Raw genomic sequence first — 115343 nt, 5'->3', positions numbered from 1 at the left:
ATCCAGATTGCTCGCTTGCAGATTAAGTACTTCTTGGTAAACCTGATTTGCTTCGGGTAAACGTTGAGCAGCAACTAATTCACGCGCCAGGCTATTACGCAGGCTAAACGACATCGGATTATCTTTTATGGCTTTTTGCAAAAATTCAATGCTAGCCGCAGGCGATTGATTCGATAAAAGCTGTGCTTTGTATTGAATAACCACTTCCCAATTAGGGCGAGCTGCCAAAGCGCGATCTAATTCTGCGATGGCATCATTAAAACGCTCCTGATTAGCTAAGGCCACGGCACGGGCAAAGCGAGCCTCCGGTAGCTGAGGATACTTTTGCGTTAACTCATCTGTGAGCATCCACGCGGCTTTTCGATCGCTGCTTTTATCCCAGAGCAAATGCATTTGCATAAAGAAAGCAGCAGCATCCTCTGGCTTGGCAGCCAGCAGCGCCTCAATATGCGGGCGGGCTTCTTCAATGCGGTCTGCCCGAATCAATAAAGTAAGTAATATTTGTCGTGCACCCACCGAGTTGGGGGCCGCTGTAATCCATTGCTGAGCCGTTTCCTGAGCCAAGCCCAACTGCCCCGCGCCGACTGCGACTTCGGTAGCGCGACGTGCAACACGCGGATCATGCGTTCGGTTTGCTAAGTCGTACCAAGTTTGCGCAGACAACGCCGTTCGGCCACGCTGCAAAGCAATATCCGCAACCAAAAAGCGCAACAGCAAATCATTAGACAGAGGCAAGCGTGATAGCGTTTCAGGGGCAAAGCTTTCATCCCGAACCGGCTCCGCATCACCCGCAACCTCAGCGGGTTCGCTCGCCGTCGCCCCTGATGTGGAAGCGACAGGCACAGAGGCGCACCCGCCCAAAAATAAGCCGCTAATAAGTAAGCAAAGAGCATAGTGTCGGAAAGGGACGAGCATGGCACAATCCAGTAACGTCATTAATCATTCCATATTAACTCGGATATTTCAGATAGGAATAGCTCGTCTTACACTTACTATATTCATCGACAGATCGTAAGCTATTATTAACCTAAAATAAAAGCAATGCTAAAAACCCATAAAAATGCTTACAAAACAAGCATCTGCGCCATTATCACCCGCCAGTAAGCCTCTTTAATACGCAATATATATCCGGCGTTTACAACAACATCAGCACCGCCAACGGGAAGAAAAAGTGCCAGAATTACCTGAAGTTGAAACCACAAAACGCGGCATTGCATCGCATATAGAAGGTGTAGTGATCAGCGAAGTGATTATTCGCCAAGCCAGATTACGCTGGCCGATTCCTGCCGACCTAGCTCAAACACTGGAAGGCAAAAAAATACTCAGCGTAAACCGTAGGGCAAAGTATTTACTCTTTAGCTTTGAGCATGGCACCTTGCTCATTCACTTAGGAATGTCTGGTAATTTACGTGTATTAACCGAGGCATTTCCAGCAGAAAAACATGATCACTTTGATTTAGTTTTAGCTAATGGTAAACGCTTACGATATCGCGATCCACGCCGTTTTGGCGCTTGTTTATGGCAAGCATTAGAAAATGGGCCGCATTCTTTATTATTAAAGCTAGGGCCAGAACCATTATCCGAGCAATTTAATACCGATCATCTTCTATCCGCCCACTCTAATCGGAAAATAGCGATTAAACTCGCCATTATGGATAACCATACAGTAGTGGGTGTTGGTAATATCTATGCATCAGAATCTTTATTCAGAGCAAAAATTAATCCCAACAGAGCCGCAAATAGCCTAAATCACCAAGAATCTGCGCAATTAGTTGATGCAATCAAGGCGACACTAGGGGATGCAATTATTGCAGGTGGCAGCACACTGCGTGATTATGTCGATAGTGATGGTAAAGCAGGCTATTTTCAGCTGAGTGCTTTTGTTTATGGCCGGGCAGGAATGCCATGCCGAATTTGTGGCACTGAAATCAAACAAATACGCCAGGGGCAACGCAGTACATTTTATTGCCCTCACTGCCAGAATTAAAAAACAAATAAATTACAATTAAAACAACGTATTAACTAAGACTCACAACTTACAAACAATGACGGCGTCGCAAATAGAGAGATGGCAATGAGCACCGATTATCTGCATCAAAACGATTTGGCAGTGAATGACCCAAGTGGCAGTGATCGCTTAGTCGGGGATTTCCAGGCTTACAGCACTTGGCGCGCTGAGCTCACTCAGGCAATCAGCCAGCTCGCCCGCTGGCTAACTGAGCAAGATTTGGAGGATGCCCAAAGTAATTTGCGTATTTCTCAGCTCATAGAAAAACTACGTGACGACAAACTGAATATTGCCTTTGTTGCCGAGTTTTCACGCGGTAAATCTGAGCTGATCAACGCTATTTTCTTTGCAAATTATGGCAAACGTATTCTGCCCTCATCGGCAGGCCGCACAACCATGTGCCCAACCGAGCTGCTCTACGATGCCTCGCGCGAGCCATCGATTCAGCTTTTGCCGATTGAAACCCGCACTCAGAATGTAACCACCAGCGAATATCGCCGCTATCCTGAAGAATGGAAAACCATTCCACTGGATATTAATGATGCTGATGCCATGTTTGAATCGTTTCGGCATGTAGGCCTTACACGCCGCTCCCCTGTGGCAGAAGCAGCCAGCTACGGCCTTTACAATGCCGAAGATCCTGATCAGCTCATCGCGGTGGATGCGCAAGGCACGATTGAAATTCCTTGCTGGCGACATGCGGTGATCAACTTCCCGCATCCGTTGCTCAAACAAGGCTTGGTAATTCTGGATACGCCGGGACTAAATGCCATTGGTACCGAGCCTGAACTCACGCTTAATTTGCTGCCTAATGCCCATGCGATTCTGTTTATTTTGGCAGCAGACACCGGTGTTACCCGCTCGGATATTGATATCTGGCGCTCGCATATTGCCAAAGGTGGCAACCGTGGCCGCTTGGCCGTGCTCAATAAAATTGACAGCATGTGGGATGAATTAAAAACCCCCGAACAAATCGAAGCTGAAATCAATCACCAGATTACCACCACCGCTGAGCTGCTCGGCGTGCCTGTTGGCCATGTTTACCCTATCTCGGCACAAAAAGCGCTAGTTGCCAAAGTAAATCAGGATGTGGATTTGCTGGCCCGCTCGCGCCTGACCGCCTTAGAAGAAGCGCTTTCTAACGAGCTGCTTCCTTCCAAGCAAGATATCGTTCGTGACAGCACGATCACCGAAGTAGAAGACATCGTTCAAGGTATGCGCGCTATTCTGACAGTGCGACGGGATGGTGTGCTGGAGCAGCTCAACGAGCTATCCACTCTGCGTGGCAAGAATCAGGATGTTGTCGGGCAAATGATGGATAAAGTGCACGCCGACAAGCGCAAATTTGAACAAGGCTTGGTGCGCTTTCAGGCACTACGCAGCATTTTTAGCCAGCAAACTAATCAGTTAATGACATTACTGGGCATTGATGCGCTCAAAGGCAATATCGAAGCCGTACGTAAACAAATGGAAAACAGTATGTTCTCCTTTGGTGAAGGCGGTTTGCGCGCCATCATGGATCAGTTTTTCAAAGACGTGAACGGCAATATCAGCCACTCAGCAACACAAGTGGCCGAAATCCAAGCCATGATGGCGGCGATGTATAAGAAATTTAGCGAAGAACACGGCTTGGGCAGCGTTACTCCACCGCCTTTTTCTACTTTGAAATACCACAAAGAAATTTCGCGCTTAGAAAAATCTTTCCGTGAGCATTTCAATACCGTCAGCACTTTGCTCACCACCAGCAAGGGTAAGCTTTCGCATAAATTCTTTGAAACCATAGCCAGCCGTGTGCTCTACGTATTTGAAGTAGCCAACCGCGATGTAGAAAACTGGCTAAAAGCCGTAATGGCCCCGATGGAAACACAGGTGCGCGAGCATCAGCTGCAATTACGCCGCCGCCTGGAAAGCATTAAGCGCATCCATAAAGCCACCGACACACTGGAAAGCCGTATTGAAGAGCTGGAAGAAATGGACAGACAGCTCGCCACACAGCTCGCCGATCTGGAAGGGCGTTTACGCGGTATTTATGCTGCACTGAATGAAAATATATTTGCGGCAAAAGCGGCTTAATTGCTGGGCTAATAGCATATTGCTTAGGGCGAGCAACGACTTTCACACCTTAATCGTATTGCTAGGGACGTGAAACAACACAGTCGTTGCACCCATAAGAAAACAAATTATGGGTGCTGAACCATTCAAACTTACGGCTTAAACTACATCGCTTTTCCCGAACCTTTTAAGCTTTATTTTGTCCTAGCAAATCTATCTATAAATAACGCCGCCCCTTCTGGCGGCGTTCTCTTTTGGAAGTGTCTTTTTGGAAGTGCCCATGTCTGATATTTTGCTAGAAATCTGTGCCGGATCAGTCACATCCTGTTTAGCTGCGCAGGAAGGCGGCGCGCATCGGGTTGAGTTTTGCGATAATTTATTAGAAGGTGGCACCACGCCATCGTATGGGCAAATCGCCGTGGCCAGAGAGCGGCTTTGGATCGGCCTGAATGTGATTATCCGCCCGCGCGGCGGCGATTTTTTATATACCGATCTGGAATACGAAGTCATGCAGCGCGATATTATCGCCTGCAAAAAACTCGGTGTAGAAGGCATCGTCATCGGCATCCTTACCGCCAATGGCTATATCGATGTGGCGCGTTGCAAAGCCTTGGTGGAGCTAGCCAGCCCCATGCAAGTCACCTTCCACCGTGCTTTCGATGTGGCTCAAAACCCGCTCAAAGCACTGGAAGACGTCATTGCCACAGGTTGCAATCGCCTGCTCAGCAGCGGCCAAGCCGCCACGGCATTAGAGGGTGCTGCCCTGCTCAAAATGCTGCAAGCCGCCGCTGGTGATCGCTTAGTCGTCATGCCAGGCGCAGGTGTGCGTAGCAATAATATCGCCGAATTAGTCGCCACCACCGGCTGCAAAGAATTCCACACCTCGGCCCGCCTGCCCTTCGCCAGCCAAATGCGTTATTGCAATCCCAATGTACATATGGGTATCCCCGGCCAAGACGAATACGCCTTGATAGAAACCAATGCCGAGCTGGTAAAAGAAATCATCGCTAAAGCATCCATATAGATATAACGATTAAATCCTTCGCTTAGCTGCATTACTTCGGTAAATTCCTAAGCATATAAGCTTCGTAACCGATTATTTTGCCCGGATAAAGTATGACTACCCTCAGTGAAGCAAGGCTGACTCACCTTAAGCAACTCGAAGCAGAGTCCATCCATATTATTCGTGAAGTGGCCGCCGAATTTGATAATCCGGTCATGCTCTATTCCATCGGCAAAGATTCTGCCGTGATGCTGCATCTGGCTCTGAAAGCCTTTGCACCTGGCAAAATGCCTTTTCCGCTGATGCATGTGGATACCACATGGAAATTCGGCGAAATGATCAAATTTCGCGACCAAATGGCAGCAAAGTGCGGCTTTGATCTGATTGTTCATATCAACGAAGAAGGCGTAAAAGCAGGCATTAACCCATTTAGCTCCGGCTCGGCCAAGCACACCGACGTGATGAAAACTGAAGGCCTAAAGCAGGCGCTGAATAAATACAAATTTGATGCAGCTTTTGGTGGTGCGCGCCGTGACGAAGAGAAATCCCGAGCCAAAGAGCGCGTGTATTCATTCCGCGATAAAAACCATCGCTGGGATCCAAAAGTACAACGTCCAGAGCTATGGAATATCTACAATTCCAAAATCGACCAAGGCGAAAGCATCCGCGTATTCCCGCTGTCTAATTGGACAGAGTTGGATATCTGGCAATATATCTATATGGAAAACATCGATATCGTGCCGCTCTACTACGCCGACGTTCGCCCCGTAGTTGAGCGTAATGGCACGCTAATCATGGTCGATGACGACCGTATGCCGCTGTTGCCCGGTGAAGTGCCAGAAATGAAATCGGTACGATTCAGAACGCTGGGCTGTTATCCGCTCACCGGCGCAGTGGAATCTACCGCCAAAACGCTGCCAGAAATCATCCAGGAAATGCTGCTTACCACGACTAGCGAGCGGCAAGGCCGAATGATCGACCACGATTCATCTGGCTCGATGGAAAAGAAAAAAATGGAAGGCTATTTCTAAAAGTTCAGAAAAACCTGTAGACACAGAGCACACAGAGGGCACTAAGAAATACAGAGCCCCTAACCCCTTTGTTTTTCTCTGTGTGCTCCGTGTTCTCACTGATCTCTGTGTCCACAGAATTTAAGGTTCAAATATATGTCACACCAATCTGATCTGATCGCCAGCGATATCGAAGCCTATTTAAAGCAGCACGAGAACAAAGACCTGCTGCGTTTTATTACCTGTGGCAATGTGGACGACGGTAAATCCACCCTGATCGGCCGCCTGCTGCACGATTCAAAACTGATTTTTGAAGACCAGCTTGCCGCCATTCAAAAAGACAGCAAAAAATATAACACCACCGATCAAGAAATCGATCTGGCCCTGCTAGTGGATGGCCTGCAAGCCGAGCGCGAGCAAGGTATTACCATCGACGTGGCTTACCGCTATTTCAGCACCGATAAGCGCAAATTTATCATTGCCGATTGCCCCGGGCACGAACAATACACCCGCAATATGGCCACCGGCGCATCCACCTGCGATCTGGCCGTGATCCTGATCGACGCGCGTTATGGCGTGCAAACCCAGACCCGCCGCCACAGCTATATCGTCAGCTTGCTGGGCATTAAGCATGTGATTATCGCCGTTAATAAAATGGACTTAGTCGGCTTTAGCGAACAGCGCTTTAATGAAATCCGCGCAGAATATCTAACATTAGCTAAATCCCTCAATATCGCCGACATTCAATTTGTGCCGATTTCTGCACTGCGCGGCGATAATGTGGTCACCCCGAGTGAGCAAGCGCCTTGGTATAGCGGCCTGACCTTTATGCAGCACCTGGAAGCTGTGCAAATCAATCGCGATAGCCGCCTCGAATCCTTCCGCCTACCGGTGCAATACGTTAACCGCCCTAACCTCGATTTCCGTGGTTTTTGCGGCACCATCGCCGCTGGCCGCGTCTTCCCTGGCGACGAAATCATCACCCTGCCTTCAGGCAAAACCGCCAAGGTAAAAGCGATTGTTACTTTTGAGGGCGAGCTAGCAACCGCCTTTGCTGGCCAAGCGATTACGCTGACCTTAGATCGGGAAATCGACATCAGCCGTGGCGATATGATCGTTAAAACCAGCGACGTCCCTCCACAAATCGGCCAGTCTTTTGACGCGCATTTAGTGTGGATGAACGAAGTGCCACTTACCGTTGGCAAAGAATACGGCTTTAAACTCAGCGGCAAAAACGTCTTCGGCCGAATCGCCCAAATCACCCACCGTGTGGATGTAAACAGCATGGAGCATGTAGAAGCCAGCGAGCTAAAACTCAATGAAATCGGCCTCTGCCGCATCATCCTCAACGCCCCAGTCGTCTTCGACACCTACGCAGACTGCAAAGGTACCGGCAGCTTCATCATCATCGACCGCCTAAGCAACGCCACCGCAGGCGCAGGCATGATAGAACAAGCCGCAGCTCACTCTGCGAGTGACGAGCAAGATGAACTGGCCAAATGGCGAGCTTTTGAAGTGGATTTAAATACACTGGTGCGCAAACACTTCCCAGAATGGGGCACGCGGGATGTGAGGGAGATTTTTAAGGGGTGATGGTTGGGGGGTGCAGGGTGCCAATAAGCTCCGCGTACGACGTTTATGGCCTTTCGTAGGGTGTCAATAAGCGATAGCGCATTGACCTTGGTATATTCACCTGCACCAAAGCCACGGCGTAATACGCTGTGGCTTATGGACGCCCTACAAATCAACACCTTAAACACCGAAAAACAAATTATTCTTTATAGGTAATTTGCTCTTCATACCCTCCTGCCCAATCTGCAGGGTATACGCCTTGTTTTACCAACAAATGAAATGTTGAATAAGGCCAATCCAATACTTTATTAACGAAGCCATGCTTAAGCGGATTAATATGCACATAATCCATATGCGCCATAAAATCTCGTTCATCACGAATTAAATGTTCCCAATAACGACGTTGCCAAATCCCACGTTCACCACGCTGAATACGCGAGTCTGAACGCCATTCAGTTTTAGAAAGAGATTTTGAAAAAACTATTTTGATTAAACGCCAACGCACATCAAAATTATAATCATTAGCGGGCAGCTCAATAATGCAGTGCAAATGCTCAGGCAACACCACCCAAGCATGAATCACAAAGGGATGAGATAAACGCACATGCCTCACCGCATTACGCAATAAATCAATATGGTGCACCAATAAATCATTATTTGCTCTTTGCAGCAAATTAACGGTAAAAAAATAAGTGCCGCCCGGATGCCAAGCGCGTCGATAATTAGGCATCTTTTAAATCTAGTACAAAATCACCAAACCACGCACCTTATGACACAAAGCCTTTGTAGGGTGTCAATAAGCGAAGCGCATTGCACCTTGGGTGATCATCAAGTTCACCAAAAAAACAAAACCCCGCATCCATGTTAGATACGGGGTTGATGTGCCATCGATCAGCAGCAGCCACGGCGCAATGCGCCTTGGCTTATTGACACCCTACAAAAGCATACGGCTTACGGCCTTGGGTAACGCCCGATTTGTTCAGCAAATCACCGAAGCCCTAGGTAGAAGAGTTACCCCTGCCGCAAGTGGCAGACCGCCCAAGAAAAAAACCCCACACCAGTAAGGATGTGAGGTTATTTTTAAAGCATAAACGGAGATAAACCTAGAAAAAACCGTGGTCTGTCCCCGGTTTCTTTCAAAACCATGCACCTTACGGCCTTGTCCCCTGTTTCTTTCTAGGTTTAAGCTTTAGGAAGGTACTTAGGTGGAGCAGTACCACCTACCGCCCAAGAACATTGAGCCGCACTCACGCAAGTCATTGTATATACAATTGTCTTTGTATCAAGGGCAATATTGTTCAATCCCTGTAATACAACTGTAACAGTCCCCGCATCCACACCTGTGCCAGCAGCAGCTACCGATTTGACATATTTCGAGGTAATAGTAGCTGCTGCTGCAAGCCCAAGATCTGCTTGGGCGGTAGTGGCGGTCAACGTCCCCTCGTTAAAGGCTAGAGCAAGAGCAGCCCGAGCCGGTGAAGATAGGTTTCCCGCTTCTGTAAGCTTCGCTTTAAGCGTGTAGTCCTGATACGAAGGAATCGCTACAGCAGCCAAAATACCAATAATAGCTACAACGATCATCAATTCGATCAGAGTAAAACCTTTCTGCATGTTTTTCATTTTTATCGCTCCCGTTAAATGTCTTAGAAGGAAACCCTACGCTTCGCTTAACTAAAACATTTACCATGCATAGCTAGCAGCAATATGCATGCCAGATGATATATGCAAGCTAATACAATGAAATCTGCCGATGGATGACCGCTGTGCTAGGAAATACTCAGCAGCCGCGCAAATAAATTGCGAAGGCCCAAAAAAACTCCCGCATCTTTTAGAAGATGCGGGAGTTTTAAGATAAATAAACCACGTATAAAACATTAAATAAACAATAACTTAGAGAACTATTAATCCATTTATTTACATACACGAGTAGCAATACAACCGCTGGTAGAATTAGACCATTCCACACCTTTAGTAGAAACGGTAGGTACTAAAATATAGGTGTCCGTTGCCAAAATTCCCCCTGCTACAACCGGTACAACCGTAATGGTACCTGCAGCAACCGTAACGCTTGTGACCCGTGCAGAACCCGTATCAGCTACAGCAGCAATGCCATTGCCACCAGAATTGCAGTTAGTTTTATCACCCAAATCTTGAATACAAATTTCTACCGCGGTTTTAATAGCAGATGTCGCCTGAATCGCTTCAGTAAACTTCGCCTTCTTCGTATAGTCCTGATAAGACGGAATCGCAACGGCGGCTAGGATACCGATAATGGCGACCACAATCATCAGTTCGATCAGGGTAAAACCTTTTTGTAAGTTTTTCATCTCTTGCTCCTAAATCTTTAATTTAAAAGCTTTTTTCCCCGAGCATTAAGCTGCAAAATATGTCTTTTGCTTGTTTATGACATGTGCAATATCGATGCCTGCTTGCTTAGCTTTTGATCGCTGACTGATTAACGGCGGAATTTATCGGTAGGGTGAGGCGCTGTGGCTTATAATTTTATTGAGTCTTGCCGTTGTAGCTCAGTTGGTAGAGCAACTGATTCGTAATCAGTAGGTCGGGTGTTCGATTCACCTCAACGGCACCAATAGAATCAGCGCCTTAAGCTATTTAGTAGGCGAAAACTTATATTTATTTAACTCTTAACTCATAAAAATTATTTTTCTCATAAAAAAAGACCCCGAGGGGTCTTTTTTATTACTGGCTCTAAACACAATGTGACATAAATGGTCAGGTAGCGCCCATTTTTGACATCAGGTAGACCATTTAGTCCGTACAGAATCAATAAAACCTGTAAACACAACACCCTAGGTATTATTTCTAGCTTCTGTACACAAACGTAATTAGCCTGCTAAAAACCCCAAGCCGTGGCGGGCAAGCAGGGTGGCAGTATCGTGCAGGGGCAAGCCCATTACGCCGCTGAAGCTGCCTTGCAAATCAGAAATAAACAGTCCAGCCCTGCCTTGTATGCCATAGCTACCGGCCTTATCCATAGGCTCGCCGCTGGCAACATAGGCTGCGATTTGCGCGGAGCTAAGTGGCATAAAGGTAACGGTACTAAGCGATAGTATGATTTCTATGCCGGTATTGGTGCGTAAACCCAGACTGGTAAGCACTTCGTGGCTACGACCAGATAACTGCTCCAGTGTGGCGATTGCATCATTCGCATCTAGCGGTTTACCTAAAATTTGTCCATCCAGCACCACCGTGGTATCTGCGGCTAAAACGGGCAGGGGCTGTTTGCCCTGTGCCAGCATGGCTTGCCAGCCTGATTCTGCCTTAGCCTTCGCCAGACGCAGCACATAATCCTTGGCGGTTTCATTTAGGAAGGGGGTTTCGTCGATGGGGGCAGTGATACGTTCAAAATGAACGCCAATTTGCGCCAGCAGCTCCTGGCGGCGCGGGCTGCCGGAGGCAAGATAGAGTTGAGGTTTTAGCATGGGTATATGACGAGTAGGGCGGATGAAACCCGCGTTATGAATAATATTGCAATGAAATGATGAGCCGCATTAAAAAATGGCGGGTTATAACCCGCCCTACAACACCACAACATCATTACTCGCGATGATAAGGGTGGTTATTGATGATCGATACCGCCCGATAAAGCTGTTCGGCCAATAGCACTCTGACCATGCCATGCGGCAGGGTCATGGCTGAGAGTTGCAATAGTTGATCGGCGCGTTTTTTTACACTTGGGTCTAGGCCATCGGTGCCACCGATAATAAATACCGTTTCCCGACCATCAATTTGCCAAGTCTTCATTTTTTCGGCGAGCTGCATGGTGGTCCAGTTAGCTCCATGCTCATCCAAAGCCAATACCCGGGCATCTTGCGGGATGGCGGCGAGAATGCGCTCAGCTTCGTCCGCCATCACTTGCTGCGCGGTTTTGCCGCTGCCACGCTTATCGGGCTTTAGCTCGAGTAATTGAAGTGGAAAATCGCGCGGCATACGCTTAGAAAACTCTTTGTATCCAGAGTCAATCCAATCCGGCATCTTGTGCCCAACAGCAATTAAAGTCAGTTTCATACGGCATCAGGCAAAGGATCGGAGCTTAGCGGTTTAAGTGTTGCTGGGGTAGGGGTCTGCAAAAATTGCCTGAGCTCTTCAAAGGGCATCGCCTTGGCATACAGCCAGCCTTGGCCCCATTCAACACCCATTTCTTTCAGCGTTTCTGCCTGCTCGGCGGTTTCGATTCCTTCTGCCACCACGCTCAAACCCAGTGCAGTAGCCATTTGTACGATATGCAATGCCACATGATGCGTGGCAGCACCACTACCTAGTGCTTGCACAAAGCTTTTATCGATTTTTAGTATATCCACCGGCAAAGTATGTAAATAGCTAAGGTTGGAATACCCCGTGCCAAAATCATCAATCAAAATAATATGGCCCGCTTGCCGCAAGCGGGTAATCACCTCAATCTCGCCCTGCCCTAGCACAAGGCTACGCTCAGTGATTTCTAATTCGATGCGGCTCGGGGCAAGCTGGTGTTTTTTGCAAAGTGCAGCAAGGTTTTCTACAAATAGCGGCGAGGCTAAATCTGCACCCGCTAAATTCACAGAGATAGAAACATCAGTGTTAGCAAGTAGCGCTAAATCAGTGGCTACTTTTTCCAGTACAAATCGCGTCAACAGACTGATTTGGCCGTTTTCTTCGGCATAGCCAATAAAAAGATCCGGGCTGATTCTGGAGCCATTTTGCCGCTGCCAGCGCAGTAGCGCTTCAGCACAGCCCACCTCTCCGTTTGCCAGCAGAATCATCGGCTGATAGTACACAACAAACTCGCCTAATCGCAGGCCTTCGATGATCTCCAGCCCCATGGTAAAACTACGCCGAGTAAACCAGATAATAATGCCGATCAATATAATACAAACCACGCTGCATAGCGGTAACAAGTCTTCAAAGTAATCTTGCCAAGCACGTTGCAACTCTTTTGGGGGCAAGGAAGCAGTAATTTTATAGTTTGGATTTGTTCGGCTTACACTCGTCTGCTGCAACCACGTTGTGTCTGGCTTAGGCTTCACATTCTTGGTACTGGCCAAACGCCTTTGATTACGATCCACTTCAATATATAGCCCTCGCTTTTTAACCGGCAAGATATCAACTAAATACTGCGAATCAATCACGGCATAATGTGGCCCTTTACCATACAGAATAGAGGGCTTGGGTAAATCTCCTTTAAACTCAAACCACAAAGAGCGGCCCAACATAGTTTGTTGGTCTGGTGGGGGCAAAGGGTAATTTGATCGGCTTGATGCCGAACATTTCACTACGCCACCCGGCGCATAGATCACGCCACGTACAAATAGCTCACTGAACGTAATATTACTCAGGCGCTGCTGATGAGCCTCACTACAGTCATTAAAATCCGATTTATCTAACTGCTCAAGAAAATGCCCACTCACCGTATAAGCACGATCACTACGCAGCATTGCCTGCTCGGCAATATCATGAAGATAGCCCTGCAGCTCTTCCTTGGCCTGCTCTCTAGCCAGCCAACCTGCAAATAAAGTGGCTGCCACACAGGCAAGAATCGAGATTAGAATAGCTTGCCAGAATAGTTTCTTTTTAAGCATATATTTATGCTTACGCCCTATATTAATTTGCTATCTCAACAACCTTACACTAAATTAGAATATGCTTATATATGAGTAACTTTGTTGTTTATGACCACCCTGACTTTTTAGTGGCGATTAAGCCCGCTGGCTTATCTTTTCATAAAGAAGAGGGTGAGTTGGGCTTTGTTGAGGTATTACGCCAAGCGCTAGGCGGAATGCCACTTTGGCCAGTGCATCGACTCGATAAACTCACCTCTGGTTTACTGCTTTTTGCCAAAAGTGCTGAAGCGGCCAGCTACTTTGGAGCCGCCTTTGCCGAGCATCGTATTAATAAATATTACCTAGCCATCTCTGACAAAAAGCCATCCAAAAAACAAGGTTGGATCAAAGGTGCAATGGAAAAAGGTAGGGGAGGCTCTTGGCGATTAAGTCGTGATGGCGAGTTAAAAGCAGCCACGCAATTCTTTAGCTATGGAGATATGCTTTACGGGCAACGGTTGTTTATCCTTAGGCCACTTAGCGGCCGCACTCATCAATTGCGTGTTGCCCTGAAAAGTTTGGGCAGCCCTATTTTGGGCGATGAGCGCTACGGCGGCACCCCAGCAGATCGTGGCTATTTACATGCATGGGCTTTAGATTTTGATTATCAGGGAGAGCAGCAGCGGATTTTACTAGCCCCAAAATCAGGATCTGCCTTTCAAGGGCTAGAAGCGCAACTGGCGAGCATCGCCGCGCCTTGGGATTTAGCTTGGCCTAAGTAAAGACGAGGAGGGACTTGCGGCGCACTGCGCTCTTGCTTAGCGACTAAAACCCGTCGCATGCAAAGCTTCAAGTGCGCCCTACGCTGCTGAAACCTACCTGCCTTCGCTTTCCAGTTTTTTAAGCTCTTTAATCACATGCTGCTGCCTGCGACTCACTGCCAAACGCTCGGGTAAATCGCGCAGAATCACTTGCCAGTGCGCTTCGCTCCCCCCCACGGCGGACTTCTCAAAGCCCGACATCATGTCCCGTGCCACTAGGCAGTTACGATGGATACGCACAAAATGATTACCGAATTCTTCTTCTAAACGAGTCAGCGAATCCTCGAGCAGATACTCGCGATCGCGTGTGCGCAGCGTAATGTATTTTTGCTCGGCTTTTAAATAATACGCATCCGAAACAGGAATTAAATGCACCCGACCACGCTCAGTGACGCTGAAATGGGTGCGGGCATGACTGGCTGGCTCTGCTTGCGATCTGGCTGTTCGCATATCTTGCACCCGCTTTAAAGCGGAGATCAGCCGCTCTTTACGAATAGGCTTTAACAGATAATCAACCGCGCGCACTTCAAATGCAGCCACACCGTATTCTTCAAAGGCCGTAGCAAAAATCACCACAGGCGGGTGAGAAAAATGGCTTAGCTCGCGGGCCAGCTCAATACCGCTCATTTGCGGCATCTGAATATCCACAATCACCGCATCGGCATCGGCTTCCGCCAAGGCTGCAAGGGCGGCCATGCCACTGGTGGCTGTGCCAACAACATCGTGCGGGCATTCATCAGCAACGTCCGCCAGCACATCTTGCAGCCTGCGCAAGGCGGGGATTTCATCATCAACAAGAAAAAGGCGCAGTGGCGTTCCCATGGGGAATCTCCCGGTAAGGCAAGACAATATGTACTTGATAATAGTCGTTATTCGCGTAAGTGCTTAGATTGGCTTCTGCATCAAAGTGGAGCAGCAAACGCTGACGAATATTTTCTAGCGCCATACCATTGCCTCGATGCTGACTTACCGTCCCTGCCGGCGGCAGAGAATTTCTAATCCCTAAATGAATATGCTTATCTTTAACAGCAATGCTAATTTGCACAGGGCCTGGATTCAATATAGGTTCTACACCGTAGTAAATGGCATTTTCTAATAAGGGCTGCAACAAAAGTGGTGGTAAAACAGCAGATAGCGCTGCCTGAGTAATATCCCATTCCACTTTCAGCCTATCGCCTAATCGTACGGCTTCAATATTTAAATAGCGGCGTGCAACCACCAACTCACATTCCACGGTAGAAAGCTGCTGCTTATCAACCATCACCACCCTGAATAAATCTGCCAGATCTTCTAGTACTTGCTCTGCCCGCCTTGGCTCGCTACGGATTAATGACAGCACCGCATTCAGGCTATTAAAAAAGAAATGCGGGCGTATCCTAGCCTGTAAAGCCGCCAGCCTTGCTTCAGTCAGCCTAGGCGACAACGATTTCCAGCGCAAACGCAGGTAAAGCATTAAAGACACTACCAACATCATGGTAAACAGAAGCGCAGGAAGCAAGGCAGTTACAGGTTGTAACACCGAGAACAATAATTTTCTCTGCACCAATACCATCAGCATTGCTAGCGCGCTCACCAGCAAAACACCTGATCGATAAGATAATCGATGAAGCCAAGGCATCAGCAGCGCCAGCAGCAGCAGCAAGCTAAGCAGAGGAGGCACGACCCACATGGCCGCCTCTCCCAATCTTAAAGGCCATTCTTCCCAGCTTGCCAAACCCAGCAGCACATAAGCCAGCATACCCAAATGCACCAGCAGCAAAATACGTAATATCACACCAAAATTACGAAAATCAGGCAGCGGCACAACTTCTTCGGCCGGCTTATCAAGCAACATACGATTACCCCATTTGTTACCTACACTAAAAGAAACCTTCACAGGCGTTTTGCATGTCTCTCGCCATTATTCATAGCCGTGCCATGATAGGAATTGAAGCAAGTGCCGTGCTGGTAGAGATCCATCTTGCCAACGGCCTGCCTGCTTTTAACCTAGTAGGGCTTCCCGATTTAGAAGTCAAAGAAAGCCGAGAGCGCGTTCGTGCAGCCTTGGCCGTTTGCGGCTTTGAGTTTCCCAACCGGCGAATTACTGTAAACCTTGCACCTGCTGACTTACCCAAATCATCCGGCCTGTTCGACTTACCCATTGCTGTAGGCATTCTGGCAGCCAGCGGCCAGCTTCCTTTAGAGCAGCTGAACGATTTTGAGTTCGCAGGTGAATTAGGGCTATCGGGTGAATTACGCTCTATTCGTGGTGCGCTAGGTATGGCTTGGGCTGCGCAAAAAGTAGGCAGAACGCTGATTTTGCCGGCAGATAGCGCTGCAGAAGCCGCCTTGCTCAGTAGCGCAAGCGTACTTTCTGCCAATCACCTCATGCAAGTTTGCCGGCATTTACTTGGTAGCGATCAGCTAGCGGTCGCGGTGCCAATCGCCATCGAAGCCCCGCCTGCCATGCTCGATTTAAGCGAAGTAAAAGGCCAGCAGCAAGCCAAACGCGCCTTAGAAATTGCGGCCGCAGGCAGACACAGTCTGCTGCTGATTGGCCCGCCGGGCACAGGTAAATCCATGCTGGCACAGCGTTTGCCCAGCCTCTTGCCCGATATGAGCGAGCTAGAGGCGCTGGAAGCCGCCAGAATTCAATCCTTAGGCAAAGAGCGGCTAGATGCCAGCCGCTTTGGTGTGCGCGCCTACCGATCACCGCATCACACAGCATCAGCAGTTGCCTTGGTGGGTGGCGGAAGTGTGCCTCAGCCGGGTGAAATTTCTTTGGCGCATCACGGAGTGTTGTTTTTAGACGAATTACCTGAATTCGATAGAAAGGTTCTGGAAGTATTGCGTGAGCCCCTAGAAAGCCAAAAAATCCATATTGCCCGCGCGGCACACTCCACCGAGTTTCCTGCTGATTTTCAACTCATCGCGGCCATGAACCCCTGCCCCTGTGGCTTTTTGGGCCATCCTAAAAAAGCCTGCCGCTGCACGCCCGATCAAATTGCCCGCTACCGAGGCAAATTATCCGGCCCCTTTATGGACCGAATCGACTTAGTGATCGAAGTGCCATTATTACCAGAAAATACCCTATTAGCCGCCGCCACCGGAGAATCCTCAGCCCTAGTCAGAAAACGTGTGGCGGCAGCTCATCTCAGGCAAACAAAACGGCAAAACACGCCCAATGCCCGCCTGAATGGCAAACTCCTTGAACAACACTGCCCCCTCAGCGATGAAGCACGCGGCCTGCTGCAAACCGCCATCCAAAAATTATCCCTCTCCGCCCGTGCCACCCACCGCGTGCTAAAAGTAGCCAGAACCATTGCCGATCTAGCAGGGGACGAAGCCATCAACACCGCGCATATTGCAGAGGCGATTCAATATCGACGTGGCTTGGGTGGGTGATAAATGCACTGTGCCGGTTTTATAGGGTGTACAACGACACAGTCGTTGCGCACCGAGGGACGGTGCGCAAGAAAACCGACTTGCACACCCTATAAATTCCAAATCGTCACCCCGAGTGCTTTTATCGGGGCTCTAGCAGCGCCACTAGATTCCCGACACCCCCTCGGAAATGACGATTTTTGAGTGTTTATGACAAGCACCAACGGCCACATGGCAAGGCTAACTCGGTGCCTACAGGTTTTATTTATGTAGCCTTGTGGTAGTTATATTTGTCTCAGCTTGCTAGACTCGCGGCAACTTTAGTAATCGGTTTCACGTGAAACATGGCAACTCCTAAATACGACGAATCTTCCGTTAAGGTCTTAAAAGGCCTTGATCCTGTCCGGCACCGTCCCGGTATGTACACCCGCACCGATAACCCTCTGCATATTTGCCAAGAGGTGATCGACAACGCCGCCGACGAGGCTTTGGGCGGCTATGCCACTCAGATCGACGTGGTGCTGTACCGCAATCAAAGCGTGCGAGTCAGCGATAATGGCCGAGGCATTCCGGTAGGGCTGCACCCTGAAGAAGGCGTGCCAACGGTGCAGGTCGTATTTACCCAGCTGCACGCTGGCGGTAAATTTGATAAAAAAGATGGCGGTGCTTACGCGTTTTCCGGCGGTTTGCATGGTGTAGGTGTTTCAGTCACCAATGCCTTATCTACGCGTTTAGAAGTTGAAGTCAAACGCGAAGGCCAGCAGCATCGCCTAGTGTTTGGCTCAGGGGATGTAATCGAGCCCCTAGTGGTGCTGGGCAGTTGTGCCAAAAAAGACAGCGGCACCAGCGTGTATGTAGAGCCTGATCCTAAATACTTTGATTCGCCCAATATTCCGCTGGCCGATCTGGAACATCAACTCAAATCCAAAGCGGTACTCTTGCCGGGGCTAGTAGTTACTCTGGCCATTGAGCAGGCTAATGGCGAGCTGATTAATAAAAGCTGGTGCTATCCGGATGGCTTAACGGGCTATTTATCTGAAAAAGTAGCTGGCTATACCCAGCTGATCCCGATCTTTGAAGGCGAGAAGTATATCGAGCAGGTAGACGATACTTTCTCGCTGGGTGAAGGCTGCGCTTGGGCGCTGACGTGGACCGAAGACGGCCCAGTTAACCGTGAATCTTATGTGAATTTGATTACCACACCGGTCGGTGGCACGCACGAATCAGGCCTGCGCGACGGGGTGTTTCAAGCGGTTAAAACCTTTATCGAATTCCACAGCCTGCTGCCTAAGGGCGTAAAAGTGCTGCCGGAAGACTTATTTGGCCGCTGCTCTTTTGTGCTATCGGCCAAGATTCTAGACCCGCAATTCCAAGGCCAGACCAAGGATAAGCTAACCAGCCGCGATGGCTTAAAGCTGGTCTCTACCGTAGTGCGCTCGCCCTTTGAAATCTGGCTAAATCAGCACGTTGATCTGGCTAAAAAGCTAGCCGAGCTGTGCATCCGCGCGGCGCAAGCACGGCAAAAGAACTCGCAAAAAGTAGAGAAGAAAAAATCCTCCGGTGTAGCAGTCTTGCCCGGCAAGCTAACCGATTGCGCATCGGATGAAACCGAGCGCTGCGAGTTATTCCTGGTCGAGGGTGATTCGGCGGGTGGCTCAGCCAAGCAAGGCCGGGATAAGGATTTCCAGGCCATTCTGCCACTGCGCGGCAAGGTGCTAAACACTTGGGAAGTCGATCGCGATCAGATTTTTGCCAATAATGAAGTACACGATATGGCCGTGGCGATTGGCGTTGATCCGCATACCTTAAGTGATAACAAGGTTGATTTGTCTGGCCTGCGCTACGGTAAAGTGATCATCATGTCGGATGCGGACGTCGATGGTAGCCATATTCAAGTGCTGCTACTCACGCTGTTTTACCGCCATTTCCCGCAGCTAATTGCCCAAGGGCATGTCTATGTGGCACAACCACCGTTGTATCGGGTGGATGTAGCGGGTAGCGGCAAAGCGAAGCCTCCGCGTAAATTCTATGCGCTAGATGAAGGCGAATTAACCGCCATTTTGGATAAGCTACGTGTAGAAAAAATCCGCGAAAACGCTTGGAGCATCAGCCGTTTCAAGGGTCTGGGGGAAATGAATGCCGAGCAATTATTCGACACCACGATGAATCCAGACACCCGCCGCATGTTGCGCGTTGGCATTAACGACGATGTGGCGCTGAATACTCGTGAGCTGATGCATATGCTGATGGGCAAATCTGAAGCCAGCAGCCGTAAAGCGTGGCTGGAAGCACGAGGCAATGAAGCCGATGCTGATGTTTAAACTATAGCGTTTAAGTCAGCACAAAAAAGGGCCGCAGATTTTATTCTGCGGCCCTTTTTTACATTAAATTACTTTAAAAATTTCAGAAATTTACCCAAAGCAGTAGTAGGTTCAGGCGCTACCGTCCCTGCTTCTGATTCATCAAATGCTAAAGTGCAATCATCAGGCAAGGCAGCCACATCCACTTTGCCTGTAATGCTACAAGTCCAGCTGATCGTGCCATCATCTCCGGCAGACGGGCTCAGGATAATTTCCTTATCCTGATGCGGCGTATTGAGCGCTAGGTTCAGCTCGGCGGATTCCGGGTTGATTTCCACGCTTTTAATCAAGCTCTTTGCTGGAATTTTAAAGCCTAAACCCTCAACCGCCTCCGGCATATACCCGGTTTCTTCGTAGAAATTGCCTACCAACTTGGCCGCAACCATTCCCTCTGTATAAGCTTGGCTTAATTCAATATGTGTTTTTGCATTCAGCGCTTTAGTCTGATGGCTGGAATACGCTGACATTGAAATAGGCACCAAAATCAGCAGCAGATAAATATAAACAACCATCGCGCCGATCAAGCCAAAACCGGTATTTGGAATCGTGGCAGAAATCAGCCAGGCAAATATATTACGGCGAGGAAATACAGCCGCATCGCCATTTTCTACGCGGGCAACGCGTTTGCACAGCCAAGGGTAATCAGCAGTTAATTCATTGACTGCCATCCAGAAACCATCGGTATCTTTAGCTTGAGCGATATAGGCTTGGGTATTCAAACTTTTCCAACGGCTGCTGCCCGCTGCTAATACGGCCAGTGCATGCACCGCACTTTGCTTATTGCTCGTGCAAGCTAAGCCATACTGATCGCAGCTATATTCTCTGGCACGGGAATACGCGGTGCCAAGCAAGGGAATCCAGCTAGCAAAAACCAGCCACCAGTGGTGTACTAAATGCTTTTGCGCAATATGGCCTAGCTCGTGGCCGATATAGAAATTTAAGGCTTCGGTATCTTCTTGCAAAGCATCAACAATATCGCTGAGCAGCACCACGTAATACCGGCGCAAAAACCGAGTAGCAAATGCGTTTAAAGCACCATTGCCTGTCATTAAATAAAATTCTGGCCGCTTATTTAATCCCACAATCTGGCAGCAATTTTCAAAACGGACGTGTAAATCAGGAAACTGCTCAGCAGTAACACGCACGCCATTGCCACGCACATAGGAAATAAAATACGAGAACCCAAATAAGCCGATGAGATAAAGCACCAGCATAATAATCCAGATAATACCAAAGGTGACCAGCGTTAAAGCCAGCCAGCTCAGGCCGGAAATCACCGCCATGATCACAAATAAACGCTGCTCATTAGCGTATGGCTTGATCACTGCCCTTTGGCTATTTGCTGCTGGTGTTGAAGCTTGGTCTTCCATAATGCCCCTGCAATTTTTTACAAAGCGGCGATTATAGCGGCTAATCCAAAAATTACTTAACCGAATCTGACTATTTTCATTCGTAGTAGTTAGTAAAAACACTTACAAATGTAAGACTGCGATCATCGCTTCTTTTTGGCTTTAATCAAACCACGATCCTCATACCTGCGTAGAATCCGACTAAATTAGTCGGGAATTAAGGAGAGGCATCATGTCATTGTTTTCTGCCGAAACGGTCACCTTTGAAACACCTATCGCCATGCTGATAGCCTGTCACGATAGGGTGCGCCAGTATGCTGATTTAACGCTCAAGCTAGCTCAACACCTGATTAAAGAAGGTGTAGATGCCAAGGCACAAGATGCTGCCACTGGCATTTTGCGCTATTTCGACGTAGCAGCCCCGCTGCACCACGACGATGAAGATCTCGATTTATTTCCTCTGCTTAGCCAATACGGCGACGCTGATCTACAAACCATCATTGCATCGACCAGCGCCGAGCACGAAACACTTGGCCTGCTCTGGCAAGATATCCGCAGCTATTTAATTCCACTGGCAGCAGGGCAAAATGGCAGCTTGCCACTCCCTTTGGCAAGCGAATTTGCCAAGCGCTACACCGACCACGCCGATCTGGAAGAAGCACGTATTTACCCTAGCGCCGAACTGCTGCTCGATGCCCCTACGTTGGCGGCAATGGGGCAGAACATGGCTGATCGACGCATTCAAAGCACCGCTCAGGATAAAGCCTTATGAAAACCTTTCTCAGCGCTCCTCACCGTATTGGCTTTTTTTGCGGCACTTTATTACTAATTGCAAGCCTTGCTTGGTGGGCTAGCGAAATGCTGCTTAGGGCTAGCGGCAGCACCATGCCCAGCAGCATTGCGCCGATGTTTTTACATGGCTATCTGATGCTGTATGGATTCTTTCCGCTATTTATGCTGGGCTTTATCTATACGGCGGGGCCTAAATGGCTGGGCGTGGACAGCCCCTCAGCCAAGCTTTATGTACCGATTTTTATCACCTATGCCGTAGGCAGCGCCCTCTTAATTGCCGCGCTATTTTGGCAGCCACTGCTTAGCCTTGGCATTGCTCTACATTGGATCAGCTGGGGAGCGGCCTGCCTTGTCTGGCTCGACCGTGTACGGGCCAGCAGCGCGCCGGATCGTGGCCATGCCATTCATATTGCACTTGCCTTTGCTATGGGGTGGATAGGACAAGGGCTGGCGCTGTATTGGGCCGTGTTTGGCGCAACGACGGGCTGGCTGAGCATGATAGAAATCTGCTTATGGGGATTTTTACTGCCGGTGTATTTGACTGTTAGCCACAGAATGCTGCCGTTTTTCTCTGCCAACGCCATCCCAAACTACAGCGCATGGCGGCCGCTATGGCTGTTAAACGCCATGATTGCCTTGTCTTGGGGGCATGGGGCCTTAAAGCTGGCGCATTTCAACAGCCTGCCTGTGGATGCCGTATTTGCTGGGCTGCTGCTCTACACCAGCTACCGCTGGCGTCTATTTGCCTCACTCCAAAACCGGCTCTTAGCCATGCTGCATCTCGCCTTTGCTTGGGCGGCGGCCGCTATGCTGCTTTACACCGTTCAAGATGCGGCCCTATTAACAGGCTCGGCCATTCTGGGATTTGCACCGCTGCACGCCATAAGCATCGGCTTTTTTGGCACGATGCTGCTGGGCTTTGCCACAAGGGTGAGTCTGGGCCACGCAGGCCTGCCGCTCATCCTCAGCCGCCTTGCTTGGACGCTTTATTGCCTGTTGCATGGGGTCGCCATTGCTCGTGTGCTGGCCGAAGTGCTGCCTTGGCAAAACACCCTGCTCTGCGCCGCAGCCTTGGGCGCATTACTGGCCTTCTTACTATGGGGTAGCCGCTTTATGCCGGTGTATCTAAAGCCGAGGGCGGATGGAAAGGCGGGGTAGTTTTATCTCATCAGATAAATCGTAGGTTGGGTTAGCAGCTTTATCGCGTAACCCAACATTCTTTTGACCATAAACGTTGGGTTACGCGGGGTTATCCGCCAAAAATCGGCGAATAACCCCGCTAACCCAAGCTACGAGAGCATTGCTCCGACAGATTTTCTTTTGTTTAAAAAAGTCGCTATCCGTTTTTTTGAGAAGTTCAAACTCGTACCAAGGTATATCATTCCCCATCCTTTGCCCTTGGTTTGCACATGCTTCACGCCGAAGTTCTTCTTACCCAAATCTCGCTTAATCCTTCGCTAAGCAGCGATTCGCTCTCGGCCAGTAGCGAAGCCAAGCTAGCGACGATGCAATCACCCGCCCGCGTTCAGCAATTTATTCTTGGCCGCATGCTGCTCGCCCAAGCGGCTGCACGGGCCTTAGGGTTTGATTACGCAGTGGCGGATATTGAAGAAGGTGAGTTTTTCCCCTATTTAAGCAAGGCTGCTCATTTGCACGCCAGTATTTCGCATAGTGGAGATAGCTTGGGGGTGACAGTTAATACTGAACGAGTGGGGCTCGATATTGAAAGCTGCCGCCCTAAGGCCAATATCGCCAAGCTGACCGTCTTTGCACTGCATCAGGATGAAGCCCGCTGGGTAAACACCGTAGAGGCAGAATCTCAAGAGCGTTTTTACCTACTTTGGACGCTGCGTGAAGCGGCTTTTAAGGCAGGGATTCGCAATCAAGTGATTCGTGGCAGCAGCCTTGTCCACGATCAAATCATTCGCACAGATTGGCATTGGTGTAGTGAAAGGGAGCAGCAGCTAAGGGTAAGTATCGCTGCGAAAACGCCCTGCACTATGGTTTTAATCCACAAACCCTGCCTTTAATCCCTTAGCCAAATGCAGTCTGTCAAATAATGCCCGCTTTAGCTATTTACTGAAAAACAGGTAAAAATTTAGTCTAAAAGGCGAAAAATAGCTGAAAAACTGAGTTTACAGACCTTAAATCATCGTTTTTTATTGTTTTTCGATACAGCAAGCAAGCTTGCGCCATGTTTTGAAAGGGACTGATAAGCGACACTTTGCGATAGTACGGTATATGCAAACGCAGAGTTAAGGTAAGCTACCCCTTCATACCTACCCTAGTTTTCTAATGATGACCGATCAAAATTCAGCTTTAGCTCAAGCATTCCAATCTGCCATTGGCGAGAAATCTGCCCGTCAACAGCAAATTATGATTATCGAATTACTTTATCAGCGTTATCCGGTGATGAAGCAGTTCAAGCCTTTAATGATCGGTGTTCACAAAGAACTAGAAAAAGCACTACCGCAATTTGGTGCCAATCACGTACATCGCTCGATTGCCGCCCATTGCCGCAAAGTGCGCTACCTGAAAGCGGTAGCCCGTGGTGGTAAGCGTTTTGATCTGAACGGTAAGCCAGTAGGCGACGTTACCCTTGAAGAAAAAACCGCAGCAGCTAAATTCGTACAAAATATCGAAGACCGCAAAAAGCCAGCAACAGCCGTAGTTGCAGAAGAAGCAGCGGTTGAACAGCTAGTGGTCGCTACCGCCAGCGAAGTGATTGCTGAACCAGCAATCACCGACGCAGAGAGCAAAGCAGAATAAAGCGCTTTAGCTCCACAGAAAAAGGCCGCATCAGCGGCCTTTTTTCATACAAAATATCGAAGATCGCAAAAAGCCAGCAACAGCCGTAGTTGCAGAAGAAGCAGCGGTTGAACAGCTAGTGGTCGCTACCGCCAGCGAAGTGATTGCTGAACCAGTCATCACCGACGCAGAGAGCAAAGCAGAGTAAAGCGCTTTAGCTCCATAGAAAAAGCATAGGGTAGGCAAGTTAAATATTTATCATAAACCGGCCACTCACCACAAACATCAAATCATCGTAGGGCGGGTGAAACCCGCCGTTTTCCGTAGTGTTTCATGCCAAAATCTGGCGGGTTTCACCCGCCCTACAAAAGCCTACTTCACTATCTTATCTCTGCACCAGCTGCCCTGCTTTATAAGCAACAGCACCGCCATCCTTTGCCATAAAAAACATCGCATATCGCAATGCTACATAGCCCACGATCACCGTGGCAACGCCTAATTCAAACTGTGCCAGCCATTGCACCTGATCCACATAAGGCGCGGCGAATTCCCATTGCCCAAGCAGATGGCTGACTTTAAATAGCGCTGTAGCGCCAATCACCAATGGGAAAGTAAATGCAGCATAGCCAGGTGAAAAAGGCAGGCTCAGCAGCTTGAAAAAGGCGAGGTAGATAATGCCTGTCATCAGCAGGGCAATCCCAAACAACAGCGCCACAATCAGCAGCGATGGCTCAGCCGTCACAGTTAAGTAGCCAGCAAGTGAAAGGCTGGCAGGCGCGGCCAAAATGGCGATGGTGGGCTTGGCCGCATCTGGTACTTCGTGGCTAAAGATCAAACGGTAGAGCATCAGCGGCAACATCACAGCGTAGCAAAATATCCCGAACCACAACAAGCCATTCGCAAGGGCCGCAAACTGCCCGCCGGGGAAGGCCACATCGGCCACGATAATCCCTACCGGCGGCACAAACCAGCTTGGCACCATATGATGAATTTCAAAGTCTTTAGCCCGATGCCAAATAAACGTCGCCAGAAACACCATATGCAGGATCACGGCAAACAACCAAAGGCCCTCAGCAAAATCAGGGGCGAATTGACCTAAGGCCTTAGATACCACCATCGTTGCCATTGCAAAGGTAGGCAGCACGCTACCCACCACAGGGTGAGCTAAATCTTTCAAGAGTAAACGGGGGTGAAGCGCAAATTTGAAAGCTAAGATAAGTAACAGCAAGGCAGCAACCACAGCGCCTAATAGCTGGGCTTTACCAGAAAAATCGCCAGCGTTTTCCCAACTCCATCCAAGGCTGCCAATACCTAAAGCTAAGCCCGCCATAGGAGTGGGGGCAGCGGCAAGTAATTGATGAATTCGCTTAAACATACGACGACCTTCTTATTTATTGCAGTACAAATAGAATAACGCCCAGATATTGTTTATCATATCTAAATGATTTGAATGAGGCGTTTAGTAAAATCAAATGAAGCTCACTCTGCAACAGCTAAAATCCTTCGCGGCCATTGCCCGCTATGGCAATCTTGGCACGGCAGCCAATGAGCTATGCCTGAGCAAGGGCGCCATTTCTCAGTCTTTGCAAGAGTTAGAGCGCCAGCTGGCAACGCCGCTGTTTGATCGGGTTCATCCGCGCCTGCAATTAAATGCAGAGGGTAAATTATTACAGCCCGTGGCCGAAGAATTACTCGCCCGAGTGCAAGACATTGAAACGATGTTTGCCAGCGATAGCGAGCCAGTCGGCCAGCTTCGCCTTGGTGCCACCCAAACCATAGGCAACTATCTGCTGCCGATTCTGCTAGCACGCAGCGAGCAGGCCACCACGCCACGCATATCGATTGCCAATACCCATATCCTCAGCCATGCCCTCGCGCATTTTGAACTAGATCTCGCCTTAATCGAAGGTGAAAACCACCACCCCGATTTAATCGCCGATCCTTGGCTACAAGATGAAATGTGCATCGTGGCCGCAGCCACTCACCCCTTAGCCAAGCAAGCTGAGTTAACCATCTCTGCATTAAGCAGCGAAACATGGGTGCTGCGTGAACCTATGTCAGGCAATCGAGAGCAATTTGAACAACTGATCCAGCCGCAGCTCAGCAGCAGCCGAATCGGGCTGGAGCTAAATACCCTAGAGGCGGTAATGCTGGCTGTAGAGCAGGGGCTAGGAATCAGCTTTATATCCAAGCTAGCAGCACAAGACCGCATCACTAACGGACGATTAGTCTGCCTAGCCATGCAGCAACGCTTCCCACGCCAGCTTTATCTTGCGTGGCATAAACAAAAATACCATTCCACAGCCTTGCGCCGGTTTATTCAGTTTTGTAGGGATCAGGCAGGGGTGATTTAACTGATGTTATGCAACGGAAACCCAAATCTTGAACCACGGAGGGCACAGAGATCACGGAGTTTCACGGAGAAGCATAAGGAATGTATCCGTAGGGTGGGTTAGGCCAGAAAATGTATTAAATATGGGCGCTACCATATCCTGGCCGTAACCCACCGCAGCGCAGTGTCATGGTGGGTTACGGCCGAAAGAGATCAGCGCCCTAATGAGCATCAAGAGCGACCTAACCCACCCTACGATGACTTGGCCGCGCAAGAAAGGAAGGAAGGAAGGAAGGAAGGGCCAGCGGGACGCCCGCACCTAAACCAATGTGCCGAAGGCACTAAAAAGATCTTTTTGACTTTGGTATGAAATATTGTGAAAACGGCGGGTTGCACCCGCCCTACATACAGCTCAACCATTTTTCCCAAGCAAGCAACAGGACTCGGCATTGAACAAACTCTTTCTACGCACCATCCCTGGGCTGGCCGTATTCTTTAATTACCCACGGGATTGCTGGCGGCAGGATTTGCTGGCGGGATTATCGGTGGCGTCCGTCGCGCTGCCGGTGGGTGTGGCCTATGCCCAGCTAGCCGGGATGAGCCCGATTGCCGGCCTGTATGCCAGTATTCTGCCCATGGTGGCCTATGCACTATTTGGCTCTTCCCGGCAGCTGATTGTTGGGCCAGATGCAGCCACATGCGCCATGGTGGCCTCAACCTTGCTGCCGATGGCAATGGGAAATTCTGAGCTGTATATCTCGCTTTCTGTGGCTTTGGCGCTGATTACCGGATTATTTTGCCTGCTGGCTAGCCGCTTTAAGCTAGGGTTTCTGGCCGACTTTTTATCTCCGCCGATTTTGGCAGGCTTTTTAAATGGTGTAGCGATCAGTATTGCGCTGGGGCAGCTCGGTAAATTGCTTGGTTTTACTTTTCATAAGCATGATTTTATTGGCCGGATTCTGGAACTGCCAGATCGCCTGCCTGAGCTTCACCCTAGCACGGCCCTGATCGGCCTTGGCACGCTGTTAGCGATTCAAATTATTAAACGCCTGCTGCCTAAACTGCCCACCGCCTTAGTTGCAATGGGGCTTGCGGCATTGCTAATCTTTAGTCTGAATTTACAAGCTACAGGCATCGCCATTATCGGCTTATTGCCAGCGGGTCTGCCCACCTTACACTGGCCCACTATCCCCAGAGCCCATCTGGGTGAATTACTCGGCGCAGGGGCGGGGCTGGCGCTGATCAGCTTTAGCAGCGCCATTCTAACGGCGCGCAGCTTTGCCGCCAAAAATCGCTATGAGATCGATGCAGATCGCGAATTTACCGCGCTGGGCATGGCGAATATTGCAGCCGCGTTTTCACAAGGCTTTGTGATTAGCGGTGCGGATTCTAGAACGGCGGTGAATGATAATGCCGGCGGTAAAACGCAAATGGTGAGCCTGGTCGCGGCGGCGTCTATCGCCATTGCCATCGCGCTATTTACCACCCCGCTGCAATATGTGCCAATTGCCGCGCTGGCCGCCGTGCTGATTACCGCCTCGTTTGGGCTAATGAGTTTTGCCAATTTTATTTATTTTCGCCAAGCCAGCCGTGGCGAATACGGCATTGCCATCCTCACCGTGATCGGCGTGGCCTGTGTAGGCGTGATGCAGGGCATGCTATTTGCCGTATTAATGGCGACGCTGCGACTACTCGTTAAGCTGGCCCGGCCACATGAAAGCCTGCTGGGTGTTTACCCAAATAAAAACAGCTTTCACGACCTATCCCACCACCCCGGCGCTGCCCCGATTGATGGCATGCTGGTGTATCGCTTTGATGCCTCGCTCAATTTCTTTAATGCCAATTACTTCCGCCAACGCGTTTTATCTTTAGCCGATAGCGCAACAAGCCAAGTTTCGTGGGTGGTGCTGGATACCGTGCCGATTAATCAAATCGATATCGCGGGCATAGAAGCCATCATTATTTTGCAAAGAGATTTAAAAGAACGCGACATCGCACTGGCGCTGTCAGGGCGCAAAACACAAACCGAATTTATTGCCGCCCGCCACCATAAGCTAAATGAACTACAAGCCAACTTTCTGATTTTCTCCAGCCTAAAACAGGCTTACCGCGCCTTCAGGCAGCAAGTGTTGATACGTACTGAAACGACGCAAACTGCTGCTCAATTGCCGCTAAAGTGGCACGTTGAGGAAAATGAAGCTGCGCAGAATTAATCAGCGCAGGCTCAATACAGCCAGCAGGCCTAAAGGATTGCAATACATAGCGCTGCACCCCTGCGGCGCTTAAGGTTCGAGCAAGGGCAATCAGCTCATCCTCGCTATGCAAGCTGGGATGGATGGTGCTGCGGCATTCCAGCGCCACCTTGCTCGCCAGTAGCAGCTTTAATGAGGCACTGGCAACAGCACCACTGCCTACTACGGTGGTGATCTTTTCGTAGCGCATAAAATCGCTTTTAATATCAAAACCCACCCAGTCCAGATAGGGCAGGCATTCCTGCAAACGCTTGGGATAAGCGCCGCCGCTATGCAGGCCAATTTTGAAGCCCAGCGCTTTTACACTACGCATCATCTCAGGTAACTGAGGCTCGATCAGTGGCTCGCCGCCCGAAAAAACCACCGCGTCTAAGAGACCACGGCGCGTTTTTAACCAGATCAGGATTTCATCCCACTGTGGTGCTGCATCATGCTGCTCTCGCGCTTGTAAATGCGGATTATGACAATAGCCACAGCGCCATGGGCAGCCCGCCAAAAACACCACACAAGCCAGCTCGCCGGGATAATCACAGCTAGAAAACGGCACCAAGCCGCCAATCTTGGGCGCGGGCATCATTATTGAACGGTATTACATTCGTTAAAAAATTGCCTTTCTTTAAACTCGCCTTTCTTACCAATATTAAAACTACTCACCGGCCGGTGATAACCCATCACCCGCGTCCAGACCTCGCAGCGAGTGCGTTCTTCATCTTTAAGCTCAGGGGATAGCTGGGTTTGAACCGATAAATCACTCATGATTTTTTCCTTTTAAATGTAATTGAAGGTCAAAAAAGATCTGTAGACACAGAGAACACAGAGTTAAAAAGCAGAGCACAAAGAAAAAAATTAAGAAGTTTTACAGATTTTCTCTGTGCGCTCTGTGTTCTCACTGTGCTCTGTGCCTACAGACCTTTTTGAATTTTCATCCCAGCGCACAGCTTTTCTTCGCCAGCAACTCGCCATCGCACTTCGGGCAAAACTCATGATGACCGCTCAGGTAGCCGTGTTTCGGGCAGATAGAGAAGGTGGGCGTGATGGTGATATAGGGCAGGCGGTAGTTGGTCAGCGCTTTTTTCACCAGCGCTTTACACGCTGCGGGGCTGGAAATTGCCTCATTCATATACAGATGCAAGACTGTGCCGCCGGTGTATTTACGCTGTAATTCCTGCTGACGGCCCAAGGCTTCGAATGGGTCATCGGTAAAGCCAACCGGCAGCTGGCTGGAGTTGGTATAGAAGGGCTGCTCCACCGTGCCTGCTTGCAAAATATCGGGATAAAACTTTTTATCTTCTTTGGCAAAGCGATAAGTCGTGCCTTCGGCTGGTGTGGCTTCTAGGTTATAAAGATGGCCAGTTTCTTCCTGAATTTCGGTCATTTTGGCGCGAATATGATCAAGCAAACGAATCGCTAAGGCGTAACCTGCATCCGAGCAGATATCGTCTTTATCATCGCTAAAATTGCGAATCATCTCGTTAATGCCATTTACCCCAAGTGTGCTGAAGTGATTACGCAGCGTGCCCAGATAGCGCTTGGTATAAGGGTAAAGACCACCATCAATTAAGCGGCCAATCAATTTGCGTTTAATCTCTAAAGATTGCTTAGCCAAATCCATCAGTTGATCGACACGCGCTAAGAGACCTGCTTCATTGCCTTTGAATTCGTAACCAATCCGCGCACAGTTAATAGTGACCACGCCCAGCGAGCCGGTTTGCTCAGCCGAGCCAAATAAGCCATTACCGCGCTTTAATAGCTCGCGCAGATCAAGCTGCAAGCGGCAGCACATCGAGCGCACCATATGCGGCTCTAGATCTGAATTTAAGAAATTCTGGAAATAGGGCAGACCATACTTAGCGGTCATTTCAAACAAAAGATCGGTATTGGGGTGATCCCAAGCAAAATCTTTGGTGATGTTGTAAGTAGGAATCGGGAAAGTAAATACACGGCCCAGCGCATCGCCTTCCATCATCACTTCGATATAAGCGCGATTAATCATGTTCATTTCGGTTTGCAGATCACCGTAGCTAAATGGCATTTCCTTGCCACCCACATAGGGAATTTGTTCACGCAAGTCTTCTGGGCAAATCCAATCGAAAGTCAGATTAGTAAACGGCGTTTGCGTACCCCAGCGACTAGGCACATTCAGATTGTAAATCAGCTCTTGAATATATTGCTTTACCTGCCTGTATTGCAGATTATCCGCACGAATAAACGCTGCCATATAGGTATCAAATGAGCTAAATGCCTGAGCGCCCGCCCATTCATTTTGCAAAGTACCTAAAAAGTTAACAATCTGGCCAATGGCGGCTGAGAAATGCTTAGGCGGTTTGGCTTCGACCTTGCCCGGCACGCCATTAAAGCCTTCTTGCAATAGGCGGCGTAAAGACCAACCCGCGCAATAGCCAGACAGCATATCTAAATCATGAATATGCATGGCACCTGAGCGATGCGCCTCGCCAATTTCTAACGGATAAACATGGCTTAGCCAGTAATTGGCAATCATTTTGCCGCTGGTATTTAAAATCAGCCCGCCTAAGCTCCAGCCCTGATTAGCATTGGCATTCACCCGCCAATCTGATTGATCCAGATATTCATTAATCGACGATTCAACATCCACCACCGTGCGCACATCCGAGCGCAAACGCGCATGCTGGCTGCGGTAAACAATATAGGCGCGGGCGGTTTTTAAATAATGATATTGCAGCAGCGCTTCTTCAGCCTGATCCTGAATCTGCTCGATGGTGGGGGTGAGATCACCCTGCAAGCGGCTACTGATCAGCGTGCTTAAGCGGATTGCTTCTGCCTCATCAAACTCACCCGTTACGCGGCTAGCATTCAGCAGAGCAAGGCGAATTTTATCGATATCAAAAGGCACGATGCGGCCATCGCGTTTCAGCACATATTGCGGGTATATGGTCATTTTTCCCCACCTGGATCAAGGTAGAATATTTTCACAGACCACAATATATGGTGTTTTATATAAGCATGCTCAACTAGATATAGGGTATTTGACGTTAATCAAATACTTTCAGAATAGATTTGCAGAGCGAGCAGAATACCCGCTCTGGATAGGAATTTACTAAGCTACAAAATTATTCAGCGGGTCTTGATAGAGAGCTAAACCTTGAACCACAGAGGAAAACGAGGCCACAGAGAGCCACAGAGAAAACCATCAAATCTTTCGCATTTCTCCGTGAAACTCCGTGTTCTCTGTGGCCTCCGTGGTTCAAGATTTGGGTTTCTATTGCGTCACATCGGTTAGTAATCAGGCTGGCCGTGCGCGGTCAAAATATAATCGTTTTTCGCCAAATCCATCAGCTCGCCCACATAGGGTTGCAATAGGGCAATACGGGCGGCGTCTAGCATATAAGAGAGCTTCATTTCAGGATCAGGCTGATCTTGCTCATGACGAAATAAGCTAAATAGAAACTCAACGCTGATGGTTTCGGCTATGGCTAAATGCCCGATAAAACCGCCATCCATGCCTTTTTCCCAAACTTCAATATTGCGGATAATTTTCATAAACCGTTCCATAAACACAAACAATCAATAGGGTGGATATTACCCACGAAATAAATGGTTTTCTCCATGTAACTCCGTACTCTCTGAGACCAAAGTGGGTCAATATTTGGGTTTTGTACATAGCCATCCGTGTGGGCACGGTTGCAAGCATTTAATTACCGTAGGGCGGGTGAAACCCGCGTATTTATTCAATATTGCTCGCGGGTTGCACCCGCCCTACAGAGCGAGAGCAAGCATACAAAATAACAACCCTGTTTCGGTTATTTCTATTCCTGCACCCAAGCAATCCCCGGTCATTCCACCCAATTTATGCATCAGCCATTTGGCATAAGCCAAAATCAGTAGCGGAGCCGTCATTAATGCGGGAGCTATAAAATAGGATGCCAGCAAAAGTGTGGCCAAAAGAATATACAACGAGTAGCTGGTTTTTTGCCAAGCAAATTGCTCTGCCATGCCGGGCGCTAAGGCCGGTAGGCGGCTCCAATACAAAACACCAAAGCGCGCCCATGAAGGGATCAGCAAAAGCGCTAGCCATTCTTGCTGCCTAGCCAGCAGCATTAAGAGCACCAGCTTAGCGGCAGATTGGCAAATCAGCGCCAACACGCCAAAGCTGCCCAGATGCGGGTCTTTCAGCACAGCCAAAAATCGTTCTGGGTCACGATGCGCAGCGCCTAAGCCATCCGACATATCGGCAAGACCATCTAAATGCAAGCCACCGGTAATCCATGTCCAAAGCAAAAAACCCGCCAAAGCCGCCAGCCAAGGATCTACTTTGGTAGCAAGAAACACCACCGCGCTTAAAAACGCACCAATCAATAGCCCAACCACAGGAAACCACGACGCGGCAGCGGCGAGTAAAGTCGGCTCAAACTGACGAATCTGCGGCGTTGGCAGCCGAGTTAAAAACTGCACCGCCAGCACAGGCTCGCGCCAATCAAATTTCATTCTTTATTCCTATTTCGTAATGATTCAGGTGCGCTAAAAACAAAGCAGATACCCACAAAAAACACATAAGACACGAAAAAACGGATCATTTCTCTTGGTTTTCTCCGTGAAATTCCGTGTTTTCCGTGGTTCAAGATTTGGGTTTTGTTCGCACACCTATCCCAATAGCTCACACACCCAACAAAACTTCATTATCAATCCCCTGCAAAATAGGCGGATATTCATCATCCCAATAAAGGGTAATCATCCCCGCGTGCGCCAGCCAAAATTGATTGTGCCTTGCGGCAGGTAGACCCAGCCACTCTAGCAATAGCGCTTTAGCCACGCCGCCGTGGGTAATCAATACCCGATGTTTCCCCTGGCCAGCTTGCAACCATAAGCGGAAAGCGACATTCACCCGTGCAGAAAAACCCGCCCAGCTTTCAATGCCAACAGCTGTATTTGTCTCAGGATTGTGTGACCAAAGTGCCCATACAGCCTGCTGCTGTTCGCTCCATTGGGACTTGGCTAAACCATCCAACTCACCAAAGCTCATTTCGCGCAAATTGCGATCGATATGGCAATCCAGCCCCGCTGTTGCCGCCAATTGCTGAGCAAAACCCGCACAGCGGCCTAGATCAGAGCTGGCAATGCTGCTTGGAGGAAAGCGGACAAAGTGATCATTGCGGCTAGCCAACTGCTGCTCACCCAATAGGGACAAGGGCAAATCGGTATGACCGATTAACATCCCCGCCGGAGCAACCGTAGCGCCATGCCGCAAAAGCGTAAGACGAAAACTACTCATGATTTCATACCGAAAACTTGCAAAAGATCTGTAGACACAGAGATAGATGAGAACACAGAACACATAGAGAAAACCTTATAAAAGGTTATAAGCAGAACATCCAAGCAAAAGTGATGCTGCATATCAAAACCCAAATCTTGAACCACGGAAAAAAAGGAGAACACGGAGGGCCACGGAGAAAAACATACGTAAGATTTTCTCCGTGAAACTCCGTGTTCTCTGTGGCCTCCGTGGTTCAAGATTTGGGTTTTATGCTGAAGTGGAATTTCTGCTGCTGTTTAACTCTTATGTTTTTCTCTGTGTACTCTGTGTTCTTACCGGTCTCTGTGTCTACAGAACTAAGGTTTTTTAGAGGGCCACATACAGCTCGCTCATTCCTTAGTCGTAATCCCCGCCGATGAAAACGTGGCCATATCGCGGTGCAGGGCGAGGGCGCTTTGGATGAGGGGGAGGGTGAGTGCAGCACCGCTGGCTTCGCCTAAACGCAGGCCCAATTGCAATATCGGCTCCAATTGCAAGGCCGCCAGTGCAAGGCGATGGCCTTTTTCATCAGAGCAATGGCTGGCCAGCAGCCAATCAGCCACTTCGGGCTTGTTCTTCACCGCCACCAAGGCAGCGGCGGTTGTAATAAACCCATCCAGTAAGACCGGAATACCCGCCTCGGCAGCGCCGGTATAAAAGCCAGCCAAGGCGGCGATTTCTAAACCGCCGACTTGCATCAGCCAATCTTTAGCAGTCACTGCACCGGCAGCACGAGCACGAGCCAGCGCGTCTTTTACCACTTGAACTTTATTTTCACGGCTTTGGGCGGTAATGCCTGTGCCTAGGCCAACAATTTCTGTCGGATCGATATCCGTCAACGCACAAATCAGCGCGGCGGCGGCGGTGGTATTGCCTATGCCCATTTCGCCGCCAATCAACAGCGTTTTGCCACGCACTAGGCCTTCTTGCGCGCTGCCCAAGCCAATGGTCCAAGCCTTATTGCATTCTTGCTCGCTCATTGCAGGCTCAAGACGCAAATTAGCGGTTCCAGCTCGCACCGGCACTCTAAATAGCTGCGCACTACTCCCCGCCGTAACGGTGTAATGGCTGGCAACGCCTACATCCACTACCGATAGGCTAGCTCCAGCTTCGCGAGCCAAGACGCTAACTGCAGCACCACCCGCCACAAAATTAGCCACCATTTGGCCTGTCACTTCAGGAGGAAACGCGGAGACACCTTCGCTTGCCACGCCATGATCGGCAGCAAACACCACAATCGCAGCTTGCAAGCGGCTAGGCATGGCCGAGTTAGAACGCGCAGCAAACCAGATTGCCAACTCTTCAAGTTTGCCTAAGCTGCCCTGTGGCTTAGTTAATTGAGCTTGGTGAAGACGTGCAGCAGTAGCAAGCGCTTGATTTGGAGTAGGCATAAAGAAGGCCAAGCAAAAAGAATGCACCGTAGACGATGCACATTCATCGTGCAAGTAGATAGTAAAGGGCAACTGACTTAAAGCATTAATACATGACTTTATTTGGCCCCACCGCCATTGCACTTTGCAATGCAATATCTGCGGCTAATAATAGATCTTCTAAGCTATCCATTTCATTTTTAGTTTGTGCCACACCAATGCACACCGTCATGGTGAACGCTAAGCCGTCAGGCATACATATTCTATTTTCCGCAGATTTTCTACGAATACGCTCTGCCACTACAATTGCACCATCTAGCGGTGTGTCAGGTAGAAGCAGGGCAACTTCTTCACCTGAGAAACGAGCAACCAGATCAAAATCACGCACGCTTTGGCGACAAGCTTCGGCTAAATGATTTAACGCTAAATCGCCGCTAATATGGCCGTAAGTTTTATTCAGATGGCGTAAATTATCAACATCAATAATTAAGGCAGTAAGAGGATTAGAAAACCGTTGGCTGCGATTAACTTCCCGTGCGGCAATATCTAAGAAATGCCGACGGCTAGATAAGCCTGTAAGCATGTCTTTTCCTATTAAGCCGGTTAGCTTTATTTTCTGTATACGGCGTAAATGCTCGCTCCACAGCCATAGGCCAAACATAATCAGCGCCAGTATCCAAGGCAATAATAGTAAACCATCATCGATCATCATTTACTAACCCTGTAACAATTCATCTTTGTCAGTGTAGTCCTTTGCAAGCGAGTGCGGGTAGAATGCTGCCATGTTTCAGACCCTCATTATTCGTCTCTCCTCGATGGGAGACATCATCCATAATTTCCCTGCTCTTAGCGATTTAGCCAAGCATAGGCCCGACATTGCCATCGATTGGGTGGTAGAAGAGGGCTTTGCTGCCTTGCCCGCCCTACACCCCGCAGTGCGCACGGTGATTCCGACTGCATTACGGCGCTGGCGTAAGGCTCCGCTTCAATCAAAAGCAGAATTCCTAAACTTTCGCCGCCAATTACGCCATTGCCAATATGATTTGATTCTTGATTCGCAAGGCTTAATTAAAAGCGCCTTTATTGCGAAACAAGCCCTTGGCCCAATTAGTGGTTACGACAAGATATCGGCAAGGGAAGGCTTGGCCAGTTTGGCTTATCAAAACACCTACCCAGTGTCACGTAATCAACACGCCATCACTAGAAATCGCCAATTAAGTGCACAGGCATTTAACTACACAATTGATGACAATATCGTTTATGGCCTGAATATTCCCAAGCTCGACTTAGCATGGCGGCCGGCTCATTACGCCGTTTTACTCTCGGCAACCAGCCGCAGCGATAAGGAATGGGCAGAAGAAAACTGGATTACTCTTGGCAAGCGCTTAAATGCCATGGGTATCAGCAGCGTATTGCCCTGGGGCAATGCTATAGAGCAAGAGCGCAGCCAGCGCCTTGCCGCAGCCATCCCAAATGCAATCTGCCCGCCACGAATGAGTTTGGAAGAGGCCGCATCGCTACTGGCATCTAGCCAAGTGGTGGTTGGCGTAGATACCGGGCTCGCCCACCTTGCTGCCGCCGTTGCCGTCCCCGTGATCGCCATTTTTTGCGCATCAGACCCAGAACTAACTGGCGTATTAGCCAGCAGCTATGCCGTTAATTTAGGCCGCAATGGCGTACCACCAAGCTTGGAATCCGTTTGGCAAGCCACGCTGGATGGCATGAAATGAGTCGCTGGATTTTACGATATGTGGCTCAAATTAACGGGGGCAGGGCATGAGCCGCTGGCTATATCGCGCGCTGCTCTGCTGCGTTTTCCCGCTTATTTTTTTATATCTGCTTAAACGCTCCAAACGCCAACCCGCTTATCGCCAGCACTGGCGTGAGCGGCTGGGCTTTTACACTAGCAAGCCAAATAGCACTCCTTTAATTTGGCTACACGCCGTATCGGTCGGCGAAACCCGTGCCGTAGCGCCCTTGATTGCGGCGCTTAAAATAGCCTATCCGCAGCACCGGTTTTTAATCAGCTGCATGACGCCAACAGGCCGTGCCACCGCGCAAGAATTATTTGCCGAGTTCGCCGAAATCGTCTATCTGCCTTACGATTACCCCAGCGCAGTAGGGCGCTTTTTAAAGCATTTTCGGCCCAGCTTTGGCGTGCTGATGGAAACCGAGATCTGGCCGAATCTGATCCACGCATGCGCCGATCACAAGATGCCCTTGTTTTTAGCCAATGCGCGTTTATCTGAGAAATCGCTTAAGGGCTATTTAAAAGTCAGCTCATTAATCAAACCTGCCGTCGCTCGGCTTGCCGGTGTATTGGCACAAAGCGAAATGGATGCGGCACGTTTAAAGCAATTAGGCAGCAGCAACACGCATATTGTTGGCAATATCAAATTTGATAATCTGCCCGATGAAAGCACCATCACCCATGGACTAAGCTGGCGTTCCAACTTTGGCCCCCGCAATGTGCTGCTATTTGCATCCAGCCGAGATGGCGAAGAAGCTTTGCTGCTCGATGCCTTAGCCACTTGGCCCGAATCACTGCTATTAATTCTGGTACCACGCCATCCACAACGCTTTGATGAAGTAGCCACACTTTTAGAGCAGCGTGATTTGCAGATATTAAAACGCAGCGCTTGGGATGAGGGCCCTGTGGCAAATCATGTGCAAGTCTTGCTAGGCGACTCGATGGGAGAAATGACTCGCTACTACGCAGCCAGCGATCTAGCCATTATCGGCGGCTCCATCCTGCCTTTTGGTAGCCAAAACCTCATCGAAGCCTGCGCCCTAGGCACACCCGTATTACTTGGCCCATCCACCTATAACTTTAGCCAAGCCGCTAAGGAAGCTATCGCCAGCCATGCCGCATGGCAGGGCGATGACATCCACGCCATCATCCAACAAGCCATGCATTTATTTGGCCATGCCGAAGAGCGCAAAGCCATGGGGCAAGCAGGCAAAACCTTCGCCAGCGCCCATCGAGGCGCTACCCAAAAGCTGCTTTCTTATTTGCCACCTTGCGTAGAAAAACCCAAATCTTGAAACACAGAGAACACGGAGAAAAACAAGGCTAGAATTAAGTTTTTTGTAGGTTTTGAGTGCTTTAACGCCCAGCAATAAGGATTCATACCGCAGCTAGTTGCACGGGGCTTAAATCTCCCCTTGAAGCCGCGACACGAGAAATATACATACTAGGATTTCTGGCCGTTCAGAAATCAAATACTTCGCGGGCAAAAGTATCTACACAAGTTAAAATGAACACGGAATGTATCCTTAGGGTGGGTTAGGCTAGGAAATGTATTAAATATGGGCGCTGCCATATCCTAGCCGTAACCCACCGCAGCGCAATGTCATGGTGGGTTACGGCCGAAATAGATCAGCGCCCTAATGAGTATTATGTGCGGCCTAACCCACCCTACGATGACCTTTTTCTTCTACAGAAATTATGTAGATACTTATGTCCTGCGTTGATTCCGCACCTAAATCAACGTGCCGAAGGCACTATTTAAAAAAAGGTGTATTTCACCTTAATAACAAATCACCCCCTCCCTCGCTGCGCCAGCAAATGCACCGCCAGCCCCAGCAAAATAAACGCCGTTCCCCAAATCAAAGATCCCGATACTTCTTCGCCATTCAGGCTATGCCCCATCCAAAGCGCCGATGCAGGGGTGATCAGGGAAATAAGTGACACGGTAATCGGCTTACATTCACGAATCAGCCAGTAATACAGGCTAAAGCCCAGTACCGAGCCAAACACCGCCAAATAAGCAATCGCAGCTAAGCTCTGTGCCGGAAAAGATAAATTAGTGACATCGGTTTGCCATACACACACCGCGCTCAGCACCACAGTTGCAATCATTAACGCCCCTGCATTCACCGCCAGTGGCGATTGCCCGGCGGCTAGTTTTTTAAGCTTTACGGCTGCAGCCGCCTGAATAAGCACGGCGAGCAGCACCACAGCCACACCCAATACGCCGCTTAAACGTAATTTTTCTGCAAAAATAAGCAGTAAACCTGTGATACCTATCACCATTGCCAGCATTTCAAAGCGATTTAGCTTTAGCCCAAAGCTCCACCATGAAAAACCGGCCGTTGCTAAAGGGATCAATCCAAACAGCACCGCAACTAAACCAGACGATACGGTTTGTGATGCCCAATAAACACAAAGCATAGATAAAGAAGTGCCAAACCCGGCACAAGCACTTGCTGGCCAGCTGCTCCGAGGGATTTTTTGTTTCCAGATAGCTAAAACCAACAACGCTAATGCAGCTGCCAGCCCGAAACGAGCTGCTAGAGCGGCAGAGTAGGGCACGCCTTGCACGCTCCAGTTAATCGCCAAAGGCGTGGTAGACCAAAGCAAAATCAATACGAAATAAGCTATTTTTTGCATGGATTCATCTTGTTTTTTTCAGCTTTTCTATGCATCAATTCCAACAGAAATAATGCAAGACATAAAAAGTGAGTAGATTCGAGCGAGTATCTAGGCATACTATCTTGGCTTTAATGGCTGTCCACTCATATAAAAAGTGGGTGTCCCAGTGATTCTTCATTTAGATGCAAGCACATTGTGACATTTTGCACGCAGAGTACAGACTGCATTATTCGCTACAATCCCATCCTCAAATGTTCCACGTGAAACCATGACTCAGCACGATATAGAACCTAATGATGCCGACGAGTTGGAAAGCATCGCAGATCAAGGCCCGCGCCGTTTTGTTGAAGCGCAGATCTCTGCTACTCCAGACGATGCCGAATCCGTACAGCTAGGCTTGTACGCAGAAAAAAGCTATCTCGAATACGCGATGAGCGTGATTAAAAGCCGCGCCTTACCCCAAGTGGAAGACGGGCAAAAGCCGGTACAGCGCCGTATTCTTTACACCATGCACGGCCTTGGCCTCGTTGCTAACGCTAAGCCGATTAAATCGGCGCGTATTGTCGGTGATGTGATGGGTAAATACCATCCACACGGCGATCAATCTGCTTATGACGCGCTGGTGCGTATTGCTCAAGACTTCTCGCTACGCTATCCGCTGATCGATGGTCAGGGAAATTTTGGTAGCCGCGATGGCGATGGCGCTGCGGCGATGCGATATACCGAAGCACGCTTAACGCCAATTGCCGAGCTGCTACTCAGCGAGCTAGATAAAGGCACCACCGATTTTGTGCCTAACTACGATGGCGCATTCCAAGAGCCTTCCTTGTTACCTGCACGCCTGCCTATGCTGCTGCTTAACGGCGCATCGGGAATTGCGGTGGGGATGGCAACGGAAATCCCAGCGCACAATCTAGGTGAAGTCGCCGATGCGGCCATTGCGCTGATTAAAAAGCCTACGCTAACCACCAGTGATTTACTCAGCTATATCCAAGGGCCAGATTTGCCCGGTGGCGGGCAGATTATCTCGCCACGCAAGGATATTGTGACGGCCTATGAAAATGGCCGAGGCAGCTTAAAAGTTCGTGCCCGCTGGACCAAAGAAGATCTAGCCCGTGGCCAGTGGCAGATTGTGATTAATGAATTGCCACACGGCACTTCCACGCAAAAAGTGCTGGAAGAGATTGAAGATTTAAGCAATCCAAAAATCAAAAAGGGCAAGAAAGCCCTAACTCAAGAACAGATTCAAACCAAGCAGCTCATCCTATCTTTAATCGATAGAGTGAGGGATGAATCGGGCAAGGAAAACGCCGTTCGCTTGGTGATCGAGCCAAAATCATCGCGGCAAAATCCAGACGATATGATGAAGTTGCTACTGGCGCACACCGCGTTAGAAAGTGGTTTATCCATCAATATGGTCACCATTGGTCGCGATGGCCGCCCTGGGCAAAAATCGCTGCAGCAAGTGATTGCCGAATGGATTTCTTTCCGCTTTGATACCGTCACCCGCCGCACCGAGCATCGCTTGGGGCAGGTGAATGATCGTATGCATATTTTGGAAGGCCGCTTAATTGTCTTTTTAAATATCGACGAAGTGATCCGCATTATTCGTCATAGCGACGATCCAAAAATAGCTTTGATTGAGGCATTTAATTTAAGCGATCGCCAAGCCGAAGATATTTTAGAAATTCGCTTGCGCCAATTAGCGCGCTTGGAAGGCATTAAGCTTGAACAAGAATTGGCTGATTTAGCTAAAGAAAAAGCCGAGCTTGAGCATCTTTTAGCCACACCCGATGTGATGCAAAAGCTGATCATCAAAGAAATCGAAGCAGATAAAAAGAAGTTTGCGGACCCACGCAGAACCCTGATTGTAGAAGCAGAACGGGCCTCGCTCGAAGTCACAGTAGTGGATGAGCCGGTCACCATTATCTTGTCTGAAAAAGGCTGGATGCGTGCCCGCCAAGGCCATGCGCTCGATCTGCAAAACCTTAGCTTTAAAGACGGCGATACGCTGCTGGCCTTTATTGAATGCCGTTCTATTGACCCGATTGCGATGTTTGGTACGGATGGCCGGGTTTATAGCATTCAGGCATCGGTGATTCCGGGTGGCAGAGGCGATGGCGTGCCGGTCACTACTTTGGTTGACCTGACGCCTAAGTCACAAATTACTCAGCTACTTGCCGCCAAGCCACAAGATCATGTGGTGATCGCTAATTCTAATGGCTATGGTTTTTACTGTTTATTTGAAAACTTAATGAGCCGCCAAAAAGCAGGTAAGAGTTTCCTGAACTTGGAGGAAGGTGAAACATTACTCAAAGTGGCCACCTTTGTTCCACGTGAAACATCACAAGTTGCTTGCCTGTCTAAAGGTGGCAAATTACATCTGTTTGCCTTTAGCGAGTTTAAACAATTGGCAGGTGGCGGACGAGGTGTGATCACCATGGCTTTGGATGATAAAGACACACTGTCCGCGATTACCGTTTGTGATGGTGCCACTTTAAAAATCAATGGCACCGGGCGCGCAGGCAAAGCCGTTGAATGGGTGTTAAATGTGAATGAAATGGCCCCTTATCAAGGGAAACGCGCCCGTAAAGGTAAGCCAATCAGCTCTGCCTTAAAGTTTCCGGGCTTTTAAGATGACACCGATGCTTGCTGCAGCATGGGCAGATCTAGGCATTCCGTTAGATTTGCTTAGCCACCGTCCTTTGCAATTATTTGAAGAGGCCAGCGAGCTAGTCGATGTGGCCATTGCTAGCGATGGCCGCGTATGGCAGCTCACCCCAAATGCAGCAGCAGCATGGCTGGCCATGCAAGCTGCTGCACGGGCAGATAGCGTCGATATCCAGATCGCCTCGGCGTATCGGGCATCGAGTCGGCAGTGTGAATTAATTAAAAGAAAGTTGTCGCAAGGGCAGGATATTGAGCAGATCTTGCAAGTGCTTGCCCCACCCGGCTGCAGCGAGCACCACACCGGCCGAGCTGTAGATATCTACCAACCCGGCGGCCCTGTGGTTGAAGAAGCCTTTGAAGCCACCCCCGCATTTACTTGGCTAAACCTCAACGCCACGCGATTTGGTTTTAGCCTATCGTTTCCACGCAGCAATCCAGCGGGCTATCTGTATGAGCCTTGGCATTGGTGTTGGCATGATATATAGGATGGGTAAAATCCAATCCTATCTGCTTAATGGAAATTCGTAGGTTGGGTTAACAGGCTTTATCGTGTAACCCAACATTCTGCTTAGTCTTAAGTGTTGGGTTACGCTGGTTTATCCGCCCTTACACGGCGAATAAACCAGCTAACCCAACCTACAAAAGCATCATTTCCCATTGGTTTTTCTTAATTTGATAGGGTTGGGTTTCACCCGCCCTAAGAAAGACTCAATAAGCACTCTATTTATCATTCACCGCAGTCGTTACCAGCTTTAACAGCTCAGGCAAGATCTCTGGCAAGCGGTCTTGAATGCTGCGCCCCGGAAGAAGTGGCAAGCAAAGATCATAGCGCCCATCGTGGTAGCACTCCACCCTTGGCCGCTGCGGGTCTAGCATCCAACCCGAATAGGGCAGCCACACCAGCATAAGATCACGCCAGCGCGGGCCAATATCGGCGCTAAGCCCTAGGTGACTAAACACGGCCCAACGCCCCGCAGGGCGCTGATACTCGCCGATATGCCGAGGCAATTTTAAGTGCCGTGGAATAGCCACGGCCGCATCGTAACGTCGCCGCTCGGCAGGCGTTGTTGCCGGATCGCTCCAAACCAAGCCAAACCAATAATTCGCCTTAATATCAATCGCTTGGCATTGCTCTTGAAAATCCACCAAGAGTTGCTCTAAATGAAAGCCATAATCGCCTACAGCTCGTTGATAAGCCATCCGTTCGGCAGGCCATTCTTCTAAGTTGATGCAGGCCTCAACTTCATCCCAGCTCCAAACACGATCAACATCCGTACCCGCAATCGTTAATCCTGGCCGGTAAGACATCGCACCTAAATTATTAGCAATCCAGCAAATCGCCACAGCCCGCCCTGCGCGTAAATCACTGGGCGTAAAACCAAAACTGCGGCTAAAGGCTCGGCTAAAGGTAGCAGGAGATGAGAAACCGACTAAATCAGCCACCTGCCCAATCGATAAATGCGGAGACCATTGCAATAGCGAAGCAGCGACTTCTAAGCGCAATTGCCATAAAAATGCCTGCGGGCTATCGCCATATTCACTCTGAAAACGGTGTGCTAAATGCCAAGGCGAGTAATGAGTCACATCGGCAAGATCAGCCAATTGCAAAGGCGCAGCCAAGCCGCGCACCATGCGATCTATCGCTTTTTCTAGGCGAACGCAGGGAGGATTAGTCATGTTTCACGTGAAACAATTAGAGAACCTCATCCAGAGGGGTAATCGATGCATCTTCAGCAGGCCGCGCCCAAAAGAATCGATCAGGAATCTGCTGACCCATACCAGGCCGGTAAGCGGCGAGTAGTGTTTGCCAAGTGTAATCTTGGGCCTCTTTAACGGCTTCGATAATCTCAGCTCCATTGGCCAAAGCGCCAGTTAAGGCCGCTGCCAGTGTGCTACCCGCACCGTAAAAACTTCCTGGCAAACGATCCCACGAATCCACACTGGCACGCCCCATATCGCTATATAGGCCATTAATGACCTTTGGCGTGTTTTCATGGGTACCGGTAATTAATACATATTCGCAGCCAAAGTCCAGAATTCGGCTGGCGGCAATATCTAGGGTTAAATCATCTTGCTCGTCAGGATCGTCCGATGCTAAGTGCCTTGCATCGATACTATTGAGCGTGACTAAGGTGGTGTGCGGCAAGAGTAATTCACGCGTCATCGCGAGTAATTCTTCGGCAGCTAAATGATCCCCGGCTTTGGTAAAAAATACAGGGTCTAGAATAAGCGGGATTTCTGGGTAATCAGACGCGATCTCAGCAATCACGGTCAGTGTTTCAATACTGCCAATAAGGCCCACTTTAATCGCATCTACTTTCATATCTTCAAGAATACAGCGTGCTTGATCTTCTACCCATTCACTCTCAATAAGTAAAACATCTTGTTCGCCTGAACTATCTTGAATCACGATGCCCGTAATTACCGGTGCCACATGGCAACCAAGAGATGACAAAGCAAGCATATCTGCAGCAAGTCCAGCACCACCGGATGGATCATTACCAGCAAATACAAGCACAATAGGGGGGCTGGTAGTCATGGGGACATTCACTGAATCAGGTAAAATTGAAATTTTATCTTACTTAACAGGTAACTCGAATGAAAAAATATATGTGTCTCATTTGTGGCTTTATTTACGATCAGGCTGAAGGCCTGCCAAACGATGGTATTGCCGCCGGAACTGCTTGGGAAGATGTGCCTCCAAACTGGACCTGTCCAGATTGTGGGGCCAGAAAAGATGATTTTGAGATGATAGAAGTCTAAAAGGATCACTATGAAAACGCTGATTAGCGTCACCGTGCTGACAACCATGTTGCTAGGCTGTCAGCAGGTAAGCACCACAGAAACAGGTGCAACTAATGTCAACCGTAAGCAAAGTATGAGCATGCTATTGTCTGAGCAACAAGTCGACAATATGGCTAAACAGTCTTACCAAGAAACACTGAATAAAGCGCAAAGCAAAGGTGTGCTTAATAGCGATAAGGCAATGACAGCCAGAGTACGCGGCATTGCTAGTCGTATCATTCCGCAAACCAGCGTATTTCGCGCGGATGCCAGCAAATGGCAATGGGAAGTGAATGTAGAAGCCAGCCCAGAGCTGAACGCCTATTGCATGGCGGGCGGCAAGATAATGTTTTATTCCGGCATTATCGAAAAACTAAAGCTGAACGATGATGAAATCGCCCAAATTATGGGCCATGAAATCAGCCATGCTTTAAGAGAGCACAGCCGTGAGCGCATGAGCAGCGCGTATAACAAGCAATTGGCCATGCAAGGCTTGTCGCTGCTGACTGGCGGAAAATACGATGGTTATATGGGCATGGCCGATGAGATGATGCAAGTAGGTTATTTTTTACCTAATAGCCGCGAGCATGAATCCGAAGCCGATACGATGGGTATAGAATTGGCGGCCAGAGCAGGGTATAAGCCGCAAGCTGCAGTTAGCCTATGGCAAAAAATGGCAGCAGCCAGCAAAGGGCAGCCCGCAGAATTCCTATCTACTCATCCTTCAAATCAAACGCGCATTCAAGATTTACAGGCCAAAATTCCAGCAGTACAAGGCTTATACGATACAGCAGCACGTAAGTATCCAACTAAAAAGGGTACTTAATGCTCTGGGTAAAAGCACTGCATATTATTTTTATTACCAGCTGGTTTGCGGGCCTGTTTTATCTGCCTAGATTATTTGTAAACCATGCTATGAGCACAGATCACGAAACGATAGCGCGCTTAAAATTGATGGAACATAAGCTGATCCGCTTTATGACGCCCTTAGGTATTTTGGCGCTGATATTTGGTATCTGGCTTTGGTCTTACTTTGATTTTTATATGGGCCCGGGTTGGCGCTGGATGCATGTAAAACTCACACTCGTCGCCGTTTTAATCGCCTATCACGGTTGGTGCTGGAAGATTTGCAAAGATTTTGCTGCTAATCGCAATGCGCGCAGCCATCGCTGGTTTCGTTTTTTTAACGAGATCCCAGTCTTAGTTTTAGCTGCCTGCGTTATTTTGGTGGTGGTAAAGCCTTTCTAAAACGCCTCAGGAGCAAAAAATAATGGCGACAGAAATTGAACGTAAATTCTTATTAAGTAACGATGATTGGCGTAAAGAAGTACAACAGTCTAGCCGAATTGCCCAGGGCTATTTATCGAGTGATCCTGAGCGGGTAGTGCGTGTTCGTTTACGTGGGACGCAAGGATTTATCACCATTAAAGGCAAAACAGCAGGGATTGAGCGCTTAGAATTTGAGTATGAAATCCCGCTTACCGATGCAGAAGCACTATTAAAACTGTGCCCCAATATCTTAGATAAAACACGTTATTTAATCGATTTTGCTGGATATACTTGGGAGATCGACGAATTTCATGGCAATAATTCACCATTAATCATTGCCGAGCTGGAGTTGTCTAGCAGCGATGCTCCCTACACCAAGCCAGCTTGGTTAGGCGCGGAAGTATCCAATGATCCGCGATACTTTAATAGCTATCTTTCTGAACATAGTTATTCAACTTGGTAATTAATTAAAACTTATAAAATAAGCGCCCTATAAAAAAGGCGCTTATTTTTTTGCCTGATGTTTACTAAAAAGTAGCAATGTAGTCGACAAATACAAACTACGTTGCGCTACAACACGAGCAACAAGTGAGCAATGACGGTTTCTGTGAAAGATCGATGGCGCTATGATATTGCTTTCTATAGTGGATTTCGTCATGAATCAAAACCAACAATTGTTTGCTGCCGCACAAAAGCATATTCCTGGCGGCGTAAATTCGCCAGTACGCGCTTTTGGTTCTGTTGGTGGCACGCCACGCTTTTTTAAAAAGGGCCTTGGTGCCTATGCTTGGGATGTAGATGATCAGCGTTATATTGATTATGTAGGCTCTTGGGGCCCACTTATTCTTGGCCACACTCATCCAGATGTACTTGAAGCAGTGATTGCAGCAGCTAAAAATGGCATGAGTTTTGGCGCGCCAACGGCAGCAGAAGTGGAATTAGCCGATTTAATCTGCGAAATGCTACCGTCTATCGAACAAGTTCGCCTTGTTTCAAGTGGCACCGAAGCCACAATGAGTGCTATTCGCCTTGCCCGTGGTTTTACAGGCCGCGATAAATTAGTGAAATTTGAAGGTTGTTACCATGGGCATGCAGATAGCTTATTAGTAAAAGCGGGTTCTGGTCTGTTAACTTTCGGCAATCCTTCATCAGCTGGTGTTCCAGCTTCAGTTGCAGCCGATACTTTAGTTTTACCTTATAACGATGTCGCTGCTCTGGAAGCATTGTTTGCTGAAATAGGGGAACAAATCGCAGCCATTATTGTAGAGCCCATCGCTGGCAATATGAATATGGTGCAAGCCAGCCCTGAATTTGTTCAAGCGATGCGTAAATTAACTGAAAATCACGGCGCTATTTTAATTTATGACGAAGTCATGACCGGTTTTCGGGTTGATTTGCAATGTACTCAGGGTTTGCATGGTGTGAAACCTGATTTAACTTGCCTTGGTAAAGTAGTAGGTGGGGGTATGCCACTCGCTGCTTTTGGTGGTCGTAGCGACATTATGGCTAAATTAGCGCCGCTGGGACCTGTTTATCAGGCGGGTACATTATCTGGTAATCCTGTCGCAGTTGCTGCAGGTTTGGCTACATTAAAGATTATTCGTGAAGACGGTTTTTTTAATCAATTAGCTATTCAAACTAAAAAATTATGTGATGGTTTAATTCAAGTTGCTAAAGAAACAAATACTATTTTTTCTGCGCAAAGCGTAGGTGGTATGTTTGGTTTTTATTTTAGTAAAAATATTCCGCAATCATTTGCGGATGTGATGAATTCTGATCGTACTCGTTTTAATGCTTTTTTTCATGGCATGTTAAATAAAGGAATTTATTTAGCGCCTTCTGCATTTGAAGCGGGTTTTGTTTCTGCAGCACATTCTGATCAAGATATTTTGGATACGCTTGAAGCCGCTAGATCGGTATTTTTAGAAATTAAGTAATATATATTTTGTAATAAAAAACGGCCTGATGGGCCGTTTTTTATTGTCTTTTAGGTGATTTTTAGTAATGTAGACAAGGGTTTTTGCAAGGTATATATAAATATAACACATTGATTTTAAACAATATTTATGATTTTTTAATTTCTTCTTCAATTAGTGATTCAATTTCTTTTATATCTGCAACACCTACGTATTTTTTTATAATTTCGCCCTTCTTATTAATTAAGAAGGTGCTAGGTGTTAAACCTACATCGCCGAATGATTTTGCAATTTTTCCATTGATGTCATGTTGAACAAAAAATGGAAGTTTTTTTTCTTTAACATAATTAGCAATATATTCAGGATTATCATAATCCATAGCAATGGCAATTGTTTTATAGTTATTATTTTTATATTTTTCTTGTAGTTTTATAAGTTCAGGCATTTCTTGAATACAGCCCGTGCAACTAGTCGCCCAGAAATTAACCAGAATGATTTGGTTCTTTAATGCAGACGGGTTTAGGTTTTTGCCTTCAATGCTGGTTAATTTTATATCTGGTGCTTGTTTATTTGGAGTCTGAAAAAGTAAATATCCAGCAATGCCTATGACAGTAGCTATAGCAAGTAAGTGTCGAGCATATTGTTTCATATCTATGGTCCTTGGCATGCAAGAGGCGGATTTTAGAACATTTTTGGTGTGTTTTGGGTTGGAAAATTTATTTACACCTTTTTTTCTTTTAATACTTCATTTAAGAAGAAAGATATAAGAACAACTAATAAGGAGTGATGTTTTCTGTGGATAAGTCATTTTTACTTGTTTTTTCAACAACTTAAGTTATCCACAAGGTTGGGTGTTAAATCTGTTTGGCCTGTGGATAATTTGGAGATAGTTTTTTGGATTTTGCTGGCTTGAAGGTTTTCCACAGTGGCGCTTACTTTTATCCACAGGCCAAGTAGTTGATTTGATGGATCGTTTGATTTTTCACCGTATAATGGTTCGTTTTGACGGAGGGGTTCGATGGCGATCCAGTGGTTTCCAGGGCATATGAACACTGCCCGCAAGCAGGTTGCAGAGACCATGGCCAAGGTAGACTTGGTGATTGAGGTGGTTGATGCGCGCTTGCCACTGTCTAGTAGCAATCCCATGATTGAGCCGATGCGCCGCTTAAGGCAGCGTCCTGCTCTCAAGGTTTTGAATAAAGCAGATTTGGCAGATCCAAGACTCAATAAAATCTGGCTTGAATGGTTTAAATCTCAGCCAGGTACAGAAGCGGTATTGCTGGGCGAAGATAATAAAATTCAGGGTGCAAAGCTGATTCCTCAGCTGTGTCAGGCTTTAGCTCCGCACCGAGATGGTGAGGAAAAACCGCTTAGAGCAATGATTGTTGGCATTCCTAACGTGGGTAAATCAACGCTGATCAATCATTTAGCTAAGCGTAAAATTGCGAAAGTGGCGGATACGCCGGGTGTGACCAAGATGCAGCAACGCGTTGAAACGCTGGCGGGTATGATTTTGTACGACACGCCAGGTTTGATGTGGCCCAAAGTGCAGAATGAGGATTCGGGTTATCGTTTAGCAATGGCCGGATCGATTGGCCGCAATGCTTATGATGAAGTGGATGTTGCTTTGTACGCGATTGAAACGTTGATTGAGCGTTACCCGCAATTATTGCTTGATCGTTATAAATTGAAAGATTTATTGGGTGATGCTGAGCCGCTTTTTGAGCTGATTGGTAAGAAGCGTGGTGCCATGCTGTCGGGTGGGCGGATTGATACGCAAAAGACGGCAGATATGATTCTGACTGAGTTTCGCGGAGGTATATTAGGGCGAATTACTTTGGAGACACCAGACGATTTCTTAGAAATGCCTGTGTACGATCCTGATGATGAAGCTGAGTTGCCAGATCCGGATTTGTGAACGAAACTGGGTACTGCATATCGTTTACTGAATGAAAAGAGTCATTATCTGCGCGGCGTATTCTGGAAAATTGTCTTAGAATCCGTCTGCTCTGCTGCCTATGGAAGTCATTGATGGAAGCTGAACTTTTAAATCTTGAAGATAAAGTAAGCCAACTGGTTCTGCTTTGCCGTGAGCTACGTGATGAGAATCGTGGCTTAAGGCAGAAGTTATTGCAGACACAGCAGCACAATCAAGGCTTGTTGGCGAAGATAGATGGCAGCAAAGAAAGAGTTGCTGCTATTTTGGCTAAGCTGCCGGAGGATACAGAATGAGTGACGGGATTAAGCAACTCGATGTTTCTATCATGGGCCGTGAATTTCGTGTGGCTTGTCCTGAAAATGAAGAAGCGACGCTGATTCAGGCTGTAGAGCTCTTAGATCAGCGTATGCATGAGATTCGCGCATCTGGCAAGGTGATAGGGCTGGAGAAAATAGCGATTATGGCTGCGCTTAATATTACTCATGAATATTTGCATACGCGGGTTGATGGGGGTTTTGACATTGCGACAATTCAGCGTAGAATTGCCAGCATGAATTCAACGATAGATGCAGTGATGGGTGAACAGACTGAATTGTTTTCCTAGCTTGCGGCTATTGTAAACCAATGCTTTCCTGCGGTGTTTGTTACGACTTGTCTCTCTGAACCAATAATTACTTTGGTTGCCTGCCATGAGTATGCTTGTTGTGCGCATCCCCCGTTGGATGCACCTGATGGCATCCGGTCGGTGACCGCTTGAACCTTCGGTTCAAGATTGCTCGTCGGACGGCACTCGCGGGAAGCTCTTCATTGTTTCACTCCACGTGAATATCACTTGTTTATCTGGCAAATCCGAAGTGCGGCGTTCGATACGCCGCGCTCGCGCCCTGATCCCTCCTCTAGAAAGACACTCAGCAGAATTAGCTATTGTTGCGAAGGCAAAGCAGCTTGGCTTATTACGCCGCGGATTAAAAATCGCTGCGTATATTCCTGCAGGCAGTGAGTTTTCCCCTTGGATATTAATGCTGCGTGCTCTGGCGGGCGGCATAGATGTGTATGTGCCTAAAGTGCCAAAGCGGGGAAGAAAACTGCAATTTGTGCGTTTAGATGCGCAGAGCCGGTGGCAACTAGGGGCACACCGTATCCTTGAGCCACTGAATGGTGAAATATGTTCACCACGTGATTTAGATATCGTGTTTATGCCTTTAGTTGCTTTTGATTCCAATCTTGCCCGATTAGGGCAGGGTGGCGGTTATTACGATTGCACGTTTGAATTTAGACGCTGGCGGCGGGAGTGGAAAAAACCGCGGTTAGTAGGCTTAGCATTTGATGAGCAGCATGTAGAACAATTAGCTACAGATCGTTGGGATTTACGGTTGGATTACATCCTGACCGGTCAGCAAATTTGGCGTTGCCCACAAGCTGAAAAACAGTTTTAGTCTTGCTTATTTTGCAAGCAAATTGAAAGTAATAATTATTTATCAGCTTTTGCACAGTACAAAATGCGTATTTAGTGAGAAAACGCAAATTGTTGCCGTGACAAAAGCAATAATTACACAGTTATTTTTTTTGCCATAGCACTAAACTACGTCGCGATTGGCGTTAAAGCCAACAATAGAGTCTCTACAAGCACTGCCCCCAATAATGAGGTTGCCATGAATAACTCGACTCAAGCCTCTCGGCTAGATCTTTTTGCACCGCTGTCAGGTGTTGTTGTCGCCATAGAATCGGTTCCTGATCCGGTGTTTGCGCAAAAAATGGTGGGTGATGGGGTATCGGTTGATCCAATTTCCAATCTGCTGCTTGCGCCTGTTGCCGGTAAAGTAACTCAGCTGCATTCGTCACGGCATGCCATTACCATCACTACGCCAGCCGGGATCGAAGTGTTGATTCATATTGGCTTAGATACCGTGATGCTGCGTGGCGAAGGCTTTATTGCCAAGGTTGCAGAAGGCACTGAAGTGAAAGTGGGCCAGCCATTGATTGAGTTCGATGCCGATTTGGTTGCTCGCAAAGCACTTAGCTTGCTGACACAGATCGTGATTACTACGGGTGATAAGGTCGTTAAATATTCGCCAACGATTAAAAAAACAGTTGTTGCCGGTCAGGATATTGTTCTGTCCTTGGATTTAGCGGGCGCTACCGTAGTGGGTCAAGCTGTCGCAGCAGATGCAGCCATCCAGTCTGCTGCTGTGATTGTGCCTAATCCAACAGGCTTGCACGCGCGCCCGGCTGCGGTGCTGGCGAATACCGCCAAAACGTTTAAATCAGATTTAAAACTGGTGCGTGCTGGTGATGAAGCCAATGCCAAATCGGTCGTATCGATTATGGGTTTGGAAGTGCAGCATGGTGATTCGGTTTTTGTAAAAGCAACAGGCCCTGATGCGGCACAAGCGGCCAAGGCCCTTGCTGAGCTGATTGCCAGCGGCTCTGGAGAAGATTGTGGTGGTGTATTCGCGCCCGCTGCGATTAAGCATCTTGCCAAGCCACAAACTCGCCCGGCATTAAAATCGAATGACCCAAATGTACTGATGGGTGTATCGGCTTCACCTGGCCTTGCTGTTGGGCATATTTTTCAGGTTAAGCAAGAAGTGATCGACGTTGTTGAAGCGGGCGATGTGCCAGAGCTGGAAAAACGCCGCTTCGATAAAGCACTGAAAGAAGCGTATCAGCAGTTAGAAGCGCTGAAAGGTGAAATTGCTGATCCGGCTAAAGCAGAAATCTTCTCTGCTCACCAAGAGTTATTGTCAGATCCGGATTTGCTTGATTTGGCGACGGCAGCAATCAGCCAGGGTAAGAGCGCTGGTTTTGCTTGGCGTGCCGCATTTACCAGCCATGCCGATAAACTGGCTAAGCTAAAAAATGAAGTATTGGCAGGCCGTGCAAACGATATCCGCGACATTGGTCGTCGCGTATTGCGTCTGATTGCCGGCATTAAAGAAGCGGCACTTGAAGTGCCGAATGATGCCATTTTGATCGCCGAAGATTTAACACCGTCTGATACCGCCTCGCTGGATCGCAATAAAGTGCTGGGTTTTTGCACCATTGGTGGCGGCGCAACCAGCCACGTTGCTATTCTGGCCCGCTCTTTAAATATCCCGGCGATTTGCGGCATTGAAGAAGCCGCATTGCAATTGGCTAACGGCACGCCCGTGATTTTAGAAGGCAGTAAGGGCTGTTTACGCTTAAATCCTTCTAGCGAGGAAATCAGCAGCATTCGCGAGCGCCAAGTGAAGCTGGCTAAGCGTCAGGCTGAAGAGTTAGCTACCGCTTTTGAACCTGCGACAACTACCGATGGTATTTGTGTTGAAGTGGTAGCCAATATTGGCGGCTTGGAAGAAGCACAGCAATCGGTGAAGCTCGGTGGCGAAGGCGTTGGTTTGCTGCGTAGCGAGTTTTTGTATCTTGAGCGTACCGAAGCGCCGACAGAAGCTGAGCAAGACAAGATTTACAGCGATATTGCTAAATTGCTGGGCAAGGATCGCACCTTTGTTGTCCGCACCTTGGATGTGGGCGGCGATAAGCCGCTGCCTTACTTGCCAATGCCGGTTGAAGAAAACCCATTCCTGGGTGTGCGCGGTGTGCGTTTATGCCTAGCCGAGCCAGAATTACTACATACCCAGATTCGTGCCATCTTGCGTTCTGCCGAGCATGCAAAACTGGCCATCATGTTCCCGATGATTACGTCTCTAGAAGAAGTTCGTGAAGTAAAGCGTATCGTTGCGCTAGAAAAAGCAGCTTTGGGTATTACTGCGCCAGTACAAGTCGGAATTATGGTTGAAGTGCCTGCAACGGCAGTGATGGCAGAGCTTTTTGCCCGCGAAGTCGATTTCTTCTCGATTGGCACGAACGATTTAACTCAATACACGCTGGCGATGGATCGTGGCCACCCTAAATTGGCTAAAGAAGCCGATGCTATGCATCCAGGTGTGCTGCGCCTGATTGCTAACACGGTGAAAGGCGCGCACACCCACGGTAAATGGGTGGGCGTGTGTGGTGGCATTGCTTCGGATCCTGCTGCTGTGCCATTGCTTATTGGTATGGGCGTGGATGAATTGTCGGTCAGTGTGCCTGCGATACCTGCTGTAAAAGCACTGGTGCGCAAGCTCTCTAAGGCTGATTGCCAGAAATTGGCGGCTGAAGTGTTGCAAATGGGTACCGTGGCCGAAGTTCGTGCGCGTTTAGCCCAGCAATTAGCAGATTAAATCATGATCACAACAGTTCGAAACCGGACTGTTGCGTCAAGCGTATACGTCAATATTTAGTGTTTCAATTCATGCGGTGTTCAATGGATTGTGGCATTAGGGGTGATACGTGAAAATTAACTGTGGAAAAAGTAAACACAATGAGTGATAGCTTTCCTGTTCTGTTGGTGGCAGCCCTAGGTGGATGGAGCAATATTCGCTCCCTAGAACTAGTGGCTTTGACTCGTTTGCGGGTTGATATAAATGATGTGAGCCGCTTTGATGCAGAGCGCTTGCAACAAGCTGGAGTATTGGCGGTGATGCCTTTTGCAAATCATGTCTACCATCTTGTTATCGGTTCTGAAGCCCCCCGTTATATGGAAATTCTGTCTTAATCTTGATTTATAGCTTGGTGCTTTTTTACGCCTAAGCAGGGTCGAACGGAGAAATTATGTTTAAGAACGCATTTGCATTCTTACAAAAAATCGGCAAATCGCTGATGTTACCGGTGTCAGTATTACCGGTTGCGGGCCTATTGCTTGGATTTGGTGCATCCAATTTTTCCTTCTTGCCGGAGGTGGTTTCACATCTGATGGCAGCGGGCGGTGGTGCGATTTTTGGTAACTTAGCGCTGATTTTTGCAATTGGTGTAGCACTGGGCTTAACCGAAAACGATGGTGTGGCTGCCATTGCTGCAGTGGTTGGCTACGTTGTGCTTTTGGCAACCATGGGTGTGATGGCTCCGGTGCTGGGCACTGAGCCTGCCATGGTCATGGGTATGAAGGCGATGGAAACCGGCGTATTTGGCGGGATTATCGCCGGTGCTCTGGCGGCTGGCTTATTCAATAAATACTATCGCATCGAGCTGCCACCTTACCTAGGTTTTTTTGCTGGTAAGCGTTTTGTGCCGATTGCAACGGGTATTGCAGCCATTTTTGTTGGCGTGATCTTGTCGCTGATCTGGCCACCGATTCAAGGCGTGATCAAAAGCTTCTCGCATTGGGCCGCCTATGCTGACCCACGCGTTGCCGCCACACTCTATGGTTTTGTAGAGCGGATGCTGGTGCCGTTTGGTCTGCACCATATCTGGAATGTGCCGTTCTTCTTCGAAATTGGTAATTACGTGGTAGATGGCAAGCCTGCTGTGCATGGTGATATTGCTCGCTTCTTTGCGGGGGACCCTACTGCCGGTATCTTGTCTGGCGCGTTCTTGTTCAAAATGTTTGGTCTGCCTGCTGCTGCCATTGCTATTTGGCATACTGCTAAGCCAGAAAATCGCGTCAAGATCGGCGGGATTATGATTTCAGCTGCGCTGACTTCATTTATGACCGGTATTACCGAGCCAATTGAATTTGCTTTCTTGTTTGTGGCTCCACAGCTGTATGTTATTCATGCCTTCTTGGCGGCATCTACCCAGTTTGTTGCTAACTCGCTCAATATCCATATGGGCTTTAGCTTCTCGCAAGGTGGTATTGATTTCCTGATGTTTAACGCCTTGGGTAAATACGCGCAAAACTGGTGGTTAATTCTGCCTTTGGGCGCGGTTTATGCAGCGATTTACTACTCAGTATTCCGCTTTGTGATTACCAAGCTCAATCTGAAAACACCGGGTCGTGAAGACGAAACGGCTGAAGAGCATGTGGTAGATAGCAGCGAGCACGGCCGTGCGCGTGAATTAGTGCTGGCTTTTGGTGGTCGTAGCAATATCAGCGGTTTGGATGCATGTATTACCCGTTTGCGTATTTCGGTTAAAGATATCTCGAAAGTGAATCAGCCTAAGCTTAAAGCGATGGGCGCTGCCGGTGTGATGGTAGTGGGTAACGGCATTCAGGCGATTTTTGGTACGCAATCGGATAATCTGAAATCCGATATGGTGAATTACCTGAAAGTTGCTGGCCCGGAAGCGGATGTAGTCACAGCCCCTGTGCAGCAAGCGATAAGTGCGGATGTGCAAGCCCCAGCGGCGGCCGCGGGAGGGGATTTGCACGGCAAAGCCATGCAAATTCAAGCTGCTTTGGGTGGCCTTTCCAATATTCGCAAGCTGGAAGCCATTGCGGGCACTCGTTTACGTGTAGAGCTTGCAGATGCTGCGCGCCTCGATGAAGCCGCTTTAAAAGCAGCAGGCGTGGAAGGCGTGATGCCTCAGGGCGGTCAAGTGTTCCACTTGATTGTTGGCCAACAGGCGCTTGATGTTGCCAGTGCTTTAAACAAATAAACGCTTCACACTCTATAAAAACCCGTCAGCAATGGCGGGTTTTTTTTCGCACTGCCTAAGGAGTAATGGTAAGCTTTATGTCAAATATTACGGCTACTATAGCAAGCTAGAAAATGAGCGCATTCGATGATGATGGTTTTGTATTCGTTTCGGGTCTGCTGAGCTTCCCTATGGTCTACATTGGCGTGAAACAATTTAATGCGGGTATTTGTTTGGCTTTTTAAAGTGTTTAAACGTGTTATTTTTTGCTACTTAAGCTGTAAATCGCGGGACTTTTTAAAAGGAAATAAACCATGAATAAAGTATTACGTAGAAGTAACAATGATCAGTGGATTGCCGGGGTGATGGGCGGTTTGGCTGATTATATGGGGATAGGCTCAGGCAAGCTGCGTTTGATCTTTGTGATTGTGTCTTGCTTATCGGCGGCGTTTCCCGGTCTTTTTGTTTATTTGATTCTGTGGTTTTTGATGCCTAAGCAAGGCGCTTGATTTTTAATCTGGATTAAAAATGTCTGTAGCCAGTGCCCTGCGCCTGATTGTTTTAGCTGCCCTCTGGGGGGCTTCATTTTTGTTTTTACGCCTTTCTGTTGCCAGTATGGAGCCAGCATGGTTAATTACATTCAGGGTGGGCGTGGCTGCCGTATTTTTATCGGCTGTAGCCTTGTTTACACGGCGTAAATTTGATTGGAAAGCACATAAAGCTGAGCTTTTGGTGCTGGGAGTGCTCAATGGTGCCATTCCTTTTGTTTTTTATGCCTTAGCTGCAAAAGCACTCACCGCATCGCTGATGTCGATTATGAATGCCACTGCGCCGATATGGGGAATGCTGCTGACGATGATATTTATGCGGCAGAAGCCTAGTTTTAAGGGGCTGGCGGGTTTGTTGCTGGGCATTGCTGGTGTTGCCCTCTTAGTGGGGCTGGATAAGGTGAGTACTAAGCCGGGGGCGGGTATGGCGATTCTGGCATCGCTGGCGGCAACGTTTTGCTATGGCCTTGCTAGTGTGTATACGCGTATGAAGGTGAGGGGCATTGCATCATTTGATATGGCACACGGCAGCATGTGGGCTGCAACGCTGGTTTTACTGCCGTTTTTATTATGGATACCGGCTCCGCACACCATGGCCATTAGCCCGGTTGTTGCTGTCGCTGTGTTGGGTTTGGGTGTGCTGTGTACAGGGTGGGCGTTTTTAATTTATTTTCGCCTGATTCAGGATATCGGCCCAGCCTCCACGTTGACGGTTACTTTTTTAATCCCCGTATTTGGTATTTTATGGGGCGTGTTGTTCTTGGGTGAAAGTGTCAGCAGCAATACCTTTGTCGGCGCGGCTTTGGTTTTATTGGGTACGGCGTTGGCAACGGGGTTTTCACCACGGGCTTTGTGGGCGAAAAAAGCGCAAGCGTGATGTGGTTTGAATTCATAAAAAAACCATCGCTTGAGGGCGATGGTTTTTTTATGTTTGAAGGGTTTTAAAAGCTTAAAACCCCATCGCTAAATTAAAGCCTTCGGCAATGGCGCGTTTGGCGTCTACTTCACCGGCAAGTAGCGCTCCGCCAATGCGGTGAACGGGTGCACCGGCAGCGTTGAGTTCATCCCAAAGCGTTGTGACGGATTCTTGCCCAGCGCAGAGCACGATTTGATCGACTTCAAGGCAGATCTCTTCATTATTCTGCTTGATATGCAGGCCCGCATCGTCGATTTTCAGGTATTCAACCGAGCCGAGCAGGTTGACCCCACGCAATTGCAAGGTGGCGCGGTGCACCCAACCGGTGGTTTTGCCGGGGCCGCTGCCAGGTTTGCCTTTGCTGCGTTTTAATAGCCAGATCTCACGACCGCTAGGCTGCATGGCGGGTTTGGCTAAGCTGCCTGCGCTGCTCATGCTGGCATCAATACCCCAGTCGCGGATAAAGTTGTCTGTGGGGCTGAGATCGCTATGGGTTTCGGACAGGAATACCGCCGTATCCACGCCAATGCCGCCAGCACCAATAATCGCAATTTTTTTGCCTGGTTTGACTTCGCCGCGCAGCAGGGCTGGGTAGGAAACCACGCTAGGGTGATTGACACCATCAATATCAGGCACGCGCGGTTTAACACCGCTGGCAATCACGATTTCATCAAATTCACCGGCTAGCTCGGAAGCACTCGCAAAGTGATTGAGCTTTATCTTTACGCCAAGGTAATCGAGCTGATTGCGGTAGTAGCGCAGCGTTTCGGTGAATTCTTCTTTGCCGGGGATACGCTGGGCAATACCAAATTGGCCACCAATGGCAGCGCTTGCTTCAAACAGCGTGACCTTGTGGCCTCGGCTGGCGGCCGCAGTAGCGCAAGATAATCCGGCTGGGCCAGCGCCAATCACGGCGATGCGTTTGGCTTGCTGTGTTTTGGCTGCAATCGGGAATTCAGTTTCGCGGCAGGCGCGAGGATTAACTAAGCAAGAGGCGGGTTTGCCTTCAAACACATGGTCGAGGCAAGCTTGGTTACAGGCGATACAGGTGTTGATCAGATTGGCGGCTTGGTTCGCGGCTTTATTGACAAAATCAGGGTCGGCCAATAGCGGGCGGGCTAAAGACACCATATCTGCATCGCCACTGGCTAAAATATGCTCGGCAATTTCCGGGGTATTGATACGGTTTACCGCGATCAGCGGAATGGACACATGGTCTTTTAATTTGCGCGTGACCCAGCTAAAGCCACCACGAGGTACGGCTGCGGCGATGGTTGGAATACGTGCTTCGTGCCAGCCGATGCCGGTGTTAATTAGGGTGACGCCAGCGGCTTCAAGTGCTTGGGCAAGGATAATCGCTTCGGGCAGCGTGCCACCGTCTTGAACTAAATCGAGTAAAGACAGGCGGAAAATCACAATAAAGTTGGGACCAACTGCAGCGCGGACGGCTTTGCTGATTTCAACTGCGATGCGCTGGCGGCGGGTGGCGTCCCCACCCCATTCGTCATCACGCTGATTGACATGGCTGCAAAGGAATTGGTTAATCAGATAGCCTTCCGAGCCCATGATTTCCACGCCATCGTAACCCGCGGTCTGTGCCAATTTAGCGGTATTGGCAAAATCAGCGATGGTGCTGGCGATTTCTTCCACGCTTAAAGCATGCGGCGTAAACGGCGTAATTGGCGAAGCAATGGCCGACGGGGCCACACTAGCAGTGTGATAGGCGTAGCGGCCCGCGTGCAAAATTTGCAAACAAATTTTGCCGCCCGCATCGTGCACGGCTTGGGTAATGGGCAGATGGCGGGGGATATCGCTTTCATCGGCCAGCATGGCGGCGTCTTCATAAATACGACCTGCTGCATTGGGTGCGATGCCGCCAGTAACGATCAAGCCCACTCCGCCTTTTGCACGTTCGGCATAAAAGGCGGCCATGCGTTCCGGGCCATCGGGGGCTTCTTCAAGCCCAGTGTGCATAGATCCCATCAGAACGCGATTTTTAAGGGTGGTAAAGCCCAGATCAAGGGGGCTTAATAGCTGCGTATAGGTCGACATCGGTGCGTTTCCCAGCAATTGTATTAATTAGAGATCAAGCTGATTTTTCTTTTTTGGTGCTAAATAGCTGCGTTTAGATTGAAATTGCGGCGTTTCCAAACGATTGTTTTAATTAACCTTAGCTTGATTTCTCTAGCTTGTCCTATTGGGGTTTACCAGCAGAGCGCAGGATATGGCGTGTTTGCTTACCGTTTTGGTAAAAATAGCCTGTGTATTTTTGAATAATCGTCTCAGCTATGGTCTTGAAATGTTGATTTTAAGGTAAGGTAATGCCTCCATTTTACCGCCTGATACTATGACTACTACTCACTGGAAATCGCTCTTGTTTTCCCGGCGCATGCTGATCTGTGTGTTTACCGGATTTGCCTCGGGTCTGCCGCTGTATATCCTGCTTAACTTAGTCCCTGCGTGGTTAAAAAGCGAAGGTGTTAATTTAAAAGCAATTGGTTTTTTTGCACTAATTCAATTCCCTTTTACCTGGAAATTTATCTGGGCTCCCTTATTAGATCGCTATGCTTTGCCGGGCTTAGGCAGGCGGCGCGGCTGGATGCTACTCACACAAGTCGCCTTGCTGTTTTTAATCGGCTCATTAGGATTATTTAATCCCAAGTTAGATATATGGTCGATTGCCTATCTTGCCACCGCCTTGGCTTTCTTTAGCGCCAGCCAAGATATTGTGCTGGATGCTTATCGCCGCGAAATTCTTAGCGATGAAGAATTGGGCTTGGGTACGTCAGTGCACGTGAATGCTTATCGCATTGCCAGCCTGATTCCCGGTGCGTTTTCTTTGATCTTGGCCGATCATCTGCCGTGGGCGCAGGTGTTTATGATTACCGGCTTGTTTATGCTGCCCGGTATTGTGATGACGCTATTGGTGAGCGAGCCGCAATTAGTTCGCCCGCCTAAAACATTGCGTGAAGCGGTGATTGAGCCTTTTCATGAATTTATGACCCGCCACGGCTGGCGTAATGCCCTGTGGATTTTGGCCTTTATCTTTCTATATAAATTAGGCGACAGCATGGCTACGGCCTTGGCTACGCCGTTTTATTTAGAGCTGGGCTTTAGTAAAACAGAAATCGGCGTGATTGCTAAAAATGCGGGGCTATGGCCTGCGGTATTTGGCGGCATTGTGGGCGGCGTGTGGATGTTAAAGCTGGGCATCAATCGTGCGCTGTGGTTGTTTGGTGTGGTACAGGTTGTTTCGATTTTAGGTTTTGCATGGCTGGCGACAATGGGTGCAGATAAAGTTGCTTTGGCGACCGTTATTGCATTTGAAGCCTTGGGCGTTGGGCTGGGAACCGCCGCATTTACGGCTTACATCGCCAGAACGACTGATGCGCGCTATACCGCAACTCAGTTCGCCTTGTTTACCAGTCTGGCAGCAGTGCCCCGCACCTTTATTAATGCCAGCACGGGATGGTTGGTAGAGCAAATGGGCTGGATTAACTTCTTCTTCCTCTGCACCGCGCTGGCGATCCCGGGCATGCTGCTGCTATTTAAAGTAGCACCGTGGAACAGCGAAGCAAAGAGAGAAAAAAGTCTGTAGATACAGATGTTAAAGGAGAACACGGAGTACACAGAGAAAAAGCATAAGCGTTTCTAGCTCTGTGTTCTGCTTTTAAACTCTGTGTTCTCTGTGTCTACAGATCTTAGGTTTTTATGTGGGTGGCCGAATTCTTAAGGCTGGTAGTCGTAATCCACAATCAGCGGCGCGTGGTCGGAGAATTTTTCGTCTTTATAAACGGAAGCACTCTGCGCCGTTGCAGCTATGCCAGGTGTGGTGATGTGGTAATCGATGCGCCAGCCTACGTCTTTGGCATAAGCTTGGCCACGGTTGCTCCACCATGTGTAACCTGGGATTTCCGGGTAAAGTTTGCGCCAGACATCCACAAAGCTCAGCTCGCTAAATAATTTACCCAGCCAGCTGCGTTCTTCCGGCAAGAAGCCTGAGTTCTTCAGATTGCCTTTCCAGTTTTTTAGATCAATTTCGTTGTGAGCGATATTCCAGTCGCCAAGCAGAACCACTTCGCGGCCGCTGGCGGCGAGTTGCTCTAGGTGTGGGCGAAAGCGTTCTAAAAAGGAAAACTTCACTTGCTGGCGCTCTTCCGATGAAGAGCCCGATGGCAAATAAAGTGAAATGACCGAAAGATTGCCAAAATCGGCTTGCAAATAACGGCCTTCAAAATCGATATCTGCAATACCAAGACCGGTAATCACCCGATCTGGCTCGCGCAAGCAATAGAGGCCTACACCGCTATAGCCTTTTTTTTCCGCGTAATGAAAAAAGCCTTTTAGCCCCGCAGGCTCTTTCATTTGCTGGGAAAGATCAGCTTCTTGTGCTTTAAGTTCTTGCAAGGCCACCACATCGGCGTCTTGTTTTGCCAGCCATTCAAAAAAGCCCTTATTTGCAGCTGAGCGAATGCCGTTTAAATTAGCACTGATAATGCGCATTCGGTGTCCTTTTGTAAGAAATGTTATGCTTCGCTTTATTGAGATCAATAAAACAGGAAAATGCAGCATGAGTGATTTTCGTCGCGACTTTATTTCTTTTGCTGTAGAGCAAAATGTGCTGTGTTTTGGTGATTTTATCACTAAGGCTGGCCGTCAATCGCCGTACTTTTTCAATGCGGGTTTATTTAGCGATGGCGCATCCGTAGGCGCTTTAGCGCAATTTTATGCACAGGCGGTACAAGCATCGGGCGTTGAGTTTGATGTGTTATTCGGGCCAGCCTATAAAGGAATTGTGCTGGCATCGGCGACGGCCGTGGCTTTGGCTGCGCAGGGGCGGAATGTGCCCTTTGTATTTAATCGCAAAGAAGCTAAAGATCATGGTGAAGGCGGTGTTTTAGTGGGCGCGCCGCTTAAAGGCCGGGTTATGATTATTGACGATGTGATTTCTGCGGGCACATCGGTGCGTGAGTCTGTAAATATGATTCGTGCTACGGGAGCAGAGCCAGCGGGTGTTTTGATTGCGCTTGATCGTATGGAGCGCGGCCAAGGTGCCTTGTCAGCAGTGCAAGAAGTAGAACAACAGTTTGGCATTCCGGTGATTCCTATTGCGTCACTGGATGATTTGTTGGGCTATTTAAGCGCCCAAAATGGTATGGATGAGAAGCTGGCTAAAGTCAGCGCTTACCGTAATCAGTACGGAATCTAAAAGGCTTACTTGATGCTGCGTGGTCTGTTTACTTTTTTACTATTGGCCTTGTTGACGGCCCCTGCATTTGCCAAGCTTTATCGCTGGGTGGATGAAACGGGTCGTGTGCAATACAGTGATAAGCCGCCAATGACGGCGCCAACAAGTGGTGTATCTGAACTTAATAAATCAGGAATGGTGAAGGCCACGCCAGTGCCGGTACTGAGCAAGGAAGAGAAAGAAAAAATTCAAAATGAGCAAGCGCTGCAAAAAGAGCAGCAGCGCAGAGATCGCGCTCTATTGCAGTCTTTTTCCCGTCCTGAAGAAATTGATCTTATCCGGGATAGACGGATAGGCATGATTCAATCGGCCACGATTGCTAATTCTATGCGTATGCAAGCAGCATCTCAGCGTAAAACGCGTTTAGAAACACAACTCGCTCGTATGAAAAAATCAAAAAGATCAATTCCGCCTGATTTAGAAGCAGAGTTAGCAGCGATCAATAAAGAGATTGTCGATATCGATACAGATAATAAAACAAAGAATGATGATATAGACAATGTAAAACGCAGAGCAGAAGAAGATAAAAAGCGTTTGTTAGAGCTGAAATCTGCTATTTCAAAATAAGATTTTATATAAAAATAATTTTTAAATAAATTAACGAATGGAATAACAATGATTGAGCAAGCGGCATCTGCAAAGATTGTTCTAGGTATTGATATTGGTGGCACAGGGATTAAAGGTGCGCCAGTCAATGTGGAAACAGGCGAATTGCTTTGTGAGCGGGTGCGCATCGATACACCACAACCCGCCACGCCAGAAGCAGTGGGGGCGGTGGTTAAGCAGTTGGTTGAGCAATTTAACTGGCAAGGACCGATTGGCTGTACCTTTCCCGCAATTGTGCATAATGGCGTTACCTTGTCTGCTGCCAATGTGGATGCTTCATGGTTGAATGCGCCAGCGCAAGATATTTTGGCGCAAGTAACAGGCTTACCTTTAAAGCTGATTAATGATGCGGATGCAGCGGGCTTAGCTGAGGGTGTATTTGGTGCGGCTAAAGGTAAAGCGGGCAAAGTGCTGATGATTACTTTGGGCACAGGGATTGGCAGTGCGCTAATTGTGGATGGTAAGCTGATTAGCAACACCGAGTTGGGTCATTTGATTTTTAAAAATGATGAAATTGCTGAGAAATATTGTTCTGGAAAAATAAAAGACGATTTAGATTTAAAGTGGAAAGAATACACCCAACGCTTAAATGAATACATTTTGCATTTGCAACTATTACTATCGCCAGATTTATTGATTATTGGTGGCGGAATTAGCAAGAAACACGATAAATTCATTCCAGAGTTAACGGGTTTGCGTTTCCCTGTTGTGCCTGCCGAGCTTAAAAATGATGCAGGGATTGTGGGAGCGGCATTAGAAGCGGCTCGCGAGTTTGGTGTGTTGTAGTGGTTGATTACTGGCGCGATGCCGAACGCTAAATACCTCGGCTTGCGAAAAAATGGCATGAATAAAGCTTTTAACTCGTTTCTATGATGGCGTTTCGGGCCTGCTGTGTTTGTAGATTTTAGGGTTGTCTATGTTCCACGTGAAACGCCCCGTAAAATCGGGGCGTTCGCATTTTATCGCGCCGTGATAGTCGTCAAGGCAGATACGGCGTAAAATCTTGCCCCTTTGCTTGCTGGATGCTCAACGCTATGCTTTATCCTACTCGATACGACGTGATTGTTGTCGGCGGCGGCCACGCCGGGACTGAGGCTGCGTTGGCGGCCGCCCGCATGGGAAACAAAACCCTGCTGCTGACGCACAATATTGAAACCCTTGGGCAGATGTCCTGCAACCCGTCGATAGGTGGGATTGGCAAGGGGCATTTGGTCAAAGAAGTGGATGCTTTAGGCGGCGCAATGGCGCTGGCGACCGATTTTGGCGGCATTCAGTTTAAAACGCTGAACTCCAGTAAAGGCCCTGCGGTTCGCGCCACGCGTGCGCAGGCCGACCGTATTCGCTATAAAGCAGCGGTTCGTCATATGTTGGAAAACCAGCCGAATCTGGATTTATTCCAGCAGGCTGTGGATGATCTGACTTTAGATGGCGATCGCGTCACGGGTGTCATTACCCAAATCGGCATTCGTTTTGAAGCGGGTGCGGTGGTGCTGACTGCCGGTACTTTCCTTTCTGGCAAAATTCACGTTGGCCTAGAAAACCACGTCGGTGGCCGTGCGGGTGACCCTGCTTCGGTAACACTCGCTGCACGTTTACGCGATTTAAATTTACCCGTTGGCCGTTTAAAAACGGGTACACCGCCACGCATTGATGGCCGATCGATTGATTTCTCGGTACTAGAAGCCCAATACGGCGATACGCCCGAGCCGGTGTTTTCGGTGCGCGGTAATGTGGGCATGCACCCAAAGCAATTGCCTTGCTGGATGGCGCACACCAATCTTAAAACGCACGAGATTATTCGCAGCGGTTTTGATCGCAGCCCAATGTTTACCGGCAAAATTGAAGGCGTTGGCCCACGCTATTGCCCAAGTATTGAAGACAAAATTAATCGCTTTGCCGACAAAGACAGCCACCAGATTTTCTTAGAGCCTGAAGGCTTAGATACCCACGAATATTATCCAAATGGTATTTCGACCAGCTTGCCATTTGATATTCAGCTGGCCGCCGTGCGCTCGATTGCCGGTATGGAAAACGCGCATATTCTGCGTCCGGGCTATGCCATCGAATACGATTACTACGATCCGCGTAATTTAAAAGCCAGCTTTGAAACTAAAAGCATTGCCGGTTTATTCTTTGCCGGGCAAATTAATGGCACAACAGGTTACGAAGAAGCCGCCGCGCAGGGTCTTTTGGCAGGCTTAAACGCAGGCCTATATGTGCGTGAAAAAGACGCTTGGACACCAAAACGTAATGAAGCTTATTTAGGCGTGTTGGCCGATGATCTGGTGACCAATGGCGTAACCGAGCCTTACCGCATGTTTACCAGCCGCGCCGAATACCGCCTGCAATTGCGCGAAGATAATGCCGATTTACGTCTGACTGAAATGGGCCGTGAGTTGGGCTTAATTGGTGATGCGCAGTGGGAAGCCTTCTGCAAAAAACGCGATGCAATTGATTTAGAATTGGAACGCTTGCGCACGACATGGGTAAATCCACGTATTCTTGCGGTAAGCGACGCTGAGCGTGTGCTGGGTAAAGCGATTGAGCGTGAATATACGCTGGCCGATTTACTGCGCCGCCCGCAAGTCTCTTACGATAGCCTGATGTCGATGGAAATCGCCAAACCGGCCGTGGAAGACCCACTGGTGGCAGAGCAGGTAGAGATTCAACTGAAATATCAGGGTTATATCGAGCGGCAACAATCTGAAGTGGCTAATCGCGATAATCTGGAAGAATTCCTGCTGCCAGCAGATCTGGATTTCACCGATGTATCGGGCTTATCTAAGGAAGTGCAGCAAAAGCTGATTAAACATAAGCCAGAAACCATGGGGCAAGTGTCTAGAATTTCCGGTATTACTCCAGCGGCCATCGCTTTAATGCTGGTTCATTTAAAGAAAAAGCAAATGCTTGATGCTAGAAAGGTTACTGAATGACTGTATCTACTCCTGATTCCCTCTTCGCCGAACTGGCCGCAGGCCTCGCTGAACTTAAATTAGACTTATCCACAGCGCAAGCAGTGAGCTTGCTGGCGTATACCGCGCTGATTGCTAAGTGGAATAAAACCTATAGCCTGACCGCCATTCGTGAACCAGAACGCATGGTTTCGCATCATCTTTTGGATTCACTTGCTCCCTTGCCTCATTTCAAAGGCCAAGCAAATGAAAAAATTCGCATTTTGGATGTGGGCTCGGGGTTTGGTACGCCAGGTATTCCATTGGCGATTGCACGGCCAGATTGGCAATTATTTTTGCTCGACTCAAATCACAAGAAAACCACGTTTTTGCGTCAGGTGATTGCGGAGCTAAAACTCACCAATGTGACTGTACTGACTGAACGCGTTGAGCTGTACAAGCCAGAAGCGCCGTTCCAGATTATTACTTCTCGTGCTTTTGCTGAGCTAGCCGAGTTTGTAAAACTGACCCAGCACTTGCTGGCACCAGAAGGGGAGTGGGCTGCTTTGAAAGGCGTTTATCCTTTTGAAGAAATCGCACACCTGCCAGCAACCGTAAAAGTAACCGCTGTGGATCATTTGAAAGTGCCTGGAATCGATGCAGAGCGCCATTTAGTGCATGTGGTTAAGGCTTAACAGGCCCGTGCATCTTTTACGTCGTTTCGTAGGGTGTACAACGATGTAGTCGTTGCGCTCCATATTTCGGTGTGCAGCATTTGCACACCCTACGTGAATAACTTATGTACTTCGTAAAGGTATAACAATGAAAATTCTGGCAATTGCCAATCAAAAAGGCGGCGTAGGCAAAACGACTACGGCTGTTAATTTGTCTGCAAGTCTGGCGCATCTTGGCAGAAAAGTGCTGCTGGTTGATCTGGACCCGCAGGGCAATGCCACGATGGGCGTGGGGATCGATAAGGCTAAGTTAGCTAGCTCGGTTTACAACCTTTTGCTGGGTGCAACGCCGATTCAAGAAATTATCCAGCGCTCAGAATCCGCAGGGATTGATGTCTTGCCGGCCAATCGCAATTTGGCGGGGGCCGAAGTTGAGCTGGTGAATCAAGAGCACAGAGAGTCGCGCCTTAAAAATGCTTTAGCTTTAGTTGCAGATCAATACGATTACATTATTTTAGATTGCCCGCCTGCGCTGACCTTGTTAACGCTCAATGGCTTGGTGGCGGCAGATGCAGTACTCATCCCGATGCAGTGTGAATATTACGCGCTGGAGGGTTTATCTGACTTGGTGAATACGCTTAAACGGGTAAAACAGTCGATGAATCGTCATATCGAGATCGAAGGACTGCTGCGCACCATGTTTGATCCACGTTCTACCCTTGCACAACAAGTGTCAGATCAATTAATTAAACATTACACCAGTAAACTGTACCACACTGTCATACCGCGTAATATTCGCTTGGCCGAAGCACCATCCTATGGCCGCCCAATCTTGTCCTACGACAAAAACTCCAAAGGCGCACTGGCGTATCTTCAACTTGCTGAAGAGTTGCTGGCCCGTCACAACCTGCTAGAAGAGACTCCCACAGCATGAAAATGAAAGGACTTGGACGCGGTTTAGACGCCTTGATGGGAGATAGTCAGGATTCTTTACAAAATTTGCCGATTCATTCTTTGCAGCCGGGTAAATATCAACCCCGCTTACAAATGGATGAAACGGCTTTAGAAGAGCTTACTGCATCGATTCAGGCTCAGGGCTTAATGCAGCCTGTGCTGGTTCGGCCGATTGGGTTGGATAAATACGAAATTATTGCGGGTGAGCGCCGCTGGCGTGCGTCGATTAAAGCGGGCTTGGTAGAAATCCCTGCCTTGGTGCGCGAAATTGCCGATGAAGCGGCTTTGGCCATGGCCTTGATCGAGAATATTCAGCGGGAAAATTTAAATCCGCTAGAAGAAGCGCTGGGTATATCGCGTTTAGTTGAAGAATTTGGCATGACGCATGAGGCAGCGGCATTGGCGGTGGGTAAATCTAGAGCCAGTGTTTCAAACTTATTAAGGCTATTAAGCTTGTCCGAGCCACTGCGGAAGATGCTAATGGCCGATCAGCTCAGTATGGGGCATGCTCGCGCCTTGCTGCCTTTGGATGATTTACTGCAATTAGACACTGCACGAATGGTGATTTTGAAAGGCTTATCGGTGAGAGAAACCGAAGCTTTGGTGAAAAAACAACAAGAAACCGCACCAGAGAAGCCAAAACCACAACCTGATCCACATTTTTCCCAATTAGCGGCTGAGCTATCCAATAGGGTAGGGGCTAAGGTGTCGATTAAGCCTGGAAAGCAGGGAAGTGGCCGAATTACGATTGAATACAACAGCTCAGAACAATTGGATGGCTTGCTTAGCAAGATGTAACACAGCCAAGGCTAGAATAAGCTCAGTTTGGCGACAGCTAATGCTTCAAATACTCGCGCTTTAATTGAATGACAAGTAAATTTTACTTAAAAGATCAATAGGTAAAATTGACGCAACACAAATCAGGTCAGTATAATCGCGGGGTTTTTCCCTAGTGGTGAAGCAATGGTCGGGAAAGCACAAGTTCGGGGCATCATCCGACTAAAGATTGGAATCGCCATCAGTACGGCTCTCCTCCTCTTCTTGATCTTGGGACAAAATCCGGCAATTTCAAGTTTACTGGGCGGATTTATTGCGGTGATGGGCAGTGTTTTATACGCAGCCATTGCATATCGCGTTGAATTCGCTCCGCCAGCGGTACTTCTCAAGCAGCACTTTGCTGCGGAGATGTGCAAGTTGGTTTGTACACTCGTCGCTTTTGCGGCGTTGTTCATTTTGTACCGAAAGGCAGATTGGCCATGGACGTTTGTGGGTTATCTCGCCACCACCAGTGCCTTTTGGTTTGGGCTTTTGATAAAATTTGACGGCAAAAAATAAAATGACTGAACACCACGCACCAGCAAACGCCACCGAGTATATCCAACACCATTTGTCTTTTAATCAGGCAGCCAATGGTTTTCACTTGGATACCTTCTGGGTTTCTCTAGTTTTGGGTTTCCTTTTTGTTGGCATCTTTGCATTTGCCGCACGTAAGGCCACCTCAGGCGTGCCAGGTCCTTTGCAAAACTTTGTAGAAATGATCGTTGAGATGGTGGATACCCAGATCAAAGATGCATTTCACGGCAAATCAAAAGTGATCGGCCCATTTAGCCTGACCATTTTCTGCTGGGTGTTCTTAATGAATGCCATGGATTTCTTGCCAGTCGATCTTTTGCCTTGGATTGGTCAGCATGTGTTTGGTATTAACTATTTGCGTGTTGTGCCTACCGCCGACGTAAACCAGACTTTTGCGATGTCATTATCTGTATTGCTGATGATTATTGGTTTTTCGATAAAAGCTAAAGGTTTAGTGGGTTGGTTTAAAGAGTTACTGACCGCTCCATTTCATGCAGAAGGCTTTTTGATGAAGCTTATTTTGGCTCCAGTCAATTTGGCTTTCCAATTGGTAGAGCTTGTTGCAAAGCCAATTTCACTTGCTCTTCGACTTTTCGGCAATATGTATGCTGGTGAGCTGATCTTTATTCTGATCGCGCTGCTGCCATTCTGGGCGCAGTGGATGTTGGGTGCACCGTGGGCGATTTTCCACATCCTGGTTGTGACCCTGCAAGCCTTCGTATTTATGATGTTGACGATTGTTTATCTCAGCCTTGCGGTTGAAGATCACTAAAACTACCTTCGGCCAGCTTCGGCTGGCCGGTGTAAGTGTTTTGCTTTCCCCTTGTTTTACCCAACCTTCCTCTTGGAGATATTAGAAATGGTTGCACCAGAAGTAATTGCTAGCGTTCAAGGCATGACTGTAATCGCCGCCGCGATCATCATCGGTTTAGCTGCTATCGGCACTGCACTTGGTTTTGCTCTGCTTGGTGGTAAGTTCTTAGAGTCTGCTGCTCGTCAGCCAGAAATGATCCCAGTTCTGCAAACTAAGCTGTTCATTATCGCTGGTCTGTTAGATGCTATCTCGATGATCGGCGTTGGTGTTGCTATGCTTTACACCTTCAACAACCCGTTCCTGACTCCTCTGCTGAATGCCGTTGCTCAGTAATCTAGCCCGTCTTTTAGGAGGACATCAGCGTGGATATTAATCTGTCGCTTTTTGGCCAAATGATCACTTTTGCGATCTTGGTCATCTTCACGATGAAATTCGTGTGGCCTCCGCTGACCCAGATTATGGACGAGCGTGCTAAGCGCATCGCCGACGGTTTAGCCTCTGCTGATCGTGCCAAGCAAGATCTTGATTTGGCCGAGAAAGCAGCGGCTGACAAGCTTCGCGAAGCAAAGCAGCACGCGGCCGAGATCATTGCGCAAGCTGAAAAGCGTAGCGCGCAATTGGTTGAAGAAGCCAAGGGCCATGCAAAGGCAGAGGGCGAACGCCTTGTTGCCGGCGCTCAAGCGGAAATTGACCAGCAAATTCAACAGGTAAAAGAAGCCTTGCGTCAACAGGTTGCAGGTTTGGTGCTACAAGGTACTGAACAAATTCTGCGCCGCGAAGTTGACGCAAATGCCCATGCCGAGTTGTTAGCATCCATCAAAGCGGAACTGTAAGAGCGTCATGGCAGAACTCATTACCGTCGCAAGACCCTACGCCGTAGCTATCTTTCGTCTAGCCAAAGAAACCAGCACACTCCCACTATGGTCGGATGTGCTGGCTCAACTCGCCCTGATTGCAGGCAACGAGTTGGCGCTAGAAGTAGTAGCTAATCCAAAGTTTTCCGTGGCTCAGGTTAAGGAGCTGTTGCTTGGATTATTGGGTGGTCAGCAAAGCGCTGAAGTACAAAACTTCATCGATGCTTTACTTGAAAATAGTCGCTTCACTGCCTTACCGGCAATGGCTGAGCTATTTGAAGAGTACAAAGCAGCGGACGCTGGTGAAGTTGAAGCCAGCATCGAATCCGCTTTTGCTTTGACCGATACCCAGGTTGCTGAATTATCAGCAGCTTTATCCCAACAGCTGCACCGCAAGGTCACGGCCCAAGTCAGCGTTAACCCGGAACTCATCGGGGGCGTGAAGGTGACGGTAGGTGATCTGGTCGTAGACGCATCTGTCCGCGGCAAGCTAACCGCTCTCGCCTCGAGCCTGAAGAGTTAGGAGAAATCATGCAACTTAATCCGTCCGAAATCAGTGAACTGATTAAAGCTCGGATCCAGAATTTATCGACTGCAGCAGAAACGCGTACCACAGGTACAGTTGTTTCCGTAACAGACGGTATCGTTCGTGTGCACGGCCTGTCAGAGGCTATGCAGGGCGAAATGCTGGAATTCCCGGGTAATACCTTCGGTCTTGCGCTCAACTTAGAGCGTGATTCTGTTGGTGCCGTTGTGCTTGGTGATTACAAGCACATTCAAGAAGGCGACGAAGTCAAATGTACCGGCCGTATTCTGGAAGTTCCAGTAGGTCGTGAATTGATTGGTCGTGTTGTTAACTCTCTTGGCCAGCCTATCGACGGTAAAGGCCCATTGGGTACAACAGAATCTGCACCAATCGAAAGAATTGCGCCAGGCGTTATTTCCCGCCAATCTGTGTCGCAACCACTGCAAACCGGTATCAAGTCTATTGATACGATGGTGCCAGTTGGTCGTGGTCAGCGCGAGCTGATCATTGGTGACCGTCAGACCGGTAAAACTGCCGTTGCTCTAGACGCGATCATCAACCAGAAAGGCAATGGCGTGACATGTATTTATGTTGCGATTGGCCAAAAAGCTTCTTCGATCGCTAACGTAGTGCGCAAATTAGAAGAGCACGGCGCGATGGGTCACACCATTGTGGTTGCTGCTGCTGCTTCTGAAGCTGCTGCTCTGCAATACATCGCTGCATACTCCGGTTGCACGATGGGCGAATACTTCCGCGACCGCGGCGAAGATGCTTTGATCGTTTATGACGATTTGTCTAAGCAAGCTGTAGCTTACCGTCAAATTTCCCTATTACTGCGCCGTCCTCCGGGCCGTGAAGCGTATCCGGGCGATGTGTTCTACCTGCACTCGCGTCTGCTGGAACGTGCTTCCCGCATCAACGAAGCAGAAGTAGAAAAACTGACTAAGGGTGCAGTAAAAGGCAAGACCGGTTCTTTAACCGCTCTTCCTATTATTGAAACCCAAGCTGGTGACGTATCTGCATTCGTTCCAACTAACGTGATTTCGATTACTGACGGTCAGATTTTCTTGGAAACTGACTTGTTCAACGCGGGTATTCGCCCAGCAATGAACGCTGGTATCTCGGTTTCTCGCGTAGGTGGTGCAGCGCAGACCAAGGTTATTAAGAAGCTCGGTGGTGGTGTACGTTTGGCTTTGGCTCAGTATCGTGAATTGGCTGCGTTTGCGCAGTTCGCGTCTGATCTGGACGAAGCAACACGTAAGCAGCTTGAGCGCGGCAAAATGGTTACAGAGCTGATGAAGCAGGGCCAATACAGTCCGCTGAAAGTTTCTGAATTGGCCATTACGTTATTGCTAATCAACAAAGGTGTGTTTGATGACATCAAAGTTGAAAAAGCCTTGGCGTTTGAAGCTGCATTCTTGGCTGAATTGAAGACTAACCATGCAGATGTGCTGGCTCGTATCGAAGACAAGGGTGACCTAGCTTCTGATGACGAAAAAGTGATCGTTAAAGCCGTGGAAGCCTTCAAGGCCAGCGCCGCGTATTGATTTGATACGTTGAGACAAGGATCAAATCATGGCAAGCGGTAAAGAAATTCGGACCAAGATCAAGAGCGTAAAAAATACGCAAAAGATCACCCGTGCTATGGAAATGGTTGCGACATCAAAAATGCGCAAGGCTCAGGAACGCATGCGAGCGGCACGCCCTTACGGTGAAAAAATCCGTAATGTAGCTGCCCACCTGAGCGCTGCCTTTGTTGATTACACGCATCCTTATTTGCAAAAGCGCGACGTTGTTAAGCGTGTGGGCCTGATTACGATTACTTCAGACAAGGGGCTGTGTGGTGGTTTAAACACCAACTCCCTGCGTCTGGCCGTGAACCGTATGAAGGAATGGCATCAAAACGGCGTAGAAACCTCTGTCACCGCGATCGGTAACAAAGGTATTGGGTTTATGAACCGTTACGGCGCAAAGGTTTTGTCCTCTGCGCACGGACTCGGCGATACCCCGCACCTTGAGCAGCTGATTGGCCCGATCAAAGTAATGATCGACGCCTTTATTGCTGGTGAAGTAGACGAAGTTCACCTCGTTTACACTCGCTTCGTGAATACCATGAAGCAAGAGCCAGTGATGGAGCAGCTGTTGCCGCTATCAGACAATGCATTTGGCGAGCCTAAAAAAGGCTACAACTGGGAATACCTGTTTGAGCCAGATGCGAAGACTGTGATCGACGAATTAATGAGCCGTTACATTGAGGCATTGGTTTACCAAGCCGTAGCGGAAAACATTTCTTCTGAGCAAGCGGCCCGTATGGTGGCGATGAAAGCGGCGACTGATAACGCAGACAATGTGATCGGCGATCTACAGCTCCTTTACAACAAAACCCGTCAAGCAGCGATTACGAAGGAACTCTCCGAAATCGTTTCTGGCGCGGCAGCGGTGTAATGGCCCTGATGCACAATGAATAACTGGGATTAGGAATAACGATGAGCCAAGGTAAAATCGTACAAATCATTGGCCCGGTCGTCGACGTGGAATTCCCACGTGACAGCCTGCCCAAGGTGTATGACGCGATCACGCTCGACGCAGTCAACCTGACGCTGGAAGTACAACAACAGCTCGGCGACGGCGTAGTACGCGCGATTGCAATGGGTAGTACTGACGGCCTGAAGCGCGGCATGTTGGTAAGCGGTACTGGCGCACCGATTACGGTGCCGGTTGGTAACGCTACACTGGGCCGCATCATGGATGTGCTCGGTAACCCAATTGATGAAGCCGGTGAAGTGAAGAGCGAGCATAAGCGCTCGATTCACCAACTTGCACCTAAGTTCGACGAACTTAGCCAATCTATCGATCTGTTAGAAACAGGTATCAAGGTTATTGACTTGATGTGCCCGTTTGCTAAGGGCGGTAAGGTTGGTTTGTTCGGCGGTGCGGGTGTGGGTAAGACCGTTAACATGATGGAACTGATCAACAACATCGCTAAGGCACACGCTGGTTTATCCGTGTTTGCTGGTGTAGGTGAGCGTACCCGTGAAGGGAACGACTTCTACCACGAAATGAAGGACTCTAATGTTCTTGATAAAGTGGCGATGGTTTACGGTCAGATGAACGAGCCACCAGGCAACCGTTTGCGTGTAGCGCTGACAGGTTTGACTATGGCCGAGCACTTCCGTGATGAAGGTCGTGACATTCTGTTCTTCGTAGATAACATCTACCGCTACACACTGGCCGGTACTGAAGTATCTGCTCTGTTGGGCCGTATGCCTTCTGCCGTGGGTTATCAACCTACTCTGGCCGAAGAAATGGGTGCTTTGCAAGAGCGTATTACTTCGACCAAGACAGGTTCGATCACGTCGATTCAGGCCGTTTACGTGCCTGCGGATGACTTGACCGATCCATCGCCAGCAACAACATTTGCTCACTTGGATGCAACCGTTGTTCTTTCGCGTGATATCGCCTCACTGGGTATCTACCCAGCGGTTGATCCACTCGATTCAACATCGCGTCAGCTTGACCCGCAAGTTGTGGGTGAAGAGCATTACGGTGTTGCGCGTGGTGTGCAGCAAACATTGCAAAAGTACAAAGAACTGCAGGATATTATTGCGATTCTGGGTATGGATGAATTGTCTCCTGAAGACAAATTGTCGGTTTCCCGCGCACGTAAGATCCAACGTTTCTTGTCACAGCCTTTCCATGTGGCCGAAGTGTTTACTGGTTCTCCAGGCAAATACGTGCCACTGAAAGAAACCCTCAAGGGCTTCAAAGGCATTCTTAATGGCGATTACGACCATCTTCCAGAGCAAGCCTTCTACATGGTAGGCAGCATCGAAGAAGCGGTTGAAAAAGCCAAGACCATGCAATAAGGATTAGTGCCATGGCAATGACAATGCATGTGGACGTGGTAAGCGCAGAAGCACTGATTTACTCTGGCGTGGCTGAGTTTATCTCGGCACCCGCCGAAAAAGGTGAAATTGGTATTCTGCCGCGCCATGCCCCACTACTCACTCGTGTGAGGCCCGGAGCGGTGCGCATCAAAGTTGCCAATAGCGATGAAGAAGTGATTCTTTATGTTTCAGGCGGCATGTTAGAAGTGCAGCCTCATATCGTTACCGTGTTGGCAGATACTGCCATTCGCGGTAAAGATATCGACGAAGCTAAGGCGCTAGACGCCAAACGCCGCGCCGAAGAATCAATCAAGAATCACGGATCATCGATGGACTTTGCGATGGCTCAGGCCGAGCTGGTAGAAGCGGTAGCAAAACTTGCCGTGATCGACAAGCTCAAAAAGCGTGGTCACTAAGAATCTTTAGTGTGGTGATAAAAAAGGCAGCTTCGGCTGCCTTTTTTACGTCTGGAGAATGTGATTTTGTAGGGCGGGTGCAACCCGCGTATTTTTCAGCATCGCTCGCGGGTTTTACCCACCCTACAAAAGGTGCAGCATGCTGTTGGCTTAGCTTAATGCGCATAGGGCTGATCAAGTTTTAGCCCAAGCCATCGTGCTTATTTATAATTTATTCGTTTTAAAAAATGCCAGCATCGTCTGCACCTGCTGGGCTTGCTCGCTTAGCTGCTCGGCGGTGGCAGAGAGTTGTTCTGATGCGGCGGCATTGGTTTGTAGTAGTTGTGAAAGCTGGTCGATATTGTGGTTGATTAGCTCTAGCTCATGGCTTTGCTCGAAGCTACTTGCGGCGATTTCTTGCACTAAATCGGCGGTTTTTCTAATTGAGGGCTCGATTTTATTTAACAGCATGCCTGCTGATTCTGCCAGTTGTACGCTGCTGCCTGATAATTCGCCAATTTCTTGCGCTGCGGTTTGGCTACGCTCGGCTAATCTGCGTACTTCCCCTGCTACAACGGCAAAGCTCTTGCCATTGATACCTGCTCGGGCCGCTTCAATAGCTGCGTTGAGGGCGAGCAGATTGGTTTGATAGGCAATATCGTCGATTATTTTGATTTCTTTGGCAATTTTTCGCATGGCTAGCACGGTTTGCTGCACGGATTCGCAGCCATTTCTGGCATCTAAAGATGATTGCTGGGCCATGCCATCGGTAATGTGGGCATTTTGGGTGTTCTGATTAATATTGACGCTTAGAGTATCGATAGAAGCACTGCTTTCCTCGATATTATTCGCGTTTTCGGTGGTGTTTTGGCATAGCGCCAGCGCGGCGCTGGAAACCTCTGCTGAGGATAAGGCGCTAATACTGGCTGCGGTTCTAAGCTCGATGACAATATGGTTGAGTTTTTTTACCATCTGGCTCATGGCAAAAAGCAGGCTGCTCTGATCTTCAGGCTGCACGATGACTTTTACGCTTAAATCGCCTGCAGCAACTTGTGTGGCAATATGTGCAGCGTAAGCAGGTTCTCCTCCCAGCTGGCGCAGGATTTGCTGGGTGCTGAACCATACTGCAGCAAGGCCGATGAGAAAGCCTGAAAGGGCTGCAATAACCACCACCCAAAAGATACGGTGGCCCTGAGCATCAATCTGCTTACGGGCAATTGCAATATCGTTTTCTTCTAGTTTTACCAATTTGCTGAGATGGGCCATTGCCGCTTTATAAGCACTGTAGGCATCACCATTGATAAGGGCATACGCCTCTGTGGGTTGGCCTTGCCGTGTAAGCTTAAAGGCTTCTTTATCTATTTTTTCAAATTGCAGCAGCTGCTTGCGGGCCTCGTCAATTAAAGCCTTACGGCTAGTATCGCTTTCTAGTGCGTATAAGCTTGTTAAAGCGCTGCGCCCTTTATCTAAATTGATCTGGAATTGTTTCTCGGCATCCGCCTCCATTTGCGTAGTCCAAGCATGGATTTGATTACGATCATCGGTGGTGGTGCTATTGATATGAAACGCGGCCTGATTCGCCAGAAAAACTCTGCGCGCATTTTCATCTAAAGCATTAGAGGCAAGGCGGCTGATCGATGAAATGGCGTGCAAAGAAAGTAGCACAATCAGCATCGTTACCAGCGTAAGCAAGCCTGCTGGCAGCATGATTTTCCAGATAATTTTAAGATCCCGCATACGTCATGCCCTCCTTTTCTTCCTTTAGATTAGCTGGCGTCTTGCTTAGCTGCTGCTTTACCTTGCTTAAATAACACCTTATTACCTTCGTCGCATGCCTTGCGCCTAGCCGTTTTTCGGCTCAGCACAATTCTGAATCAAACGTCAACAGACCCTAGGGTTCAAAGCAATTGCACTTGCTATGCAAGCTGGCATGATAAGTATTCTTACCTATAGAGATCCTATGCAAATGAGCCAAACCGCTTACCAAGCTGTGCTTGCAACCTTCACCCGTATTTATCGCTATGAGCATCTGGGCTCTTTGGCTAGCTGGGATCAGGCCGCCATGATGCCATCCAAAGGCAATGACGCGCGCGGTGCCGCCATGGCGGAGCTGGATGTGCTGATCCATAACACGCTGACCGACCCGGCATTGGCCGAGTTGATCAAGGAGGCAGAGCTGGAGGATTTAAGCGAGGTAGAGCAAGCCAGCTTGCGTGAAATTAAGCGCGACTGGGAGCAGGCCAATTTGCTACCTGCCAGCTTGGTAGAAGCCAAGACACTTGTAGGATCGCATTGCTCACATGAGTGGCGTACTCAGCGATCCAATAATGATTGGCAGGGTTTTTTAGCCAATTTTCGCGAAGTAGTGCGTTTATCTCGCGAAGAAGCACAGCTTCTGGCTAAGGAAACCGGCTTATCGCCTTACGAAGCGCTATTGAATAAATATGAGCCGGGCATGACTTGCGCCGAGCTGGATCGTATTTTTGGCGATGTAAAAAGCTGGTTGCCTGGGCTGATTAGCCAAGCGATGGAGCAGCAAGGCACAGAGCAATTGATCGCAGCAACTGGCCCGTTTGCGGTCGAAAAACAACGCGCCTTGGGCCTGGAAGTGATGGCCTTGTTGGGTTTTGATTTTGAAGGCGGTCGCTTGGATGTTTCGACGCATCCATTCTGCGGTGGTGTGCCGGAAGACGTGCGTATTACCACCCGCTATCGCGAAGATGATTTTATGCAAAGCATGATGGGCATCGTGCATGAAACGGGCCATGCCCGTTACGAGCAAAATCTACCGCGTGAAACGGTCGCTTTGCCGGTTGGCCGCGCTCGTTCAATGGGCATTCACGAAAGCCAGAGCTTATCGTTTGAAATGCAATTAGGCCGCAACCCAGCGTTTTTGGCACTAATTAGTCCGCTGGTTAAAAAGCATCTTGGGGACCAGCCTGCATTTGAGGCGGCCAATTTAGCCAAAATGTACACCCGTGTTCGCCCTGATTTTATTCGCGTCGATGCGGATGAGCTGACTTACCCTGCGCACGTTATTTTGCGCTACGAAATTGAACGTGCGCTGATTGATGGCGAGATCGAAGCCGACGATGTGCCCGCCTTGTGGGATGAAAAAATGCAGGCCTATCTGGGCGTGGATACCAAGGGCAATTTTAAAAATGGTTGCTTGCAAGATATCCACTGGACCGATGGCATGTTTGGCTATTTCCCTAGCTACACGCTTGGCGCAATGTACGCCGCGCAGTATTTTGCGGCGATTCGCAAGCTGCACCCGGATATGGATGAACGCATTGCTGCGGGTGATTTAGAGCCGATCTTTAGCTGGCTGAATGCCAATATCTGGCGCCAAGCCAGCCAGTGGGAAACGGGTGATTTAGTCCGTCGCGCCACAGGCGAATCGCTTAATCCTGCGCATTTTCGCAAGCATCTAGAACAGCGTTATCTGGCTTAATAAGGTCTTTTGTAGGGTGTGAAACGACGAAGTCGTTACGCACCGATAGCCGGTGCGCAAGAAAAACGAATGGCACACCCTAAGAAGAATCGGCTTTTTTTCTGTTTCTTGTCCTAAAGGATGCCTCTAGAGGATGAGTACTATTTGCTCTTGTGAGCACTCCAAATAGATTGTCTAAAGTGTTCGCATTACGCATTGACGCGGGTTTGTAGCGAAAAAAGGGTTAAAATAATGTCTTTTAGCTTACTAGGTCTTGTCGTATGAGCGCTTTGCTTGATGTAGTTGTTCTCGCTGCCGGCCAAGGCAAGCGTATGTACTCCAAAATGCCTAAGGTTTTGCATCGCTTGGCGGGCAAGCCGCTGTTGGGGCATGTGCTTGATACTGCACGACATTTAAAACCGAGCAAGCTGGTGGTGGTTTATGGCCATGGTGGCCAGCAGGTACAAGAAGAGCTGTTAGGTAGCAAAGATCTAGCTTGGGCACATCAGGCCGAGCAGTTGGGCACGGGTCACGCGTTGGCGCAGGCTTTGCCGCATTTGCAGGGTGAAACCACGCTGATGCTATACGGCGATGTGCCTTTAACTCGTTTAGCTACGCTGCAAGCGCTGTTAGCAGCAAGCAGCCAGGGTAAATTAGGGATCCTGACGGATATCCTGGACGATGCCACCGGCTATGGCCGTATTGTTCGCGATGCAGAGGGTAAGGTGACCTGCATCGTTGAGCAAAAAGACGCAAGCCCTGAGCAAGCCGCCATTAAAGAAATGAATACCGGAATTTTAGTGCTGCCAACAGCCAAGCTGGCTGGCTGGCTCTCCGAGCTTAAAAATGACAATGCCCAAGGCGAATATTACGCTACCGATTTGATTGCCTTGGCTGTGCGTGATGGTATTGAGATTGCCACCGTGCACCCGCAAGACCATTGGGAGGCCGAAGGGATTAATAATAAGGTGCAATTGGCCCAGCTGGAGCGTATTCATCAGGCCGAGATTGCCCAATCCCTCTTGCTGGCGGGTGTAAGCCTGATCGATCCGGCACGTATTGATGTACGTGGTACGCTGCGTCATGGTATGGATGTGATTATCGACGTGAATTGCGTATTTGAAGGCGAAGTGATTCTGGGTGAAAACGTAAAAGTCGGTGCAAATTGTGTTTTAAAGAATGTAACGATTAACGACGACACCATTATTCACCCATTCAGTCATCTGGAAAACGCGGTCGTGGGTAAGGGTAATCTGATCGGCCCGTTTGCCCGTCTGCGCCCCGGTGCCGAGCTGGCCGACGATGTGCATATTGGCAACTTTGTAGAAATCAAAAAAGCCACTATTGGTAAAGGCTCAAAAGTAAACCACCTGAGCTATATCGGCGACACCACTATGGGCAGCAAGGTGAATGTAGGTGCGGGTACGATTACGGCTAATTACGACGGCGTGAATAAATTTCGCACCGTGATTGAAGACGAAGTGCGCATCGGCTCGAATAATGTGCTGGTAGCACCCGTCACGATTGGGACAGGCGCAACCACAGGCGCAGGATCGGTGATCAGCAAAAATGCACCGGCTGGCGAGCTGACTGTGGCACGGGCCAAGCAGGTGACGATTTATGGCTGGCAGCGGCCGGTAAAGAAGTAACTCTTTGGGCGCTTGCAAGTATTAAATCATCGTAGGGCGGGTGAAACCCGCCGCTTTTTATAGCCTTTTATGTTCAAATCTGGCGGGTTTCACCCGCCCTACGCATGCATCAAGCGATGCCTTTTAGATCAACTTCTATTCAGGCCAGCACAGTTCCCGCTGGCTTTCAAAGCGCCTGTTCTCTCCCGTAAACGGATCAACAAACTCAATGGCCCGCGCTAATAATTGCAGAGGGCGGCTGAAGTCATCGCCTTTTTCGGGCAGTAATTCGGGATACCAAGGGTCATTTAAAATCGGCACGCCAAGCGCACTTAAATGGGTGCGTAGCTGGTGTTTCTTGCCGGTATGCGGCTTAAGGCGATAACGCGCCCAAGCGCCGCGTTGCTCAATCAGCTCGATATAGGTTTCGCTATTGGGTTCCCCTAGCGCTTCTTCCATGGTGAACATGCCCTGTTGCTCCTGCATAAAGCTGCGATGCACACGGGGTAGATCCAAATCAGCGCGAAAAGGCGCGATTGCCTCGTATTCCTTTGCCACATCCCGCTCTGAAAACAGCGCGTGGTAGCCAGCGCGGCAGGCTGGGTCGAGGCTGAACAACATAATCCCTGCTGTTTCCCTATCTAAGCGATGAATTGGCGCAATGTCGGGCGCACCTAGCGACTTACGTAATCGGGTTAGCAGCGTTTCTTGTAAATAACGCCCAGCCGGAATGCAGGCCAAAAAATGTGGCTTATCCGCCACTAGCAAGCGTTCATCCTGATACAAAATATGCTCCGCAAAAGGCACCGGCGTTTCTTCGGGCACTTCGCGGTAATACCAAATCCGGCCATTAGGCTGATAGCTACTCGCAACATTCAACACTTCGCCCTGATGATCGACGATCTCGCCGCGCTCTAAACGCCCACGCAAAATTTCGGCAGGCATATGTGGAAAGCGGGTGATTAAAAACGTCAGCAAATCAGGCCATTGTCCGGCAGGCAGCTGCAAAAAACTCGGGGCAATACCATCGCGATGCGGCAGGGGAGAAGTACGGCGTTTACTCATGAGCGGGGCAATAAAAGGCAAAGGAGCTGCAGTTTACGGGGCGGGGGCAGGGAAAGGAACCTTAGCATTTGTAGATTGGGCAAGTTTTTCTCCGTGCTTATACGTATCAAGTCAGGTATTTATCATAGTCGTCCACACAGATACAAATTTCGCATTATCGTAGGGCGGGTGAAACCCGCCGTTTTCTGTCGCATTTCATGCCAAAGGCTGGCGGGTTTCACCCGCCCTACAAAAGATGCAATGCATGACATTAGCTTTAGTGATGCTTATAGGGCGTGGCCTCCGTGGTTCAAGACCTAGGTTTTCCCACTGCGTACGAGCAATTAACCCTCGTTTGACTGTGGGATTTGTGCAGGGTGGAAGCGGTGGCGATCACAATCGGGTAAAATCCCGCTTTTAAAGTATATGTTGGCCGCGATTTGCGGCGAAAGGATGATATGAGTCTCAAATGCGGCATCGTTGGCCTGCCTAATGTCGGTAAATCGACCCTGTTTAATGCACTGACCAAGGCCGGTATTGCGGCTGAAAACTATCCTTTTTGCACCATCGAGCCTAACGTCGGCATCGTTGAAGTACCGGATGTGCGTCTCGCTCAGCTAGCTGAAATTGTAAAACCACAGAAAATCCAATCCGCGATCGTAGAATTCGTGGATATCGCGGGCCTTGTGGCTGGCGCGTCTAAGGGTGAAGGCTTGGGTAACAAGTTCCTCGCCAACATTCGCGAAACCGACGCGATTGTGAACGTGGTTCGCTGCTTTGAAGACGATAACGTTATTCACGTGAATGGCCGTGTAGACCCCATCGCCGATATCGAAACCATCGGTATCGAGCTGGCACTGGCCGATTTGGCCACTGCAGAAAAAGTATTTACCCGCGATAGCAAAAAAGCCCGCGCAGGTGACAAAGAAGCCATTCAAATGGTGGCGGTATTAGAAAAGCTTATCCCATTGCTAAATGATGGCAAGCCAGCACGCTCGGCTGGTCTGAGTGATGACGAAGTTTTGGCGATTAAATCGCTCTGCCTGATGACCATCAAGCCAGCCATGTACGTGGCCAATGTGGCCGAAGATGGTTTCAAAAATAATCCGCTACTCGATCGCCTAGTTGCCCATGCCGCTCTAGAGGGCGCACCGGTTGTAGCTGTATGTGCTGCCATCGAAGCCGAAATCGCCGAGCTGGATGACGCCGATAAGCAAGAATTCCTCGCCGAGCTGGGCCTAGAAGAGCCAGGCTTAAATCGCCTGATTCGCGTTGGTTACGATTTACTCGGCCTGCAAACCTACTTTACCGCTGGCGTAAAAGAAGTACGTGCTTGGACCATCCACAAAGGCGACACCGGCCCACAAGCCGCTGGCGTGATCCACACCGACTTCGAACGCGGCTTTATCCGCGCCCAAACCATCGCTTTTGATGATTTCATCCAATACAAGGGTGAACAAGGCGCAAAAGAAGCGGGCAAGATGCGTGCAGAAGGGAAAGAATACGTAGTGAAAGACGGCGATGTATTGAATTTCTTGTTCAACGTTTAATTGTGCTCACAGGGTTCTTATTAAGCGACGCCGTGTAATAAAAATCATAGAGGCGGTATTTTTATACCGCCTCTATGATTATTTTGTCCTTTTATTCAGCTGCTGTTCCAAGGTTTCTAGCTCCTTCAGATCGTCTGTATCTGCTTTATGCGCCTCTTGTTGCCGACGCTGAATATCAAAAACGTCATATCGCTCGCGAGCAATGGTTTTCATAGCCGCGTGGCTTACCGAGCCTGTGCCTTGCAGAATAGGGCGATCATTGAATTCCAGTAAGCGATCGACATTGTTACGCCAAAAGTCGAGTGTTAGTTGCTTACGGTCTTTAATTCGTAATTCGGCCTGCTCAAGAAAAATAACAACAAGGCGGTTCAGTGAATCAATTTCGTCGCTGCTCAGATAATTTTTGGCAATGATTACATCCGCTTTGCGTACACGGCTTCCGGTCCAAGAGGTGAGTGCCATGTTTGCTTGCATTGGATCAGCGCGGGCGATGACCAGCTCGGCTGCGGTTTGACGGGTAACAGCATATAACAGCTTATTTTGCACTTCGGCGAAAAAAAGCTGAGCTTGCTGCCCCTGATCCTGATAATCGATGCTAAGTGCAAAAAGATCGCGTACTTTCTGGTAAAAGCGTTTTTCCGATGCACGAATCTCGCGAATACGTGCCAGTAATTCATCAAAATAATCCCAGCCACCGGGGTTTTTAAGGCGCTCATCGTCCATGATGAAGCCTTTGACCAAATACTCAGTTAAATGGCGGGTGGCCCACTGACGAAACTCGGTACCACGCGGCGAACGAACGCGGTAACCCACGGCCAGTATAATTTCCAGATTGTAAGATTTTAGGCTGCGTTTAACTTGGCGCTTACCCTCGGATCGAACTTGTAAGTCTTCTTTACAAGTTGCCTGTGGGAGTAACTCTGTTTCTAGGTAAATAGCCCGAATATGCTGGGTCACTGCTTGTGGGCTAATTTGAAATAGCTCGGCAATTTCAGCTTGTGTCAGCCAGACAGTGCCATGTTCTGTGCGTAAATTGAATTGGGTTTGCCCATCTTCGGTGCAGTACAGAATTAGCTCGCTCATGCTGCTTGCTCCACTAAGGTTTCAGCGAGGTGGGTAAGGGATTTCTGGCTGGCAGTGAGGCGCTGGCGTAGGTCGGTGCAGAGGGCGCGTAGCGCTTCGACGCGGGCTATGATGCGGGATTGAACTGCCAAGGGTGGCATCGGAAATAAGCAGTTTTTTAACTGCGTCATATTGATTGAAGCCAAGTTGGTTGTTTGCTTCGCTGATGAAGCAAAGTACGCTCGCGCATCATTTGAATTTAAGTACAACTCAGCCCAACGGTAATTCCATTCAGAGTATGTCGCACGAACTTTAAAGACATGGTTCTGATGCAAGCACGTGGGCAAATTTTCTTCCCAAACACAAGTTCGCCCAACCTTATCCCAATCACCCCCCTCAGTGATTAGCAAGTCGCCATGCTTCAGCGAAAACCTTTCAAGCTCAGATTCATCAATAATTAGTTCTTTGACATCATGAAGTACTAATTTCCAGCGTTGAACATTCGCCACACGCAAATACGGTAATAATATTGGGTCTGGTATAGCTGTTTTTCGACCTAGCGTTACCCCACTTGAAATGCTCGCAATATCACCAAATCTCACCCACTCCCACCCCTGCGGCAGGTTGAATGGTTTTTCTTCGTCGGTGATGGAGGGGAGTGGTTTGTCTTTTTTGATTTTACCCTCGGCAATCAGCCGGTCTTTCTCGGCGCGGATTTGTTTGAGTAGTTCGCTGGCGGGTTCGTCGTTGGGGTCTTGTTCAACCAGCAGTCCGCGCACGGCGAGTTGGAGTAGCGTTTGTTCGAATGCGTCGACGGCGGCGGGTCTATCGAGGATGAGGTCGAAACTCTGCGCCAGTCGAGTCCAGTTTTCTTGCAACTGATGCGCCGATTCGCTGGCGGCGAGTGCGTCAAATAGCGTGGCGGTGAGGCGGGTGTGTTGCTTGGCCTCCAGCTTGCCGCGCGTTTCCAGCGCATCACACAGCGCCATCAACTCTTCGACCTTGGCGACGATGCGGGATTGTTCGGTCTTAGTACATAAAGGCACCGGAATATTACGCAAATCGCCTTGCGATATATTCACTTGGCTTTCGGCCATGCCACTCTTAGCAGCATCTAAGCACTGATAAGACCAGCCAGCATTTAAACAAAGCACTATAAATTGTGCATCTATTAAATCGTCCAACACATGAAAACGAACAATCTTGTCCGAAATCATCAATCTGGGAGGCGTATTTTGGACTAAACAACTAATTCCAACTCGATTTCTTGGCCCCGCTCGAGTGATCAAAATATCGCCATTTTGCGTCTCAATCTCTGGCCTTGGGACTAAGGTTGATGGCAACAACTTATTTTGATGTGCCTGATACTCCATCAACTGCACGGCAGTTGTTTTCAAAACTGCCCATTGCTCTGCCGTGGATTGAGGCTCAGACAAACAAGCGGGGCTCCAACCAGAACCAATTGAAGTGATTATTTCGCTAATAGTTGTCCATGACCATTTTTCAGGTAGCTCATATGGGGCATCATCAAAAGAAACTTCTTTAATTTTGTCTTTTTTGATTTTCCCCTCTGCAATCAGCCGGTCTTTCTCAGCACGGATTTGCTTGAGCAGCTCGCTGGCAGGTTCGTCGTTCGCATCTTGCGGCACCAGCTTGCCTTGCACTGCCAGAGTTAAAATCAGTTCGCGCAGGCGCTTGATGCCGTCGGTGGCGGTGGCGAGCAGGTTAAAGCCTTCGGTGAGTTTCATTGGGTATTTCCATCTAAGCCATGATGATCAATGGCTGCAAGCTGATACATCACTAATCTATTAAGGGCAGATTGCATCTTAACTTCCTGTCGCCCGTCATTCCCACGTGCTCTTGGCGGGAATCCAGCAGAGCGGCTGGATCCCTGATAAAAATACGCGGGGCTGACGACTTTTTTTTAAAGTTTAGGGCGTTTGATCGTCGCTTTTGCGGTCAGCATTTTCGAGTAGGCTACGGTCGCGTTGCAATTCGGCTTGCAGTTCGGCTTCGGTCGGCAAGTAGGCTTGGTAGCGGCTGGCAAATAATTGCTGACTGTCGGCGAGTAAGGAGTATTTGGCGACGGCTTCGTTACGTTCAGAGCACAAAATCAGGCCGAGTGTGGGGTTGTCGCCTTCGCCTCGGTATTGCTCTTCAAACACCCGCACATACATATCCATCTGGCCAACGTCTTGGTGGCTGAGTTTGCCGACTTTTAAATCGACCAGTAAAAAGCATTTAAGCAGATAGTTGTAAAACACCAGGTCGACAAAAAAATCATCGCCTTCAACGCGTAGCTGCTTTTGTCGTGACACAAAGGCAAAGCCTTTACCAAGCTCAAGCAAGAAGGTTTGCAACTGGGTAATCAGGCCACTTTCGAGCTCTTTTTCATAGAGCGTGGCGCTGGGCTGTGCACCGATGAATTCTAAAACATAGGGGTCACGGATAAAGTCACGCGGATCGTTCGGTGCTTGCTGCTCAATCAGCGCCACCGCTTCGCTACGCACGGCGGCTTGGTCTTGGCTGGATAACAGGCGTTCATAAAACAAGGTACTTACTTGGCGGTCTAGGGCGCGCGTGCTCCAGCCTTGGCTGGCGGCTTCATTGGCATACCATTCGCGGGCAATCGGGTCGGCAATCCGAATCAGGGTTTTGTAATGCGTCCAACGTAATTCTCTCCGCGCTGCGGAGAGAATTGGGAACTCTAGGTAAAACTGGCGGAAGTTCCACAGGCTTTGCGGTGAAAAGCCTGTGCCATATTCAGCACTGAGCTGCTGCGACAATTGCTTGAGCGTCTGTTTACCGTACTCGGCCCGTACCGCGCCGCCCTGCTCATCTTCCACAATCAAACGGCCAATCTGCCAGTAGCTTTGCACCATGACATCATTGATGCTATGGCGTACTTGCTGCTGTGCGCTATTGAGGACTTGGCGAACTTGCTCGAAGAGCGGTTGGCCATGGATAGGCAAGGTCATGCTTTACCCTCAAGTGCGGCGGCGAGAATGGTTTTGAGCTGGTTGCGGATGGCTTGCGCGTCCGCTTGCAGGGCTTGGTATTGCGCCAGCAGCTCGTCAGGATCATGGCTGATGACTTCGCCAACGTGCGGGTTTTTCTGGTCGAGGTTGAAGCCCTTGGCGCGGATGTCGGCTATGCTGATTTTCCACGCGAATTCGTTTTCTACGCGGCTGGCAAAGCCATCGGCCTCGTTGCCCCACCAGGCTTTTTCTACGTCAAATTCATCGATGCGGATGGGCTTGGTTTTGCTGTAGCTCTTGTAACCGGTGGGGTATTGGTGCTCGTAGTACCAGACATCTTTAGTTGGCTGGCCTTTGGTGAAGAACAGCAGATTGGTTTTGATGCCGGTGTAGGGTGCAAACACGCCATTGGGCAGGCGCACAATGGTGTGCAGATTGCATTCGGACAGCAATTTTTCTTTGATGCGCGTTTTTACGCCTTCACCAAACAGCGTGCCATCGGGCAATACCACGGCGGCGCGGCCATTGTGTTTCAGCAGCTCGGTAATCAGTACCAGGAATAAATCGGCGGTTTCTTTGGTGCGGATATCTGCAGGGAAATTAGATTCCGTGCCTGGCTCTTCGGTGCCGCCAAAGGGCGGATTGGTCAGAATTACATCGACCATATCCCGTGGGCCATAGCTGGCCAGTGGTTTGCTCAGGGTATTGTCATGGCGGATTAGCGATGGCACTTCAATACCATTGAGCAACATATTGGTGACGCAGAGCAGATGGGGCATTTGCTTTTTTTCTACGCCATGAATGGCTTGCTGCAAGACGCTCTCGTCTTCCACCGACTTCACTTGCGTGCGCAAATGCCGCAGGGCGCAGCTTAAAAATCCACCCGTGCCGCAAGCAGGGTCGAGCACTTTTTCACCCAGCTGCGGGTTGATCATATCGACCATAAACTGCGTTACCGCACGCGGGGTATAAAACTCCCCGGCATTACCGGCGTTTTGCAGATCTTTAAGAATCTTTTCGTACAGATCATTAAACAGGTGGCGGTCTTGCTGGCTGTTAAAATCAATTTCATTGATTTTATTAATCACTTGCCGCAGCAACTGACCCGACTTCATATAGTTAAAAGCGTCTTGAAACACCGATTGCACCACAAAGGCACGCGGGTTCATGATTGCATCGGCATTTAGGTTTTTTAGCGTGGCAAACAAATCGTTATTTACAAAACCCAGCAGCTCATCCCCTGTAATGCCCTCGGCATCCGCCGCCCAGTTACGCCAGCGCATCGGCTCTGGCATCGGCGACTGATACATATCCCGCATCATTTCTATTTCGGTTTCTTGGTCGTCAAAAATCTTTAAAAATAATAGCCAGGAAATTTGGGAAATGCGCTGCGCGTCGCCATCAATACCGGCGTCTTGGCGCATGATGTCTTGGATGGATTTAATAAGGGTGTTGCTGATGGTCATTGTTATTTCCGTTCGGACAGAGTCCGTTTTTTATTCGTTCGCCCTGAGCGAAGTCGAAGGGCATGGTTCTACAGGCTCAGTTTGAGCTATTGATACAGGGCGTGTTCTAGCTCGCGTATAGCCTGCTGGTATTGCGGCCGCCCGCCAAAGGATTTGATTAATTCAACAGGCGAACCTAAAGGCGCAAAATCGGGGTTTTTCAGTACATTGCTGTCTTCAACATTGGCAATGCCACTATCGGCATATTTATCTAGTAGTTTTTCCAGCACTTTGCGCGACATTTCGCCGTATTTGCCGAAGTAATCGCGCTTTTTCACTTGATCTGCCCGCTCACGGCGGGTCAGTGGTTTTTGGCCGAAGGCAATGTGACAGATTAAATCGAAGGGGTCGAGGTCTTTATTGCCGGTTTCTTTGGCCAGCTCTTCAAACAATACTCCCTCTGCTTCCAGCTCGGTAATGATGGCCTGTTTTTTGTTGGCATCTGTCCAGCTTTGCAAAAAATCATCCAGCGATGAAAAGCATTTATTGAGTTGAATGCGGCTGTAATCTTTAAGCGATTCAGTGATCAGTTTGCCATCTGGCCCCATATATTGAACACGCTCGTTCACTACAAAAACGGATACATCATTGATTACATATTTACGCCGCGGCTCGCCTTCTCCCATGCCTGCGCCACCGTTGCCATATTCGCCTGGAGGTTCGTTGATAGGTAAACCCTCCACCTCTGGCTGTGGGTAATCTTCAGGCGGAACGATGGGGGCTTCGGGTTCGGGTGCATAAACCACGACCGGTTCGCCATCAAAATCTGGATCGGCAAAGTTTTCGGTGGCTTTTTTGAAGTCTAAAATCGTAAACCACAGCTTGTCGTAGTCTTCGTTGATACGCGTGCCGCGACCGATGATTTGTTTGAACTCGGTCATGCTGTTAATCGTCCGGTCCAGCACGATCAGTTTGCAGGTTTGCGCGTCCACACCGGTGGTCATTAAGCGGCTGGTGGTGGCAATCACCGGATAGTCTTTACGCGGGTTGATAAAGTTGTCTAGCTCAAGTTTGCCTTCGTCATTATCTCCGGTGATTTGCATGACGTACTTTGGATTGGCGCTAGCAAGGTCGCTATTGCAGTTAATCAGGGCTTGGCGCATGCGGCTGGCGTGGTCGATATCTTCGCAAAACACAATGGTTTTGCTCATCCGCCCTGTGGCATGCAAAAACTCGGTAATCCGCTTGGCAACGGCTTCATCGCGCTGTGTGAGTACCAGCGCTTTGTTCATGTCTTTTTGATTGTAAATGCGGTCTTCAACCAGCTGGCCTTTGGCATCCACTTTGCCTGCTGTTGGCCGCCAGCCCAAGTCTTTGTCCAGATCGACGCGAATCACCTTATAGGGCGCAAGAAAACCGTCTTCAATCCCCTGTTTCAGCGAATAGGTATAAATGGGCTCGCCAAAGTAGCTGGTATTGGAAACTTCGGCGGTTTCTTTGGGCGTAGCGGTTAAGCCAAGATGAGTGGCCGAGCTGAAATAATCCAAAATGGCCCGCCATGCCGAATCTTCCCTCGCGCTGCCGCGATGGCACTCATCAATCACGATTAAATCAAAGAAATCAGGGCTGAAGTCTTTAAAAATATTTTGTTCTTCTTCGTTGCCCGTGACGGCTTGGTAAAGCGACAGATAAATTTCGTAAGATTTATCGACATTACGGTTTTCGATCTTGGTCATTGCCCCGGCAAAGGGCTTGAAGTCATTGGTCTTGGTTTGATCAACTAGGATATTCCGGTCGGCTAAAAATAAAATCCGCTTGGCGCTGCGTGATTTCCACAAGCGCCAGATGATCTGAAACGCGGTGTAGGTTTTACCCGTACCTGTTGCCATCACCAATAAGATGCGTTTTTGCTGCTTGGTCACTGCTTCAATGGCGCGATTAATCGCATTAACTTGGTAATAGCGTGCCGTGCGGCCGGCATGATAGTCCTGTGCGTAAACAGAAACTTGCTCGGGGGCGATGCCTTTCCATGCTAAATAGCGCTGCCATAGCTCATCTGGCGATGGAAACTCGGCCAGAGTGATTTCACGCTCTAATACGCCGTCGGTGAGGGTTTTATCGTGAAAAACAAAGCCATCCCCATTGCTGGAAAAGGCGAAAGGCACGTCAAGCATCGCGGCATAATCCAGCGCTTGCTGAATGCCATCCCGAACGGTGTGTTTATTGTCTTTAGCTTCAACAATTGCCAGCGGCAAATTAGGCTTGAAGTACAAAACATAATCGGCACGGCGGATGGACTTTTCATCACGTATCCCTTTATTGCCCCGTACGACAACGCGGCCAGCAGTGAGGTTTACTTCTTCCCGTAATTGAGTGTGCTTATTCCAGCCCGCCGACTCTAAAGCTGGGGTAATGAATTTGGTGCAAATATCCCGCTCGGACAGCTTTTTCTTATCCATTACTCAAACCTAGTGTGTGGCTTACATAAGGCCGTAGATTTTACCTGATCTGCCTAGGCTTGGTTTGAAAGCTTGGATGCCTTGTCGCTAAGTAAAATTATAAAAATTACGGATTTAACTTGCTAACTTAGCCCTGCTGTTGGGTGCCTTGGCTCTGTTATAATCGTGGCTACCTTGGCTACGTCAGCACTTGCTGCTATGCATTTGGCGTTTTAGCCATTCTCATGCAGCTTTTGTCATTTTCTAGAAACATAAATGTAATATTATTAAGGTGATACTAATGAGCCGCACTGTGAACTGTGTAAAGCTGGGCCGTGAAGCGGAAGGGATGGAGTTCCCGCCATTGCCAGGTGCTTTGGGTAAGAAGGTGTTTGAAAATGTTTCTAAAGAAGCATGGCAGGCTTGGATTAAGCATCAAACCATGTTGATCAATGAAAACCGTCTGAGCTTGGCGGATCCGCGTGCGCGGCAGTATTTGCAGCAGCAGTTAGAGAATTATTTCTTTGGCGATGGTGCAGAAATGCCCGCGGGCTTTGTGCCGCAATAAAAGTTAAGCACAGGCCACTTATAGTGGCCTTTGTTTTTTCTATAACCCCGTTTCAGGCTATTGCAAAACGTTTGTGATCATGTCTCTTGCTCAGTGTGGGTAGGGTGTTCGATTTTTGAATTTGTAGGGCGGGTGAAACCCGCCGAGTTTTACGATGAAATACGAAAAATGGCGGGTTTCACCCGCCCTACGATGATTCAATGCTTGTCATTGTGCGGCAGCATCTAGCTACTAAGTTGATAAGATTGGGTTGCACCTGCCCTACGATATTTATAATGAGTTTGAACAGCATAATCAGCAAAATATTGGTGAAAACACCGCTTCAGTTTCAAATTAGCTTTCTTATTTATCCGTGTTAAATAAGGTTTGCTAGTCGCTAACTGAGCTGTGCTTTTCTTATTACGTTTTTTAATGGGCTGTTTAATTTGAGCGAAGAGTGATGAGTTACAAACCTGCCGATAATCAATTAATGCTAAATCGTGAAATGGGGTTGTTAGAGTTTAATCGTCGGGTATTGGCCCAGGCGGAAGACGCAAGTAATCCTTTGTTGGAGCGTTTGAAGTTTCTGTGCATTGTGTCGTCCAATCTGGATGAGTTTTTTGAAGTGCGCGTGGCGTGGCTTAAAGAAAATATGCGGCTTAACCCAACACGGCTGTTGCCGGAGGGCATGACGTCTTTACAGGCTTTTGAGCTGGTCACGCGTGAAGCGCACGATTTGGTTGATCGCCAATATAGTTTGTTGCTGGAAGTCATGTTCCCTGCCTTGGCTAAAGAGGGGATTCATTTTTTCCGTCGCAGCGTGTGGACAGATGAGCAGCGCGAGTGGGTGCGTGATTTCTTCTTTCGTGAGCTGATGCCGATTCTGACGCCGATCGGGCTTGATCCTTCGCATCCTTTCCCGCGTGTTTTAAATAAATCGCTTAATTTTATTGTTGAGCTGGAAGGCAACGATGCCTTTGGCCGCAGCTCGGGCATTGCGATTGTGCAAGCGCCGCGTATTTTGCCGCGATTTGTAAAAATGCCGACCGAGATTTCTGGTGTAGAGCATGGCTTTGTATTCTTGTCGTCGATTTTGCATGCGCATGTGGATGAGCTGTTTTCAGGTATGCATGTGTTGGGCTGCTATCAGTTCCGTGTGACGCGTGATTCTGATTTATCGGTTGATGATGATGATCTGAAAGACTTGCGGGCCGCTTTAAAAGGCGAATTGTCGCAGCGCTCTTATGGCGATGCGGTGCGTTTAGAGCTGGCTGATAATTGCCCTAAGCATTTACAGGATTTCTTGCGCGATCAGTTTGGCTTGCAAAATGCTGATTTATATCGGGTAAACGGGCCGGTCAATCTGGTGCGTCTGATGCAGGTGCCAGATCAGGTTGAGCGTTCTGATTTGAAGTTTGAGCCTTTTATTCCGGGGATTCCGCTAGAGCTACGCAAGCAGCCGGATATGTTTGCCGCGATTCGCCAAGGCGATATTTTATTGCATCACCCCTACCAAAGTTTTACCCCAGTGATTGATTTGTTGCAGCAGGCGGCGAGAGATCCACAGGTGGTGGCGATTAAGATGACGGTTTATCGCACCGGTACGGAATCCGCTTTGATGGAAGCCTTATGCGATGCAGCCGGGCGCGGTAAAGAAGTCACCGCTGTGGTGGAGTTGATGGCGCGCTTTGATGAAGAGGCGAATATCAATTGGGCCGCTAAGCTGGAGCTGGCTGGCGTGCACGTGGTGTATGGCGTATATGGCTATAAAACGCATGCCAAGATGCTGCTGATTGTGCGGCGCGAAGAAGGGCGTTTGCACCGCTATACCCACGTTGGCACGGGTAATTACCATCCACGTACGACTAAGCTGTACACCGATTTTGGCTTGATGACCTGCAATGATGAAATCGTTAGCGATGTGAATGATGTATTTATGCAGCTGACCGGCCTTGGTCTGGCGGGGGATCATCATCAGCTATGGCAGGCTCCGTTTACTTTGCAGCCAAATATTCTGAAGTACATTGATAAAGAAATTGCGCATGCAAAGGCGGGGCGTAAGTCGGTGATTATCGCCAAAATGAATGCTTTGCTAGAGCCTACAGTGATCGAAAAGCTGTATGAAGCATCGCAAGCAGGCGTGACGATTCATTTGATTGTGCGCGGCGTGTGCGCTTTACGGCCGGGTATTCCAGGCTTGTCAGACAATATTCGCGTGCGCTCTATTGTGGGCCGTTTATTAGAGCATCACCGTGTATTCTATTTTTATAATGATGGTGCTGAAGACGTTTACTTATCGTCTGCCGATTGGATGGGGCGTAATTTATTCCGCCGTATCGAAATCGCGTTCCCAATTTTGAATGCAAAAATTAAGCGTCGCGTGATTCGTGAAAGTTTACGCCCAAGCCTGGTGGATAACACTCAGGCGTGGGAAATGCAATCTGATGGCCGTTATCGCCGCAAGACGGCGCGTGGAGGTAAATCGCGTTCTTCACAAATGACGCTGTTAGCAGAGCTAACGGTGAAGCCACGTAGTTGATTGGTTTGGTTTTTTGAAAGCTGCTTTTCGCTATTTCGCTATGTGCAAATAAGCCTCTGGGGTGGATCTGCTTAGTTGCAATGCCAATATCGTTGCGGCTTGTAATTCGTTTGTTGTTGGGTTACAGCCGTGATTTCCTATTGAGTATAAAGCTTAGCCTGATCTCACCTTAGCCATGCTAAATCATGCAAAGAGGGTGATTATGGATTTGATCTTGTGGCGTCATGCTGAGGCAGAGGAGGGAGATGATGATTTACTTCGCCCCCTTAGCAGTAAAGGCCGTAAACAGGCTGAAAAAATGGCGGCTTGGTTGGGCAAGCGTTTTGCTGATGGGGCAATCACGGTGATTGCCAGCGAGGCATTGCGTAGCCAGGAAACGGCTAGGGCTTTAAGTAAGCAGTTTAAAATAGACGCAAGGCTTAATCCGGGCTCGAAGGCGTCGGCTTATCTGGAAGTTAGTAATTGGCCGCGTGAGACTGGCAAGGTGCTGGTTTTGGTGGGCCACCAGCCCGAGATAGGCCGGGTTGCTGCGGTGATCTTGGCGTATAAAGAGCTGGATTGGGAGCTGCGCCGAGGAGCTTGCTGGTGCTTACAACGGCGAGTAAAAGAAGGGCAAATTAATTATTTATTACGCGCGGTGATGTCGCCGGATTTGTTGTAATATTTTTGTAATTGAAAATTAATGTTAATGTAGCAGAAAGTTAATAACTTGTTTCTAGTCAAATATTGGTTAATAGTTACAATGTATTGTGTTATGATCGTGTAATGTGCTAATGCATACTACTCGGGGGCAATAAAATGCTAAGTCATACGCAAGTCCGTAAACCCGTTGTACCTACTCTTCCTCCTAAATCATCCGAGCTTAATTTTTTTGAGCGCAATAAAAGCTCATCACCGTTTGCTTGGATTACTTTCTCTGGCGATGTAAAACCATCTCAGCCACCCGCACAGAAAAAGTAAGGTCTAAAATAAGCAAAACGGCTGCATTGATATCAATGCAGCCGTTTTTTCTTGCCTGAAACAATCACTTCAGATCAAGCTGGCTTGCGGTAATGCCAAGGCTAAGCTTGCACGATAGTGCTGGCTGGCAGCATCATTTTTATCTAAGGAATCGAGTAATTCGGCTAATTCTGAATGTGCCACTGCAGTTGGATGTACTGCAATGCTGGCTTCCAGATAGGTCTGCGCCTTGCCCCATAGACTGCTTGCCCGGCAGAGCCGCCCTAAGGTAAGCAGGAGTAAATGATCTTTAGGATGCTGCTTGAGCCATAGCTCAGCTTGTTGCAGCTGAGAGATCAGCGCTTCGCCCGTTAAGCCTAAGGTGCCATAGCGGCCAGCTAGGGTGCTCGACCATTCATTGTGTAAGCTTTCTTCGAGCAAGGTGCGTGCTAAAGCGGGCTCACCCTGGCTCTTATAGCTGTCTGCAACGGCTTCAAGCAGCTGCGGCAATGCTTTATCTGCACTAGGGAGCTTATTCCACCAGTCTTTGAGCTGCTGGCAAGATAAGGGCTGCTGTTTTAGTTTGAGCAAGTAGGCTTGGTTGCGAATTCGTCTGGCTTGATCGGCATCCAGTGCCTCGCTCTTGCTTAGCTGCTCTGCCAAACGTAAGACCGCATCGGGATTTTCTTCACGTAAACGCAAGCGCAGCTCTAGTTGCAAAGCAGCAGTAAGCTTTGGAGAAATCTGTTTGGCGGCGGCGAGTGCATTGCTTGCATCGGCATAACGGCGCTCATCCAGGTAAAGCTCGGCAGCCATCATGGCGGCAGGTAAATGTTGATTACCAAAGCGCTGCTGGAGTTTTTCCAGATATTGATCGCGGCGGGCAAAATCGCGCATTTGATGCGCGGCACGTGTGGCAAGCAGGGCATTTACTGCATAGGCATCGTTGTTTTCGCTATGATTGAGCGCTTCACCAGCCAAACGCTCGGCACGCTGGTAGCGGCCTTCAAAAAACGCTAAGCGCGCTTCGCGTTCAAGCTGGATAGAAGCTTCTCGTTTTTGACGTTCACGGTATTGCTTAACCTGATGGGGCAAGCCGCCTAATTCGGCGATTACGCGCAGCAGCAAATACAGCAGGGTAATACTGATCAGCGTGAGCATGGCAAAGACATTGAGTGATACTTCAATGCGCCACGGCGGCAAAAACACCAGCACATAGCCGGTATTGAGCTGGGCAAACAGCGTAAGGCCCACAGCCAGTGCAAATAAAGCGATGATCCAAAGCAGGATTCTCATTGCTTAGCCCTTTCTGCTACGGTGCGGGCGCTGCGAACGGCTGCAAGGCTAGCGCCCAGCTCGGGTAGCTTAATCACCAGGTCTTGTGAAGACAGTTGCTTTAACGTGGCAATTGATGTGGCTGTTTGCGGTGCTTTTTTGTCGAAATATTGTTCTAAATAACGTTGGGCAGCGCTGATACCACTGCGGTAGCTAGTTTCGTCTTTAAGCAGCAGGGATGTGCGGGCATTGAGCAGCCTTAGCTTGATATTTTCACGTAGAAAAAAGCTTTGCTCAGGAGAGAGCAGCATGGCCTCGGGTTTATCCATACGGCGAATTTGAATCAGCTGTTTGAGCTGATGCCAGATTTCATCAGAAAAACGGAGTAATGCGGTGCTGCTGGTCGATTCTTTAATTTTCGGCGCAGCCTGACGATAGCCATCAATGGCTAAGGGTAAGTTTTCTAAACCAGAAATCAGGCTGTCGAGCTTGGCGCTAATGCCGATCACATCCACATAGGGTAGGGCTTTAAGCGTATCAATATCACGGGTAATGCTTTGGCGCACGCTGATGAGCTCTGGTCGGTTGAGCTGGACAAGCTTTTGGTCGATATTAGACAGCGCAAGCAGGGCGCCATTTACATTACCGCCTAATTGCAATTGCTGGCTGGCAAAGCCCAGAATTTGCTCGATCTCGGATAAGGCACGATGTGTTTCATTATGCGTGAGCGCTTCGTACATATTATTTAGCGCTTGCTGCTGGCTGAGTGATTCTGCTTGCTTGGCTTCAAGGAGCGAAAGTTTAGCGCTGAATTGCTCCTGCAATTTTGCGCTGTTGGCCAGCTGCTGGTTAAACTCGGCCGAGCCGGTTTTATTTGCGGCCAGCTGACGGCTTACTTCAAGCTTGAATTGCTCCATAGCCTGCTGCTGATAGAGCCAAACACCCGCTGTGGCAATAAGGGCCACGCTGCTAAGCACCACGGCCGTTTGGGGTACAAAGCGACGGTTAGGCGTTTGCAGTACTGCCGCGAGCGAGTCTTGTGAAGTGTCCTGAGTCATTTTGATTCCTGGCGGGGATTTGTGAAGTGTTGACATATGCCACGCAAAATACCGCTATCCCCTGCATCCGTAAGTACTATTTGTTTGGCACCCAAAGCGTTCAGCGTCTCTGCGATGCGCGGATGAGGCACGAAATATAAGCGTGATTGTAACGCTTGCCGCGCCTCACCTCCAGCTAGGTGAAATAAGTGTTGCGCCGCTTCTGAACTGGATATGACGATGCCATTACAGCCTGTCGCTAATTCCATCGTTAAACGTGCTAAATCAAAGCAGGGCGGTTGTCTTTGGTAAGCGGTAATTAAAGTAAGTAGTGCGCCACGCTCTTGTAAGGCGTTTGGTAATAATTCACGCCCACCATTTCCGCGAAATAACACCAGCTTTTTGCCCTGCAAAACCTGCATTCTGGGCTCTTGCAGCAAGCCTTCGCTATCAAATTGCAGCGCTGGGCAAATCACATCCTGAATGCCCAGCTCTCTAGCGCGTTTCTCGCTGCCCGGGCCAACTACGGCCACCGCCAAGCCCGCTGGCCACGGCTGCTGTAATTGCTCAAATACCGCATCGAGCGCAGATGGGCTGATAAAAACGGCTAAATCAAATTGCCCGATATTGGCAAGTGCAGTACGCAGCGGGGCTGGATCGGCGGGAGGCGCGATTTCTAATAAGGGTAAGCTTATTGCGTCTGCGCCAGCGGCGTGCAGCAAGCCGATTAAGCCAGCTGCTTGCTGGCTGGGCCGTGTTACCCACAAACGTAAACCGCTGAGCATTTGCATTATTCTGCGGCAGCCGCAGCAGCCAGATTTTTTAAAATCTCTGTTGCGCCTTCGGTGCAAAGTAATTCGGCCACTTGTAGCCCCAAGCCATTCGCTGCCGCTAAAGAGCCATTGCCTTCGGCATAGATAATATCGCTGCCATCCGGGTTGGCAATAAAGGCGCGCAGGCGTAAAAAGCCATCGTCTTCTTCGGCAAATGCGCCTAATGGAATCTGGCAAGAGCCGCCTAAGCGGCGTGATAAGGAGCGCTCTGCAGTAACACAGGCCGCTGTTGCCGGATGATTTAAAGGCGCGAGCAGTGCTTTTAAATCTTCACGATCACTGCGGATTTCTATTCCCAATGCGCCTTGCCCGGGGGATGGCAGGCTGTCTCCAGGGGAAATAGCGCTTTTAATCCGGCTGGATAAGCCCAAACGAATCAGCCCTGCTGCTGCCAGAATAATTGCATCGTATTCACCGGCATCCAGCTTGCTTAAGCGAGTACCCACATTGCCACGCAGCGGTTTAATTACTAAATGCGGAAAACGGGCGCGTAGCTGTGATTCGCGGCGCAAGCTGGATGTGCCGACGATACAGCCAGCGCTTAATTGATCTAGCGAATCGTATTGATTAGAAACAAAGGCATCGCGCGGGTCTTCCCGCTCGCCAATCGCGGCCAGCGTAAAGCCCTCTGGCAACACCATTGGCACATCTTTCATAGAATGTACGGCAAGGTCGGCACGGCCTTCCTCGATGGCGGCTTCCAGCTCTTTAACAAATAAACCTTTGCCGCCGATTTTATTCAGTGTCACGTCTAAAATCCGGTCGCCCTGCGTGGTCATACCGAGCAATTCAACCTGCAACGCTGGATAAAGCGCCTCAAGCCTCGCCTTAACATAGTTGGCCTGCCAGAGCGCAAGCGGGCTTTCGCGGGTGGCGATAACAAGGCGATTAGGGAGAGTCACTTGCGTATCCTTTAGCATGATTGCAACAAGGGCGCATTCTATCATTAGCTGATGGCTAGATTTGGAGCGGAGTAGGAACTTAGTGGCTGTAAATTTTTTTCTAGGGGTGCTGATTGCAATTGCACGATGCCAGCGTGGTTGAATGGCTTAAAAAATACAGTAAGGCGGGGTAGATTAGCCCGTTTGGGTGCGATTAGCTTTTACGCGGCTCAAAGACCGACAGCGGAGGCTGAAGCTCGATTTCTAATTCGACTAAATCAATTTCTTCGAATGCTTCTGCATTCTCGTCGGGAGCAGATGCTTCGATGGTTTCTTCTTCGATAACATTGTTTAGCAATGATATATCCAAAGGGCTGTTTTCTTCTTCCGGGGGAGAAAACTCCAGTGATGGCAGGTCGAGCGAGATGATTTGCGGTGCGTTTGTTTGTGGCAAATTATTTTCAACTTCTGCAGCCGGAGACAAAAACGCCATCAGCATGGCATCTTGCTCGCGTGGTGGTTCAGTATCAATCACGATTTCTGCGGGCTCACTGGCTACAGGTTTAGCAAGCGAGGTTGTTGTTGGCTTGATGGTGATTTCATCATGAACTTCTTTAATGGCCATCTGGGCGGGATCGGCCGCTTTAGCTTCGTCGAGATGAGCGCTATAGAGTGGATTGTCCGGATCAAGGCGATAGCCAATATTGCGTACTAAAGCCCAATCATCTGCGTCGCCCCCCAAATCGTGGAAGCGTCTGGCAAGCTGGGCGTATTCTGTTTTCATGCCTTGCTGGCGTAATACGCGGAACAGCAGCAGCCACGGCTCGTTGTTTGCTTCGTTTTCTTCAATGGTGTGATACAGAAGCTCGATCGCCTGATCGGTTTCGCCTTGAGCCACCAAGAGTTGCGCTCGCTCTAATGTGGCGCTGCCGTCTTCTTCCTGAACTTCAATGCCGCCATAAAAAAGCTGGCTATGCCTAAATAAGGAATGCTCAGCCTGCTGTGCATTGGCTGGCTTGGCATTATGCGTGCGGGACACTTGGGAGATAGCGCTTTCTGCATCAGCATCCCAGGTGTTTTGATTTTTTTTGCGGCGCAGCCATAGGCCAAATCCGGCACCTGCCGCTAATAAAGCAAGAACAACGGCCATCCACCAGCTATTGTTGCCAGCGGATTCATTAACGCGCAGCCGTTTGGGTGCAACGGGGGGTGGAGCAGGCGTGGCGGAAGGCAGTATTGCTTCACTATTGCTGATGCTTAATGTGGCCGCAGGTGCAGGGCTGGAGCTGCTGACGGCTACGCTGGCACCACTTAAAGTTTGCAGGTGCAGCATGGATTGTTGTAGGCGGGCCATTTCTGATTGCAACTGCTCTTGCAAGCTTTGCATCATGGCTATTTTGGTTTTTAGCTCCTCCGGGCTCAGCACCGCAGGCGCTTGGTTTTTAAGACTTAATTCACTTTCAATTCGCAGCTGTCCGTTACTTGAGGGCAAGGGGATTACCACGCTAGGTGCGGGCGTGGTGGTGTTTTTGAGCGCACTGCGGGGGGCTGTTTGCCCATCAGGCTTGATGATTGCGGCTGCGGCCCGGCGGCTGCGTACCGGCGCCGGAGTGGCTTTAGGGCTTGCGGCTTGACTGCTGTCTTCTGCAACACTTGGAAGATTAAGCGGGGCAGGGTCTAAAAATACGGTATAGCTGCGTTGCAGCTGCTGCCCTTTGCATTCCATTTTAATGCTGAAGCCTGCCATTGGCTCATAAACGGCATCGTTGGATTGAATCAAAATTCGCCCCGCGCGCTCCTTACTTTGCAGGCGCAGTGTTGCTTGGCCAATTCCGGGCAGATCGTTGTTTGGGGCGGTGATGCTGAGTTTGCTACAGTCTTCGGCCAAGCCGTCTTCAGGTGAGAGCTGGTAGCTCACACTGCCACGAAATCGTTGGCCTACTGCGGATTGGATAGATAATTCCCCTAGAGTGAGGGCCGCAGCAGACCCACTCCAAGCTAAAGCCAGAGCCAAACACAGCATTTTGCAGCTAAAACGCTGTCTGCTTAGGAGGGGGGGGGTTATCATCGATTAATATGAGCCGTTTAATGCCATGTAGATGTAATTTATATATTTAGTTGGACTGTAGACTATTTACTTAGGGCTGACAAAGAGAGCGCAATTTTAATGAGCTTCTTCCCAGTTCAGCCCAACACCCACTTCTGCGAGCAAGGGCACGGTGAGCTTGGCGGCTGCCGACATTTTAAGCGGTAATTGTTCCCGCATCATTTCGACTTCTGCATCGGGGACTTCTAGCACCAGCTCATCGTGTACCTGCATAATTAAACGGCTTTGCAGGCCCTCCGCTTTAATCCAGTCTGCGACATTAATCATAGCGAGCTTAATCAAGTCAGCTGCTGTGCCTTGCATCGGTGCATTAATTGCGGCGCGTTCGGCTCCGGCGCGTCGGGCTGCGTTGGAGGATTTAATTTCTGGCAACCACAGGCGGCGGCCAAAGACGGTTTCTACATAGCCATATTCTTTGGCACTGGCGCGGATGTTTTCCATATATTGGGCCACACCGTTGAAACGCGCAAAGTAGCGGTCGATAAAGTTTTTGGCGGCGTCGCGCGGGATTTCCAGCTGGGCAGCAAGGCCAAATACGCCCATGCCGTAAATCAGGCCAAAGTTAATGCTTTTGGCGTAGCGGCGCTGCTCGCTGCTGACTTGATCAAGCGCCACGGCAAATACTTCGGCGGCGGTGGTGCGGTGGATATCTTCACCGGAGTTAAACGCGGCAATCATCGCTTCATCGCCAGATAGGTGCGCCATGATGCGCAGCTCGATTTGCGAGTAATCGGCGGACATAATTTGCCAGCCTTTTGGCGCAATAAAGGCTTCACGAATCTTGCGGCCTTCCATGCTTTTTACTGGGATATTTTGCAGATTAGGTTCGCTCGAGCTTAAACGTCCCGTAATTGCAACAGTCTGGTTATAGCTGGTATGCACACGGCCAGTACGTGGGTTGACCATCAGCGGCAGTTTATCGGTGTAAGTCGATTTCAGCTTGGACAGTGAGCGATGCTCGAGCAGCACTTTAGGCAACGGAAAGTCTTTAGCCAGCTCTTGCAACACTTCTTCATCGGTAGAGGGTGCGCCCTTGGGGGTTTTCTTGATCACGGGGAGCTTGAGCTGCTCAAAGAAAATTTCGCCAATTTGCTTGGGGCTGGATAGGTTGAACGGCTGCCCTGCTAAATTGTAAGCATTTTGCTCGAGTGCCAGTAGGCGCAGGCCAATTTCATGGCTTTGCTGATTGAGTTTCTGGCTATCGAGCAACACACCAGTGCGCTCCATCTCAAACAAGATGCTGCGTGATGGCATTTCGATTTCGCGGTAAACATGGGCCAGCCCGCCAGTCAGTCGCGGCAGCAGAGCGTGGGCCAGTTGCAAGGTAATGTCGGCGTCTTCGGCGGCGTAAGTGCTGGCGATATCGACGGCAACTTCATCAAAGCCAATTTGTTTAGCGCCCTTGCCGCACAGCTCTTCAAATTTAATCGTGGCAATGCCCAGCTCGCGCTCGGCTTGCGCATCCATACTGTGTTTTTCGTGGCTGGCCAGCACGTAAGACATCAGCAGCGTATCGTCTTCGACCCCCGCCAGTGCGATGCCGTGATTGGCAAAAATATGCTGATCGAATTTTAAATTCTGGCCGAGTTTTTTATGCTCGGCGGATTCTAGCCAAGGTTTAAGCTTGGCGAGTGTGGCATCCAGCGGTAGTTGATCGACAGCATCTGGCCCACGATGGGCGAGTGGCAAGTAGGCGGCGTGGCCTTCGCTGATGCAAAACGACATGCCGACTATTTGTGAGTTTAAAGCGTCCAAACCGGTGGTTTCGGTATCGAGCGATACGATCCGAGCCGCTAGCAGTTGCGCTAGCCAGCTGTCTAGCTCGGCATCTGTCAGTATCGTTTGGTAGTTGCGCTCTACAGGTGGACGTGGTGTTTCGACAACTTCGAAAACTGGGGCGCTGCTTTTCACTTCTTCTTTGCTAACAGGGCTATTGCTTGCTACCAAGCTAAATAAATCGTCGCTGGCAGGGGCTGGAATGGAAGCCGCAGCTGCTTTGCTTTCTGCTTCGCGGATCCAGCTGCGGAAGTTAGCTTGGCGGAAAATACCCAGCAGCGTGTTCCAGTCTTCGGGCTGTGGTTCAAGATCGGCAAATTGCTGTGGTAATTCGCTGCTTAAATCTAGATCACATTTAATGGTGACCAGCTGCTTGGCCATGGGCAGCCATTCTAGCGTTTTGCGTAAATTCTCACCCACTACGCCTTTGATGGCATCTGCATTGGCCATCACGGCATCGAGTGTTTGGTACTCATCGAGCCATTTTTTTGCGGTTTTTGGGCCGCATTTTGGTACGCCAGGTACGTTATCTACGGTATCGCCAATCAGTGCGAGGTAATCGACAATTTGCTCAGGGCGCACGCCAAATTTATTGATGACGCCTTCGATATCGAGCACTTCTTCGGTCATCGAGTTTTCGATACGCACATATTGATTAACCAGCTGTGCCATATCTTTATCGCCGGTGGACATAATGGTAGTAATACCGTGTTCTGTACCCCAGCTTGCAAGTGTACCAATCACATCGTCAGCTTCTACACCATCCACCATCAGTATCTTGATACCAAATGCTTTCACTGCGGCATGAATCGGCGCAATTTGCACACGCAATTCATCGGGCATAGATGGGCGATGCGCCTTGTATTCGCTGTATAAATCGTCGCGGAAGGTTTTGCCTTTGGCATCAAATACGCAGGCGATATAATCGGCTGGTGTTTGCTGACGCAGCTTTTTCAGCATATTAACAAAGCCGTACAAAGCATTGGTGGGCGTGCCGTCTGGAGCTGCCAGATCACGGATCGCATGGAAGGCTCGGTAGAGGTAGGAGGAGCCGTCAATTAAAAGCAGGGTCGCCATGCGATGAAACTCTCTATACTTGGTGTAAGAAAAACAGCGGGGTATTTGTGATCTTGGCTTAAGCCATTGTTTGGCTTTGATGTTAAGCCATCAATAAATCCAGCGTATTATAAGGCCTAAGCTATTGAGCCGTTGTGTTTAATGTGTCAGCTTAGATCTAGATATCTGCTCATAAAAAGCGTTACTTGCGCTGCCCGCTGTAAAGAATAAACCAGACTCGAGCAAGTAGCTCGTGCTGGTCTCAAAAGGAAACCACACCATGCGCCTGATTTTACTTAGCCTATTAGTAAGTAGCTCTGTCTACGCAGCCCAACCTAGCGACGTACCGCCTCCATTACCTGCCACAGAAAGCGAGGGCAAAGTGCTGGAAGCGCCGGAAGTGCGCGTGATTGAAAAATCAGATGCAACGATTGCTGAGTATCGCTTGCGAGGGAAACTTTATATGGTGAAAGTAACGCCAAAAGTTGGCCCCCCTTACTTCTTGGTAGATAAGGAAGGGCAGGGGCGTTTTGATCGCAGCGATGATTTGGGTGGTAGTAATTTATCTGTGCCACGTTGGGTTATTTTTGAATTTTGAGTTGAATCTATGTCCGTTTTTACTACCGTGACTGCGGAAGACCTCGGTCCCTTCCTGAAGCGTTACTCCATTGGCAGCTTGCTGGAGCTTAAAGGTATTGCCGCTGGCATTACCAATACCAATTACTTTGTAACAACGACGCACGGTCGTTATGTGCTGACATTATTTGAAAATCTGGCTGCGGATGAATTGCCTTTTTATGTCAATTTAATGGCCCATCTCGCTCATCATGGCATTGCCGTGGCCGCGCCGATTGCTAATCTGGATGATCAATATGTGGATGTGCTGAATGGCCGCCCAACATTGTTAGTGCAATGCGTGCCCGGTACGGTGGTAGACGAGCCGAATGCAACACAATGCGCCGAAGTTGGGGAAATGCTGGCGCAAATGCATTTGGCGGCACGTAGCTATCGCGGGCAAATGAGTAATCCACGTGGTGCTGATTGGTGGAATGTAACTGCGCCGCAATTATTTGATTTGATGGATAAGGCTGATGCAGAGCAGCTGCGGGCCGAGCTGAGCTTGCAAGCTGAGCATCATTTTGATGGCCTGCCGCAGGGCGTGATCCATGCTGATTTGTTCAGAGATAACGTGTTATTAAATGGCGATCATGTGGGTGGTTTTATTGATTTTTACTACGCATGTAATGACACCTTGTTGTATGACTTGGCAATTACACTGAACGATTGGTGTGTTACAGAATCTGGAGATATTGATTCGGAGCGTGCCAGCGCTTTATTGCAAGGCTATCAAGCGGTTCGCACACTACAAGCTGACGAAATTGCGGCTTGGCCCGTGTTATTGCGTGCTGCAGCACTGCGTTTCTGGGTTTCCCGCTTGTATGATTTTCATAAGCCCGCGGCAGGCGAAATGACCTTTGCTAAAGATCCACTGCATTTTCAGCGGGTGATTAGCGCGCATGCAGAACGTCAGGATTTCTGGCTGTGAAGATTTTTCTCGATGAGCTGAATTATTTATTGGATGCCGCCGGGGTTTTAACAGGTAAGGATACGGCGGCTTATTGTTTAGATCAGCGTCGCCGTTATCAGGGGGCTGCACTGGCTGTGGCAAGGCCGCGCTCCAGCACTGAAGTGGCTGCTGTTGTTCAATTGTGTGCCCGGCATGGTGTGGCGATTGTTCCTCAGGGAGGCAATACCAGCTTATGCGGTGGAGCAACGCCTGATGCTTCGGGTGCTGCACTGATTTTATCGCTGGAGCGGATGAATCAGGTACTGGAAGTTGATGCAGATAACAACACCATTACGGTTGAAGCAGGGGCCGTTCTGGCCGATGTGCAGGCGGCGGCAAGGGCGGCGAATCGTCTGTTTCCGGCGGAATGGGCCGCTGCGGGTTCTTGCCGGATTGGTGGTGCTTTGGCAACCAATGCTGGCGGCGTTAATGTTTTGCGTTACGGCAATATGCGTGAGCTGACGCTGGGCTTGGAGGTGGTGCTGGCCAGTGGCGAAATCTGGAATGGCTTGCGGGGTTTAAGAAAAGACAATACAGGCTATGATTTAAAGCAGCTGTTTGTAGGATCAGAAGGCACATTGGGCGTGATTACCCGGGCGGTGTTGCGGCTTTATCCTCTGCCAACGGCGCATGCAACGGCACTTGTGGCGGTGGATGATCCTACCGCAGCGGTGGATCTGCTGCGCGGAGTGCAAGCCGCAGTAGGCGATAGGGTGACGTCTTTTGAGTTGATTTCCCGGCCCTGTTTTGAATTATTGGCTAAACAATGCCCGAATTTGCCTCACCCTTTTAGCCCTTTGCCTGAGTGGGCGGTGCTGGTTGAGTTATCAGATGGCGGGGATAGCCATGTACTGACAGATCAGCTTGCTGAAGTTTTACATATTATGGGCTGCGATCATGCTTTGCTTGCGCAAAATAGCAGGCAAGCGAAGGATTTTTGGCGGTTGAGGGAGCATATCCCCGAAGCGCAACGCAGAGAGGGTGTAAGTATCAAGCATGATATTAGTGTGCCAGTGGGAAATATCCCGGCATTTCTAAATGAATGCGGGCATCAATTGCAATTGGCATTTAATGATGCGGTAATTATTGCTTTTGGACATTTAGGCGATGGCAATTTACATTACAACGTTTTTCGCACAGATAAAACGTCTGCTTTATATGCAGATGAGCCTATGGTCAATGATATTGTTTATTCATGTGTTGCAGATCACAATGGCAGTATCAGTGCAGAACATGGAATTGGGCAATTAAAACGCCATCATTTAGCTAAATATAGAAATCCTTTAGAATTAGCGCTGATGAAGAAAATAAAACAAGTGTTTGATCCTGCACAAATAATGAACCCGGGTAAAGTATTTATCGATTAGATATTATGTAATCATTTTCTTATATATTAAGTTTCGGTCTATTGTGTATATGAATTAACTTACATTATGCGTAGAATTACTTTTCATAACTACTAAAATGAATCAGGCATGAGCGAGTCCAATCCCAGCCATTTTAAAGCGACTGAGCGTCCTGACTGGCGTGTTGGTGAACATCAGAGTCGTTTTGATCCCCTTCTAGATTGTTTAGCCGAGCTAACACGCATTCATGGCAGTCCGTGGACCTGTGAGGCTTTGTCCGCAGGTTTGCCGCTTACAGATAATTTATTGTCACCTTCCCTCGTGCCGCGTGCGGCGGCTCGGGCGGGTTTGTCTGCCCGCGTGGTGCGCCGTTCCTTACAGGAACTACCTACCAGTCTGTTCCCTGTTATTTTGTTATTAAAAGATCGTGGTGCTTGCTTATTGCTAGAGTGGGCCGAAGCAGGGCTGGCCCGCGTTTGCTTTCCGGAAACGGGTGAATCCTCTGAGCTGATTGATGCAGAAACATTGGCCGAATCGCATAACGGGATTGTTATTTTTGTCCGACCTAAATTCAGGTTTGAAACGCGCGCGCCCGAGCATGGCTCGGTGCGTAGCCGTCACTGGTTTTGGGGGGTGGTGCAGGATAACTGGCGCTTATATCGTGATGCCCTGCTGGCCGCTTTGCTGATTAATCTTTTGGCTTTGGCCATGCCGCTGTTTTCTATGAATGTATACGACCGAGTGGTCCCCAATCATGCCCTGGAAACGCTGTGGGTGTTGGCGATTGGCGCATTGGCCGTATTGTGTTTTGATTTTATTTTGCGAACGATTCGCGGCCACATTATTGATGTGGCATCCAAGCGCATTGATGTCACCTTATCTGCCTTGATCATGGAGCGGGTCTTGGGCCTGCGTATGGAGGCACGCCCTGCATCGGTGGGCTCATTTGTGGCTAATTTGCGGGCGTTTGAATCGGTGCGTGATTTCATCGCCTCGGCGTCGATTACCACCTTGGTTGATTTACCTTTTGTGCTGATTTTCTTGTTGGTTATGGTGTGGATTTCTCCGTGGCTGGCGGTGCCTGCCATGGTAGGAATTGTGTTAGTGGTGGTGTTTACGTTGCTTGCCCAAGACAAAATGCAGGAAATGGTTGAGCTTACACAGCGCGCATCGGCTCAGCGTAATGCCACCTTGGTTGAAGGCTTGGTGGGGATTGAAACAATTAAGGTGATGGGGGCAGAAAGTGAGTTTCAGCGCCGCTGGGAGCGTTCAACGCATTTTCTGGCGCAAGTAGGCTCAAAACTTAAATTGCTTTCATCAACCACGGTTAATTTTGCTTCGCTGATTAGCCAGTTGGTGAGCGTGGTTGTGATTATTGTGGGGGTGTATTTACTCACCGAAAATATGGTGACGATGGGGGGGATTATCGCCGCTTCTATGTTGTCAGGCCGAGCTTTAGCGCCGCTTGGGCAAGTGGCGGGTTTGTTGATGCAGTACCAAAACGCACGCACTTCCTTGGCTGGTATTGAATCGCATATGAAGTTGCCGGTTGAGCGGCCGGCAGACAGTAATTTCTTGCACCGTGAATCGTTCCGGGGGGATATCGAGTTTAAAAATGTCAGCTTTGGTTATGCCGGTAGCGATGAAAAAGTACTTAATAATGTATCGTTTAAATTAAAAGCCGGTGAAAAAATGGCCATTATTGGCCGGATTGGCTCGGGTAAAACCACGATAGAAAAACTGATTCTTGGCCTTTATTACCCTACAGAAGGCGCGGTGCTGATTGATGGTGTGGATACCCGGCAAATCGATCCAGCAGAGCTGCGCCGCGCCATCGGCCATGTGCCGCAAGAGCCCATCTTGTTTTACGGTACTTTGCGCCAGAATATTGCGATGGGTGCACCGTTTGCGGATGACGCCAGTATTTTGGCCGCTGCTGAGCTGGCCGGGGTGAAGGAGTTTTCAGATCTGCACCCGCGTGGCTTTGATATGTTGATTGCCGAGCGGGGAGATTCCTTATCGGGCGGGCAGCGGCAAACGGTTTCTATTGCTCGTGCCATGTTGAATGATCCACCGATGTTGTTGCTCGATGAGCCAACCAGTGCCATGGATCATTTGTCTGAAGAAAAACTAAAGGCACGCTTAAAAGCATATGTGATGCAAAAAACACTGCTATTGGTGACGCACCGTACCTCACTGCTCGATTTAGTCGATCGTTTGATTGTGTTAGACCAAGGCCAAGTAGTGGCAGATGGGCCTAAGGCACAGGTGATTGAGGCGTTACAGCAGGGCAGAATAGGCAGGACCAGCTGATGATGCAGATTGAAAGCACAAAGCCCGGTTTTTGGAAAAAAAACTGGCAAAAAGTAGTGAGCCAAAGTTCATATTGGTTTGATCGCTATCTGTTTCGCGGCGAAGCCGACACGATGGTCGATCATAGCGATTTTGTGGCCGATGCCAATTGGGTCATTGTTGAGCAAAGTCCTCGCGGAGCCAGAGTTTTAGTCTGGACTTCGGCATTTACCGTGCTGGTTGTGCTGCTCTGGGCTGGCTTTGCAAAAATTGATGAAGTAACGCGTGGCGAAGGCAAGGTGATTCCTTCACGGCAGATTCAGGTGATTCAAAGCCTGGATGGCGGGATTGTTAAGGAGATTTTAGTCAGAGAAGGCCAGCAGGTAAAAATGGGCCAATTACTGGTGACGATTGATCCAACACGCTTTGTGTCATCGCTTAAAGAAAATCGTGCGCAATATTTATCTTTGAAAGCCAAGGCTGCACGTCTTGAGGCTTTGTCTTCTGGTTTGCCCTTTATTGTTCCTGCCGAAGTACAAGCAGAATCACCTGAGATTGTGATTCAGGAGCGGGGCTTGTATGAATCCCGCAAGGCTGAAATGAATGCTCTGATCAGTGGTGCACAGCAGCAGCTGGTGCAGCGTGGGCAAGAGCTGAATGAAGCGCGTGCAAGGCGTGAGCAAGCAGGGCAGGGCTACGCGCTCACTTTGCGTGAGCTGGAAGCTACCAAGCCGCTCTTGAAAAGTGGCGCGGTGTCTGATGTGGAAGTCTTGCGCTTAGAGCGTGATGTATCGCGTTATTTGGGTGAGCGAGATTCCGCAGGATCACAAATCCCACGTATTCAATCGGCAATGAGCGAGGCAGGCAGCAAAATCCGTGAAGTAGAGCTGGTTTTCAGAAATCAGGCTCGCTCAGAATTAGGTGAAACAGTCGGCAAGCTCAACAGCCTTACCGAGGGCAGCGTGGCCTTGGCTGATCGGGTAAAGCAATCTGAAATCCGCTCTCCCGTAAATGGCACGGTGAAGCAGTTGCAAGTAAATACCGTGGGTGGGGTGGTGCAACCGGGTAAGGATATTATTGAAGTTGTGCCAGGCGATGACGCGCTATTACTGGAGGCACGTATCTTGCCGAAAGATATCGCCTTTTTGCGGCCTGGCGCGCCAGCAATTGTGAAGTTTACTGCCTATGATTTCTCTATCTATGGCGGGCTTGATGCAAAGCTGGAACACATTAGTGCAGATACCGTGGTGGATGAAAAAGGGAACGCTTTTTATATTGTAAAAGTAAGAACGAATGCCAGTTTTTTGAAGGCTGGGGATAAAAAGCTACCCATTATTCCGGGTATGGTGGCCGAAGTTGATATTCTGACTGGTAAAAAGACGGTGCTGTCCTATCTGTTGAAACCGGTACTCCGAGCAAAATCTAATGCGTTGACTGAGCGATGAACTTCTCTATTTTAACTGCCGATGACTCCTTGTTTGCTCATATTCAGCAAGGCACTCAACAAGATTTTTTGAGGTTGGATGCTTTATCTGCGTTAAATCAGGTATCAGATCGTGTGGTGCTGGTTGATTTGGCCAAACCCGGCTTGCCTGTGCTGAGCGATATGATTTGGCTGACCTACACTTTATCTAATCAGGTTATTTTTTTAAGCTCAACACCAAGCGATGCGGAGCATTTGGCGGCATTAACGGCTGGTGCTCGTGGTTACTGTCATGCTTATGCTTCGAGTGAATCTCTTCAAGCTATTTTGAGCGTCGTGATTGCAGGAGGAGTATGGGCTGGCCCTGCTATTTTGCAGGCGCTGATTCGATCAATGAATAAGTTGTTTGTGCCTAAAGATACTCAAGCTTGGATGGCGCCCTTAACGGCCAGAGAGCGCGAAGTGGCGCAGCTAGCATCCAATGGCAGCGTAAATAAAGATATTGCCCGTGAATTAGGTATTACCGAAAGGACGGTTAAGTTTCACCTCAGCCTGATTTTTGAAAAGCTAAATGTGAGTGATCGCTTGCAACTTGCATTGTTGGCGAAAGGAATTCGCTAAGTGCTTGATGCCGCAGCGTAAGTCATACAGAAAGGCCCCGTTGATACGGGGCCTTTTTCTGATCGGCGGCATATGCTGCTGTACTTAGGTACAGTAGGAATTCAATTGTTATGGGACTAGCCTGAAGCCTAACTTATTCAATGGTTGAGCGATCATGGCCGAGCAAATTAGTGTAAGCAAACCTCATGCTACTGTTGTCAATATCAATGGCAGTGCTTTTTTGAGAGATGCAACAGGGAAGTCAGTGCCTTTAAAAGAAGGCCAGCAATTGAATGAGAATGAAATCTTTGTGACCTCGGTCGATGGGCGAGTGCAGCTGCTGATGCCTAATGGCGAGCTGCTCGAAATTGGCGGAGACCGAACAGTACAAATTGATGCCCAAATGCTGGGTAGTGCACCGGTCGATACGGCCTCGGCAGCGATTGCTGATCTGAATGCTTCAACTGATCAAATTGCTGCAGCTATCGCCAGCGGTCAGGATTTAAGCACAGAATTAGAAGCAACCGCGGCGGGCTTGGCAGGTGGCGCAGGTGCTGAGGATGGGCATTCCTTTGTGCAATTAGGCCGTATTACAGAAGGCGTTGATCCACTGGCTTTTAATTTTGCCGGGTCTGATGTAGGTACGCTTGATTTACCTCTGATTACCGCCTTGCCTGTTCAAGCCAGCCCAAATCCGGCTATTTTAGGGCCAGACAATGTGAGTGGTGCAGAAGGCGCTGTTATTGCAGGTAATGTACTAAGCAATGATGCAGACGCTGATGGCCCGCTCACCGTGACAGGCTTTACTGTGGCTGGTCTGGCAGAAGTATTTACTGCCAGCCAGTTAGCCAGCATTCCCAATGTGGGCAGCGTGGTCATCGCACCCAATGGCGATTTCACCTTTACACCGCTTACTAATTACAACGGCCCTGTACCTGTGATTACCTACAGCGTTGTGGATCCGGTGGGTGGAACAGGTAGCAGCACATTAACGCTGACCGTCACGCCGGTTGATGATCCGGCTAATTTACAAGCGGATAGTGCAACCGTGCTCGAAGACACGCCTGCTACAGGTAATGTGTTGAGCAACGATAGCGATCCTGATGGCGCTTTAACCGTTACAGGCTTCACTATTGCAGGCTTGCCAAATACATTCACGACTGGCCAGCCAGCCCTTATCCCTAATGTTGGCACACTAACTATTGCCCCCAATGGTGATTACACCTTTACCCCTGTTAACAACTTCAACGGCCCAGTGCCTGTGATTACCTACAACGTGGTTGATCCTCAGGGAGGTACAGGCAGCAGCACGCTAACGCTGACTGTTACACCAGTTGATGATCCGGCTAATTTACAAGCAGATAGCGCAACCGTGCTCGAAGACACACCTGCCACAGGCAATGTGCTGAGCAACGATAGCGATCCTGATGGCGCTTTAACCGTTACAGGCTTCACTATTGCAGGCTTGCCCGATGCATTCACGACTGGTCAGCCCGCCCTTATCCCTAGTGTTGGTACGCTGATTATTGCCCCTAATGGTGATTACACCTTTACCCCGGCCAATAATTACAACGGCCCTGTGCCTGTGATTACCTATAACGTTGTCGATCCATTGGGAGGTACAGGCAGCAGCACCCTAACGATTGCCATTACACCCGTAGATGATCCCGTTATCAGCCAAATCGAAGTGGGCACACCGGGTGTGGCGGACGACAATGTGGTTGAAGGCAACAGCCTTGTTTTCAACGTTACGCTCAGCATTGCCACAACAAAACCAGAAACCTATGCGTTTAATTTAGGTGGGGGCTCTGCTAGCCCCGCCGATTACGGCAGTGCAACTTTTAGTAATGGTGTCACTTACGACCCTGCTACTGGCTTGATTACCGTTCCCGCAGGCGTAACGGGCTTCGCCGTCACCTTGCCAACGGTTGATGATGCCTTGGTTGAAATTAGTCCAGAAACCGTGCCATTAACTATCGGTGGCGTTTCAGCCACTGGCGGCATTCTAGATAACGACAGCCCAGCCATTGCGGGCATCGAAGTCGGCAATCCTGGTGTGGCGGATGACAACGTCGTTGAAGGCAATAATCTGGTCTTCAACGTGACCTTGAGTACGGCAACGACCAAGGTTGAGACTTATGCCTTTAATTTGGGTGGTGGCACCGCATCTACCGCCGATTACGGCACCGCCACCTTCAGTAACGGCGTGACGTATAACGCGACGACAGGTTTGATCACTGTTCCAGCAGGCGTCACTAGTTTCGCAGTGACCTTGCCAACTGTTGATGATGCCTTGGTTGAAATCAGTCCAGAAACTGTGCCATTAACCATCGGTGGCGTTTCAGCCACGGGTGGCATTCTAGATAACGACAGCCCAGCCATTGCCGGCATTGAAGTCGGCAATCCCGGTGTGGCGGATGACAACGTCGTTGAAGGCAATAATCTGGTCTTCAACGTGACCTTGAGCACAGCAACGACCAAGGTTGAGACTTACGCCTTTAATTTGGGTGGTGGCACCGCATCAACCGCCGATTACGGCACCGCCACCTTCAGTAACGGCGTGACGTACAACGCCACAACGGGCTTGATCACTGTTCCAGCAGGTGTCACTAGTTTCGCAGTGACTCTACCAACGGTTGATGATGCCTTGGTTGAAATCACTCCAGAAACAGTCCCACTAACCATCGGTGGAGTAAGCGCCACCGGTGGCATTCT

At 49.1% G+C, this 115343-nt stretch carries 100 protein-coding genes, 1 tRNA gene and 1 other RNA gene (1 of these 102 running past the window's edge); 64 read left to right on the top strand and 38 right to left on the bottom strand.

Annotated features, from left to right (window positions below; all coding sequences use genetic code 11):
* On the bottom strand, positions 1 to 843 hold the beginning of the coding sequence (locus ACFQNF_RS03340; RefSeq protein ID WP_380186092.1) for a tetratricopeptide repeat protein. It extends 852 nt beyond the left edge of the window; the window shows 843 of its 1695 coding nt (coding positions 1–843); its start codon is at positions 841 to 843; its stop codon lies beyond the left edge, outside the window.
* Positions 844 to 1171: 328 nt separating this feature from the next.
* On the opposite strand from ACFQNF_RS03340, the gene mutM reads away from it, so the two are divergent.
* The 5 genes from mutM (at position 1172) to cysN (ending at position 7666) form a co-directional block, all read left to right on the top strand.
* Positions 1172 to 1987 carry a bifunctional DNA-formamidopyrimidine glycosylase/DNA-(apurinic or apyrimidinic site) lyase gene (gene mutM / locus ACFQNF_RS03335; protein ID WP_380186090.1) on the top strand — a complete coding sequence of 272 codons (816 nt, stop codon included), beginning with the start codon at positions 1172 to 1174 and terminating at the stop codon, positions 1985 to 1987.
* 87 nt (positions 1988 to 2074) lie between these two features.
* On the top strand, positions 2075 to 4081 hold the full coding sequence (locus ACFQNF_RS03330) for a dynamin family protein (RefSeq protein WP_380186089.1): 2007 nt from the start codon (positions 2075 to 2077) through the stop codon (positions 4079 to 4081).
* A gap of 259 nt (positions 4082 to 4340) precedes the next feature.
* Entirely contained in the window at positions 4341 to 5084 is a 744-nt protein-coding gene (locus ACFQNF_RS03325) for a copper homeostasis protein CutC (RefSeq protein WP_380186087.1), read from the top strand.
* A 92-nt stretch (positions 5085 to 5176) separates the two neighbouring features.
* Positions 5177 to 6094, top strand: coding sequence for a sulfate adenylyltransferase subunit CysD (gene cysD, locus ACFQNF_RS03320; RefSeq protein WP_380186085.1), 918 nt, complete (start codon positions 5177 to 5179; stop codon positions 6092 to 6094).
* Between the two features lie 135 nt (positions 6095 to 6229).
* The gene (gene cysN, locus ACFQNF_RS03315) at positions 6230 to 7666 is read left to right on the top strand and encodes a sulfate adenylyltransferase subunit CysN (RefSeq protein ID WP_380186084.1); all 1437 of its coding nucleotides are present in this window, start codon (positions 6230 to 6232) and stop codon (positions 7664 to 7666) included.
* A 178-nt stretch (positions 7667 to 7844) separates the two neighbouring features.
* Here the strand turns inward: cysN and ACFQNF_RS03310 are convergent, their stop codons facing one another.
* From ACFQNF_RS03310 to ACFQNF_RS03300, 3 genes are all read right to left on the bottom strand, one after another.
* Positions 7845 to 8375: an REP-associated tyrosine transposase gene (locus ACFQNF_RS03310; RefSeq protein WP_380186082.1), complete on the bottom strand. Its 531-nt coding sequence runs from the start codon at positions 8373 to 8375 to the stop codon at positions 7845 to 7847.
* Positions 8376 to 8827: 452 nt separating this feature from the next.
* A complete protein-coding gene (locus ACFQNF_RS03305) occupies positions 8828 to 9265 on the bottom strand; it encodes a pilin (protein WP_380186080.1) in 438 nt (145 codons plus the stop codon).
* Between the two features lie 290 nt (positions 9266 to 9555).
* A complete protein-coding gene (locus ACFQNF_RS03300; protein WP_380186078.1) occupies positions 9556 to 9972 on the bottom strand; it encodes a pilin in 417 nt (138 codons plus the stop codon).
* Positions 9973 to 10159: 187 nt separating this feature from the next.
* Here ACFQNF_RS03300 and ACFQNF_RS03295 point away from each other — a divergent pair.
* A tRNA-Thr gene (locus tag ACFQNF_RS03295) sits at positions 10160 to 10235 on the top strand.
* Positions 10236 to 10491: 256 nt separating this feature from the next.
* Here ACFQNF_RS03295 and ACFQNF_RS03290 read toward each other — a convergent pair.
* The 3 genes from ACFQNF_RS03290 to ACFQNF_RS03280 all read right to left on the bottom strand — a co-directional run bounded on the left by ACFQNF_RS03290 (position 10492) and on the right by ACFQNF_RS03280 (position 13221).
* On the bottom strand, positions 10492 to 11088 hold the full coding sequence (locus tag ACFQNF_RS03290; RefSeq protein ID WP_380186076.1) for a Maf family protein: 597 nt from the start codon (positions 11086 to 11088) through the stop codon (positions 10492 to 10494).
* Positions 11089 to 11203: 115 nt separating this feature from the next.
* Entirely contained in the window at positions 11204 to 11674 is a 471-nt protein-coding gene (rlmH, locus tag ACFQNF_RS03285; protein ID WP_380186075.1) for a 23S rRNA (pseudouridine(1915)-N(3))-methyltransferase RlmH, read from the bottom strand.
* Complete coding sequence (locus ACFQNF_RS03280) at positions 11671 to 13221, bottom strand: EAL domain-containing protein (RefSeq protein ID WP_380186073.1); 1551 nt, start codon at positions 13219 to 13221, stop codon at positions 11671 to 11673. Before ACFQNF_RS03280 ends, rlmH begins: the two co-directional genes overlap by 4 nt.
* 71 nt (positions 13222 to 13292) lie before the next feature.
* On the opposite strand from ACFQNF_RS03280, the gene ACFQNF_RS03275 reads away from it, so the two are divergent.
* Entirely contained in the window at positions 13293 to 13964 is a 672-nt protein-coding gene (locus ACFQNF_RS03275) for a TIGR01621 family pseudouridine synthase (protein ID WP_380186071.1), read from the top strand.
* Between the two features lie 93 nt (positions 13965 to 14057).
* Here the strand turns inward: ACFQNF_RS03275 and ACFQNF_RS03270 are convergent, their stop codons facing one another.
* Positions 14058 to 14825, bottom strand: a complete 768-nt coding sequence (locus ACFQNF_RS03270) for a LytR/AlgR family response regulator transcription factor (protein ID WP_046353753.1) — start codon at positions 14823 to 14825, stop codon at positions 14058 to 14060.
* Positions 14794 to 15837, bottom strand: a complete 1044-nt coding sequence (locus ACFQNF_RS03265; protein ID WP_046353754.1) for a sensor histidine kinase — start codon at positions 15835 to 15837, stop codon at positions 14794 to 14796. The genes ACFQNF_RS03270 and ACFQNF_RS03265 overlap by 32 nt, the downstream gene beginning before the upstream one ends.
* Positions 15838 to 15890: 53 nt before the next feature.
* Here ACFQNF_RS03265 and ACFQNF_RS03260 point away from each other — a divergent pair, with 53 nt between their 5' ends.
* Both ACFQNF_RS03260 and parE read left to right on the top strand, forming a co-directional pair.
* A complete protein-coding gene (locus tag ACFQNF_RS03260; RefSeq protein WP_380186069.1) occupies positions 15891 to 17387 on the top strand; it encodes a YifB family Mg chelatase-like AAA ATPase in 1497 nt (498 codons plus the stop codon).
* A 323-nt stretch (positions 17388 to 17710) separates the two neighbouring features.
* Positions 17711 to 19687 (top strand): DNA topoisomerase IV subunit B, encoded by a 1977-nt coding sequence (parE, locus tag ACFQNF_RS03255; RefSeq protein ID WP_380186068.1) that lies wholly within the window; start codon positions 17711 to 17713, stop codon positions 19685 to 19687.
* A 68-nt stretch (positions 19688 to 19755) separates the two neighbouring features.
* Here the strand turns inward: parE and ACFQNF_RS03250 are convergent, their stop codons facing one another.
* Positions 19756 to 21096: a M48 family metalloprotease gene (locus ACFQNF_RS03250; RefSeq protein WP_380186066.1), complete on the bottom strand. Its 1341-nt coding sequence runs from the start codon at positions 21094 to 21096 to the stop codon at positions 19756 to 19758.
* Positions 21097 to 21307: 211 nt separating this feature from the next.
* Between ACFQNF_RS03250 and ACFQNF_RS03245 the strand changes: the two genes are divergently transcribed.
* From ACFQNF_RS03245 to ACFQNF_RS03230, 4 genes are all read left to right on the top strand, one after another.
* On the top strand, positions 21308 to 21847 hold the full coding sequence (locus tag ACFQNF_RS03245; protein WP_380186065.1) for a hemerythrin domain-containing protein: 540 nt from the start codon (positions 21308 to 21310) through the stop codon (positions 21845 to 21847).
* Positions 21844 to 23025, top strand: coding sequence for an NnrS family protein (locus ACFQNF_RS03240; protein ID WP_380186063.1), 1182 nt, complete (start codon positions 21844 to 21846; stop codon positions 23023 to 23025). Before ACFQNF_RS03245 ends, ACFQNF_RS03240 begins: the two co-directional genes overlap by 4 nt.
* Positions 23026 to 23276: 251 nt before the next feature.
* Positions 23277 to 23897: a 4'-phosphopantetheinyl transferase family protein gene (locus ACFQNF_RS03235; protein WP_380186061.1), complete on the top strand. Its 621-nt coding sequence runs from the start codon at positions 23277 to 23279 to the stop codon at positions 23895 to 23897.
* A 265-nt stretch (positions 23898 to 24162) separates the two neighbouring features.
* Positions 24163 to 24636, top strand: coding sequence for a ProQ/FINO family protein (locus tag ACFQNF_RS03230; RefSeq protein ID WP_380186059.1), 474 nt, complete (start codon positions 24163 to 24165; stop codon positions 24634 to 24636).
* 364 nt (positions 24637 to 25000) lie between these two features.
* Here the strand turns inward: ACFQNF_RS03230 and ACFQNF_RS03225 are convergent, their stop codons facing one another.
* Positions 25001 to 25990, bottom strand: a complete 990-nt coding sequence (locus tag ACFQNF_RS03225) for a TDT family transporter (protein ID WP_380186057.1) — start codon at positions 25988 to 25990, stop codon at positions 25001 to 25003.
* Positions 25991 to 26087: 97 nt separating this feature from the next.
* On the opposite strand from ACFQNF_RS03225, the gene ACFQNF_RS03220 reads away from it, so the two are divergent.
* Both ACFQNF_RS03220 and ACFQNF_RS03215 read left to right on the top strand, forming a co-directional pair.
* Complete coding sequence (locus tag ACFQNF_RS03220) at positions 26088 to 26969, top strand: LysR substrate-binding domain-containing protein (protein ID WP_380186055.1); 882 nt, start codon at positions 26088 to 26090, stop codon at positions 26967 to 26969.
* A 427-nt stretch (positions 26970 to 27396) separates the two neighbouring features.
* A complete protein-coding gene (locus ACFQNF_RS03215) occupies positions 27397 to 29160 on the top strand; it encodes a SulP family inorganic anion transporter (RefSeq protein WP_380186053.1) in 1764 nt (587 codons plus the stop codon).
* On the opposite strand, the gene ACFQNF_RS03210 is transcribed toward ACFQNF_RS03215, so the two are convergent.
* The 8 genes from ACFQNF_RS03210 to ACFQNF_RS03175 form a co-directional block, all read right to left on the bottom strand.
* Positions 29063 to 29776, bottom strand: a complete 714-nt coding sequence (locus ACFQNF_RS03210; protein ID WP_380186052.1) for an anaerobic ribonucleoside-triphosphate reductase activating protein — start codon at positions 29774 to 29776, stop codon at positions 29063 to 29065. The two genes, ACFQNF_RS03215 and ACFQNF_RS03210, sit on opposite strands and share 98 nt — an antisense overlap.
* Positions 29776 to 29955, bottom strand: coding sequence for an anaerobic ribonucleoside-triphosphate reductase (gene nrdD / locus ACFQNF_RS03205; protein ID WP_380186050.1), 180 nt, complete (start codon positions 29953 to 29955; stop codon positions 29776 to 29778). The genes ACFQNF_RS03210 and nrdD overlap by 1 nt, the downstream gene beginning before the upstream one ends.
* 166 nt (positions 29956 to 30121) lie before the next feature.
* Positions 30122 to 32116, bottom strand: a complete 1995-nt coding sequence (locus tag ACFQNF_RS03200) for a ribonucleoside triphosphate reductase (protein WP_380186048.1) — start codon at positions 32114 to 32116, stop codon at positions 30122 to 30124.
* Between the two features lie 338 nt (positions 32117 to 32454).
* The gene (locus ACFQNF_RS03195) at positions 32455 to 32718 is read right to left on the bottom strand and encodes a hypothetical protein (RefSeq protein ID WP_380186047.1); all 264 of its coding nucleotides are present in this window, start codon (positions 32716 to 32718) and stop codon (positions 32455 to 32457) included.
* Positions 32719 to 32934: 216 nt separating this feature from the next.
* Entirely contained in the window at positions 32935 to 33663 is a 729-nt protein-coding gene (gene cobS, locus ACFQNF_RS03190; protein ID WP_380186046.1) for an adenosylcobinamide-GDP ribazoletransferase, read from the bottom strand.
* A 169-nt stretch (positions 33664 to 33832) separates the two neighbouring features.
* Complete coding sequence (locus ACFQNF_RS03185) at positions 33833 to 34447, bottom strand: histidine phosphatase family protein (RefSeq protein ID WP_380186044.1); 615 nt, start codon at positions 34445 to 34447, stop codon at positions 33833 to 33835.
* Positions 34448 to 34818: 371 nt separating this feature from the next.
* The gene (cobT, locus tag ACFQNF_RS03180) at positions 34819 to 35859 is read right to left on the bottom strand and encodes a nicotinate-nucleotide--dimethylbenzimidazole phosphoribosyltransferase (RefSeq protein ID WP_380186042.1); all 1041 of its coding nucleotides are present in this window, start codon (positions 35857 to 35859) and stop codon (positions 34819 to 34821) included.
* 85 nt (positions 35860 to 35944) lie between these two features.
* Positions 35945 to 36550 (bottom strand): GGDEF domain-containing protein, encoded by a 606-nt coding sequence (locus ACFQNF_RS03175; RefSeq protein ID WP_380186040.1) that lies wholly within the window; start codon positions 36548 to 36550, stop codon positions 35945 to 35947.
* 70 nt (positions 36551 to 36620) lie between these two features.
* Here ACFQNF_RS03175 and waaC point away from each other — a divergent pair, with 70 nt between their 5' ends.
* Positions 36621 to 37568: a lipopolysaccharide heptosyltransferase I gene (gene waaC, locus ACFQNF_RS03170; RefSeq protein WP_380186038.1), complete on the top strand. Its 948-nt coding sequence runs from the start codon at positions 36621 to 36623 to the stop codon at positions 37566 to 37568.
* Positions 37569 to 37614: 46 nt separating this feature from the next.
* The gene (waaA, locus tag ACFQNF_RS03165) at positions 37615 to 38883 is read left to right on the top strand and encodes a lipid IV(A) 3-deoxy-D-manno-octulosonic acid transferase (RefSeq protein ID WP_380186036.1); all 1269 of its coding nucleotides are present in this window, start codon (positions 37615 to 37617) and stop codon (positions 38881 to 38883) included.
* A gap of 496 nt (positions 38884 to 39379) precedes the next feature.
* Here the strand turns inward: waaA and ACFQNF_RS03160 are convergent, their stop codons facing one another.
* Complete coding sequence (locus tag ACFQNF_RS03160; protein ID WP_380186034.1) at positions 39380 to 40231, bottom strand: DMT family transporter; 852 nt, start codon at positions 40229 to 40231, stop codon at positions 39380 to 39382.
* Positions 40232 to 40481: 250 nt separating this feature from the next.
* On the opposite strand from ACFQNF_RS03160, the gene parC reads away from it, so the two are divergent.
* Both parC and ACFQNF_RS03150 read left to right on the top strand, forming a co-directional pair.
* Entirely contained in the window at positions 40482 to 42848 is a 2367-nt protein-coding gene (gene parC, locus ACFQNF_RS03155; protein ID WP_380186032.1) for a DNA topoisomerase IV subunit A, read from the top strand.
* 1 nt (position 42849) lies between these two features.
* Positions 42850 to 43368 (top strand): M15 family metallopeptidase, encoded by a 519-nt coding sequence (locus tag ACFQNF_RS03150; RefSeq protein WP_380186031.1) that lies wholly within the window; start codon positions 42850 to 42852, stop codon positions 43366 to 43368.
* A 235-nt stretch (positions 43369 to 43603) separates the two neighbouring features.
* Here the strand turns inward: ACFQNF_RS03150 and ACFQNF_RS03145 are convergent, their stop codons facing one another.
* Both ACFQNF_RS03145 and thiD read right to left on the bottom strand, forming a co-directional pair.
* Positions 43604 to 44560: an AraC family transcriptional regulator gene (locus ACFQNF_RS03145; protein ID WP_380186029.1), complete on the bottom strand. Its 957-nt coding sequence runs from the start codon at positions 44558 to 44560 to the stop codon at positions 43604 to 43606.
* Positions 44561 to 44576: 16 nt separating this feature from the next.
* Positions 44577 to 45422, bottom strand: coding sequence for a bifunctional hydroxymethylpyrimidine kinase/phosphomethylpyrimidine kinase (gene thiD / locus ACFQNF_RS03140; RefSeq protein WP_380186027.1), 846 nt, complete (start codon positions 45420 to 45422; stop codon positions 44577 to 44579).
* Positions 45423 to 45481: 59 nt separating this feature from the next.
* Here thiD and ACFQNF_RS03135 point away from each other — a divergent pair, with 59 nt between their 5' ends.
* From ACFQNF_RS03135 to hemL, 5 genes are all read left to right on the top strand, one after another.
* Complete coding sequence (locus tag ACFQNF_RS03135; protein WP_380186025.1) at positions 45482 to 45646, top strand: rubredoxin; 165 nt, start codon at positions 45482 to 45484, stop codon at positions 45644 to 45646.
* 10 nt (positions 45647 to 45656) lie between these two features.
* Positions 45657 to 46493, top strand: coding sequence for a M48 family metallopeptidase (locus ACFQNF_RS03130; RefSeq protein ID WP_380186023.1), 837 nt, complete (start codon positions 45657 to 45659; stop codon positions 46491 to 46493).
* On the top strand, positions 46493 to 46915 hold the full coding sequence (locus ACFQNF_RS03125) for a CopD family protein (RefSeq protein WP_380186021.1): 423 nt from the start codon (positions 46493 to 46495) through the stop codon (positions 46913 to 46915). Before ACFQNF_RS03130 ends, ACFQNF_RS03125 begins: the two co-directional genes overlap by 1 nt.
* Positions 46916 to 46937: 22 nt before the next feature.
* A complete protein-coding gene (locus ACFQNF_RS03120) occupies positions 46938 to 47399 on the top strand; it encodes a CYTH domain-containing protein (RefSeq protein WP_380186019.1) in 462 nt (153 codons plus the stop codon).
* A gap of 193 nt (positions 47400 to 47592) precedes the next feature.
* Positions 47593 to 48873 (top strand): glutamate-1-semialdehyde 2,1-aminomutase, encoded by a 1281-nt coding sequence (gene hemL / locus ACFQNF_RS03115; protein ID WP_380186017.1) that lies wholly within the window; start codon positions 47593 to 47595, stop codon positions 48871 to 48873.
* 127 nt (positions 48874 to 49000) lie between these two features.
* Here hemL and ACFQNF_RS03110 read toward each other — a convergent pair whose 3' ends face one another.
* A complete protein-coding gene (locus ACFQNF_RS03110) occupies positions 49001 to 49501 on the bottom strand; it encodes a TlpA disulfide reductase family protein (protein WP_380186015.1) in 501 nt (166 codons plus the stop codon).
* A gap of 369 nt (positions 49502 to 49870) precedes the next feature.
* Here ACFQNF_RS03110 and ylqF point away from each other — a divergent pair, with 369 nt between their 5' ends.
* The 10 genes from ylqF (at position 49871) to ACFQNF_RS03060 (ending at position 58591) form a co-directional block, all read left to right on the top strand.
* The gene (ylqF, locus tag ACFQNF_RS03105; protein ID WP_380186013.1) at positions 49871 to 50770 is read left to right on the top strand and encodes a ribosome biogenesis GTPase YlqF; all 900 of its coding nucleotides are present in this window, start codon (positions 49871 to 49873) and stop codon (positions 50768 to 50770) included.
* Positions 50771 to 50883: 113 nt separating this feature from the next.
* The gene (locus ACFQNF_RS03100; protein WP_046353781.1) at positions 50884 to 51084 is read left to right on the top strand and encodes a hypothetical protein; all 201 of its coding nucleotides are present in this window, start codon (positions 50884 to 50886) and stop codon (positions 51082 to 51084) included.
* Positions 51081 to 51395 (top strand): cell division protein ZapA, encoded by a 315-nt coding sequence (locus tag ACFQNF_RS03095; RefSeq protein ID WP_046353782.1) that lies wholly within the window; start codon positions 51081 to 51083, stop codon positions 51393 to 51395. The genes ACFQNF_RS03100 and ACFQNF_RS03095 overlap by 4 nt, the downstream gene beginning before the upstream one ends.
* A gap of 22 nt (positions 51396 to 51417) precedes the next feature.
* Positions 51418 to 51594: non-coding RNA, 6S RNA (ssrS, locus tag ACFQNF_RS03090), on the top strand.
* A gap of 51 nt (positions 51595 to 51645) precedes the next feature.
* On the top strand, positions 51646 to 52227 hold the full coding sequence (locus ACFQNF_RS03085) for a 5-formyltetrahydrofolate cyclo-ligase (protein WP_380186011.1): 582 nt from the start codon (positions 51646 to 51648) through the stop codon (positions 52225 to 52227).
* A gap of 216 nt (positions 52228 to 52443) precedes the next feature.
* The gene (gene ptsP / locus ACFQNF_RS03080) at positions 52444 to 54993 is read left to right on the top strand and encodes a phosphoenolpyruvate--protein phosphotransferase (protein WP_380186009.1); all 2550 of its coding nucleotides are present in this window, start codon (positions 52444 to 52446) and stop codon (positions 54991 to 54993) included.
* 140 nt (positions 54994 to 55133) lie between these two features.
* Entirely contained in the window at positions 55134 to 55367 is a 234-nt protein-coding gene (locus ACFQNF_RS03075) for a PTS sugar transporter subunit IIB (protein ID WP_380186007.1), read from the top strand.
* 56 nt (positions 55368 to 55423) lie between these two features.
* Positions 55424 to 57187, top strand: coding sequence for a PTS glucose transporter subunit IIBC (gene ptsG, locus ACFQNF_RS03070; RefSeq protein WP_380186005.1), 1764 nt, complete (start codon positions 55424 to 55426; stop codon positions 57185 to 57187).
* A 293-nt stretch (positions 57188 to 57480) separates the two neighbouring features.
* A complete protein-coding gene (locus tag ACFQNF_RS03065; protein WP_380186003.1) occupies positions 57481 to 57675 on the top strand; it encodes a PspC domain-containing protein in 195 nt (64 codons plus the stop codon).
* A 19-nt stretch (positions 57676 to 57694) separates the two neighbouring features.
* Positions 57695 to 58591, top strand: coding sequence for a DMT family transporter (locus ACFQNF_RS03060; RefSeq protein WP_380186001.1), 897 nt, complete (start codon positions 57695 to 57697; stop codon positions 58589 to 58591).
* A 72-nt stretch (positions 58592 to 58663) separates the two neighbouring features.
* Here ACFQNF_RS03060 and ACFQNF_RS03055 read toward each other — a convergent pair whose 3' ends face one another.
* Entirely contained in the window at positions 58664 to 60682 is a 2019-nt protein-coding gene (locus ACFQNF_RS03055; RefSeq protein WP_380185999.1) for an FAD-dependent oxidoreductase, read from the bottom strand.
* Positions 60683 to 60977: 295 nt separating this feature from the next.
* Between ACFQNF_RS03055 and ACFQNF_RS03050 the strand changes: the two genes are divergently transcribed.
* Complete coding sequence (locus ACFQNF_RS03050; RefSeq protein WP_380185998.1) at positions 60978 to 62228, top strand: AmpG family muropeptide MFS transporter; 1251 nt, start codon at positions 60978 to 60980, stop codon at positions 62226 to 62228.
* Positions 62229 to 62359: 131 nt separating this feature from the next.
* Here ACFQNF_RS03050 and ACFQNF_RS03045 read toward each other — a convergent pair whose 3' ends face one another.
* Positions 62360 to 63133: an exodeoxyribonuclease III gene (locus ACFQNF_RS03045; protein WP_380185996.1), complete on the bottom strand. Its 774-nt coding sequence runs from the start codon at positions 63131 to 63133 to the stop codon at positions 62360 to 62362.
* Positions 63134 to 63200: 67 nt separating this feature from the next.
* Between ACFQNF_RS03045 and pyrE the strand changes: the two genes are divergently transcribed.
* The 16 genes from pyrE (at position 63201) to ACFQNF_RS02965 (ending at position 76853) form a co-directional block, all read left to right on the top strand.
* Positions 63201 to 63839, top strand: coding sequence for an orotate phosphoribosyltransferase (pyrE, locus tag ACFQNF_RS03040; RefSeq protein WP_380185994.1), 639 nt, complete (start codon positions 63201 to 63203; stop codon positions 63837 to 63839).
* Positions 63840 to 63851: 12 nt separating this feature from the next.
* Positions 63852 to 64445: a DUF4124 domain-containing protein gene (locus ACFQNF_RS03035; protein ID WP_380185992.1), complete on the top strand. Its 594-nt coding sequence runs from the start codon at positions 63852 to 63854 to the stop codon at positions 64443 to 64445.
* Positions 64446 to 64493: 48 nt separating this feature from the next.
* Positions 64494 to 65270, top strand: a complete 777-nt coding sequence (gene ppgK / locus ACFQNF_RS03030; RefSeq protein WP_380185990.1) for a polyphosphate--glucose phosphotransferase — start codon at positions 64494 to 64496, stop codon at positions 65268 to 65270.
* A 248-nt stretch (positions 65271 to 65518) separates the two neighbouring features.
* Positions 65519 to 67417: a tRNA uridine-5-carboxymethylaminomethyl(34) synthesis enzyme MnmG gene (gene mnmG / locus ACFQNF_RS03025; RefSeq protein WP_380185988.1), complete on the top strand. Its 1899-nt coding sequence runs from the start codon at positions 65519 to 65521 to the stop codon at positions 67415 to 67417.
* Positions 67414 to 68070, top strand: coding sequence for a 16S rRNA (guanine(527)-N(7))-methyltransferase RsmG (gene rsmG / locus ACFQNF_RS03020; protein WP_380185986.1), 657 nt, complete (start codon positions 67414 to 67416; stop codon positions 68068 to 68070). Before mnmG ends, rsmG begins: the two co-directional genes overlap by 4 nt.
* Before the next feature lie 121 nt (positions 68071 to 68191).
* Positions 68192 to 68983 (top strand): ParA family protein, encoded by a 792-nt coding sequence (locus tag ACFQNF_RS03015; protein WP_465262202.1) that lies wholly within the window; start codon positions 68192 to 68194, stop codon positions 68981 to 68983.
* Entirely contained in the window at positions 68980 to 69801 is an 822-nt protein-coding gene (locus ACFQNF_RS03010) for a ParB/RepB/Spo0J family partition protein (RefSeq protein ID WP_380185983.1), read from the top strand. Before ACFQNF_RS03015 ends, ACFQNF_RS03010 begins: the two co-directional genes overlap by 4 nt.
* A 165-nt stretch (positions 69802 to 69966) precedes the next feature.
* The gene (locus ACFQNF_RS03005; protein WP_380185981.1) at positions 69967 to 70338 is read left to right on the top strand and encodes an ATP synthase subunit I; all 372 of its coding nucleotides are present in this window, start codon (positions 69967 to 69969) and stop codon (positions 70336 to 70338) included.
* Between the two features lies 1 nt (position 70339).
* A complete protein-coding gene (atpB, locus tag ACFQNF_RS03000) occupies positions 70340 to 71128 on the top strand; it encodes a F0F1 ATP synthase subunit A (RefSeq protein WP_380185979.1) in 789 nt (262 codons plus the stop codon).
* Positions 71129 to 71215: 87 nt separating this feature from the next.
* On the top strand, positions 71216 to 71503 hold the full coding sequence (gene atpE / locus ACFQNF_RS02995; RefSeq protein WP_046353800.1) for a F0F1 ATP synthase subunit C: 288 nt from the start codon (positions 71216 to 71218) through the stop codon (positions 71501 to 71503).
* Between the two features lie 29 nt (positions 71504 to 71532).
* A complete protein-coding gene (locus ACFQNF_RS02990; RefSeq protein ID WP_380185977.1) occupies positions 71533 to 72003 on the top strand; it encodes a F0F1 ATP synthase subunit B in 471 nt (156 codons plus the stop codon).
* 7 nt (positions 72004 to 72010) lie between these two features.
* Positions 72011 to 72547, top strand: a complete 537-nt coding sequence (locus ACFQNF_RS02985; RefSeq protein ID WP_380185976.1) for a F0F1 ATP synthase subunit delta — start codon at positions 72011 to 72013, stop codon at positions 72545 to 72547.
* A gap of 8 nt (positions 72548 to 72555) precedes the next feature.
* Positions 72556 to 74097 (top strand): F0F1 ATP synthase subunit alpha, encoded by a 1542-nt coding sequence (gene atpA / locus ACFQNF_RS02980; protein ID WP_380185975.1) that lies wholly within the window; start codon positions 72556 to 72558, stop codon positions 74095 to 74097.
* Between the two features lie 28 nt (positions 74098 to 74125).
* Positions 74126 to 74995, top strand: a complete 870-nt coding sequence (atpG, locus tag ACFQNF_RS02975; protein ID WP_380185973.1) for a F0F1 ATP synthase subunit gamma — start codon at positions 74126 to 74128, stop codon at positions 74993 to 74995.
* A 41-nt stretch (positions 74996 to 75036) separates the two neighbouring features.
* A complete protein-coding gene (gene atpD / locus ACFQNF_RS02970) occupies positions 75037 to 76416 on the top strand; it encodes a F0F1 ATP synthase subunit beta (protein WP_046353805.1) in 1380 nt (459 codons plus the stop codon).
* A gap of 11 nt (positions 76417 to 76427) precedes the next feature.
* Positions 76428 to 76853 carry a F0F1 ATP synthase subunit epsilon gene (locus ACFQNF_RS02965; RefSeq protein ID WP_046353806.1) on the top strand — a complete coding sequence of 142 codons (426 nt, stop codon included), beginning with the start codon at positions 76428 to 76430 and terminating at the stop codon, positions 76851 to 76853.
* Positions 76854 to 77057: 204 nt separating this feature from the next.
* Here ACFQNF_RS02965 and ACFQNF_RS02960 read toward each other — a convergent pair whose 3' ends face one another.
* On the bottom strand, positions 77058 to 78569 hold the full coding sequence (locus ACFQNF_RS02960) for a methyl-accepting chemotaxis protein (protein ID WP_380185971.1): 1512 nt from the start codon (positions 78567 to 78569) through the stop codon (positions 77058 to 77060).
* Between the two features lie 223 nt (positions 78570 to 78792).
* On the opposite strand from ACFQNF_RS02960, the gene ACFQNF_RS02955 reads away from it, so the two are divergent.
* Both ACFQNF_RS02955 and glmU read left to right on the top strand, forming a co-directional pair.
* Positions 78793 to 80286 (top strand): carboxypeptidase M32, encoded by a 1494-nt coding sequence (locus ACFQNF_RS02955; protein WP_380185969.1) that lies wholly within the window; start codon positions 78793 to 78795, stop codon positions 80284 to 80286.
* Between the two features lie 260 nt (positions 80287 to 80546).
* On the top strand, positions 80547 to 81914 hold the full coding sequence (gene glmU / locus ACFQNF_RS02950) for a bifunctional UDP-N-acetylglucosamine diphosphorylase/glucosamine-1-phosphate N-acetyltransferase GlmU (RefSeq protein ID WP_380185968.1): 1368 nt from the start codon (positions 80547 to 80549) through the stop codon (positions 81912 to 81914).
* 135 nt (positions 81915 to 82049) lie between these two features.
* Here glmU and ACFQNF_RS02945 read toward each other — a convergent pair whose 3' ends face one another.
* Positions 82050 to 82958: an RluA family pseudouridine synthase gene (locus tag ACFQNF_RS02945; RefSeq protein ID WP_380185966.1), complete on the bottom strand. Its 909-nt coding sequence runs from the start codon at positions 82956 to 82958 to the stop codon at positions 82050 to 82052.
* A gap of 437 nt (positions 82959 to 83395) precedes the next feature.
* Here ACFQNF_RS02945 and ychF point away from each other — a divergent pair, with 437 nt between their 5' ends.
* Entirely contained in the window at positions 83396 to 84487 is a 1092-nt protein-coding gene (gene ychF / locus ACFQNF_RS02940; RefSeq protein ID WP_380185964.1) for a redox-regulated ATPase YchF, read from the top strand.
* Positions 84488 to 84565: 78 nt separating this feature from the next.
* Here the strand turns inward: ychF and ACFQNF_RS02935 are convergent, their stop codons facing one another.
* The 5 genes from ACFQNF_RS02935 to hsdR all read right to left on the bottom strand — a co-directional run bounded on the left by ACFQNF_RS02935 (position 84566) and on the right by hsdR (position 92431).
* The gene (locus tag ACFQNF_RS02935) at positions 84566 to 85570 is read right to left on the bottom strand and encodes a virulence RhuM family protein (RefSeq protein WP_380185962.1); all 1005 of its coding nucleotides are present in this window, start codon (positions 85568 to 85570) and stop codon (positions 84566 to 84568) included.
* A complete protein-coding gene (locus tag ACFQNF_RS02930; protein ID WP_380185960.1) occupies positions 85567 to 87297 on the bottom strand; it encodes a restriction endonuclease subunit S in 1731 nt (576 codons plus the stop codon). Before ACFQNF_RS02930 ends, ACFQNF_RS02935 begins: the two co-directional genes overlap by 4 nt.
* A gap of 183 nt (positions 87298 to 87480) precedes the next feature.
* Entirely contained in the window at positions 87481 to 88527 is a 1047-nt protein-coding gene (locus ACFQNF_RS02925; protein ID WP_380185958.1) for a PDDEXK nuclease domain-containing protein, read from the bottom strand.
* Positions 88524 to 89993, bottom strand: coding sequence for a type I restriction-modification system subunit M (locus tag ACFQNF_RS02920; RefSeq protein WP_380185956.1), 1470 nt, complete (start codon positions 89991 to 89993; stop codon positions 88524 to 88526). The genes ACFQNF_RS02925 and ACFQNF_RS02920 overlap by 4 nt, the downstream gene beginning before the upstream one ends.
* 86 nt (positions 89994 to 90079) lie before the next feature.
* Entirely contained in the window at positions 90080 to 92431 is a 2352-nt protein-coding gene (gene hsdR, locus ACFQNF_RS02915; protein ID WP_380185954.1) for an EcoAI/FtnUII family type I restriction enzme subunit R, read from the bottom strand.
* 280 nt (positions 92432 to 92711) lie between these two features.
* Between hsdR and ACFQNF_RS02910 the strand changes: the two genes are divergently transcribed.
* The 3 genes from ACFQNF_RS02910 to ACFQNF_RS02900 all read left to right on the top strand — a co-directional run bounded on the left by ACFQNF_RS02910 (position 92712) and on the right by ACFQNF_RS02900 (position 96157).
* Positions 92712 to 92978 carry an oxidative damage protection protein gene (locus ACFQNF_RS02910; RefSeq protein ID WP_293936775.1) on the top strand — a complete coding sequence of 89 codons (267 nt, stop codon included), beginning with the start codon at positions 92712 to 92714 and terminating at the stop codon, positions 92976 to 92978.
* 439 nt (positions 92979 to 93417) lie between these two features.
* On the top strand, positions 93418 to 95496 hold the full coding sequence (ppk1, locus tag ACFQNF_RS02905; RefSeq protein ID WP_380185952.1) for a polyphosphate kinase 1: 2079 nt from the start codon (positions 93418 to 93420) through the stop codon (positions 95494 to 95496).
* 202 nt (positions 95497 to 95698) lie between these two features.
* A complete protein-coding gene (locus ACFQNF_RS02900; RefSeq protein WP_380185950.1) occupies positions 95699 to 96157 on the top strand; it encodes a SixA phosphatase family protein in 459 nt (152 codons plus the stop codon).
* 368 nt (positions 96158 to 96525) lie between these two features.
* Here the strand turns inward: ACFQNF_RS02900 and ACFQNF_RS02895 are convergent, their stop codons facing one another.
* The 6 genes from ACFQNF_RS02895 to polA form a co-directional block, all read right to left on the bottom strand.
* Positions 96526 to 97731, bottom strand: coding sequence for a heme biosynthesis HemY N-terminal domain-containing protein (locus tag ACFQNF_RS02895; RefSeq protein ID WP_380185948.1), 1206 nt, complete (start codon positions 97729 to 97731; stop codon positions 96526 to 96528).
* The gene (locus tag ACFQNF_RS02890) at positions 97728 to 98768 is read right to left on the bottom strand and encodes a uroporphyrinogen-III C-methyltransferase (protein WP_380185947.1); all 1041 of its coding nucleotides are present in this window, start codon (positions 98766 to 98768) and stop codon (positions 97728 to 97730) included. The genes ACFQNF_RS02895 and ACFQNF_RS02890 overlap by 4 nt, the downstream gene beginning before the upstream one ends.
* Positions 98765 to 99532 carry a uroporphyrinogen-III synthase gene (locus ACFQNF_RS02885; protein ID WP_380185945.1) on the bottom strand — a complete coding sequence of 256 codons (768 nt, stop codon included), beginning with the start codon at positions 99530 to 99532 and terminating at the stop codon, positions 98765 to 98767. The genes ACFQNF_RS02890 and ACFQNF_RS02885 overlap by 4 nt, the downstream gene beginning before the upstream one ends.
* Before the next feature lie 5 nt (positions 99533 to 99537).
* The gene (hemC, locus tag ACFQNF_RS02880; protein WP_380185943.1) at positions 99538 to 100482 is read right to left on the bottom strand and encodes a hydroxymethylbilane synthase; all 945 of its coding nucleotides are present in this window, start codon (positions 100480 to 100482) and stop codon (positions 99538 to 99540) included.
* Between the two features lie 193 nt (positions 100483 to 100675).
* The gene (locus ACFQNF_RS02875; protein WP_380185942.1) at positions 100676 to 102484 is read right to left on the bottom strand and encodes a type IV pilus assembly protein FimV; all 1809 of its coding nucleotides are present in this window, start codon (positions 102482 to 102484) and stop codon (positions 100676 to 100678) included.
* A 141-nt stretch (positions 102485 to 102625) separates the two neighbouring features.
* Positions 102626 to 105421: a DNA polymerase I gene (gene polA / locus ACFQNF_RS02870; RefSeq protein ID WP_380185941.1), complete on the bottom strand. Its 2796-nt coding sequence runs from the start codon at positions 105419 to 105421 to the stop codon at positions 102626 to 102628.
* A gap of 259 nt (positions 105422 to 105680) precedes the next feature.
* Between polA and ACFQNF_RS02865 the strand changes: the two genes are divergently transcribed.
* From ACFQNF_RS02865 to ACFQNF_RS02835, 7 genes are all read left to right on the top strand, one after another.
* Complete coding sequence (locus tag ACFQNF_RS02865; protein ID WP_380185939.1) at positions 105681 to 105998, top strand: DUF2782 domain-containing protein; 318 nt, start codon at positions 105681 to 105683, stop codon at positions 105996 to 105998.
* Positions 105999 to 106007: 9 nt separating this feature from the next.
* Positions 106008 to 106946 (top strand): homoserine kinase, encoded by a 939-nt coding sequence (locus tag ACFQNF_RS02860; RefSeq protein ID WP_380185938.1) that lies wholly within the window; start codon positions 106008 to 106010, stop codon positions 106944 to 106946.
* Positions 106943 to 108334 (top strand): FAD-binding oxidoreductase, encoded by a 1392-nt coding sequence (locus ACFQNF_RS02855; protein ID WP_380185936.1) that lies wholly within the window; start codon positions 106943 to 106945, stop codon positions 108332 to 108334. Before ACFQNF_RS02860 ends, ACFQNF_RS02855 begins: the two co-directional genes overlap by 4 nt.
* 108 nt (positions 108335 to 108442) lie before the next feature.
* Positions 108443 to 110626 (top strand): type I secretion system permease/ATPase, encoded by a 2184-nt coding sequence (locus ACFQNF_RS02850; protein ID WP_052746827.1) that lies wholly within the window; start codon positions 108443 to 108445, stop codon positions 110624 to 110626.
* 2 nt (positions 110627 to 110628) lie between these two features.
* A complete protein-coding gene (locus ACFQNF_RS02845) occupies positions 110629 to 112050 on the top strand; it encodes an HlyD family type I secretion periplasmic adaptor subunit (RefSeq protein WP_417448716.1) in 1422 nt (473 codons plus the stop codon).
* Positions 112047 to 112649, top strand: a complete 603-nt coding sequence (locus tag ACFQNF_RS02840) for a response regulator transcription factor (RefSeq protein WP_380185932.1) — start codon at positions 112047 to 112049, stop codon at positions 112647 to 112649. The genes ACFQNF_RS02845 and ACFQNF_RS02840 overlap by 4 nt, the downstream gene beginning before the upstream one ends.
* 154 nt (positions 112650 to 112803) lie before the next feature.
* The coding region (locus ACFQNF_RS02835) for a retention module-containing protein (protein WP_380185930.1) at positions 112804 to 115343 on the top strand (2540 nt) is incomplete at its 3' end.

The sequence above is a fragment of the Iodobacter arcticus genome, from assembly GCF_042664895.1.
GTDB classification, from domain to species: Bacteria; Pseudomonadota; Gammaproteobacteria; order Burkholderiales; family Chitinibacteraceae; genus Iodobacter; species Iodobacter arcticus.
Note: the sequence above shows the minus strand (reverse complement) of the source record. Positions and strands in the feature narration are given on the sequence as shown.

Coding starts and splice junctions, on each gene's coding strand:
- ACFQNF_RS03330 (WP_380186089.1), top strand. CDS start 2,075: ATGAGCACCGATTATCTGCATCAAAACGATTTGGCAGTGAATGACCCA.
- ACFQNF_RS03325 (WP_380186087.1), top strand. CDS start 4,341: ATGTCTGATATTTTGCTAGAAATCTGTGCCGGATCAGTCACATCCTGT.
- cysD (WP_380186085.1), top strand. CDS start 5,177: ATGACTACCCTCAGTGAAGCAAGGCTGACTCACCTTAAGCAACTCGAA.
- cysN (WP_380186084.1), top strand. CDS start 6,230: ATGTCACACCAATCTGATCTGATCGCCAGCGATATCGAAGCCTATTTA.
- ACFQNF_RS03310 (WP_380186082.1), bottom strand. CDS start 8,375: ATGCCTAATTATCGACGCGCTTGGCATCCGGGCGGCACTTATTTTTTT.
- ACFQNF_RS03305 (WP_380186080.1), bottom strand. CDS start 9,265: ATGAAAAACATGCAGAAAGGTTTTACTCTGATCGAATTGATGATCGTT.
- ACFQNF_RS03300 (WP_380186078.1), bottom strand. CDS start 9,972: ATGAAAAACTTACAAAAAGGTTTTACCCTGATCGAACTGATGATTGTG.
- ACFQNF_RS03290 (WP_380186076.1), bottom strand. CDS start 11,088: ATGCTAAAACCTCAACTCTATCTTGCCTCCGGCAGCCCGCGCCGCCAG.
- rlmH (WP_380186075.1), bottom strand. CDS start 11,674: ATGAAACTGACTTTAATTGCTGTTGGGCACAAGATGCCGGATTGGATT.
- ACFQNF_RS03280 (WP_380186073.1), bottom strand. CDS start 13,221: ATGCTTAAAAAGAAACTATTCTGGCAAGCTATTCTAATCTCGATTCTT.
- ACFQNF_RS03275 (WP_380186071.1), top strand. CDS start 13,293: ATGAGTAACTTTGTTGTTTATGACCACCCTGACTTTTTAGTGGCGATT.
- ACFQNF_RS03270 (WP_046353753.1), bottom strand. CDS start 14,825: ATGGGAACGCCACTGCGCCTTTTTCTTGTTGATGATGAAATCCCCGCC.
- ACFQNF_RS03265 (WP_046353754.1), bottom strand. CDS start 15,837: ATGTTGCTTGATAAGCCGGCCGAAGAAGTTGTGCCGCTGCCTGATTTT.
- ACFQNF_RS03260 (WP_380186069.1), top strand. CDS start 15,891: ATGTCTCTCGCCATTATTCATAGCCGTGCCATGATAGGAATTGAAGCA.
- parE (WP_380186068.1), top strand. CDS start 17,711: ATGGCAACTCCTAAATACGACGAATCTTCCGTTAAGGTCTTAAAAGGC.
- ACFQNF_RS03250 (WP_380186066.1), bottom strand. CDS start 21,096: ATGGAAGACCAAGCTTCAACACCAGCAGCAAATAGCCAAAGGGCAGTG.
- ACFQNF_RS03245 (WP_380186065.1), top strand. CDS start 21,308: ATGTCATTGTTTTCTGCCGAAACGGTCACCTTTGAAACACCTATCGCC.
- ACFQNF_RS03240 (WP_380186063.1), top strand. CDS start 21,844: ATGAAAACCTTTCTCAGCGCTCCTCACCGTATTGGCTTTTTTTGCGGC.
- ACFQNF_RS03235 (WP_380186061.1), top strand. CDS start 23,277: ATGCTTCACGCCGAAGTTCTTCTTACCCAAATCTCGCTTAATCCTTCG.
- ACFQNF_RS03230 (WP_380186059.1), top strand. CDS start 24,163: ATGATGACCGATCAAAATTCAGCTTTAGCTCAAGCATTCCAATCTGCC.
- ACFQNF_RS03225 (WP_380186057.1), bottom strand. CDS start 25,990: ATGTTTAAGCGAATTCATCAATTACTTGCCGCTGCCCCCACTCCTATG.
- ACFQNF_RS03220 (WP_380186055.1), top strand. CDS start 26,088: ATGAAGCTCACTCTGCAACAGCTAAAATCCTTCGCGGCCATTGCCCGC.
- ACFQNF_RS03210 (WP_380186052.1), bottom strand. CDS start 29,776: ATGATGCCCGCGCCCAAGATTGGCGGCTTGGTGCCGTTTTCTAGCTGT.
- nrdD (WP_380186050.1), bottom strand. CDS start 29,955: ATGAGTGATTTATCGGTTCAAACCCAGCTATCCCCTGAGCTTAAAGAT.
- ACFQNF_RS03200 (WP_380186048.1), bottom strand. CDS start 32,116: ATGACCATATACCCGCAATATGTGCTGAAACGCGATGGCCGCATCGTG.
- ACFQNF_RS03195 (WP_380186047.1), bottom strand. CDS start 32,718: ATGAAAATTATCCGCAATATTGAAGTTTGGGAAAAAGGCATGGATGGC.
- cobS (WP_380186046.1), bottom strand. CDS start 33,663: ATGAAATTTGATTGGCGCGAGCCTGTGCTGGCGGTGCAGTTTTTAACT.
- ACFQNF_RS03185 (WP_380186044.1), bottom strand. CDS start 34,447: ATGAGTAGTTTTCGTCTTACGCTTTTGCGGCATGGCGCTACGGTTGCT.
- cobT (WP_380186042.1), bottom strand. CDS start 35,859: ATGCCTACTCCAAATCAAGCGCTTGCTACTGCTGCACGTCTTCACCAA.
- ACFQNF_RS03175 (WP_380186040.1), bottom strand. CDS start 36,550: ATGATGATCGATGATGGTTTACTATTATTGCCTTGGATACTGGCGCTG.
- waaC (WP_380186038.1), top strand. CDS start 36,621: ATGTTTCAGACCCTCATTATTCGTCTCTCCTCGATGGGAGACATCATC.
- waaA (WP_380186036.1), top strand. CDS start 37,615: ATGAGCCGCTGGCTATATCGCGCGCTGCTCTGCTGCGTTTTCCCGCTT.
- ACFQNF_RS03160 (WP_380186034.1), bottom strand. CDS start 40,231: ATGCAAAAAATAGCTTATTTCGTATTGATTTTGCTTTGGTCTACCACG.
- parC (WP_380186032.1), top strand. CDS start 40,482: ATGACTCAGCACGATATAGAACCTAATGATGCCGACGAGTTGGAAAGC.
- ACFQNF_RS03150 (WP_380186031.1), top strand. CDS start 42,850: ATGACACCGATGCTTGCTGCAGCATGGGCAGATCTAGGCATTCCGTTA.
- ACFQNF_RS03145 (WP_380186029.1), bottom strand. CDS start 44,560: ATGACTAATCCTCCCTGCGTTCGCCTAGAAAAAGCGATAGATCGCATG.
- thiD (WP_380186027.1), bottom strand. CDS start 45,422: ATGACTACCAGCCCCCCTATTGTGCTTGTATTTGCTGGTAATGATCCA.
- ACFQNF_RS03135 (WP_380186025.1), top strand. CDS start 45,482: ATGAAAAAATATATGTGTCTCATTTGTGGCTTTATTTACGATCAGGCT.
- ACFQNF_RS03130 (WP_380186023.1), top strand. CDS start 45,657: ATGAAAACGCTGATTAGCGTCACCGTGCTGACAACCATGTTGCTAGGC.
- ACFQNF_RS03125 (WP_380186021.1), top strand. CDS start 46,493: ATGCTCTGGGTAAAAGCACTGCATATTATTTTTATTACCAGCTGGTTT.
- ACFQNF_RS03120 (WP_380186019.1), top strand. CDS start 46,938: ATGGCGACAGAAATTGAACGTAAATTCTTATTAAGTAACGATGATTGG.
- hemL (WP_380186017.1), top strand. CDS start 47,593: ATGAATCAAAACCAACAATTGTTTGCTGCCGCACAAAAGCATATTCCT.
- ACFQNF_RS03110 (WP_380186015.1), bottom strand. CDS start 49,501: ATGAAACAATATGCTCGACACTTACTTGCTATAGCTACTGTCATAGGC.
- ylqF (WP_380186013.1), top strand. CDS start 49,871: ATGGCGATCCAGTGGTTTCCAGGGCATATGAACACTGCCCGCAAGCAG.
- ACFQNF_RS03100 (WP_046353781.1), top strand. CDS start 50,884: ATGGAAGCTGAACTTTTAAATCTTGAAGATAAAGTAAGCCAACTGGTT.
- ACFQNF_RS03095 (WP_046353782.1), top strand. CDS start 51,081: ATGAGTGACGGGATTAAGCAACTCGATGTTTCTATCATGGGCCGTGAA.
- ptsP (WP_380186009.1), top strand. CDS start 52,444: ATGAATAACTCGACTCAAGCCTCTCGGCTAGATCTTTTTGCACCGCTG.
- ACFQNF_RS03075 (WP_380186007.1), top strand. CDS start 55,134: ATGAGTGATAGCTTTCCTGTTCTGTTGGTGGCAGCCCTAGGTGGATGG.
- ptsG (WP_380186005.1), top strand. CDS start 55,424: ATGTTTAAGAACGCATTTGCATTCTTACAAAAAATCGGCAAATCGCTG.
- ACFQNF_RS03065 (WP_380186003.1), top strand. CDS start 57,481: ATGAATAAAGTATTACGTAGAAGTAACAATGATCAGTGGATTGCCGGG.
- ACFQNF_RS03060 (WP_380186001.1), top strand. CDS start 57,695: ATGTCTGTAGCCAGTGCCCTGCGCCTGATTGTTTTAGCTGCCCTCTGG.
- ACFQNF_RS03055 (WP_380185999.1), bottom strand. CDS start 60,682: ATGTCGACCTATACGCAGCTATTAAGCCCCCTTGATCTGGGCTTTACC.
- ACFQNF_RS03050 (WP_380185998.1), top strand. CDS start 60,978: ATGACTACTACTCACTGGAAATCGCTCTTGTTTTCCCGGCGCATGCTG.
- ACFQNF_RS03045 (WP_380185996.1), bottom strand. CDS start 63,133: ATGCGCATTATCAGTGCTAATTTAAACGGCATTCGCTCAGCTGCAAAT.
- pyrE (WP_380185994.1), top strand. CDS start 63,201: ATGAGTGATTTTCGTCGCGACTTTATTTCTTTTGCTGTAGAGCAAAAT.
- ACFQNF_RS03035 (WP_380185992.1), top strand. CDS start 63,852: ATGCTGCGTGGTCTGTTTACTTTTTTACTATTGGCCTTGTTGACGGCC.
- ppgK (WP_380185990.1), top strand. CDS start 64,494: ATGATTGAGCAAGCGGCATCTGCAAAGATTGTTCTAGGTATTGATATT.
- mnmG (WP_380185988.1), top strand. CDS start 65,519: ATGCTTTATCCTACTCGATACGACGTGATTGTTGTCGGCGGCGGCCAC.
- rsmG (WP_380185986.1), top strand. CDS start 67,414: ATGACTGTATCTACTCCTGATTCCCTCTTCGCCGAACTGGCCGCAGGC.
- ACFQNF_RS03010 (WP_380185983.1), top strand. CDS start 68,980: ATGAAAATGAAAGGACTTGGACGCGGTTTAGACGCCTTGATGGGAGAT.
- ACFQNF_RS03005 (WP_380185981.1), top strand. CDS start 69,967: ATGGTCGGGAAAGCACAAGTTCGGGGCATCATCCGACTAAAGATTGGA.
- atpB (WP_380185979.1), top strand. CDS start 70,340: ATGACTGAACACCACGCACCAGCAAACGCCACCGAGTATATCCAACAC.
- atpE (WP_046353800.1), top strand. CDS start 71,216: ATGGTTGCACCAGAAGTAATTGCTAGCGTTCAAGGCATGACTGTAATC.
- ACFQNF_RS02985 (WP_380185976.1), top strand. CDS start 72,011: ATGGCAGAACTCATTACCGTCGCAAGACCCTACGCCGTAGCTATCTTT.
- atpA (WP_380185975.1), top strand. CDS start 72,556: ATGCAACTTAATCCGTCCGAAATCAGTGAACTGATTAAAGCTCGGATC.
- atpG (WP_380185973.1), top strand. CDS start 74,126: ATGGCAAGCGGTAAAGAAATTCGGACCAAGATCAAGAGCGTAAAAAAT.
- atpD (WP_046353805.1), top strand. CDS start 75,037: ATGAGCCAAGGTAAAATCGTACAAATCATTGGCCCGGTCGTCGACGTG.
- ACFQNF_RS02965 (WP_046353806.1), top strand. CDS start 76,428: ATGGCAATGACAATGCATGTGGACGTGGTAAGCGCAGAAGCACTGATT.
- ACFQNF_RS02960 (WP_380185971.1), bottom strand. CDS start 78,569: ATGCGGGATCTTAAAATTATCTGGAAAATCATGCTGCCAGCAGGCTTG.
- ACFQNF_RS02955 (WP_380185969.1), top strand. CDS start 78,793: ATGCAAATGAGCCAAACCGCTTACCAAGCTGTGCTTGCAACCTTCACC.
- glmU (WP_380185968.1), top strand. CDS start 80,547: ATGAGCGCTTTGCTTGATGTAGTTGTTCTCGCTGCCGGCCAAGGCAAG.
- ACFQNF_RS02945 (WP_380185966.1), bottom strand. CDS start 82,958: ATGAGTAAACGCCGTACTTCTCCCCTGCCGCATCGCGATGGTATTGCC.
- ychF (WP_380185964.1), top strand. CDS start 83,396: ATGAGTCTCAAATGCGGCATCGTTGGCCTGCCTAATGTCGGTAAATCG.
- ACFQNF_RS02935 (WP_380185962.1), bottom strand. CDS start 85,570: ATGAGCGAGCTAATTCTGTACTGCACCGAAGATGGGCAAACCCAATTC.
- ACFQNF_RS02930 (WP_380185960.1), bottom strand. CDS start 87,297: ATGAAACTCACCGAAGGCTTTAACCTGCTCGCCACCGCCACCGACGGC.
- ACFQNF_RS02925 (WP_380185958.1), bottom strand. CDS start 88,527: ATGACCTTGCCTATCCATGGCCAACCGCTCTTCGAGCAAGTTCGCCAA.
- ACFQNF_RS02920 (WP_380185956.1), bottom strand. CDS start 89,993: ATGACCATCAGCAACACCCTTATTAAATCCATCCAAGACATCATGCGC.
- hsdR (WP_380185954.1), bottom strand. CDS start 92,431: ATGGATAAGAAAAAGCTGTCCGAGCGGGATATTTGCACCAAATTCATT.
- ACFQNF_RS02910 (WP_293936775.1), top strand. CDS start 92,712: ATGAGCCGCACTGTGAACTGTGTAAAGCTGGGCCGTGAAGCGGAAGGG.
- ppk1 (WP_380185952.1), top strand. CDS start 93,418: ATGAGTTACAAACCTGCCGATAATCAATTAATGCTAAATCGTGAAATG.
- ACFQNF_RS02900 (WP_380185950.1), top strand. CDS start 95,699: ATGGATTTGATCTTGTGGCGTCATGCTGAGGCAGAGGAGGGAGATGAT.
- ACFQNF_RS02895 (WP_380185948.1), bottom strand. CDS start 97,731: ATGAGAATCCTGCTTTGGATCATCGCTTTATTTGCACTGGCTGTGGGC.
- ACFQNF_RS02890 (WP_380185947.1), bottom strand. CDS start 98,768: ATGACTCAGGACACTTCACAAGACTCGCTCGCGGCAGTACTGCAAACG.
- ACFQNF_RS02885 (WP_380185945.1), bottom strand. CDS start 99,532: ATGCTCAGCGGTTTACGTTTGTGGGTAACACGGCCCAGCCAGCAAGCA.
- ACFQNF_RS02875 (WP_380185942.1), bottom strand. CDS start 102,484: ATGCTGTGTTTGGCTCTGGCTTTAGCTTGGAGTGGGTCTGCTGCGGCC.
- polA (WP_380185941.1), bottom strand. CDS start 105,421: ATGGCGACCCTGCTTTTAATTGACGGCTCCTCCTACCTCTACCGAGCC.
- ACFQNF_RS02865 (WP_380185939.1), top strand. CDS start 105,681: ATGCGCCTGATTTTACTTAGCCTATTAGTAAGTAGCTCTGTCTACGCA.
- ACFQNF_RS02860 (WP_380185938.1), top strand. CDS start 106,008: ATGTCCGTTTTTACTACCGTGACTGCGGAAGACCTCGGTCCCTTCCTG.
- ACFQNF_RS02850 (WP_052746827.1), top strand. CDS start 108,443: ATGAGCGAGTCCAATCCCAGCCATTTTAAAGCGACTGAGCGTCCTGAC.
- ACFQNF_RS02845 (WP_417448716.1), top strand. CDS start 110,629: ATGCAGATTGAAAGCACAAAGCCCGGTTTTTGGAAAAAAAACTGGCAA.
- ACFQNF_RS02840 (WP_380185932.1), top strand. CDS start 112,047: ATGAACTTCTCTATTTTAACTGCCGATGACTCCTTGTTTGCTCATATT.